Annotated in this window: 107 protein-coding genes, 4 tRNA genes, 5 pseudogenes and 1 riboswitch (2 of these 117 running past the window's edge); of the genes and pseudogenes, 32 read left to right on the top strand and 84 right to left on the bottom strand. The window is 68.9% G+C overall.

Annotated features, from left to right (window positions below; all coding sequences use genetic code 11):
* The 21 genes and pseudogenes from rplR to QF035_RS31095 all read right to left on the bottom strand — a co-directional run.
* Positions 1-291: the 5' portion of a 50S ribosomal protein L18 gene (gene rplR, locus QF035_RS31195; protein ID WP_143642846.1), read on the bottom strand. It extends 90 nt beyond the left edge of the window; 291 of the gene's 381 nt are visible here — the first part of the coding sequence; the start codon lies at positions 289-291; the stop codon falls past the left edge of the window.
* A 3-nt stretch (positions 292-294) separates the two neighbouring features.
* Entirely contained in the window at positions 295-834 is a 540-nt protein-coding gene (gene rplF, locus QF035_RS31190; protein WP_143642847.1) for a 50S ribosomal protein L6, read from the bottom strand.
* A gap of 21 nt (positions 835-855) precedes the next feature.
* Positions 856-1254 carry a 30S ribosomal protein S8 gene (rpsH, locus tag QF035_RS31185; protein WP_055614920.1) on the bottom strand — a complete coding sequence of 133 codons (399 nt, stop codon included), beginning with the start codon at positions 1252-1254 and terminating at the stop codon, positions 856-858.
* Positions 1255-1463: 209 nt separating this feature from the next.
* Entirely contained in the window at positions 1464-1649 is a 186-nt protein-coding gene (locus tag QF035_RS31180) for a type Z 30S ribosomal protein S14 (protein WP_003948630.1), read from the bottom strand.
* A gap of 5 nt (positions 1650-1654) precedes the next feature.
* A complete protein-coding gene (gene rplE / locus QF035_RS31175; RefSeq protein ID WP_269653336.1) occupies positions 1655-2212 on the bottom strand; it encodes a 50S ribosomal protein L5 in 558 nt (185 codons plus the stop codon).
* Positions 2212-2535 (bottom strand): 50S ribosomal protein L24, encoded by a 324-nt coding sequence (gene rplX / locus QF035_RS31170; RefSeq protein WP_055614922.1) that lies wholly within the window; start codon positions 2533-2535, stop codon positions 2212-2214. The genes rplE and rplX overlap by 1 nt, the downstream gene beginning before the upstream one ends.
* A gap of 2 nt (positions 2536-2537) precedes the next feature.
* The gene (gene rplN / locus QF035_RS31165) at positions 2538-2906 is read right to left on the bottom strand and encodes a 50S ribosomal protein L14 (RefSeq protein ID WP_003992364.1); all 369 of its coding nucleotides are present in this window, start codon (positions 2904-2906) and stop codon (positions 2538-2540) included.
* A gap of 111 nt (positions 2907-3017) precedes the next feature.
* Positions 3018-3305 carry a 30S ribosomal protein S17 gene (rpsQ, locus tag QF035_RS31160; protein WP_143642848.1) on the bottom strand — a complete coding sequence of 96 codons (288 nt, stop codon included), beginning with the start codon at positions 3303-3305 and terminating at the stop codon, positions 3018-3020.
* Entirely contained in the window at positions 3305-3529 is a 225-nt protein-coding gene (gene rpmC / locus QF035_RS31155; RefSeq protein WP_003998824.1) for a 50S ribosomal protein L29, read from the bottom strand. The genes rpsQ and rpmC overlap by 1 nt, the downstream gene beginning before the upstream one ends.
* Entirely contained in the window at positions 3529-3948 is a 420-nt protein-coding gene (gene rplP, locus QF035_RS31150) for a 50S ribosomal protein L16 (RefSeq protein ID WP_055614924.1), read from the bottom strand. The genes rpmC and rplP overlap by 1 nt, the downstream gene beginning before the upstream one ends.
* 5 nt (positions 3949-3953) lie before the next feature.
* On the bottom strand, positions 3954-4817 hold the full coding sequence (rpsC, locus tag QF035_RS31145) for a 30S ribosomal protein S3 (RefSeq protein WP_307523787.1): 864 nt from the start codon (positions 4815-4817) through the stop codon (positions 3954-3956).
* Entirely contained in the window at positions 4817-5164 is a 348-nt protein-coding gene (gene rplV / locus QF035_RS31140; protein WP_006604878.1) for a 50S ribosomal protein L22, read from the bottom strand. Before rplV ends, rpsC begins: the two co-directional genes overlap by 1 nt.
* A gap of 42 nt (positions 5165-5206) precedes the next feature.
* Complete coding sequence (gene rpsS, locus QF035_RS31135) at positions 5207-5488, bottom strand: 30S ribosomal protein S19 (protein WP_010986346.1); 282 nt, start codon at positions 5486-5488, stop codon at positions 5207-5209.
* A gap of 12 nt (positions 5489-5500) precedes the next feature.
* Positions 5501-6337, bottom strand: a complete 837-nt coding sequence (gene rplB, locus QF035_RS31130; protein ID WP_055614926.1) for a 50S ribosomal protein L2 — start codon at positions 6335-6337, stop codon at positions 5501-5503.
* A gap of 39 nt (positions 6338-6376) precedes the next feature.
* A complete protein-coding gene (gene rplW / locus QF035_RS31125) occupies positions 6377-6793 on the bottom strand; it encodes a 50S ribosomal protein L23 (RefSeq protein WP_143642849.1) in 417 nt (138 codons plus the stop codon).
* Entirely contained in the window at positions 6793-7458 is a 666-nt protein-coding gene (gene rplD / locus QF035_RS31120; RefSeq protein WP_307523786.1) for a 50S ribosomal protein L4, read from the bottom strand. Before rplD ends, rplW begins: the two co-directional genes overlap by 1 nt.
* 7 nt (positions 7459-7465) lie before the next feature.
* Positions 7466-8110, bottom strand: a complete 645-nt coding sequence (rplC, locus tag QF035_RS31115; protein WP_143642851.1) for a 50S ribosomal protein L3 — start codon at positions 8108-8110, stop codon at positions 7466-7468.
* Positions 8111-8127: 17 nt separating this feature from the next.
* The gene (gene rpsJ, locus QF035_RS31110) at positions 8128-8436 is read right to left on the bottom strand and encodes a 30S ribosomal protein S10 (protein WP_003948644.1); all 309 of its coding nucleotides are present in this window, start codon (positions 8434-8436) and stop codon (positions 8128-8130) included.
* 568 nt (positions 8437-9004) lie between these two features.
* Positions 9005-9724 (bottom strand): hypothetical protein, encoded by a 720-nt coding sequence (locus QF035_RS31105; protein ID WP_307523785.1) that lies wholly within the window; start codon positions 9722-9724, stop codon positions 9005-9007.
* 557 nt (positions 9725-10281) lie between these two features.
* Positions 10282-11328: pseudogene (locus QF035_RS31100) on the bottom strand (putative T7SS-secreted protein); the annotation flags it as partial.
* A 191-nt stretch (positions 11329-11519) separates the two neighbouring features.
* Complete coding sequence (locus QF035_RS31095) at positions 11520-12209, bottom strand: hypothetical protein (protein WP_307523784.1); 690 nt, start codon at positions 12207-12209, stop codon at positions 11520-11522.
* On the opposite strand from QF035_RS31095, the pseudogene QF035_RS31090 reads away from it, so the two are divergent.
* The 5 genes and pseudogenes from QF035_RS31090 to QF035_RS31070 all read left to right on the top strand — a co-directional run.
* A pseudogene (locus QF035_RS31090) lies at positions 12208-12483 on the top strand (hypothetical protein); the annotation flags it as partial. The gene QF035_RS31095 and the pseudogene QF035_RS31090 overlap by 2 nt on opposite strands.
* Positions 12484-12741: 258 nt before the next feature.
* On the top strand, positions 12742-13650 hold the full coding sequence (locus tag QF035_RS31085) for a helix-turn-helix domain-containing protein (protein WP_307523783.1): 909 nt from the start codon (positions 12742-12744) through the stop codon (positions 13648-13650).
* A gap of 76 nt (positions 13651-13726) precedes the next feature.
* Positions 13727-14074: a hypothetical protein gene (locus QF035_RS31080; protein ID WP_307523782.1), complete on the top strand. Its 348-nt coding sequence runs from the start codon at positions 13727-13729 to the stop codon at positions 14072-14074.
* On the top strand, positions 14071-14328 hold the full coding sequence (locus QF035_RS31075) for a hypothetical protein (RefSeq protein ID WP_307523781.1): 258 nt from the start codon (positions 14071-14073) through the stop codon (positions 14326-14328). The genes QF035_RS31080 and QF035_RS31075 overlap by 4 nt, the downstream gene beginning before the upstream one ends.
* An 88-nt stretch (positions 14329-14416) precedes the next feature.
* Positions 14417-15019: pseudogene (locus QF035_RS31070) on the top strand (Uma2 family endonuclease).
* Positions 15020-15029: 10 nt separating this feature from the next.
* Here QF035_RS31070 and QF035_RS31065 read toward each other — a convergent pair.
* From QF035_RS31065 to QF035_RS30970, 20 genes are all read right to left on the bottom strand, one after another.
* Positions 15030-16109, bottom strand: coding sequence for an endo-1,4-beta-xylanase (locus tag QF035_RS31065; RefSeq protein WP_307523780.1), 1080 nt, complete (start codon positions 16107-16109; stop codon positions 15030-15032).
* A gap of 67 nt (positions 16110-16176) precedes the next feature.
* A complete protein-coding gene (locus QF035_RS31060) occupies positions 16177-19308 on the bottom strand; it encodes a glycosyl hydrolase 115 family protein (protein WP_307523779.1) in 3132 nt (1043 codons plus the stop codon).
* A 159-nt stretch (positions 19309-19467) separates the two neighbouring features.
* Positions 19468-20067, bottom strand: coding sequence for a hypothetical protein (locus tag QF035_RS31055; RefSeq protein ID WP_307523778.1), 600 nt, complete (start codon positions 20065-20067; stop codon positions 19468-19470).
* Positions 20064-20660, bottom strand: coding sequence for an RNA polymerase sigma factor (locus QF035_RS31050; RefSeq protein WP_307523777.1), 597 nt, complete (start codon positions 20658-20660; stop codon positions 20064-20066). Before QF035_RS31050 ends, QF035_RS31055 begins: the two co-directional genes overlap by 4 nt.
* Before the next feature lie 206 nt (positions 20661-20866).
* On the bottom strand, positions 20867-22060 hold the full coding sequence (tuf, locus tag QF035_RS31045; protein WP_055610510.1) for an elongation factor Tu: 1194 nt from the start codon (positions 22058-22060) through the stop codon (positions 20867-20869).
* A gap of 143 nt (positions 22061-22203) precedes the next feature.
* Entirely contained in the window at positions 22204-24330 is a 2127-nt protein-coding gene (gene fusA, locus QF035_RS31040; RefSeq protein ID WP_143642861.1) for an elongation factor G, read from the bottom strand.
* A 39-nt stretch (positions 24331-24369) separates the two neighbouring features.
* On the bottom strand, positions 24370-24840 hold the full coding sequence (gene rpsG, locus QF035_RS31035) for a 30S ribosomal protein S7 (RefSeq protein ID WP_030345396.1): 471 nt from the start codon (positions 24838-24840) through the stop codon (positions 24370-24372).
* A gap of 2 nt (positions 24841-24842) precedes the next feature.
* Entirely contained in the window at positions 24843-25214 is a 372-nt protein-coding gene (gene rpsL / locus QF035_RS31030; protein ID WP_003948652.1) for a 30S ribosomal protein S12, read from the bottom strand.
* Positions 25215-25502: 288 nt separating this feature from the next.
* Positions 25503-26129 carry a DUF1707 and DUF4190 domain-containing protein gene (locus tag QF035_RS31025; protein ID WP_373466753.1) on the bottom strand — a complete coding sequence of 209 codons (627 nt, stop codon included), beginning with the start codon at positions 26127-26129 and terminating at the stop codon, positions 25503-25505.
* 134 nt (positions 26130-26263) lie between these two features.
* A complete protein-coding gene (locus tag QF035_RS31020) occupies positions 26264-30163 on the bottom strand; it encodes a DNA-directed RNA polymerase subunit beta' (protein ID WP_307523776.1) in 3900 nt (1299 codons plus the stop codon).
* 97 nt (positions 30164-30260) lie between these two features.
* Positions 30261-33743, bottom strand: coding sequence for a DNA-directed RNA polymerase subunit beta (gene rpoB, locus QF035_RS31015; RefSeq protein ID WP_189844516.1), 3483 nt, complete (start codon positions 33741-33743; stop codon positions 30261-30263).
* Between the two features lie 663 nt (positions 33744-34406).
* Positions 34407-34787, bottom strand: coding sequence for a 50S ribosomal protein L7/L12 (gene rplL, locus QF035_RS31010; RefSeq protein WP_307523775.1), 381 nt, complete (start codon positions 34785-34787; stop codon positions 34407-34409).
* A gap of 109 nt (positions 34788-34896) precedes the next feature.
* Positions 34897-35427, bottom strand: a complete 531-nt coding sequence (gene rplJ, locus QF035_RS31005) for a 50S ribosomal protein L10 (RefSeq protein WP_055610505.1) — start codon at positions 35425-35427, stop codon at positions 34897-34899.
* Positions 35428-35737: 310 nt separating this feature from the next.
* A complete protein-coding gene (locus tag QF035_RS31000) occupies positions 35738-36598 on the bottom strand; it encodes a DUF1396 domain-containing protein (RefSeq protein WP_307523774.1) in 861 nt (286 codons plus the stop codon).
* Positions 36599-36745: 147 nt separating this feature from the next.
* Positions 36746-37669 (bottom strand): hypothetical protein, encoded by a 924-nt coding sequence (locus QF035_RS30995; protein ID WP_307523773.1) that lies wholly within the window; start codon positions 37667-37669, stop codon positions 36746-36748.
* Positions 37670-37832: 163 nt separating this feature from the next.
* On the bottom strand, positions 37833-38558 hold the full coding sequence (rplA, locus tag QF035_RS30990; RefSeq protein ID WP_055610502.1) for a 50S ribosomal protein L1: 726 nt from the start codon (positions 38556-38558) through the stop codon (positions 37833-37835).
* A 77-nt stretch (positions 38559-38635) separates the two neighbouring features.
* On the bottom strand, positions 38636-39070 hold the full coding sequence (rplK, locus tag QF035_RS30985) for a 50S ribosomal protein L11 (protein WP_030359033.1): 435 nt from the start codon (positions 39068-39070) through the stop codon (positions 38636-38638).
* 181 nt (positions 39071-39251) lie between these two features.
* Positions 39252-40130: a transcription termination/antitermination protein NusG gene (gene nusG, locus QF035_RS30980; RefSeq protein ID WP_307523772.1), complete on the bottom strand. Its 879-nt coding sequence runs from the start codon at positions 40128-40130 to the stop codon at positions 39252-39254.
* Between the two features lie 77 nt (positions 40131-40207).
* Positions 40208-40495, bottom strand: a complete 288-nt coding sequence (gene secE / locus QF035_RS30975) for a preprotein translocase subunit SecE (protein WP_055610500.1) — start codon at positions 40493-40495, stop codon at positions 40208-40210.
* Positions 40496-40605: 110 nt separating this feature from the next.
* A tRNA-Trp gene (locus QF035_RS30970) sits at positions 40606-40678 on the bottom strand.
* 203 nt (positions 40679-40881) lie between these two features.
* Here QF035_RS30970 and QF035_RS30965 point away from each other — a divergent pair.
* On the top strand, positions 40882-42108 hold the full coding sequence (locus QF035_RS30965) for a pyridoxal phosphate-dependent aminotransferase (RefSeq protein ID WP_307523771.1): 1227 nt from the start codon (positions 40882-40884) through the stop codon (positions 42106-42108).
* A gap of 149 nt (positions 42109-42257) precedes the next feature.
* Complete coding sequence (locus QF035_RS30960) at positions 42258-43286, top strand: adenosine deaminase (RefSeq protein ID WP_307523770.1); 1029 nt, start codon at positions 42258-42260, stop codon at positions 43284-43286.
* Here the strand turns inward: QF035_RS30960 and QF035_RS30955 are convergent.
* The 10 genes from QF035_RS30955 to QF035_RS30910 form a co-directional block, all read right to left on the bottom strand.
* A complete protein-coding gene (locus QF035_RS30955; RefSeq protein ID WP_307523769.1) occupies positions 43231-43950 on the bottom strand; it encodes a hypothetical protein in 720 nt (239 codons plus the stop codon). The genes QF035_RS30960 and QF035_RS30955 overlap by 56 nt on opposite strands.
* A gap of 60 nt (positions 43951-44010) precedes the next feature.
* Complete coding sequence (locus QF035_RS30950) at positions 44011-45066, bottom strand: UDP-N-acetylmuramate dehydrogenase (RefSeq protein ID WP_307523768.1); 1056 nt, start codon at positions 45064-45066, stop codon at positions 44011-44013.
* Between the two features lie 79 nt (positions 45067-45145).
* Positions 45146-45523 (bottom strand): DUF3291 domain-containing protein, encoded by a 378-nt coding sequence (locus QF035_RS30945; RefSeq protein WP_307523767.1) that lies wholly within the window; start codon positions 45521-45523, stop codon positions 45146-45148.
* A 57-nt stretch (positions 45524-45580) separates the two neighbouring features.
* Positions 45581-47026, bottom strand: coding sequence for a DHA2 family efflux MFS transporter permease subunit (locus QF035_RS30940; RefSeq protein ID WP_307523766.1), 1446 nt, complete (start codon positions 47024-47026; stop codon positions 45581-45583).
* A 93-nt stretch (positions 47027-47119) separates the two neighbouring features.
* Positions 47120-47689 carry a TetR/AcrR family transcriptional regulator gene (locus tag QF035_RS30935; RefSeq protein ID WP_307523765.1) on the bottom strand — a complete coding sequence of 190 codons (570 nt, stop codon included), beginning with the start codon at positions 47687-47689 and terminating at the stop codon, positions 47120-47122.
* 150 nt (positions 47690-47839) lie between these two features.
* On the bottom strand, positions 47840-48268 hold the full coding sequence (locus QF035_RS30930) for a MaoC family dehydratase (protein ID WP_307523764.1): 429 nt from the start codon (positions 48266-48268) through the stop codon (positions 47840-47842).
* 4 nt (positions 48269-48272) lie between these two features.
* Positions 48273-48725 carry a MaoC family dehydratase N-terminal domain-containing protein gene (locus QF035_RS30925; RefSeq protein WP_307523763.1) on the bottom strand — a complete coding sequence of 151 codons (453 nt, stop codon included), beginning with the start codon at positions 48723-48725 and terminating at the stop codon, positions 48273-48275.
* A gap of 88 nt (positions 48726-48813) precedes the next feature.
* On the bottom strand, positions 48814-48978 hold the full coding sequence (rpmG, locus tag QF035_RS30920) for a 50S ribosomal protein L33 (protein WP_003948671.1): 165 nt from the start codon (positions 48976-48978) through the stop codon (positions 48814-48816).
* A gap of 96 nt (positions 48979-49074) precedes the next feature.
* A tRNA-Met gene (locus QF035_RS30915) sits at positions 49075-49147 on the bottom strand.
* Positions 49148-49194: 47 nt separating this feature from the next.
* Positions 49195-49267 (bottom strand) — tRNA-Thr (locus QF035_RS30910).
* Between the two features lie 260 nt (positions 49268-49527).
* Between QF035_RS30910 and QF035_RS30905 the strand changes: the two genes are divergently transcribed.
* A complete protein-coding gene (locus QF035_RS30905; protein ID WP_307523762.1) occupies positions 49528-50802 on the top strand; it encodes an amidohydrolase family protein in 1275 nt (424 codons plus the stop codon).
* Positions 50803-50993: 191 nt separating this feature from the next.
* Here the strand turns inward: QF035_RS30905 and QF035_RS30900 are convergent, their stop codons facing one another.
* Positions 50994-52094 carry a hypothetical protein gene (locus QF035_RS30900; protein ID WP_307523761.1) on the bottom strand — a complete coding sequence of 367 codons (1101 nt, stop codon included), beginning with the start codon at positions 52092-52094 and terminating at the stop codon, positions 50994-50996.
* 107 nt (positions 52095-52201) lie between these two features.
* Between QF035_RS30900 and QF035_RS30895 the strand changes: the two genes are divergently transcribed.
* Both QF035_RS30895 and QF035_RS30890 read left to right on the top strand, forming a co-directional pair.
* Positions 52202-52858, top strand: a complete 657-nt coding sequence (locus QF035_RS30895; RefSeq protein WP_307523760.1) for an NAD(P)H-binding protein — start codon at positions 52202-52204, stop codon at positions 52856-52858.
* Positions 52859-52926: 68 nt separating this feature from the next.
* Positions 52927-53301: a nuclear transport factor 2 family protein gene (locus QF035_RS30890; protein ID WP_307523759.1), complete on the top strand. Its 375-nt coding sequence runs from the start codon at positions 52927-52929 to the stop codon at positions 53299-53301.
* A gap of 114 nt (positions 53302-53415) precedes the next feature.
* Here QF035_RS30890 and QF035_RS30885 read toward each other — a convergent pair whose 3' ends face one another.
* On the bottom strand, positions 53416-53628 hold the full coding sequence (locus tag QF035_RS30885) for a hypothetical protein (protein ID WP_055614634.1): 213 nt from the start codon (positions 53626-53628) through the stop codon (positions 53416-53418).
* Positions 53629-53855: 227 nt separating this feature from the next.
* Positions 53856-53937, bottom strand: a tRNA-Tyr gene (locus QF035_RS30880).
* A gap of 133 nt (positions 53938-54070) precedes the next feature.
* On the opposite strand from QF035_RS30880, the gene QF035_RS30875 reads away from it, so the two are divergent.
* Entirely contained in the window at positions 54071-54628 is a 558-nt protein-coding gene (locus QF035_RS30875; protein ID WP_307523758.1) for a YajQ family cyclic di-GMP-binding protein, read from the top strand.
* 100 nt (positions 54629-54728) lie between these two features.
* Here the strand turns inward: QF035_RS30875 and QF035_RS30870 are convergent, their stop codons facing one another.
* Positions 54729-54995: a GlsB/YeaQ/YmgE family stress response membrane protein gene (locus QF035_RS30870; RefSeq protein WP_189844531.1), complete on the bottom strand. Its 267-nt coding sequence runs from the start codon at positions 54993-54995 to the stop codon at positions 54729-54731.
* Positions 54996-55169: 174 nt separating this feature from the next.
* Between QF035_RS30870 and QF035_RS30865 the strand changes: the two genes are divergently transcribed.
* A complete protein-coding gene (locus tag QF035_RS30865; RefSeq protein ID WP_307523757.1) occupies positions 55170-56465 on the top strand; it encodes an APC family permease in 1296 nt (431 codons plus the stop codon).
* A 163-nt stretch (positions 56466-56628) separates the two neighbouring features.
* Here the strand turns inward: QF035_RS30865 and QF035_RS30860 are convergent, their stop codons facing one another.
* From QF035_RS30860 to QF035_RS30795, 14 genes are all read right to left on the bottom strand, one after another.
* On the bottom strand, positions 56629-57195 hold the full coding sequence (locus QF035_RS30860) for an SMI1/KNR4 family protein (protein ID WP_307523756.1): 567 nt from the start codon (positions 57193-57195) through the stop codon (positions 56629-56631).
* A gap of 51 nt (positions 57196-57246) precedes the next feature.
* Positions 57247-58386: a barstar family protein gene (locus QF035_RS30855; protein WP_307523755.1), complete on the bottom strand. Its 1140-nt coding sequence runs from the start codon at positions 58384-58386 to the stop codon at positions 57247-57249.
* Between the two features lie 13 nt (positions 58387-58399).
* Entirely contained in the window at positions 58400-58798 is a 399-nt protein-coding gene (locus QF035_RS30850) for a YccF domain-containing protein (protein ID WP_055614639.1), read from the bottom strand.
* A complete protein-coding gene (gene htpX, locus QF035_RS30845) occupies positions 58795-59658 on the bottom strand; it encodes a zinc metalloprotease HtpX (RefSeq protein WP_307523754.1) in 864 nt (287 codons plus the stop codon). The genes QF035_RS30850 and htpX overlap by 4 nt, the downstream gene beginning before the upstream one ends.
* A gap of 243 nt (positions 59659-59901) precedes the next feature.
* Positions 59902-61413: an NADH-quinone oxidoreductase subunit N gene (locus QF035_RS30840; RefSeq protein WP_307523753.1), complete on the bottom strand. Its 1512-nt coding sequence runs from the start codon at positions 61411-61413 to the stop codon at positions 59902-59904.
* A complete protein-coding gene (locus QF035_RS30835; RefSeq protein WP_307523752.1) occupies positions 61410-62984 on the bottom strand; it encodes a complex I subunit 4 family protein in 1575 nt (524 codons plus the stop codon). The genes QF035_RS30840 and QF035_RS30835 overlap by 4 nt, the downstream gene beginning before the upstream one ends.
* Before the next feature lie 6 nt (positions 62985-62990).
* A complete protein-coding gene (locus QF035_RS30830; protein ID WP_307523751.1) occupies positions 62991-64985 on the bottom strand; it encodes an NADH-quinone oxidoreductase subunit 5 family protein in 1995 nt (664 codons plus the stop codon).
* Positions 64982-65374, bottom strand: a complete 393-nt coding sequence (nuoK, locus tag QF035_RS30825; RefSeq protein ID WP_055614644.1) for an NADH-quinone oxidoreductase subunit NuoK — start codon at positions 65372-65374, stop codon at positions 64982-64984. The genes QF035_RS30830 and nuoK overlap by 4 nt, the downstream gene beginning before the upstream one ends.
* Entirely contained in the window at positions 65374-66075 is a 702-nt protein-coding gene (locus tag QF035_RS30820; RefSeq protein WP_307523750.1) for an NADH-quinone oxidoreductase subunit J family protein, read from the bottom strand. The genes nuoK and QF035_RS30820 overlap by 1 nt, the downstream gene beginning before the upstream one ends.
* Positions 66072-66701, bottom strand: coding sequence for a NuoI/complex I 23 kDa subunit family protein (locus QF035_RS30815; protein WP_307523749.1), 630 nt, complete (start codon positions 66699-66701; stop codon positions 66072-66074). The genes QF035_RS30820 and QF035_RS30815 overlap by 4 nt, the downstream gene beginning before the upstream one ends.
* A 2-nt stretch (positions 66702-66703) precedes the next feature.
* Entirely contained in the window at positions 66704-67672 is a 969-nt protein-coding gene (locus tag QF035_RS30810) for a complex I subunit 1/NuoH family protein (RefSeq protein ID WP_269647171.1), read from the bottom strand.
* Positions 67669-69003 carry an NADH-quinone oxidoreductase subunit C gene (locus QF035_RS30805; RefSeq protein ID WP_307523748.1) on the bottom strand — a complete coding sequence of 445 codons (1335 nt, stop codon included), beginning with the start codon at positions 69001-69003 and terminating at the stop codon, positions 67669-67671. Before QF035_RS30805 ends, QF035_RS30810 begins: the two co-directional genes overlap by 4 nt.
* Positions 69000-69662, bottom strand: a complete 663-nt coding sequence (locus QF035_RS30800) for an NADH-quinone oxidoreductase subunit B (RefSeq protein WP_373466992.1) — start codon at positions 69660-69662, stop codon at positions 69000-69002. Before QF035_RS30800 ends, QF035_RS30805 begins: the two co-directional genes overlap by 4 nt.
* A 32-nt stretch (positions 69663-69694) precedes the next feature.
* Positions 69695-70135: an NADH-quinone oxidoreductase subunit A gene (locus QF035_RS30795; RefSeq protein ID WP_373466752.1), complete on the bottom strand. Its 441-nt coding sequence runs from the start codon at positions 70133-70135 to the stop codon at positions 69695-69697.
* A 354-nt stretch (positions 70136-70489) separates the two neighbouring features.
* Here QF035_RS30795 and QF035_RS30790 point away from each other — a divergent pair, with 354 nt between their 5' ends.
* From QF035_RS30790 to QF035_RS30770, 5 genes are all read left to right on the top strand, one after another.
* Positions 70490-71686: a sensor histidine kinase gene (locus QF035_RS30790; protein WP_307523747.1), complete on the top strand. Its 1197-nt coding sequence runs from the start codon at positions 70490-70492 to the stop codon at positions 71684-71686.
* Between the two features lie 509 nt (positions 71687-72195).
* A complete protein-coding gene (locus QF035_RS30785; RefSeq protein ID WP_307523746.1) occupies positions 72196-73551 on the top strand; it encodes a sensor histidine kinase in 1356 nt (451 codons plus the stop codon).
* A gap of 294 nt (positions 73552-73845) precedes the next feature.
* Positions 73846-74505: a response regulator transcription factor gene (locus QF035_RS30780; protein WP_281198604.1), complete on the top strand. Its 660-nt coding sequence runs from the start codon at positions 73846-73848 to the stop codon at positions 74503-74505.
* Between the two features lie 267 nt (positions 74506-74772).
* Positions 74773-76701, top strand: a complete 1929-nt coding sequence (locus tag QF035_RS30775) for a 2-oxoacid:acceptor oxidoreductase subunit alpha (RefSeq protein WP_307523745.1) — start codon at positions 74773-74775, stop codon at positions 76699-76701.
* Positions 76694-77788, top strand: a complete 1095-nt coding sequence (locus tag QF035_RS30770; protein ID WP_307523744.1) for a 2-oxoacid:ferredoxin oxidoreductase subunit beta — start codon at positions 76694-76696, stop codon at positions 77786-77788. The genes QF035_RS30775 and QF035_RS30770 overlap by 8 nt, the downstream gene beginning before the upstream one ends.
* A 63-nt stretch (positions 77789-77851) precedes the next feature.
* Here QF035_RS30770 and QF035_RS30765 read toward each other — a convergent pair whose 3' ends face one another.
* The gene (locus QF035_RS30765) at positions 77852-78214 is read right to left on the bottom strand and encodes a winged helix-turn-helix transcriptional regulator (protein WP_307531557.1); all 363 of its coding nucleotides are present in this window, start codon (positions 78212-78214) and stop codon (positions 77852-77854) included.
* Positions 78215-78439: 225 nt separating this feature from the next.
* Between QF035_RS30765 and QF035_RS30760 the strand changes: the two genes are divergently transcribed.
* Both QF035_RS30760 and rarD read left to right on the top strand, forming a co-directional pair.
* On the top strand, positions 78440-79294 hold the full coding sequence (locus QF035_RS30760) for an SDR family oxidoreductase (RefSeq protein WP_307523743.1): 855 nt from the start codon (positions 78440-78442) through the stop codon (positions 79292-79294).
* Positions 79295-79495: 201 nt separating this feature from the next.
* Positions 79496-80503, top strand: coding sequence for an EamA family transporter RarD (gene rarD / locus QF035_RS30755; RefSeq protein WP_307531555.1), 1008 nt, complete (start codon positions 79496-79498; stop codon positions 80501-80503).
* Positions 80504-80547: 44 nt separating this feature from the next.
* Here the strand turns inward: rarD and QF035_RS30750 are convergent, their stop codons facing one another.
* Together QF035_RS30750 and QF035_RS30745 are read right to left on the bottom strand one after the other, a co-directional pair.
* Complete coding sequence (locus tag QF035_RS30750; RefSeq protein WP_307523742.1) at positions 80548-81780, bottom strand: 4-hydroxybenzoate 3-monooxygenase; 1233 nt, start codon at positions 81778-81780, stop codon at positions 80548-80550.
* A 35-nt stretch (positions 81781-81815) separates the two neighbouring features.
* Complete coding sequence (locus tag QF035_RS30745) at positions 81816-83417, bottom strand: MFS transporter (protein WP_307523741.1); 1602 nt, start codon at positions 83415-83417, stop codon at positions 81816-81818.
* Between the two features lie 92 nt (positions 83418-83509).
* On the opposite strand from QF035_RS30745, the gene QF035_RS30740 reads away from it, so the two are divergent.
* On the top strand, positions 83510-83944 hold the full coding sequence (locus tag QF035_RS30740; protein ID WP_307523740.1) for a winged helix-turn-helix transcriptional regulator: 435 nt from the start codon (positions 83510-83512) through the stop codon (positions 83942-83944).
* A 239-nt stretch (positions 83945-84183) separates the two neighbouring features.
* On the opposite strand, the gene QF035_RS30735 is transcribed toward QF035_RS30740, so the two are convergent.
* Complete coding sequence (locus QF035_RS30735) at positions 84184-84765, bottom strand: CGNR zinc finger domain-containing protein (protein WP_307531553.1); 582 nt, start codon at positions 84763-84765, stop codon at positions 84184-84186.
* 52 nt (positions 84766-84817) lie between these two features.
* Here QF035_RS30735 and QF035_RS30730 point away from each other — a divergent pair, with 52 nt between their 5' ends.
* The gene (locus QF035_RS30730; protein WP_307523739.1) at positions 84818-85312 is read left to right on the top strand and encodes a VOC family protein; all 495 of its coding nucleotides are present in this window, start codon (positions 84818-84820) and stop codon (positions 85310-85312) included.
* Between the two features lie 309 nt (positions 85313-85621).
* Positions 85622-86563, top strand: coding sequence for a M28 family metallopeptidase (locus QF035_RS30725; protein ID WP_307523738.1), 942 nt, complete (start codon positions 85622-85624; stop codon positions 86561-86563).
* Between the two features lie 57 nt (positions 86564-86620).
* Here QF035_RS30725 and QF035_RS30720 read toward each other — a convergent pair.
* Positions 86621-87897 (bottom strand): annotated as a pseudogene (locus QF035_RS30720) (RNA-guided endonuclease InsQ/TnpB family protein).
* A 334-nt stretch (positions 87898-88231) separates the two neighbouring features.
* Between QF035_RS30720 and QF035_RS30715 the strand changes: the two are divergent.
* Positions 88232-88813, top strand: a complete 582-nt coding sequence (locus QF035_RS30715; RefSeq protein WP_307523737.1) for a flavodoxin family protein — start codon at positions 88232-88234, stop codon at positions 88811-88813.
* Between the two features lie 37 nt (positions 88814-88850).
* Here the strand turns inward: QF035_RS30715 and QF035_RS30710 are convergent, their stop codons facing one another.
* From QF035_RS30710 to QF035_RS30690, 5 genes are all read right to left on the bottom strand, one after another.
* Positions 88851-89759 carry an ABC transporter permease gene (locus tag QF035_RS30710; protein WP_307523736.1) on the bottom strand — a complete coding sequence of 303 codons (909 nt, stop codon included), beginning with the start codon at positions 89757-89759 and terminating at the stop codon, positions 88851-88853.
* The gene (locus tag QF035_RS30705) at positions 89746-90813 is read right to left on the bottom strand and encodes an ABC transporter ATP-binding protein (RefSeq protein ID WP_307523735.1); all 1068 of its coding nucleotides are present in this window, start codon (positions 90811-90813) and stop codon (positions 89746-89748) included. Before QF035_RS30705 ends, QF035_RS30710 begins: the two co-directional genes overlap by 14 nt.
* A 49-nt stretch (positions 90814-90862) precedes the next feature.
* The gene (locus QF035_RS30700; RefSeq protein WP_307523734.1) at positions 90863-92074 is read right to left on the bottom strand and encodes a LolA family protein; all 1212 of its coding nucleotides are present in this window, start codon (positions 92072-92074) and stop codon (positions 90863-90865) included.
* Positions 92075-92420: 346 nt separating this feature from the next.
* Complete coding sequence (locus QF035_RS30695) at positions 92421-93452, bottom strand: CHRD domain-containing protein (RefSeq protein ID WP_307523733.1); 1032 nt, start codon at positions 93450-93452, stop codon at positions 92421-92423.
* Positions 93453-93625: 173 nt separating this feature from the next.
* Entirely contained in the window at positions 93626-94636 is a 1011-nt protein-coding gene (locus QF035_RS30690) for a polyprenyl synthetase family protein (RefSeq protein WP_190231051.1), read from the bottom strand.
* A 346-nt stretch (positions 94637-94982) separates the two neighbouring features.
* On the opposite strand from QF035_RS30690, the gene QF035_RS30685 reads away from it, so the two are divergent.
* The 4 genes from QF035_RS30685 (at position 94983) to QF035_RS30670 (ending at position 100827) form a co-directional block, all read left to right on the top strand.
* Positions 94983-96500: a peptide MFS transporter gene (locus tag QF035_RS30685; RefSeq protein WP_373466751.1), complete on the top strand. Its 1518-nt coding sequence runs from the start codon at positions 94983-94985 to the stop codon at positions 96498-96500.
* A 28-nt stretch (positions 96501-96528) separates the two neighbouring features.
* A complete protein-coding gene (locus QF035_RS30680; RefSeq protein WP_307523732.1) occupies positions 96529-98523 on the top strand; it encodes a CocE/NonD family hydrolase in 1995 nt (664 codons plus the stop codon).
* 100 nt (positions 98524-98623) lie between these two features.
* Positions 98624-99559 carry a DUF5959 family protein gene (locus QF035_RS30675; RefSeq protein ID WP_307523731.1) on the top strand — a complete coding sequence of 312 codons (936 nt, stop codon included), beginning with the start codon at positions 98624-98626 and terminating at the stop codon, positions 99557-99559.
* Positions 99560-99915: 356 nt separating this feature from the next.
* A riboswitch (cyclic di-AMP (ydaO/yuaA leader) is annotated at positions 99916-100080 on the top strand.
* 3 nt (positions 100081-100083) lie between these two features.
* Positions 100084-100827 carry a LysM peptidoglycan-binding domain-containing protein gene (locus QF035_RS30670; protein WP_307523730.1) on the top strand — a complete coding sequence of 248 codons (744 nt, stop codon included), beginning with the start codon at positions 100084-100086 and terminating at the stop codon, positions 100825-100827.
* A 121-nt stretch (positions 100828-100948) separates the two neighbouring features.
* Here the strand turns inward: QF035_RS30670 and QF035_RS30665 are convergent, their stop codons facing one another.
* From QF035_RS30665 to QF035_RS30655, 3 genes are all read right to left on the bottom strand, one after another.
* Complete coding sequence (locus QF035_RS30665) at positions 100949-101764, bottom strand: HAD family hydrolase (protein ID WP_307523729.1); 816 nt, start codon at positions 101762-101764, stop codon at positions 100949-100951.
* A 312-nt stretch (positions 101765-102076) separates the two neighbouring features.
* Positions 102077-103339 (bottom strand): NAD(P)-binding domain-containing protein, encoded by a 1263-nt coding sequence (locus QF035_RS30660; RefSeq protein WP_307523728.1) that lies wholly within the window; start codon positions 103337-103339, stop codon positions 102077-102079.
* Positions 103340-103459: 120 nt separating this feature from the next.
* Positions 103460-104704 (bottom strand): carboxylate--amine ligase, encoded by a 1245-nt coding sequence (locus QF035_RS30655; protein ID WP_373466991.1) that lies wholly within the window; start codon positions 104702-104704, stop codon positions 103460-103462.
* 213 nt (positions 104705-104917) lie between these two features.
* Between QF035_RS30655 and fahA the strand changes: the two genes are divergently transcribed.
* The 5 genes and pseudogenes from fahA (at position 104918) to QF035_RS30630 (ending at position 110253) form a co-directional block, all read left to right on the top strand.
* Positions 104918-106153, top strand: a complete 1236-nt coding sequence (gene fahA / locus QF035_RS30650) for a fumarylacetoacetase (RefSeq protein ID WP_307523726.1) — start codon at positions 104918-104920, stop codon at positions 106151-106153.
* A 147-nt stretch (positions 106154-106300) separates the two neighbouring features.
* A pseudogene (locus QF035_RS30645) lies at positions 106301-106777 on the top strand (ABC transporter substrate-binding protein); the annotation flags it as partial.
* Positions 106774-107637 carry an ABC transporter permease gene (locus tag QF035_RS30640; RefSeq protein ID WP_307523725.1) on the top strand — a complete coding sequence of 288 codons (864 nt, stop codon included), beginning with the start codon at positions 106774-106776 and terminating at the stop codon, positions 107635-107637. The pseudogene QF035_RS30645 and the gene QF035_RS30640, both read left to right, overlap by 4 nt.
* Positions 107621-108418: an ABC transporter ATP-binding protein gene (locus tag QF035_RS30635; protein ID WP_307523724.1), complete on the top strand. Its 798-nt coding sequence runs from the start codon at positions 107621-107623 to the stop codon at positions 108416-108418. The genes QF035_RS30640 and QF035_RS30635 overlap by 17 nt, the downstream gene beginning before the upstream one ends.
* 59 nt (positions 108419-108477) lie before the next feature.
* Complete coding sequence (locus tag QF035_RS30630; RefSeq protein ID WP_307531549.1) at positions 108478-110253, top strand: FAD-binding protein; 1776 nt, start codon at positions 108478-108480, stop codon at positions 110251-110253.
* Between the two features lie 119 nt (positions 110254-110372).
* Here QF035_RS30630 and recQ read toward each other — a convergent pair whose 3' ends face one another.
* Both recQ and nuoN read right to left on the bottom strand, forming a co-directional pair.
* Positions 110373-112451 (bottom strand): DNA helicase RecQ, encoded by a 2079-nt coding sequence (gene recQ, locus QF035_RS30625; RefSeq protein ID WP_307531548.1) that lies wholly within the window; start codon positions 112449-112451, stop codon positions 110373-110375.
* A gap of 179 nt (positions 112452-112630) precedes the next feature.
* A protein-coding gene (nuoN, locus tag QF035_RS30620) for an NADH-quinone oxidoreductase subunit NuoN (RefSeq protein WP_307523723.1) crosses the window boundary here: on the bottom strand, positions 112631-114203 show its 3' portion. Its footprint extends 77 nt past the window's final position; 1573 of the gene's 1650 nt are visible here — the last part of the coding sequence; its start codon lies off the right edge, out of view; its stop codon occupies positions 112631-112633.

Here is a 114203-nt window from a genome sequence, read left to right as displayed (position 1 = left end):
CTCGACACCGGCGGCCTTGGCACGCTCGGCGACAAGAGCGCCGACCTTGCCGGCCTGCGCCGACTTCTCGCCCTCGCCACGGATCGACGTGTCCAGGGTCGACGCCGACGCCAGGGTGTGACCCTTGATGTCGTCGATGACCTGGGCCACGATGTGGCGGTTCGAGCGCGTCACGACCAGGCGAGGACGCTCAGCCGTTCCGTTGACCTTCTTACGGATCCGGATGTGGCGCCGCTTGATGGCAGCACGCTTGTAAGCGTCGCCCTTAGCGATCTTCGTACCGTATGCCATGGCTTACTTACCCGCCTTTCCGACCTTGCGGCGGATGACTTCGCCCTCGTACTTGACACCCTTGGCCTTGTACGGGTCGGGCTTGCGCAGCTTGCGGATGTTGGCCGCAACCTCTCCGACCTTCTGCTTGTCGATGCCCTCGACCGAGAACCGCGTGGGGTTCTCGACCTTGAAGGTGATGCCCTCGGGGGCCTCGACAGTGATCGAGTGGCTGTAGCCGAGCGAGAACTCCAGGTTGGAACCCTTCGCCAGGACTCGGTAACCGACACCGCTGATTTCGAGCTTCTTCACGTAACCCGTGGTCACGCCGGTGATCATGTTCGCCACCAGCGTGCGGGACAGGCCGTGCAGGGCCTTGTTCTGACGCTCGTCGTTCGGGCGGGTGACATTGAGAATGCCGTCCTCGCCCTTAGCGATCTCGATCGGCGCCGCGACGGTGTGGGAGAGGGAGCCCTTGGGGCCCTTCACCGAAACCGTACGGCCGTCGATGGTGACGTCCACGCCGGCGGGAACCGTGATGGGGAGCTTGCCAATACGCGACATAGCTTCTTCCGTTCCCTTCCGCTACCAGACGTAGGCGAGGACTTCTCCGCCTACGCCCTTCTTGCCGGCCTGCTTGTCGGTGAGGAGACCGTGCGACGTGGAGATGATCGCCACGCCGAGGCCACCGAGCACCTTGGGCAGGGAGGTGGACTTCGCGTACACACGCAGACCCGGCTTCGAGATCCGCTTGATGCCCGCGATGGAGCGCTCACGGTTCGGGCCGAACTTCAGCTCGAGGACGAGCTTCTTGCCGACCTCGGCGTCCTCGACCTTCCAGCCGGTGATGAAGCCCTCCTGCTGGAGGATCTCCGCGATGTGAGACTTGATCTTGCTGTGCGGCATCGCGACATCGTCGTGGTACGCCGAGTTCGCGTTACGCAGACGAGTAAGCATGTCTGCGATGGGATCAGTCATGGTCATGAATTGGCCTTCGGCCTCTCTCGCCGGGGTTTCCAGTGCGCCATCCCTCTCCCCACTCAGTGGCGGGACGGGTGCGGTGCGGGGACCTACGGCGTAGTAAGTCGTACGGGCGTCCAGGCGCCCAACCCTCCTAGCCTAAGCCATGGAGGGATGGGCGCCCGACATCGCCCTTTACTTACCGAGAGCCTCTGGAATCCCGAAGTAGGGGATTACCAGGAGCTCTTGGTCACGCCCGGCAGCTCGCCACGGTGAGCCATCTCACGAAGGCACACACGGCAGAGGCCGAACTTGCGGTACACGGAGTGCGGACGGCCGCAGCGCTGGCAGCGCGTGTAGCCACGTACGCCGAACTTGGGCTTACGAGCAGCCTTGGCAATCAGAGCCTTCTTCGCCATCTCGCTTACGCCTCCTTGAAGGGGAAGCCGAGGTGACGGAGAAGGGCACGGCCTTCGGCGTCGTTGGTCGCCGTGGTGACCACGGTGATGTCCATACCCCGGACGCGGTCGATCTTGTCCTGGTCGATCTCGTGGAACATGACCTGCTCCGTGAGACCGAAGGTGTAGTTGCCACGGCCGTCGAACTGCTTGGGGGACAGACCACGGAAGTCGCGGATGCGCGGCAGCGCGAGCGACAGGGTGCGGTCCAGGAACTCCCACATGCGGTCGCCACGAAGCGTGACGTGGGCACCGATCGGCTGGCCCTCACGCAGCTTGAACTGCGCGATGGACTTACGGGCCTTGGTGACGGCCGGCTTCTGACCGGTGATCGTGGTGAGGTCGCGAATCGCGCCGTCGATCAGCTTGGAGTCGCGGGCGGCGTCGCCCACACCCATGTTGACCACGATCTTGACGAGACCCGGGGTCTGCATGACGTTCTCGTAGGAGAACTCTTCCTGCAGCTTGCCCGCGATCTCCTCGCGGTACTTCGTCTTGAGACGCGGAATCGTGGTGGTAGCCATCAGATGTCCTCACCCGTCCGCTTGGCAACGCGAACCTTGTTGCCCTCGTCGTCGAAGCGGTAACCGACACGCGTGACGACCTTGTTGCCGTCCTTCTCAACGACCAGCTGGACGTTGGAGACGTGGACGGGCGCCTCGGTCGTGACGATGCCACCGGCCTGCGAACCGCGAGCGGTCGGGCCGGCCTTGGTGTGCTTCTTGACCCGGTTGACACCCTCGACCAGGACGCGGTCCTCGCGGGGGTAGGCCGCGATGACCTTGCCCTGCTTGCCCTTGTCCTTACCGGTGATGACCTGTACCAGGTCGCCCTTCTTGATCTTCATGCTTACAGCACCTCCGGCGCGAGCGAGATGATCTTCATGAACTTCTTCTCGCGCAGCTCCCGGCCCACCGGGCCGAAGATGCGGGTGCCGCGAGGGTCGCCGTCGTTCTTCAGAATGACGGCGGCGTTCTCGTCGAAGCGGATGTACGAGCCGTCCGGACGGCGGCGCTCCTTGACGGTGCGAACGATGACCGCCTTGATGACGTCACCCTTCTTCACGTTGCCGCCGGGGATCGCGTCCTTGACGGTGGCGACGATCACGTCACCGATGCCCGCGTAGCGGCGACCGGAGCCACCGAGCACACGGATGCAAAGGATCTCCTTCGCACCAGTGTTGTCGGCGACACGCAGTCGCGACTCCTGCTGGATCACGTCTATCTCCTGATTGTCTGCCGGTTCCCGGCAGGGGCCTTGTCCTGTACGGGATTCGGACCCCTGCCGAGCCTGGCGGAACTGTCCTGCGGGGGGTGCCCCGCAGGAGAATTACTTGGCCTTCTCGAGGATCTCGACGATGCGCCAGCGCTTTGTCGCGGACAGCGGCCGGGTCTCCATGATGATGACTCGGTCGCCGACGCCCGCAGCGTTCTGCTCGTCGTGGGCCTTGAGCTTGTTCGTACGGCGGATGACCTTGCCGTACAGCGCGTGCTTGACGCGGTCCTCGACGGCGACGACGACGGTCTTGTCCATCTTGTCGCTGACGACCAGACCCTCACGGGTCTTGCGGAAACCGCGGCTCGTCTTGGTCTCTTCAGTCACGTTGCTCTCGCTCATCAGGCGCTCTCCACCGTCTCGATGCCCAGCTCGCGCTCACGCATCAGGGTGTAGATCCGCGCGATGTCCTTGCGGACGGCCTTCAGCCGACCGTGGTTCTCGAGCTGACCGGTCGCCGCCTGGAAGCGGAGGTTGAACAGCTCTTCCTTGGCTTCGCGGAGCTTCGCGAGAAGCTCCTCGTCACCCAGTTCGCGCAGCTCGGACGCCTTGGTACCGGCCGACATCACGCTTCACCTGCCTCGCGCTTGACGATCCGGCACTTCATCGGCAGCTTGTGGGCTGCGCGAGTGAGGGCCTCACGGGCGATCTTCTCGTTGGGGTAGGACAGCTCGAACATGACCCGGCCCGGGTGCACGTTCGCGACCCACCACTCGGGGGAACCCTTACCGGAACCCATGCGGGTCTCGGCGGGCTTCTTGGTCAGCGGGCGGTCCGGGTAGATGTTGATCCAGACCTTGCCGCCACGCTTGATGTGACGGGTCATCGCGATACGAGCCGCCTCGATCTGGCGGTTCGTCACGTACGCCGGCGTGAGGGCCTGAATGCCGTACTCGCCGAACGAAACCTCCGTACCACCCTTGGCCTGACCACGGCGCTTGGGGTGGTGCTGCTTGCGGTGCTTGACCCTACGGGGGATCAGCATTTCGGTCAGGCCTCCGTTCCGCCAGTAGAAGAGGGCGCTGCCTCAGCCGGAGCGGCAGCCGCCGGAGCCTCGGCCTTGGGGGCCTCGGCAGCCGGCGCGGACTGCTGCTGCGGCTTGCGGCCGCGGCCGCCACGCTCGCCACCGCGGCCACCGCCACGGGCCGGACGGTCGCCGCCCGGGCCGCCACCACGGGCCGGGCGGTTGCCCGCGCGGGCTGCGGCGTTCTCGGCGCGGACCTCGGCGATGTTCTTGACGTCGCCCTTGTAGATCCAGACCTTCACACCGATACGGCCGAAGGTCGTCTTGGCCTCGAAGAAGCCGTAGTCGACGTTCGCGCGGAGCGTGTGCAGGGGCACACGGCCCTCGCGGTAGAACTCCGAGCGGGACATCTCGGCGCCGCCGAGACGGCCACCACACTGGATCTTGATGCCCTTGGCGCCGGCCTTCATCGTGCCCTGCATGCTCTTGCGCATGGCACGACGGAAGGAGACGCGGGAGGACAGCTGCTCGGCGACGGCCTGGGCCACCAGCTGAGCGTCCGTCTCCGGGCTCTTGACCTCAAGGATGTTCAGCTGGACCTGCTTGCCGGTCAGCTTCTCGAGGTCGCCGCGGATGCGGTCGGCCTCGGCGCCACGACGGCCGATGACGATGCCCGGGCGCGCGGTGTGGATGTCCACACGGACGCGGTCACGGGTGCGCTCGATCTCAACCTTCGAGATGCCGGCGCGCTCCATGCCGGACGTCATCATCCGACGGATGGCGACGTCTTCCTTGACGTAGTCCTTGTACAGCTTGTCGGCGTACCAACGGGACTTGAAGTCCGTGGTGATGCCGAGCCGGAACCCATGCGGGTTAACCTTCTGGCCCATTACCGGGTTCCTTCCTTGCTGCTGACGACCACGGTGATGTGGCTGGTCCGCTTGCGGATCCGGTAGGCACGGCCCTGGGCACGCGGACGGAACCGCTTCAGGGTCGGGCCCTCGTCGACGTAGGCCTCGGAGATGACAAGGCTGCCGGCGTCGGTGTGGTCGTAGTTGTGTGCGGCGTTGGCAATGGCGCTGTCAAGCACCTTGCCGACCGGCACGCTCGCGGCCTGCGGGGCGAAACGCAGGACCGCCTGAGCCTCCGTGGCATCCATGCCACGGATAAGGTCCACCACGCGGCGGGCCTTCATGGGCGTAACGCGGATGTACCGCGCCTGGGCCCTGGCTTCCATGGTTGTCCTTCCAGTGTCTGTCATGGTCGATTCCACCCCGCGTTAGCGGCGCTTCGACTTCCGGTCGTCCTTGACGTGACCCCGGAAGGTGCGCGTCGGCGAGAACTCGCCGAGCTTGTGGCCGACCATCGACTCGGTGACAAACACCGGAATGTGGGTCTTGCCGTTGTGCACCGCGATCGTGTGGCCGAGCATGGCCGGGATGATCATCGAGCGACGGGACCAGGTCTTGATGACGTTCTTGGAACCGGCTTCGTTCTGGGCGTCCACCTTCTTGATCAGGTGGTCGTCGACGAAGGGCCCCTTCTTGAGACTGCGCGGCATCTAAACCCGCTCCTAGCGCTTCTTGTTCGTCTTGCGGCGGCGGACGATGTACTTGTTCGAAGCCTTCTTCGGCGAACGAGTACGACCCTCCTTCTGACCCCACGGCGAGACCGGGTGACGTCCACCGGAGGTCTTGCCCTCACCACCACCGTGCGGGTGGTCAACCGGGTTCATCGCCACACCGCGAACGGTCGGGCGGACGCCCAGCCAGCGCTTGCGGCCGGCCTTGCCCCAGTTGATGTTCGACTGCTCGGCGTTGCCGACCTCGCCGACGGTGGCGCGGCAGCGCACGTCGACCAGGCGGATCTCTCCGGACGGCATGCGCAGGTGGGCCATCTGGCCCTCCTTCGCGAGCAGCTGCACGGAGGCACCGGCGGAGCGGGCGAACTTGGCACCGCCACCGGGACGGAGCTCGATCGCGTGGATCGTGGTACCGACCGGGATGTTGCGGAGGGCCAGGTTGTTGCCCGGCTTGATGTCGGCCCCGGGACCGTTCTCGACGCGGTCGCCCTGCGACAGGTTGCGGGGGGCGAGGATGTAGCGCTTCTCGCCGTCCGCGTAGTGAAGCAGCGCGATGCGCGCGGTGCGGTTGGGGTCGTACTCGATGTGCGCGACCTTCGCCGGCACGCCGTCCTTGTCATGGCGACGGAAGTCGATGACACGGTAGGCGCGCTTGTGTCCACCACCCTGGTGGCGAACGGTCACACGACCGGAATTGTTACGGCCGCCCTTGCTGTGCAGCGGGCGAACCAGCGACTTCTCCGGCGTGGACCGCGTGACCTCGACGAAGTCGGCGACGCTGGAGCCACGACGGCCCGGCGTAGTCGGCTTGTACTTGCGGATTCCCATTTCTCAGTCCTCGTCCGATATTCGGACCAGGGCGCTCCGTTAGGAGGCCTGGCCGAAGATGTCGATACGGTCGCCCTCAGCGAGGGTCACGATCGCGCGCTTGCTGTCCGCACGCTTGCCGAAGCCGGTGCGGGTGCGCTTGCGCTTGCCCTGACGGTTGATCGTGTTGACCCCGGTGACCTTGACCGAGAAGACCGCCTGGACGGCCTCCTTGATCTGCGTCTTGTTGGAGCCGGGCGCGACGATGAAGGTGTACTTGCCCTCGTCGAGCAGCGCGTAGCTCTTCTCCGAGACGACCGGCTTGAGGAGCACGTCACGGGGATCCGTGAAGGACTTGCTCAGCGGGGTCTCGACGGTGTTCTTGCCCTCGGTGGCGTGGCGCTTCGCCTTGGCGACGCGCGCGACCTTCTTGGCCTTGGCGGCCTTCGAGGCGATGCTCGGGTGACGCGTAGCCATCAGGCTTCGCTCCCTTCGGTGTCAGCGTTCCGCTCTGCAGAGGGCGCGCCAGACACGAAGGACTCGAAAGCGGCCTGGGTGAAGACCACGTCGTCCGAGACGAGAACGTCGTACGTGTTCAGCTGGCCCGGCTCCAGGATGTGCACCTGGGGCAGGTTGCGTGCGGAGAGCAGGCCCTGCTCGTCCTCGCGGGAGATGACCAGGAGCACGTTCTTGCGCTCGCTGATCTTGCCCAGCAGGGACTTCGCGGCCTTCGTGGAGATCTCGCCGTCGACCACGCCGGTGACGACGTGGATGCGAGCGTTGCGGGCCCGGTCGGTGAGGGCGTGGCGCAGGGCCGCGGCCTTCATCTTCTTCGGGGTCCGCTGCGAGTAGTCACGCGGCACGGGACCGTGCACGACGCCACCACCGGCGAACTGGGGCGCGCGGGTCGAGCCCTGACGGGCGCGGCCGGTGCCCTTCTGGCGGTAAGGCTTCTTACCGCCACCGCGAACCTCGCCACGGGTCTTGGTCTTGTGCGTGCCCTGGCGGGCAGCGGCCAGCTGGGCGACTACGACCTGGTGAAGCAGCGGGATGCTGATCTTCTCGACGTCGAAGATCTCCGCGGGGAGCTCGACCGTCCCGGTCTTGTCGCCTGCCGGCGAAAGGATGTCAACAGTGCTCATCGTTACCTCAGGCCCCCTTGGCCGCAGTGCGGACCAGGACGAGGCCGCCGTTCGGACCGGGAACCGCGCCCTTGATGAGCAGCAGACCCTTCTCCGCGTCAACGGCGTGGACGGTCAGGTTCTGGGTGGTGACCCGCTCGTTGCCCATGCGACCCGCCATGCGGAGGCCCTTGAACACACGGCCCGGGGTGGCACAGCCACCGATGGAGCCGGGAGAGCGGTGCTTGCGCTGGGTGCCGTGACCGGCGCCGAGTCCCTTGAAGTTGTGACGCTTCATGACACCGGCGAAGCCCTTGCCCTTGCTCGTGCCGGTCACGTCCACCTTGACGCCGGACTCGAAGACCTCAGCGGAGATCTCCTGGCCGAGCGTGTACTCGGAGGCGTCCGCGGTGCGGATCTCGACGAGGTGGCGGCGGGGGGTGACGTCGGCCTTGGCGAAGTGACCCTTGAGGGGCTTGTTCACCTTGCGCGGGTCGATCTCGCCGAAGGCGATCTGGACCGCTTCGTAGCCGTCGGAGTCGTTCGTACGGACCTGGGTGACGACGTTGGGGGAGGCCTTGACGACCGTCACGGGAACAACACGGTTGTTCTCGTCCCACACCTGCGTCATGCCGAGCTTCTCGCCCAGGATGCCCTTGATCTGCTTAGCCATTCTCAGATCACCGGCCCCTAGAGCTTGATCTCGATGTCGACACCGGCCGGGAGGTCGAGTCGCATCAGGGAGTCAACGGTCTTGGGCGTCGGGTCGAGGATGTCGATCAGGCGCTTGTGCGTGCGCATCTCGAAGTGCTCGCGCGAGTCCTTGTACTTGTGCGGCGACTTGATGACGCAGTACACGTTCTTCTCAGTGGGCAGCGGCACCGGGCCCGCGACAGACGCACCAGTTCGCGTCACCGTCTCGACGATCTTCTTCGCCGAGCTGTCGATGACCTCGTGGTCGTAGGCCTTGAGCCGGATGCGGATCTTCTGTCCCGCCATGGCTACTCAGTAGTCCTTAGTCTCGTTTAACGCTCTGGAACCCGGGGGTTCGCGTCCCTTGCCTCCGACCCACGCGGTCGGGCGTGTCGCGCTCCTGCTGACAGAGATATCCACGAGTGGATTTCCCTACCGAGGGACGCGGCCGAGCCCAAAAGACAACCGCTGGACCGGGGGCTGAACACCCACCGGGCGCCTGGTCGGCACCCCGCTGACACTTCCCGGAAGATTCCCGTACGTCCGCTCCAGCGCTGCCTTACGGCAGTTGGAGCGACGAGTACTGTGGGACTCGCTTCCGGTCCTCCCGGCGGGAGGCGCGCAGCATCGGCACTCAACCGAGCAACCCCGACAGTCTGCCATACGGGGCGTACGGCTGGCCAATCGAGCCGGAGAGAATACCCCCAGGGTGACGCAGGTCAAACACAGGCTCGCACGGGCGGGCCGGGCGGGCCCCACTGCGGGACGCCTTCGGGGCGTGAGGCGCCCGGTCTCGCAGCCGTCCTGCACTCGCGACACGATCGCGGTCGCTCGCGGTCGGCGGGCCTGCCCCCGGCCCACGTCGTCCGGCTTCTCAGCTCCGGGGCTCGTCGCGTTCGAGTGCGTCGAGGTCGATCGGCTGATAGCCCGGGGCGTAGTCACGCAGGAACGCGGCCGCCTCCGTCGGCAGGGGCGGGGTCGCGATCACCGCGTACTCCAGTACGCGCTTCGGGGCGAAGTACTTCCAGAACTCGTACTCCGGCTCCCCCGCCGCGAGGCCCGGATACCGGTCCGTGACGCCGAGGCTGTCCAGGAGTTCGGGAAGCGTGGCATCGGCGAGATTCGCCATCGGCTCACGCGGGAGCACGATCCGCTCCACACCGGGGTCGAGACGAGGCTGCTTCCCTTGCGCGATGTCCTCCAACTGGGGCCGGTCCAGCACGTACCAGGGCCCGGCATACTCCTGCACGAGCCAGCTGTCCCGGGTGTCACTGCGATGGATGGCGCATTCGTCGCCCCGGAAGATCTGCTCGACGTAGCCGAGACCGGGCTGGATCAGGGTCTGGGTCTCGCCGGCCGCCTGATACGTGATCTCCCTTCCGTGTCCTGTCGCGATCTGCGCGAACTCGGCGGCGAACTCCGACCGGGCGGGCGAGGCACGCAGGCAGGAGAAGTGGAGCGACCCGACCACGAACGCGTGGTCCTCCTGCCAGGTCGCCCGCATGAGGCGGTACGAAGGAACACTGCTGGCCCACCCGGGGATGTGCAGGACGAATTCCCCGCAGAAGACACACGAAGCGTGTTCATTACTCATTACAGCTTTCCCTCTCCGCGGCGCGGTTCATGCCAAGATATGCACATCGGTCATCCCATTCGCACGGGAACGATGAACCCCAATGGATTCACCGGACCACCCTCAGGATATGTTCCCTGCGGGAGGTCACGGATTCCCGCACCGTCGAAAAATCTCAGATTTCCGTCCCTGCTGACGACAACTTCCATATGATCCGACGCTTTGTATTCCAGGTCCCGCGACATGCTGTTGGGAATTCCCCGCGCCTCTTCTATTCGGTTGGGCGGTCCGGGAATTCGGTCTTCCGGGTGTGTATGGGCGATGAAATCGTAATCCTGTCCCCTGAGGTCCCGTGGAATGGAACTCGTCCGCTCCGTCCCCCGGAAGAGACGCAGATCTCCCGCCGGATTCTGGATGATGGCGTGCTCGACCCCGTGGAAGCTCTGGAGTTCGGAGAGATGGGAAACATTAACCTCTCCGGGCCGGATGGGTATGTGCCCGTTCTCCAGCGCCCGGGTGAGCTGCCTGGCCTTCGGGGACAGCGCCCGGTAAGGGATCTGGCCACCCGGCATGCGGGCTCCGCCCTTGAAGACGCCGCTCATGCCGCGAACGCCCTCGGCCATGCCCTTGAGCCCGGCCTTGAGCCCGTTCATGGTCCGGAGGCCCTTGAGCCCCTTGGCGAGTCCGCCGAGGGTGGTGAGGCCCTTCATGCCGGGTATGCAGTCCAGCGCCGCGAAGGCCACATCCCACAGGGATGCCTGCCCCTTCATGTATTTGTTGAGGGTGTCGGCCAGGACGACGAGAGCGGCGATGAGCACGATGGCGCCGAGAATGGGCCCACCGATAATGAGGGCGATGATCCCGAGGACGGCGACGACGACCTTGCACACGGCGACGATGGTGTCCCAGTTGTCGACGAACCAGTCCCCGACCTCCTCGTACCACTTACGGTTCTGAATACCCGCGTCGGACGCCTCGTCCAGCTTGCGCTTCGCCTCACCGGCCGCGTCCTCGCGCATCTTCCGCGCATCAGCCGCCATCTTCTTCGCGGCATCGAGGGCGTTGGAGGCAGAGGTGACATCCGACTGGGCGGACGTCTGCGCGGACTCGGCACTCTGCGCATCCCTCGTCGCGGCACGGACCTTGGCCTCGTCCGGCTTCGGGACATCCTTGCCCGCGTCCTTGTCCTCCTTGTACTTGTCGGCTTCCTTGTTGGCGCGGGTCACCCACGAATCGGCCGACGCCAGACGGGACTTGGCCGAGGAGAGATCAGCCTGCGCCTCCCGCCCCTGGGCCAGCGCCTTGTCCGCCAACGCCTGCGCACGTTCCAACTGCGGCCAGTACGCCGCGAGCGCGTCCCCGGCCAGGTCGTACGACTTCTTCAGCTTCTTGAGGTTCTTCGGGACGCCGGAGAACTCGTCCCGGAACACATCGGCGGTCTTGCCCACCATCGTCAGGACGGCATCCTCATCCGCCATCCCCTTCACCAGACGCAGAGCGTCCTGCACGTCGTCCGCGAAGTCATGCAGGCTCTTCGCCAACGACTTGACCCGGACCGGATCCCCCGGCGTCGGATCCTTCTCCAGGTCCAGCACATGCCAGTCCGTCGGCCGATAACCCGCCACGCCGCAACCCCCGTCACGCCAGTACCAAAGACATCCGTGTGCACACGTGAACTTACCGGGAACACCGGTGCGATCAAGCTGCCGCCCGAAACTCCGAACCGATCAGGAACGAGCCGGCACTCCAACTGGCCTCAGGCAGACGCGAGAACCTTCTCCAGCTCAATGTCGTACGCGCGGAACGCGGCCCGGCCTCACCGCGGGGTGGGGGAATCCGGGCGGAGGAGGCCCGGCAGTTGGGCAACCCGCCACATCCGGAAGGCCGTTTCAGGAGAGTTGCGGCCCGAAGGGTCCGCCAGGTCGGAGGCGATACCGAGGATCTCGGCGATGTGGGCGGCCGTGGCCCGTTGCTCCACCTCGGCGCAGATGGCGGCAGTGATCAAAGCCTGGAGGAATTGCGTCAGTTGGAGGTCCGCGCCCATCCGGCACATGCGCCGCACCACTCGCGGTTCCGCAAGCTCCGCGAGAGGCTCGGGGACCCCCGTGAGACCCGCCGACCACAGCAACAGGAACTCCGGCGTCACCTCGTGCTCGCGCAGATACCCCAGCTCGTCGGCGATGGCCATGGCCGGGGCGCCGAACCGGCAGACCGTCTGGATGCCGTCCATCAGGCGCCCCAGTTCCTGTCGTCTGCCCGCCAGGAAGCCATCCACCGAGACGTCGGCGAGCTTCCAGGTGCCGGTGAAATTCACGGCACCGATCTCCACGACGCCCCCGAGCGACGCGAACACCGAACGCGCGAGCGACTCCTCAGGTACGGGCGTGCTCTCGGCCCCTGCTTCGCGTTGCTTGCACACCCCCACAGTCTCGTGCAGGTCATCCGTCGAGGCCCAGCCGATACGGGACATCCGCGACGGCTCGTCCAGCCCATAGCCTCTCCCCATGCCCCGTACCACCCCACCCCGGCCCGCCGATGTCCCCGCCCTCTTCCCGGAGTTGGCGCCCCTGGCCCGTACCGCCGTCCGGCTGCACCCCCGCTCCGGTAGTCCCACCGCCATGGACAGTTCGATCGGCGGCCCCCTGCTGTGGCCGGCCGAGGAACCGTGGCCCACCTGCCCCGATCACGACGGCCCCTGGCACCACGGCGTCGCCCCCGACGACGTACGGCTGGGGCGGCGCATCCTCGCCGAGGCCTGGGCCCGGCCCCGCGCCGAGGGCGCCGACCTCCTCACGCGACCCTCCGCGTCAGGACCGCGTCGGCACTCGTCAGCACCGTGAGGTCGCGTCGCCCACAAGGGTGACAATCGCCAACTCAGCTGGATTTCCGTCCGGTTGGCGGGCATATGCTCGCCCCGCGACAACCGAGACACCCAGCAAGCCAATCAGCGAGACAACTCCAGAACATGCGACGGCCCTCGTCCGGGACTGCAATCCCGATCGAGGGCCTGACCACCGAGGAAGAAGAAGGCCTTCCCGATGGATAAGCAGAACCCTAGCGCGCCCCCGTGCGCCCAGCCCCGGATTCCGCGGGGCATCACCCATATCAACGTCCGCCACACCACGCGCTTCACGGTGATCGGCAACCATCTCGCCCAGCACCCGGAGCTGTCCGGGCTCGCGATCGGGCTCGCCGTCCACATCCAGTCGCTGCCCACCGGCGCCCGGGCCGACATCAAGACACTCGCGGCCCGCTTCCCCGAGGGCGAGACGAGAATCGCGGCGGTCCTGCGGGAGTTGGAGACGCACGGCTATCTCGCCCGAACCCGCGAGCGCCTGCCGAGCGGCCGGGTCGTCACACACACGGTGTCGTACAACCGGCCTAGGGGCGCTGACGCCCAGGAGCCCCGCCCCACGACTCCCCAGTCGAGGCCCGCTCCCACGCCGACGCTCACCCCTGCCCCGGCCCCGGCGCCTGCCCCCGTAGGACCCGACGCCAAGGTTCCACCGAGCCCCGCCGCAGACACCCACCCCAAAAACCCTCCCCCCGCCCCCGAACCGCACACCCACGACTCAGCCGCCGACCGCACAGCCACCGCCCTCCTCGCGAGCCTGCACCGCGACGACCCCCGCCTGCTGCTCGCGGAGCGCGACGTACGCCGCCTCGCCCCCGCCGTCGCCGCCTGGCTGGACCGCGGCGCCGCCCCCGAAGCCGTACGCCGCACCCTGACGGCGAGCCTACCCGAGGCCCCCCTCCGCCACCCGGCCGGCCTCCTGGCCCACCGCCTCGCGGAACTACTCCCACCCCCACTCCCCACAGCCCCGGCAACCCGGGCAGCCGTACGCCCACTCCCCCTCCAGAACTGCGACGGCTGCGACCGCGCCTTCCGGGCCCCGGCCCCCGGCCGCTGCCGCGACTGCCGATCCGATCTCCTGGAAGCCGCCTAGCATGAGCGCTCACCGCCGGTACCGGACGGTGCCTCCATGGCCGGATACCCTGATCGGGGCACCCCTGGAGGACACCATGCGCACACGGTCCGACCATGGACACGAGCTGATCCCCCGCCCCGAAAAGACTCCCGAAGCCCTACGCGCTGCCCTCGCCGTCATCGCCCCCGATCGTCTGGAGGAGATGCAGGCCGAGAAGGACGAAGCCTTCGCCAAAGCAGTCGAGTGGCAGTCCGTGACTCCGGTGCAGAGCTGGGTCCTGATCTGGGCCAGAGAGATCGAAATCGCCCGCCGCCCCGACCTGTCGACTCGCTACGCCGACGCGAAGAGCAACCTGGAGCACGAGGACTCGACCACCGCGCAGGAAGCCCTACGGGAGCTGAGCGCCGTCCTGGACGAGGCGATGAAGGCAGTCCGCGCGTGAGCTGGAAGTGGGAGTACGCCTTCGGCGCGGAGGCAGCCGCCCGCACCGCTCCCGCCGCTTTCCTGTCCGGTGTGGAGAGAAGGGCAGACGAACTGGTCAGGGCTGCCGAGGCTTTACACGTCCACGGTCGGGCTCATGAGGGGATCGACCCGAGGGGCGGCGACATCATCGTCCCCGGCGGCATGTTCACGTATCAGGTCGTCGTGCGCAGCGAGCGTGTCTACGTCGTCCAGATCGTCTGTCTGGGTTTCTGAACCGCAGAACGCCGCCCGGAACTCTGTTCCACCGCCGCTTCCGATCGCTGCCGCGACCGTAGATCCGAGTTGATGGAGATCGCTCAGCATGACGACTCGCCAGGGGTATCGGACGATGCGGAGTGTCATCCAAGCCTTGGACGACACCCTTCCCGGCAAGTTCGAGCTCACCAAGGAAGGGATCATCCACGACCTCACAGCACCCAATGGCCCTCACGAACTGACCCGGTCTCACCTGCGGAAACGCCTTGAGAAGGTGATGCAGGACGGCATCGTCGCCCATACCGGTACCCCGGACGTGGAAAACGAGCCCGAGCGCATCATGCGCCGTCCCGACGTAATGCTGATCGCGACAGCAGACATGGAGGGCGACGGGGCCTTCGACCCTCATACGCTCATCGCCGCCATCGAAGTCGTCTCCCGCTCCAACCCGGACAACGACATGGGTCGGCAAGATGCGCGACTACGCCCTGCTCGGCATCCCGATCTACGTGATCTTCGATCCACGCACGGGCGAGGGAGCCGTCCTCTCCGACATCCACGCAACCCCGAGCGGCCCCGCTACGCGACCCGCAAGGACTTCGTCCACGGCGAGGACGTCACCATCGGCGACTGGACGATCTCGACGGAGAACCTGCCGCGCTATGCGGACAAGGACAGGCCCAAGTCCGACCCCAAGGGCAACGGCTGACAGCCCCAGGTCAACGCCCCTCCGCCAGCCCCTCCCCCACAGCCCCATAAGCCGGCTTCCGTCCGAAGTCCTCCGTCGTCAACGTCGCCGCCCCCTGCCCCGCGAAAACCCCCGGCACCCACGAGTACTTGTCCGTGAACCCCCACACGGTGAAGGACTTGCAGCTCCGCGCCCCCAGGCAGGCGTCCAGCAGCCCCCGGAAGTACGTCGCCTGCGTGGCGAGCTTCTCCGCATCCGCAGGCAGGATCATCCGTACGTCCACCTCGGTGAAGGCGGTCTGCATCCCCAGCCGTTCGAACCGCGCGAGGTTCCCCGCCACCTCCCCCGGGAAGCCGTACTGGATGGCCAGATGCCCCTGGATCCCGAAGCCCTGCACCGGAACGCCCTCCGCCCTCAGCCGCTTCGCCAACTCGTAGTAGGCGGTCGACTTCGCGTTGACGCCCTCCACGTTGTAGTCGTTCAGGAAGAGCTTCGCCTTCGGGTCGGCGGCGTGCGCCCAGCGGAAGGCGTCGGCAATGTAGGACGGGCCGAGCTTCTGCAACCAGATCGAGTTCCGCAGCGAACCGTCCTCCTCGAAGACCTCGTTCACCACGTCCCACTGCTGGATCCTGCCCTTGTACCGCTTGACCTCCGTGGTGACGTGCTTGCGCAGGATCCCCCGAAGCTCCCCCGCTCCGATCGAACCGTCCGCCACCCCCGCCGTCAGCCACCCCGGCAACTGGCTGTGCCACACCAGCGTGTGGCCGCGGACCACCTGCCCCCGATCACGCGCGAACCGCACCAACTCATCCGCCCCCGACCAGTCGTACGTCCCCCGCGTCGGCTCGACGACCTCCCACTTCATGACGTTCTCGGCGGTGACGGAGTTGAACTCACGCCCGGTCGCCCGCCGATACGTCGTGTCGTCGTCCAGCGCCGCCATGTCCACGGCCGTACCGATCCGCAGGTCGGCACGCTCGGCGAGCGCCCGCAGCGGAACCGGTGACAGCTCATCCGCGGAAGCCGTCTGTACGCCCGTGACGCCCACGACGCCCGTGACCAGCAGCGTCGCACTGAGCAGCCCGACAACAGGCATGCGGAACTTCTTCATGTGCGGTCCCTCCAATGAATACGGCTCGACGAGTACGCGTCAGCGAACGCAGTTCAACGAATGCAGTTCAACGAACGCGGTAGCTCTCCAGCGGCCCCAGATACGTCGGCGTCAACCCACCCGTATCGATCACCAGCCGCTGCACCACCACCGTCGGATCGACCATCCAGAACTTCAGCCGGTGCATCCCGGCAGCCCCGATCGTGTGGCGCGTAGACGTGCGATTGGCGTTGTCCGATGTGTTGCGGGCCCACTCGATGTCCATCAGCCCGTCATCGGCACCCGTGGCCGCATGGATGTCGACGACCTGCGGGGCGTCCCCGTCGAACGAGATCCCGTACCGAAGCCCGCCCGTCGGCAAGGCCGGGTTGCGCGGAGACAGGTACGCCCACACCGTGACCTCACCCGCGGACAGCAGGCTCACCTCGTACTCCAGCCGTGGAGACGAGCCGCCCGGCGTCCGCCGCGGAGCCGTCACCGGCCACGGCGTCATCCCCGCCCCCGTACGCCCGATCCCGTCGATCCGCCGCCACGTCCCCACCGAACGCGCGAAGTGCTCGGCATCGACCGCCACATACCCACCCGCCTCGACGAAACCCCGCAGCCCACGCGCCCCACTCACCCCACGCGCCGACGGCTGCTCGGCAACCACCCCGACCGTCACCATCGCACCCGCCCCCTCCACGGTCACCGACGCCTCCGTACGCCCCCGGGGAGCCCGGGCCCAGTCCACCGTCAGTACCGCCCGCACCTGCTTCTCGACCCGCCCCCGCGGACGGTCGACCCTGATCCACGGCACCGACGGCGTGATCCGGTAGTCGAAGGCCGTACGCCCCCGGTTGAAGACCTCGACGTACTGGTCAGGCCGGGTCTGATACGGGCTGAAGACAGGCAACACGGCCGCACCCGGCGACTCCCCGTCCTCCCCCGGCCACCACTCCCCCGACTCAGCCCCGTCCACCGCCACCCCCATCTCCGCCCCCACCGGCACCTCGACCCGCCTCACCGCCGGAAAGATCTCGTCCGGCAACGCCACGTTGTCCCGCTCCGGCTGCTGCCACGGCGCGTTCGGCCCGTACCGCTCCACATCCCCGTACCCGATGTGCGGCTGCGTCTGGAAACCACGCCACTTACCGCCCGCCACCCGGGAGTTGAAGCGCTCGGCCAGGGCGAAGTCCCGCGCCAGCCCGGCCTCCGCCTCGGCCGCCAGGTCGTTCGTCGCGGCCCGCCCCTGACGCGCGTACAGCAGATTGGTGAACTCCGCTTCCCGCAGCCCGTACAGGTTGGCCGTCGCCTCCACCGCGTACCCGACGAGCTCGAACCACGCGTCCTGGTCCGCGACCGGCAGCCGTCGGCCGATCCGCTCCGCATCCTTCCCCAGCCGCCGCCACTCCTCCGTCACCCGCTCCAGCTCACGGTGACCGAAGTAGAAGGGCGTCTGCCGGTCGTCGTACACGACCTTCCCGTCCACCAGCGTGATCCGGCGGTTCAACAGCTCCGGCTTCCGCCGCGACTGGAGCTGCGCATACCTCTCCAGCACCGACGCGATCTCGGAAGCAGACCCCTCACCGAAGTTCTGCCGCGCATACCTCCGCTCCCACTCCCCCAGCCTCTCCAGCGGCCAACGCCCGGGATTCCAGGCGTAGTCGAGAAAGAACTCGGTCGGCAGCTCGTTCCCCTTCACATCACCGACGTTGGTGACCCACAACTCCCGGTTCCCGTACTCGACCGCCTGGTGGAGCTGGTCCCACACGTTCGGCAGCGAAGTGGAGTCCACCCACTTGTAGTTGCGGCCGACGCCGACGTAGTCGAAGTGGTAATACAGCCCGTACCCGCCGCCCCGAACCGCCTCCGCCGGATCCGGATGCTTGCGGATGTTGCCCCAGTTGTCGTCGGTCAGCACGACGGTCACGTCGTCCGGCGCCCGGAGCCCGCGGTCCCAGTACCGCTGGACCTCCTTGTAGAGCGTCCACACCTGCGGGGTCTCGGCGGCCGGGCGCCCGGTGACGTCCTCGATGATCGACCGCTGCGTCGCGATGATCTCCCGCATCAGCTCGATACCATCACCGTCGGGCAGACTCGTGTCACCGTTCCCGCGCATCCCCAGCGTGACGACACCCTCGAAGTCCTGGTCGGCCATGCGCCGCACACCCTCGCGCCAATACGCCTTGACCGCCTCGGAGTTGCGCCGGAACGACCACTCCCCGGTGCCGCCGTAGGGATCCCGACCCGGCGTCACGATGTTCCCCGCGCTGTCACGCACGGCCGGCACCGCATGCCGGTTCCACTCCTCGATACCCCGCATCATCGGCGCCTCATGAGACGTGCCCATGACAATCCCGTACGCCTTCGCCCTCGCGTGATTCTCAGGGTCGTCCTCGGCGAACGCCCGCCCCCACACCGCCGGCCACAGATAGTTCGCCTTCAGCCGCAGCAGCACCTCGAAGACCTTGGCGTAGAAGTCCGCGTTGAAGCCGCCGGGATGGCCGGGCGCCTTCCCCGGCCCGAAGTACGCGGGCGCCCACGTCCCCAGCGCCGGGTTCTCGTCGTTGATGAAGACCCCGCGGTACTTCACCACCGGCGTGCCCTGGCTGTACCGCCCCGGCAGCACATACACCTCGCTCCGCCGCACCGGCCGCACGTCGTCCCACCAGTACCAGGGCGAGACCCCGATCCCGTACGAGACGTCGTACGCCCCGAAGATCGTGCCGCGCGGATCGCTGCCCGCGACGACGAAGGCTCGCTCCACCCCTGGCATCGGCCGCTCGACCACGGTCTGCAGCGAGGTCTCCCACTTGCCCCGGATCCCGCGGACGTCGAGCTTCCCGGCCGCGACCAGCCCGTCGATCAGCGGACTGCGCCCGATCGTCCCGACGAGCACGACCTCCCGCGCCACCGCCGAACCCGGCCGCACCCCCGTGACCCGCTCGATGTCGTCCCGCAGATCCCCTGCCACCCGTACGACTCCGGGATGGTCGTCATCACTGACCACGACCGGCGTGCCCACCAGCGAAAGGGCCCCGCCCTCCGGCGAGAAGGAGATGTACGCGCCCGGATCCGTAGACGCCGGATCCGCAGACGGCAATCTCCCATCCACCGCCCACGCGGCACCCGACAGCGCGACCGACCCGGCCCCCGCCCCGATCCCCGCTGCCACCCCCGCCCCGATAACCGTTCTACGGCTGACGCGCCCAGACATACCTCACCCCTCGAACATGTCATCCCGAATTTGCTCAGCGGCATGACAAATGGTGGAGGGAGGGGCCCCTGAGGGGAATGGGTCGTCGGCGCCGAATACTTTCGTTACAGCAAAGGGGCCCGCACGACCGACGCCGTAGGTCGTGCGGGCCCCTCGGTCCTACTTCGATTCCAGGGACTCGTCGAATGCCCGCTGCCCGTCCCAGGGCACCTCCTCGCAGGGCTCCACCGCCCCCTTGACCGCGTACATGCTTCCCGCAGGGCTGATCCGGCCCTTCACCGGTTCAGGCTGCTCGAAGACCAGGGAGTCACCGGAACGCAGTGTGAACTCGTGCTCAACCACCACGTCGCCCGAGGCCACGACCCAGCGGGGCGGGTACATCTCGCCACGAGGTTGCGCACAGACATAGCCGCTCCTGGGCTTGTCCACGCTCACGGTGATGCCCTCGGCCCGGAGCCGCTCGGTCAGTTCCTCCTTGTCGCCCTCGCTCAGCAGGATCTCCTCCATGCTGACCGTGACACTGCCGTCCTCGTGCCGCTCTACGGCGTACGCCTGCGCCCCGCCCGTCGACGCCGGCAGTGCCACCACGCCCCCCACCGCGGCGACACACGCCGCGAGGGCGACCAGCGCCCGGCGAGTGGTGATCGTGCGGCGGATCACCGGCTCCGGAACCGGCGGGTCCTCGGCCCTGAGAGCGATCTCCCGCTGGAGTTCGTTCAGCAGCCGGTCCTCGAAGGTCTTCGTCGTCCTGGTGCTCATGCCTCTCCCCCCGCATACGTGAGTGCTGCCTGCTGCCCGTCGGCTCCGGCCGCCGCCGAGCGCAGCGACCTGCGCGCCCGGTGCAGCCGCACCCGGGCGGTGACCTTGCGTATGCCCAGCGCCACGGCGGCCTCGGTGACGCTCAGCTGGTCGACGGCGACGAGTTCGATCACCGCACGCTCGCCGTCGGGGAGACTGTCCAGGGCGGCCAGCGCGCGACGCCCGGCCTTCTCGGCGTCGAGCTTCTCCTCCAGCCGGTCGATGTCGTCGCCTTCCAGCAGCCGGTGGGCGGCGATACGGCCGCCGAGCACGTTCTGACGCGCGCTCCTTCGGGCTTCCGCGGCCACCACGTTGCGTGCGATGCCGTACAGCCAGGCGGTCTCGCTCCCGAGGTCGGGGCGGTAGGCACGGGCGGAGTCGATCACCGCGAGGAAGGTCTCGGCGGTGAGATCGGCGACGGTGTGCGGGTCGGTGACCCGCCGGGCCATGAAGCGGGTGACGGTGTCGACATGGCGGCGATAGAAGACCTCGAAGGCGGCCGGGTCGTACAGCTCTCCCGGTGGACCGCCCCGGCTTTTGCTGTCGGATGCCAAGGTGTGAACCTCCCGTTGTCCGTCCTGCTGTCACTTCTACTTGGAACAGGCAGCCGAATGCGTTACAGGACGGCCCCGACGGGATGGCCCCGGCGGGCCTGCCGGGAAAGCAAAGGGGCCCGCACGACCGAAGTCGTGCGGGCCCCTTCAAGGAGCTCAGCGATGCTGGAGCTACCAGGCGTTCAAGCCCAACAGGTAAGCGAGGCTTACTTGTTGATCTTGGTGACCTGGCCGGCGCCCACGGTCCGGCCACCCTCACGGATGGCGAACTTCAGGCCCTCCTCCATGGCGACGGGCTGGATGAGCTCAACGGTCATCTCAGTGTTGTCGCCCGGCATGACCATCTCGGTGCCCTCGGGGAGGGTCACCACACCAGTCACGTCCGTCGTGCGGAAGTAGAACTGGGGACGGTAGTTGTTGAAGAACGGCGTGTGACGGCCACCCTCGTCCTTGGACAGGATGTACGCCTGGGCCTCGAACTCCGTGTGCGGGGTGACCGAGCCGGGCTTGATGATGACCTGGCCGCGCTCGACGTCCTCGCGCTTGATGCCACGAAGCAGCAGACCGACGTTCTCACCGGCCTGGCCCTCGTCGAGCAGCTTGCGGAACATCTCGATGCCCGTGACCGTGGTGGTGGTCTTCTCGGTCTTGATGCCGACGATGTCGACGGTCTCGTTGACCTTGAGGACACCACGCTCGATACGACCGGTGACGACGGTGCCACGACCGGTGATCGTGAAGACGTCCTCGATCGGCATGAGGAACGGCTTGTCGACGTCACGCTCGGGCTGCGGGATCGACTCGTCGACGGCCTTCATCAGGTCGAGGACGGACTGGCCCCACTCCTTGTCGCCCTCAAGGGCCTTGAGCGCCGAGACCTTGACGACCGGAAGGTCGTCGCCCGGGAACTCGTACTCGGAGAGCAGCTCACGGACCTCGAGCTCGACGAGCTCCAGGATCTCCTCGTCGTCCACCATGTCGGCCTTGTTCAGCGCGACAACGATGTACGGAACGCCGACCTGGCGGGCCAGGAGCACGTGCTCCTTGGTCTGCGGCATCGGGCCGTCCGTCGCGGCGACAACGAGGATGGCGCCGTCCATCTGCGCCGCACCCGTGATCATGTTCTTGATGTAGTCCGCGTGACCGGGGCAGTCGACGTGGGCGTAGTGACGCGTCTCCGTCTGGTACTCGACGTGCGCGATGGAGATGGTGATACCGCGCTGGCGCTCCTCAGGAGCCTTGTCGATCTGGTCGAAGGCCGAGGCCTCGTTCAGGTCCGGGTACGCGTCATGCAGCACCTTGGTAATGGCGGCCGTGAGGGTCGTCTTACCGTGGTCGATGTGACCGATGGTGCCGATGTTGACGTGCGGCTTAGTCCGCTCGAACTTCGCCTTCGCCACTGGGTCCTCCTGTGGAGTGGTTCTGGTACGCCTTACTCATCGGCGCCAGGGTGATCTTTGCTGGGATGCCGCCCGCCGGGATTTCCGTTTCCGGATGAATCCCGTCGGTCGGTGTCAAGCCTAAAGCGTGCAAACGGTGTGCGTTACTCGCCCTTGGCCTTCGCGATGATCTCCTCGGCGACGTTCCGGGGAACCTCGGCGTAGGAGTCGAACTGCATCGAGTAGCTTGCGCGACCCGAGGTCTTGCTGCGGAGGTCGCCGACGTAGCCGAACATCTCCGAGAGGGGCACGAGGCCCTTCACGACGCGGGCACCGGCACGCTCCTCCATGGCCTGGATCTGGCCACGGCGGGAGTTGATGTCGCCGATGACGTCACCCATGTAGTCCTCGGGCGTGGTGACCTCGACGGCCATCATCGGCTCGAGCAGCACGGGGCTGGCCTTGCGGGCGGCCTCCTTGAAGGCCTGCGAACCGGCGATCTTGAACGCCAGCTCGGAGGAGTCGACCTCGTGGTAGGCACCGTCGAGAAGCGTGACGCGGACGCCCGTCATCTCGTAACCGGCGAGGATGCCGAACTGCATGGCCTCCTGCGCACCGGCGTCCACCGACGGGATGTACTCCCGCGGGATACGGCCACCGGTGACCTTGTTCACGAACTCGTACGAGGCGTCGCCGTCCACGATCGGCTCGATCGCGATCTGCACCTTGGCGAACTGACCCGTACCACCGGTCTGCTTCTTGTGGGTGTAGTCCACGCGCTCGACGGCCTTGCGGATCGTCTCACGGTACGCGACCTGCGGCTTACCGACGTTGGCCTCGACCTTGAACTCACGGCGCATACGGTCGACCAGCACCTCGAGGTGCAGCTCGCCCATACCGCCGATGATGGTCTGGCCGGTCTCCTCGTCCGAGTGAACCTGGAAGGAGGGGTCCTCCTCCGCGAGACGCTGGATGGCTACACCCAGCTTCTCCTGGTCACCCTTGGACTTGGGCTCGATGGCGACCTGGATGACCGGCGCCGGGAAGTCCATGGACTCCAGGATGACCGGGTGCTTGTCGTCACTGAGCGTCTCACCGGTGGTGGTCTGCTTCAGGCCCATCACGGCGACGATGTCGCCGGCGCCCACCGCCTCGATCTCCTCACGCTTGTTCGCGTGCATGCGGTAGATCTTGCCGATGCGCTCCTTCTTGCCCTTGACGGAGTTCAGCACCGCAGTGCCGGACACCAGGCGGCCCGAGTAGACCCGGACGAAGGTGAGCTTGCCCAGGTGCGGGTCGCTCATGATCTTGAACGCGAGGGCGGACAGCGGCTCGTCCACGGACGGCTTGCGCTGGATGACGACCTCGGGGTCCTTCACGTCGTGGCCCTCGATGGCCTCGACGTCAAGCGGGGTCGGCAGGTAGCGCACGACCGCGTCGAGCAGGGGCTGAACGCCCTTGTTCTTGAACGCGGTGCCACAGAACACCGGAGTGACCGTGGTGCCTTCGGACTTGCCGGACGCGATGGTGATGCGGCGGATCGCGGCGTACAGCTGCTCCACGGAAGGCTCCTTGCCCTCCAGGTACAGCTCCATGATCTCGTCGTCGTTCTCGGCGACCGTCTCGACGAGCTTGCCGCGGTACTCCTCGGCAGCCTCGGTGTGGGTGGCCGGGATGTCGACGACGTCGTACATCTCGCCCTTCTCCGCCTCGGCGGACCACACGAGAGCCTTCATCGTGACCAGGTCGACGACGCCCTTGAAGTCGGCCTCGGCACCGATCGGGAGCTGCATGACGATCGGCTGCGCGCCGAGGCGGCCGCTGATCATGTCGACGCAGCGGTGGAACTCCGCGCCGGTCCGGTCGAGCTTGTTCACGAAGCAGATGCGCGGCACGCCGTAACGGTCGGCCTGACGCCACACCGTCTCGGACTGCGGCTCGACACCCGCGACGCCGTCGAACACGGTGACGGCACCGTCGAGGACGCGGAGCGAACGCTCCACCTCGACCGTGAAGTCGACGTGACCCGGGGTGTCGATGATGTTGATCGTGTAGTCGTTGTCCTCAAGCGGCCAATGACAAGTGGTAGCAGCAGAGGTGATCGTGATGCCACGCTCCTGCTCCTGCTCCATCCAGTCCATGGTGGCAGCGCCGTCGTGGACTTCACCGATCTTGTAGCTGACGCCGGTGTAGAAGAGGATCCGCTCGGTGGTGGTCGTCTTACCCGCGTCGATGTGGGCCATGATCCCGATGTTGCGGACCCTGGCCAGGTCAAGTGAAGTGGTAGCCATAAGGCTTCGGTCTTCTCTCGGTCTCGATGGGGGTAGCGACTACCAGCGGTAGTGCGCGAAGGCCTTGTTGGACTCGGCCATCTTGTGGGTGTCCTCGCGCTTCTTCACAGCGGCACCGAGGCCGTTGGAGGCGTCGAGAAGCTCGTTGAGCAGACGCTCGGTCATGGTCTTCTCGCGACGGGCGCGGGAGTAACCGACCAGCCAGCGCAGCGCCAGGGTGCTCGCGCGGCCGGGCTTGACCTCGACCGGCACCTGGTAGGTGGCGCCACCGACACGGCGGGACTTGACCTCGAGGGTCGGCTTGATGTTCTCAAGAGCGCGCTTGAGCGTGATGACCGGGTCGTTGCCGGTCTTCTCGCGCAGGCCCTCCATGGCGCCGTAGACGATGCGCTCGGCGGTGGAGCGCTTGCCGTTCAGCAGCACCTTGTTGATGAGCGACGTGACAAGAGGAGAACCGTAGACCGGGTCGATGATGACCGGGCGCTTCGGGGCGGGGCCCTTACGAGGCATTTCTACTTCTCCTTCTTGGCGCCGTAGCGGCTGCGGGCCTGCTTGCGGTTCTTGACACCCTGGGTGTCCAGGGAACCTCGGATGATCTTGTAGCGAACACCCGGCAGGTCCTTCACACGGCCACCACGCACGAGCACGATGGAGTGCTCCTGCAGGTTGTGTCCCTCACCCGGAATGTAAGCGGTGACTTCGATCCCGCTGGTCAGACGCACACGCGCGACCTTACGCAGGGCCGAGTTCGGCTTCTTCGGGGTGGTCGTGAACACACGCGTGCAGACGCCGCGACGCTGGGGCGAACCCTCGAGTGCGGGCGTCTTGTTCTTCTCGACCTTGTCCTGCCGGCCCTTCCGGACCAGCTGCTGGATCGTAGGCACTACTTCTCCGGTTTCTGTGTGCCGAATGGTGAAGCTAACCTGGAACATCGCCGACCCACGCGGTCGGGTGTGTCGAATCCTGCGGACTCTCGCCGTGAAGCGAGAAGGGCGCAGATTTACGGTGGCCGCTTACGACTCCCCTTGCGGTTTGAAGGCACGCACGGGAGCCAGGGCACACCCCAGGCACAAGGTCTGAGCGTACCTACCTCATACGCTGCGGTCAAAACAAATGGGCCGCACTAACATCACTGAGTGGGCCATGCCAAGCCGCCACGCCGTCCGTGATCTTCATCCGGTCGTCAGCGCGGCGATGAGCAGCAGCGTCACCACAAGTGTCCAGCTGGCCGTGGCCAGCCATCCGATGACGAGTCCGGTGAGCGCGAGACCGTCACCGCCCTCGCCCGTGCGCCGGATCTCCGAGCGTGCGGAATGGCCGAGAATCACCGCGGGAAGACCGGTGAGCCCGACGGTTACCAGGCACAGCCCACCGCAGATCGCCGACCCGATCGCCTTCTCGTTCGTCTTCGGCACGGGAAGGGGCAGGAACGTCCGTGGCACGGCTCCTACGGCCGCCGGCAGCGGTACGGGCCCCTGGGGCAGGTCGGCCACCAGAAGGGCCAGCTCGCCCACCGTACGGGCCGCGTAGGCCCTCGCCACCCGCTTCTCGAACTCGGCCTGCTCCATGCGCCCCTCGCCGAAGCCGGCTCTGAGCACGTCGACGGCCCGCTCCCGGTCCGCGTGCGAGGCGAGCATCGAATGGCTGCCGTCCGCGTGCCCGGGCTGCGGCGGACCGCCCTGCCCGTACCAGACGGGCGGCTGACCACCCTGCCCACGCCAGGACGGCACACCACCCGGCCGCTGCCGGGCCTGCGGATCCTTCGGCCCCTCCCCGGGCTGCCACGACGGGTACGACACGGGAGCACCTCCCCCCGAAAGACTGGGCTTCCATCATGCTCCAACGCGGCATTTCCGGCATAGGTTCCCGTCACGGGAAAAGCCGAAGGGCGGCCACCCCGAAAGGTGACCGCCCTTCAACTCAAGCAACCCGCTTACTGGTTGTACGGACCGTAGTCGTAGTCCTCCAGCGGAACGGCCTGGCCGGAGCCCGTGCCGAACGGCGAGTAGTCGATGTCGTCGTAGCCGACGGCCGAGTACATCGCGGCCTTGGCCTCCTCGGTCGGCTCGACCCGGATGTTGCGGTAGCGGGACAGGCCCGTACCGGCCGGGATGAGCTTACCGATGATGACGTTCTCCTTGAGGCCGATCAGGGAGTCGGACTTGGCGTTGATCGCCGCGTCCGTCAGAACCCTGGTCGTCTCCTGGAAGGACGCCGCCGACAGCCACGACTCGGTGGCCAGCGACGCCTTGGTGATACCCATCAGCTGCGGACGGCCGGAGGCCGGGTGGCCGCCTTCCTGGACCACACGACGGTTCTCGGTCTCGAACTTCGACCGCTCGACGAGCTCGCCGGGCAGCAGCTCCGCGTCACCCGACTCGATGATCGTCACACGGCGGAGCATCTGCCGGATGATGATCTCGATGTGCTTGTCGTGGATCGACACGCCCTGCGAGTTGTAGACCCGCTGGACTTCGCCGACCAGGTGGACCTGGACGGCCCGCTGACCGAGGATGCGCAGCACGTCGTGCGGGTTGGTGGCACCCACGGTGAGCTTCTGGCCCACCTCGACGTGGTCGCCCTCGCCCACCAGCAGACGGGCACGCTTCGAGATCGGGAACGCCGTCTCGTCGCTGCCGTCGTCGGGGGTGACGACGAGCTTCTTGGTCTTCTCGGTCTCCTCGATCCGCACGCGGCCGGAGGCCTCGGAGATCGGGGCGACACCCTTCGGCGTACGAGCCTCGAAGAGCTCGACGACACGGGGCAGACCCTGGGTGATGTCGTCACCGGCCACACCGCCGGTGTGGAAGGTACGCATCGTCAGCTGCGTGCCGGGCTCACCGATGGACTGGGCGGCGATGATGCCGACCGCCTCACCGATGTCGACCAGCTTGCCGGTGGCCAGCGAACGGCCGTAGCACATGGCGCAGGTACCGACGGCGGACTCACAGGTCAGGACCGAACGGGTCTTGACCTCCTCGATGCCGTACTTGACGAGCTCGTCGATGAGGACGTCGCCCAGGTCGGTGTTGGCCGGGGCCAGCACCTTGCCGTCGACGGTGATGTCCTCGGCCAGCGCACGTGCGTACACGCTGGTCTCGACGTTCTCCGTCTTGCGCAGGACGCCGTCGGCGCCCCGCTCGGCGATCGCCAGACGCAGACCGCGGTCGGTGCCGCAGTCCTCCTCGCGGATGATCACGTCCTGCGACACGTCGACCAGACGACGGGTGAGGTAACCCGAGTCGGCGGTACGCAGGGCGGTGTCCGCAAGACCCTTACGGGCACCGTGCGTGGAGATGAAGTACTCCAGCACGGACAGGCCCTCACGGAAGGACGCCTTGATGGGACGCGGGATCGTCTCGTTCTTGGCGTTCGACACCAGACCACGCATACCCGCGATCTGACGCATCTGCATCATGTTTCCGCGAGCACCGGAGTTCACCATCATCGAGACCGGGTTGGTCTTCGGGAAGTTCGCGTTCATCGCCTCGGCGACCTCGTTGGTCGCCTTGGTCCAGATCGCGATGAGCTCCTGCGTGCGCTCGTCCTTGGTGATCAGACCACGCTCGTACTGCTTCTGGACCTTCTCGTCCTGGTCCTCGTAGCCCTTGACGATCGCGCGCTTCGCGTCGGGAACGACGATGTCGGAGATGGCCACGGTGACGCCGGAACGGGTCGCCCAGTAGAAGCCGGCCGCCTTCAGGTTGTCGAGCGTCGCCGCCACGATGACCTTGGGGTAGCGCTCGGCGAGGTCGTTGACGATCTCGGAGAGCTGCTTCTTGCCGACCTCGTAGTCGACGAACGGGTAGTCCTCGGGCAGCAGCTCGTTGAAGAGCGCGCGGCCCAGCGTGGTGTTCAGGCGGAAGGTGTCACCCTGCTGCCACTCCGGGTCGCCCTCCTCCTGAGCCGGCGGGGTCCAGCCGCGCGGCGGGATGGTGCCCACCGGGAAGCGGATGTCCACGCGCGACTGCAGCGAGAGGTCGCCGGCGTCGAACGCCATGATCGCCTCGGCCGCGGAGCCGAAGGACCGGCCCTCGCCCTTGACGTCCCGCAGCTCGCCGTCGGTGGTGAGGAAGAACAGACCGAGGACCATGTCCTGGGTCGGCATCGTCACCGGACGGCCGTCCGCGGGCTTGAGGATGTTGTTCGAGGACAGCATCAGGATGCGGGCCTCGGCCTGCGCCTCCGCGGAGAGCGGCAGGTGCACGGCCATCTGGTCACCGTCGAAGTCCGCGTTGAACGCGGTGCAGACGAGCGGGTGGATCTGGATGGCCTTGCCCTCGACCAGCTGCGGCTCGAAGGCCTGGATGCCGAGGCGGTGCAGCGTCGGCGCACGGTTCAGCAGAACCGGGTGCTCGGCGATGACCTCTTCCAGGACGTCGTACACGACCGTGCGGCCGCGCTCGACCATCCGCTTGGCGCTCTTGATGTTCTGCGCGTGGTTCAGGTCGACCAGGCGCTTCATCACGAACGGCTTGAAGAGCTCCAGCGCCATGGCCTTCGGCAGACCGCACTGGTGGAGCTTCAGCTGCGGACCGACGACGATCACGGAACGCGCGGAGTAGTCCACACGCTTGCCGAGCAGGTTCTGACGGAAACGACCCTGCTTGCCCTTGAGCATGTCGCTCAGGGACTTCAGCGGACGGTTACCGGGACCGGTGACCGGGCGACCACGACGACCGTTGTCGAAGAGGGCGTCCACGGCCTCCTGGAGCATGCGCTTCTCGTTGTTCACGATGATCTCGGGCGCGCCGAGGTCGAGAAGCCGCTTCAGACGGTTGTTCCGGTTGATCACACGGCGGTACAGGTCGTTCAGGTCGGAGGTCGCGAAGCGGCCACCGTCCAGCTGCACCATCGGGCGAAGGTCCGGCGGAATGACCGGGACGCAGTCGAGAACCATGCCCTTGGGGCTGTTGGAGGTCTGCAGGAAGGCAGACACGACCTTCAGCCGCTTCAGCGCACGGGTCTTCTTCTGGCCCTTGCCGGTACGGATGATCTCGCGGAGGCGCTCGGCCTCCTCGTCCAGGTCGAAGGACTCCAGGCGCTTCTGCAGGGCAGCCGCGCCCATGGAGCCGTCGAAGTAGGTCCCGAAGCGGTCACGCAGCTCGCGGTAGAGGAGCTCGTCACCCTCCAGGTCCTGGACCTTGAGGTTCTTGAATCGGGTCCACACCTCGTCGAGACGGTCGATCTCGCGCTGCGAACGGTCCCGCAGCTGCTTCATCTCACGCTCGGCACCTTCGCGCACCTTGCGGCGTACGTCGGCCTTGGCGCCCTCGGCCTCCAGCTCGGCCAGGTCGGTCTCGAGCTTCTTGGCGCGGGTCTCGAGGTCGGCGTCGCGGCGGTTCTCGATCTGCTGACGCTCGACGGAGACGTGAGCCTCCAGCGACGGCAGGTCGCGGGTACGACGCTCGTCGTCCACGTACGTGATCATGTACGCGGCGAAGTAGATGACCTTCTCGAGGTCCTTCGGGGCGAGGTCGAGCAGGTAGCCCAGCCGCGACGGAACGCCCTTGAAGTACCAGATGTGGGTGACGGGAGCGGCCAGCTCAATGTGGCCCATCCGCTCACGACGCACCTTGGCGCGAGTGACCTCGACGCCGCAGCGCTCGCAGATGATGCCCTTGAAGCGGACACGCTTGTACTTGCCGCAGTAGCACTCCCAGTCCCGGGTCGGACCGAAGATCTTCTCGCAGAAGAGTCCGTCCTTTTCGGGCTTGAGGGTGCGGTAGTTGATGGTCTCCGGCTTCTTGACCTCACCGTGGGACCACTGACGAATGTCGTCAGCGGTAGCAAGGCCGATCCGCAGCTCGTCGAAGAAGTTGACGTCGAGCACTTGTCGTCAATCCCTCTTTCGGGGTCGATTCTTCACTGGTCTGACTGGGGTCCGGGGTTAGCCGGGGCTCTTGTTCAAGGAGCCCCGGCCAGACCCGTCAGACCTCTTCGACGCTGCTCGGCTCGCGCCGGGACAGGTCGATACCGAGCTCCTCCGCGGCGCGGAAGACGTCCTCGTCCGTGTCGCGCATCTCGATGGACATGCCGTCCGAGGACAGCACCTCCACGTTGAGGCAGAGCGACTGCATTTCCTTGATGAGCACCTTGAAGGACTCGGGAATGCCGGGCTCGGGGATGTTCTCGCCCTTGACGATGGCCTCGTAGACCTTCACGCGGCCGGTCACGTCGTCGGACTTGATGGTCAGCAGTTCCTGGAGGGCGTAAGCGGCGCCATAAGCCTCGAGCGCCCACACCTCCATCTCACCGAAGCGCTGGCCACCGAACTGGGCCTTACCACCCAGCGGCTGCTGGGTGATCATCGAGTACGGACCGGTCGAGCGCGCGTGGAGCTTGTCGTCGACCAGGTGGTGGAGCTTGAGGATGTACATGTAGCCGACCGAGATCGGCTCCGGGAACGGCTCGCCGGAACGGCCGTCGAACAGAGGCGCCTTACCGGTGGGGAGCACCATGCGCTCGCCGTCGCGGTTCGGAATCGTGTGCTGCAGCAGACCGGCCAGCTCGTCCTCACGCGCACCGTCGAAGACGGGGGTGGCGACGTTCGTGCCCGGGTCGACCTTGTCGGCCTCGATGGCCTGGAGGCGCTGCGCCCAGTCGTCCGCCAGACCGGAGACGTCCCAGCCGCGGCTGGCGAGCCAGCCGAGGTGGATCTCCAGGACCTGTCCCGGGTTCATTCGGGACGGGACACCCAGCGGGTTGAGGATGATGTCGACCGGGGTGCCGTCCTCCAGGAACGGCATGTCCTCGATCGGCAGGATCTTGGAGATGACGCCCTTGTTGCCGTGACGGCCGGCGAGCTTGTCACCGTCGGTGATCTTGCGCTTCTGCGCCACGTACACGCGCACAAGCTGGTTCACACCGGGGGGAAGCTCGTCGCCCTCCTCACGGTCGAAGACGCGGACGCCGATGACCTTGCCGATCTCGCCGTGCGGCACCTTCAGCGAGGTGTCGCGCACCTCGCGCGCCTTCTCACCGAAGATCGCGCGGAGCAGGCGCTCCTCCGGGGTCAGCTCGGTCTCACCCTTGGGCGTGACCTTGCCGACCAGGATGTCGCCGGCGACGACCTCGGCACCGATGCGGATGATGCCGCGCTCGTCGAGGTCGGCCAGGACCTCCTCGGAGACGTTCGGGATGTCCCGGGTGATCTCCTCGGGGCCGAGCTTGGTGTCACGGGCGTCGACCTCGTGCTCCTCGATGTGGATCGAGGAGAGGACGTCGTCCTGCACGAGGCGCTGCGACAGGATGATCGCGTCCTCGTAGTTGTGACCCTCCCAGGGCATGAAGGCGACGAGCAGGTTCTTGCCCAGCGCCATCTCGCCTTCCTGGGTGGCCGGACCGTCGGCGAGAACCTGGTTCTCGACGACCCGGTCGCCCTCGTCCACGATCACCTTCTGGTTGACCGAGGTGCCCTGGTTGGAACGCGAGAACTTGGCGACGCGGTACGTGGTGTACGTGCCGTCGTCGTTGGCGACGGTGATGTAGTCCGCGGACACCTCCTGGACGACACCCGCCTTCTCGGCCTTGATGACGTCACCGGCGTCGACGGCGCAGCGGTACTCCATGCCCGTACCGACGAGGGGGGCCTCGGCGGTGATCAGCGGCACGGCCTGGCGCATCATGTTCGCGCCCATGAGGGCACGGTTGGCGTCGTCGTGCTCCAGGAAGGGGATCATCGCGGTCGCGACGGACACCATCTGGCGCGGGGAGACGTCCATGTAGTCGACGTCGTCACCGGGGACGTAGTCGACCTCGCCGCCACGACGGCGGACCAGGACACGAGCCTCGTCGAAGCGCATGTCGTCATTGAGCGAGGCGTTGGCCTGCGCGATGACGAACCGGTCCTCCTCGTCGGCCGTGAGGTAGTCGACCTCGTCGGTGACCTGGCCCTCGACGACCTTGCGGTACGGCGTCTCGACGAAACCGAAGGCGTTGATCCGGCCGTAGGAGGCGAGCGAGCCGATCAGGCCGATGTTCGGGCCTTCGGGGGTCTCGATCGGACACATGCGGCCGTAGTGCGAGGGGTGCACGTCACGGACTTCGAAGCCGGCCCGCTCACGGGACAGACCACCCGGGCCGAGCGCGTTGAGACGACGCTTGTGCGTCAGGCCCGACAGCGGGTTGTTCTGGTCCATGAACTGCGACAGCTGGCTGGTGCCGAAGAACTCCTTGATGGAGGCGACGACCGGCCGGATGTTGATCAGGGTCTGCGGCGTGATCGCCTCGACGTCCTGGGTCGTCATCCGCTCACGGACGACACGCTCCATACGCGCCAGACCCGTACGGACCTGGTTCTGGATGAGCTCGCCGACGTTGCGCAGACGACGGTTGCCGAAGTGGTCGATGTCGTCGGTCTCGACGACGATCGAGGCGCCGTTGGGACCAACGGTCTCGGTCTCACCGGCGTGCAGCTTCACCAGGTACTTGATCGTCTCGATGATGTCTTCGACGGTCAGGATCCCGGCGTCCAGCGGGGCTTCGCTGCCCAGCTTCTTGTTGACCTTGTAACGGCCGACGTTGGCGAGGTCGTAGCGCTTCGGGTTGAAGTAGAGGTTCTCGAGCAGCGTCTGCGCGGCCTCACGGGTCGGGGGCTCGCCCGGACGCAGCTTGCGGTAGATGTCGAGCAGTGCGTCGTCCTGGCCCTGGGTGTGGTCCTTCTCCAGGGTGGCGCGCATGGACTCGTACTCGCCGAACTCCTCGAGGATCTGCTCGGTCGTCCAACCGAGAGCCTTCAGGAGAACGGTGACGGACTGCTTGCGCTTGCGGTCGATGCGGACACCGACCATGTCGCGCTTGTCGATCTCCATCTCCAGCCAGGCACCCCGGGAGGGGATGACCTTGACCGAGAAGATGTCCTTGTCGGACGTCTTGTCGATGGAGGAGTCGAAGTAGACACCCGGCGAACGGACCAGTTGCGTCACGACGACACGCTCGGTGCCGTTGATGACGAAGGTGCCCTTGTTGGTCATGAGCGGGAAGTCGCCCATGAAGACCGTCTGGGACTTGATCTCGCCGGTCTCGTTGTTGGTGAACTCGGCGGTGACGAAGAGCGGGGCGGCGTACGTGAAGTCGCGCTCCTTGCACTCGTCGATCGAGTTCTTGGGAGGCTCGAAGCGGTGGTCGCGGAAAGTCAGGGACATCGACCCGGAGAAGTCCTCGATCGGGGAGATCTCCTCGAAGATCTCCTCCAGACCGGACTTGGTGGGGACGTCCTGTCCGCTGTCCAGAGCCGCCTCGACACGAGCCTTCCACGCGTCGTTTCCGAGCAGCCAGTCGAAGCTCTCGGTTTGCAGCGCAAGAAGGTTCGGAACCTCGAGGGGCTCCTTGATCTTTGCAAAAGAGATGCGCAGCGGGGCGGTGCTGGCGCCGTTGTTCGTATTCGCGGAGGCAGTGCGCGAGGCGGCCAAGAGGGGGTCCTTCCGAGGGCTCGGACTCACTACGCGCGTACCGGTCCCAAGCCGGACACCGGGACAGCCGTTTCCTGAATCAGCCAAAAGGCCAGGTCAGGATCGGTTCAATCCACAGTGCTGAAGCGAGGGCATGCCCCTGGTGACGGGCAGGAGGCAGCTAACAGGCAGCGCAAAGGGTCAGTGTAGCCACTAGGCCCACTGATGTCCAGTGCGGGTTTTTGAAGACCCTCGTTGTTCTCAACCCCTGCTGCAAGCCACGCCCTCGATGCACATCGATACTGCCCTCTTCGCCACCGATCCATGCCTCGGATCCGGATCGTTGTGACGACGCGTCCTGAGAATTGCGCGCTGCGTGCGGTTCGTCAAGGCCCCCCATGCCCGAACCGGGTGCTGCCATCGTCACTTGCAACCCGTCTTGCAACCTGTCTTGCTGCCCGTCACAGGGCGGCCGGAGGCACGAACGAAGATCACCATACTCGTCGCGACCGACAGCGCAAGGCAGTCGCCGCACGGCCCCCTCGAACGCCGAAGAGCGACCACCCAGATGGATGATCGCTCTTCGATGCGTCAGCGTTACAGCCCCTGCGGGAGCGGCTGCGTCGGCTCGCTGGAGCCGGGGCCACGGCGCCCCTGAGGGCGCCTGGTGGACGGCTCGTGGTGTTACTTGACCTCGACGGAGGCGCCGGCGCCCTTGAGGGACTCGGCGGCCTTCTCGGCGGCGTCCTTGGCGACCTTCTCGAGGACCGGCTTCGGAGCGCCGTCCACGAGGTCCTTGGCCTCCTTGAGACCCAGGGAGGTCAGCTCACGCACGACCTTGATGACCTGGATCTTCTTCTCGCCGGCACCCGTGAGGATGACGTCGAACTCGTCCTGCTCGGCCTCGGCCTCGGCCGGGGCGGCAGCGGCGGCGGGGCCGGCGGCGACCGCGGCGGCGGCGGTGACGTCGAACTTCTCCTCGAAGGCCTTCACGAACTCGGAGAGCTCGATGAGGGTGAGGGTCTCGAACTGCGCGAGCAGCTCTTCCTGGGACAGCTTCGCCATGATGGCGTCCTTCCACTAATTCGGCAGGTGCCGGATGTACTGGTGAGGCGGGCGTACGTTCGGCCCGCTACGACCGTCGCCTCAGGCGGCGGTCAATGCGCGAGCCGAATTACTCGGCACCGCCCTGCTCTTCGAGCTTGACGCGAAGCGCCTCCGCGGTGCGGACGAACTTCGACGGAAGCGCCTGGAAGAGCTGCGCAGCCTGAGTCTGCTTGCCCTTCATGGCACCCGCCAGCTTGGCGAGCAGAACCTCGCGGGACTCGAGGTCCGCAAGCTTCTTGATCTCGTCGGCGGACAGCGCCTTGCCGTCAAGGACACCGCCCTTGATGACGAGGTTCGGGTTGTCCTTGGCGAAGTCACGAAGACCCTTCGCCGACGTCACCGGGTCACCGGAGATGAAGGCAACCGCCGTCGGACCGTTGAACAGGTCGTCGAGCGTGGAGATCCCGGCCTCGTTGGCCGCGATCTTGGTCAGCGTGTTCTTCACCACGGCGTACTGGGCGTCTTCACCGAGCGAACGACGCAGCGTCTTGAGCTGCGCCACGGTGAGACCCCGGTACTCGGTCAGCACAGCGGCGTTCGAGCTGCGGAACTGGTCCGCGAGCTCGGCTACCGCGGCAGCCTTGTCGGGCCTTGCCATAAGCGTGGCCTCCTTCCGGGTGATGAGGACCGCTCAGAAGGAGACTGGGAAAACGAAACGCCCCGGCGCAGGCGCACGGGGCGTGACTCGACCGAACGGATCCGTACGAAGTACGGGACTGTCCGGGAGTTCATCCACAGTCACCTACGCGGGTCGTCCGCAGTTTCAGCGGATCCTTCGGTCGCCGCGCCCTCTAACAAGCACACGGCAACGACCAGCGGTCTTTGGCTTCTGTGGAAGGTTACGTGAACGGGTCGCTGTCAAGCAAATCCGTACGTGGGCCGACGCCGAACGCCGGCCTACGCCGAGGTCAGCTCTCGATGTCGCCCATCATCTCGGCCAGGTCCATGACGTCCTTGGCGGGCGGCGCCTCGACCGTCACGGGCTTGTTGTAGTCGACGAAGGTGATGGTCATGTCGAGCTTGCCCTTGTCGGCGTCGCCCTTCATACGGAACTGCTTGGTGCGGTCGTCGCCGTCGATCCACATGTCCATCGTGAGCGCGTCCACGCCCATCTTCTCGTACTGCTCAAGGCTCTTCTCCCGCTGCTCACGGGTGGTCTTGCTCTCGCTCTTGAGGGACTTGCGGAACTCGTCGAGGGTGACCGTGCCCTTGTAGTGGGTGGTCTCGACGCCGTCGATCTTCTCGGTGCCGACCTTCTTCACGTCCTTGGAGCCGGTGAGGAAGGTGGACTCCTGGGCCGGGTTCTTGTCGGCCGTCCCGGCGCCCGGAGCCGCGCCCCCCAGCGCGTCGTCCCCCAGCGTGGACAGGTCGAACTTGATCCAGCTCTTGCCGTCCATCTCCTTGGCGGCCGCGGCGCCTCCGCCTATGTACATCGCCTTGTCGACGAGGCGGATCTCGGCGGTGCCGTCCGCGCCCTGGTCGAGGGCGGTCATCTTCATGCTCATGGCGACGTCGGGCTTCATGCGCATCTGCGCTTCGGCCTTGACGCGCCCCTCCTCAGGGGTCCTGCCGGTCATCCGGTAGCTGATGGAGGTGATGTCCTCCGTGTTCTTCGCCGCCTTGGCCACGGCCGCGGCGGGCGTCATCTTCGGCGACTCCTCGCTCGCGCCGTCCTTCGAACAGCCGACGGCACCCCCGGCGAGGACCAGCGCGGCGAGTGCCGCACCGGTCGTCCTACGACGCACGGACGCACGCACAGAAATCTTCATGGTTCCCCCCAAGGAACAGATGAGCGACTCACAGACAGGGCGCGAGCGTATCCCAGAGGGACTCGGTCAGTCCTCCGAGTTCCTTGAGGCCTGTGTGACGCCCGGGGCGCCTGGGTGGCGCCCCTCCCTGCGTCCGTACGAGGCCTCTCAGGCCGCCGGCTGAGTCTGCATCAGGTCCTTGAAGTCGGCGGTGTCGCCGGCCGGGGGCTCCTCGGTGGAGACCTTCACGCCGTAGTCGCTGTAGAACGCCGTCGAGGACATCGAGCCGGTCGCCAGCTCGCCCTTCTCAACCTTCTTGACCAGCAGATCCTCGTCGTTGACCCATATGTCGATCGTCTCGGTGGTGACTCCGGCCTGCTCCAACTGGCGCTTCATGTCGGCCAGTTGGTCCGCGGTGAGGTTCGAGCTCTCGCCCGCGAGGTCCGCGACGTCGACCGTGCCCGAGTAGTGCGTGGTGTTCTCGCCGCGCACCTTCTCCTCGCCGACCTTCTTGACGTCCCCGGAGGCCAGCAGGAGCTTCACCGACTGGTTCGGCGTGGTGTTCTGCATCTGGTCCTTCATGTACGCGCCCGATCCGCCGGCGAGGTCCGCCAGGTCGTCGTACGCGTACTTGATCCAGTGCTTGCCGCCGGACTGCTCGGCGAACTTGTCGCCCATCTTCGCGTAGTAGGCGTCCGGCAGATAGCGGGCCTCCATGGAGGTGGTGCCCAGCTGCCGCATCTGGTCGGCCATCGTGCCGCCGGTGTACGTGATCGTCAGGGTGCCGGTGAGGCCGTCGGCCCAGCCGAGGGCGCCGTCAGCCTCCATGGACATGATCGTGCCCATGGTCGTGGTGGACTCGACCTTGGCGGAGTCGGCCTTGTCGGTGGACTTCTCGACGGAGCGCAGGGCCGCGATCGGGTTCGCCTGGGTCTTGGCCTTGCCGGCCGCCTTGTCGCCCCCTCCGGAGCTTCCGCCCGAGCTCCCGCCCGAACCCCCGTCGGAGTCCGAGCCGCTACAGGCCGCGACCCCCGTCAGCGCGGCGGCCATCACGATCGAGACAGTCGCGCGTCGCACGGCAGTGCTCTTCATTCGTCCCCCTATGCGATTCCTGTGCCTTGCACGCTAGCGCAGGGCACTGACACCCGGTCCGGAATCGGGCATCTGACAAAGAGGGACGGGCCCCGCACCTCGAAAGGTTGCGGGGCCCGTCCTGGAATCGCGTGTGCGACGCGGCTGCCGGTGAGCGTCAGGCTCAGACGGAGGCCGGGTCCTCCTCGACGAGGAGGTTGCGGGTGCGGTTCGGGTCGAGCGGGATGCCGGGGCCGATCGTCGTGCTGATCGCGGCCTTCCGGATGTAGCGACCCTTGGCGGCGGACGGCTTCAGACGGAGGATCTCCTCCAGCGCGGCGCCGTAGTTCTCCACCAGCTGGGTCTCGTCGAACGAGGTCTTGCCGATGATGAAGTGCAGGTTCGAGTGCTTGTCGACGCGGAACTCGATCTTGCCGCCCTTGATCTCGGTCACGGCCTTGGCCACGTCCGGGGTCACGGTGCCGGTCTTCGGGTTCGGCATCAGACCACGCGGGCCGAGGACACGGCCCAGGCGGCCGACCTTGCCCATGAGGTCCGGGGTGGCGACGACGGCGTCGAAGTCCAGACGGCCCTTCGCCACCTCGTCGATGAGCTCGTCGGAGCCGACGATGTCGGCGCCCGCGGCGGTCGCGGCCTCGGCACGGTCACCGGTCGCGAAGACCAGGACCCGGGCGGTCTTACCGGTGCCGTGCGGGAGGTTCACGGTGCCACGGACCATCTGGTCGGCCTTGCGCGGGTCGACACCCAGGCGGAAGGCGACCTCGACGGTGCCGTCGAACTTGCTCGTGGAGGTCTCCTTGGCGAGACGGACGGCCTCGAGCGGGGCGTAGAACTTCTCCCGGTCGATCTTGGCGTCCGCAGCGCGGAGAGACTTGCTGCGCTTGCTCACTACTGCTCCTGTGTGTTCTGAGGAGTCGTGGTGTGGGCCGAGCAGGCCCTGCCACGGTCTTTCCTACGGGGTGGAGGTCAGCCCTCGACCGTGATGCCCATGGAACGGGCGGTGCCGGCGATGATCTTCGACGCGGCGTCCAGGTCGTTGGCGTTCAGGTCGGGCATCTTCGTGGTGGCGATCTCGCGGACCTGCGCCTGGGTGATCTTGGCGACCTTGGTCTTGTGCGGCTCGCCGGAGCCCTTCTCCACGCCCGCGGCCTTGAGGATCATCTTCGCGGCCGGCGGGGTCTTGGTGATGAAGGTGAAGGAGCGGTCTTCGTAGACCGTGATCTCCACCGGGATCACCCAGCCACGCTGCGACTCGGTCGCGGCGTTGTAGGCCTTGCAGAACTCCATGATGTTGACGCCGTGCTGGCCCAGCGCGGGGCCGACCGGCGGCGCCGGGTTGGCCGCACCGGCCTGGATCTGGAGCTTGATGAGCCCCGTGACCTTCTTCTTCTTGGGAGGCATTGCTCTCTCCGGGTCCTAGTGAGAGTTTTCAGCCGCCGATCCGGATCATCCGGACGGAGGCATACCGCACAACGATAACGGGTATCTGTCTGCGGCCAAAAACCGAGCAGGTCAGACAGGCTTTGAGGGCCCGTCTGACCTGGTCGGAGGCGTGTGTTCCGGAAGACCGTCCCGCGAGGGGTCAGTTCTTCTGGATCTGGTCGAAGCTCAGCTCGACCGGGGTCTCGCGGCCGAAGATCTCGACGAGGCCCTTGACCTTCTTCGAGTCGGCGTTGATCTCGTTGATGGTCGCCTGCAGCGTCGCGAACGGGCCGTCGGTGACGGTGACCGAGTCGCCCACCTCGAAGTCCAGCACCTGGACCTCGAGCTTGCGGGACGGCGCCGGCTTGCCCTCGGCCTCGGCAGCCTCGCGGGCGGCCTTCTCCTCGGCCTCCGGAGCGAGCATCTTGACGATCTCGTCCAGCGTCAGCGGGTACGGGTCGTACGCGTTGCCCACGAAGCCGGTGACACCGGGGGTGTTGCGGACGACGCCCCAGGACTCGTTCGTCAGGTCCATGCGCACCAGCACGTAGCCGGGGAGCTTGTTCTGACGGACGGTCTTGCGCTCGCCGTTCTTGATCTGCGCGACCTCTTCCTGCGGCACCTCGGCCGCGAAGATGAAGTCCTCGACGTTCAGAGAGACGGCACGCTGTTCGAGGTTCGTCTTCACGCGGTTCTCGTAACCCGCGTACGTGTGGATGACGTACCACTCGCCGGGCAACCTGCGGAGCTCCTCGCGGAGGGCCACCACCGGGTCGACCGGCTCGGCCTCTTCTTCGGGCTCTTCGGGCTTCTCGGCTTCGGCCTCGTCGGAGACGGCCAGGTCGTCGGCGTCCACGTCGGTCTCGACGTCCTCACCGGACTCGTCCTCGACGTGCAGGGCAGCCTCTTCGGCGGCCTCGCCGGCTTCGGCGTCGGCAGCCTCGACCTCGTCCTCGACGTCCGCGCCCTCGACGATGTCGAGCTCGTCGTCAACGGACTCGACCGACTCGCCGGCGTCGTTCAGGTTCGGGTCAGACACGGTGGCTGCTTCTTCCTGGATCATGGGGGTGGAACACGCGAAAGCGGGCGCCGGGTACGGCGCCCTTCGCGCTTGGCTCAGCCAAATACGTACTTGGCGGCCTTGTCGAGTCCGAAGTCAATCACAGTCACCAGACCGATCATGATGACGACGAACACAATCACCACTGTGGTGTACGTCGTCAGCTGATTCCGGGTCGGCCAGACAACCTTGCGGAGTTCCGCGACGATCTGGCGGTAGAAGAGGGCAAGGCGCTTCAGCGGGCCCTTCTTGGCACGCTTACCGCCCTTGCGGCCCTTCTTCTGGGACTCCGGCGCCTCATCCTGGGCATCAGGCATGTCGATGGAGCCCACGGCGTCCGTCACTCGTCCTCACCTGATTCCGGGTCGTGGCCGTGCCGCGCCCGGGTATGAGCCGCACGGCGGTGCATTGCAGTACGTACATGCGCACACATCCTGGCGAAAGGAGTGTGTAGCAGGGCCGGAGGGACTTGAACCCCCAACCGCTGGTTTTGGAGACCAGTGCTCTACCAATTGAGCTACGACCCTTTGTTTCCCCAACAACGTACCGCATCCGCCCGGGTGCTCGGTGTGCACCGGGTGGGCGCGGCCGGTGAAGGCCAACGAGGTGAGAGTGTACGTGGTCGACGGCCGGTCGTCGAACAGAAAGTGTCCGTAAGGACTTTGTCGGCCGGCGCTCACTCTGTGAAACCGGTGTGCCGGGGAGGTTTCGTGTCTGGAACGATGGGCCCATGAGCCCTGCAACCCCTCCCACCGAGCGCCGGGTCTCCGCCCGGGTCGGTGCGATCTCCGAGTCCGCCACCCTCGCCGTGGACGCCAAGGCCAAGGCCCTCAAGGCCGCAGGACGTCCGGTGATCGGCTTCGGCGCCGGTGAGCCCGACTTCCCGACCCCGGGCTACATCGTCGATGCCGCCATCGAGGCCTGCAAGAACCCGAAGTACCACCGGTACACGCCGGCCGGCGGCCTTCCCGAGCTGAAGGCGGCGATCGTCGCCAAGACGCTGCGCGATTCCGCCTACGAGGTTGACGCCTCCCAGATCCTGGTGACCAACGGCGGCAAGCAGGCCATCTACGAGGCGTTCGCCGCGATCCTCGACCCGGGCGACGAGGTCATCGTCCCGGCGCCCTACTGGACGACGTACCCGGAGTCGATCCGTCTCGCCGGCGGTGTCCCGGTCGAGGTCGTCGCGGACGAGACCACCGGCTACCGCGTGTCGGTCGAGCAGTTGGAGGCGGCCCGTACGGAGAAGACGAAGGTCGTCCTCTTCGTGTCGCCGTCCAACCCGACGGGCGCGGTCTACAGCGCCGAGGACACCGAGGCGATCGGTCGCTGGGCCGTCGAGCACGGTCTGTGGGTGCTGACGGACGAGATCTACGAACACCTGGTCTACGGGGACGCGAGGTTCACCTCGCTGCCGGCGATCCTGCCGGAGCTGCGCGACAAGTGCATCGTCGTCAACGGCGTCGCGAAGACGTACGCGATGACCGGCTGGCGTGTCGGGTGGATCGTCGGCCCGAAGGACGTGGTGAAGGCCGCCACTAACCTCCAGTCGCACGCCACGTCGAACGTGTCGAACGTCGCCCAGGTTGCAGCCATCGCCGCCGTCTCCGGCGACCTGAAGGCCGTCGCCGAGATGCGCGAGGCCTTCGACCGCCGCCGCAAGACCATCGTGCGGATGCTCAACGAGATCGACGGCGTGCTCTGCCCGGAGCCCGAGGGCGCCTTCTACGCGTACCCCTCCGTGAAGGCCCTCATCGGCAAGGAGATCCGCGGCAGGCGCCCGCAGAACTCCGTCGAGCTGGCCGCGCTGATCCTTGAGGAGGCCGAGGTCGCGGTCGTCCCGGGCGAGGCCTTCGGCACGCCGGGCTACCTGCGGCTCTCGTACGCGCTGGGTGACGAGGACCTCGTAGAGGGCGTCTCGCGCATCCAGAAGCTGCTGGCCGAGGCCAAGGACTGAACCTCCTCACCGTGAGTGGGTACGAGCGGGCCGCTTCCCTCTGGGAGGCGGCCCGCTTCTTCGTGTCGTGGTTCGTGTCTTAGTGCGAGCAAGACCACGTTCAGGGAAAGCGCTACCGATACGGAGGCGGCGTACGGCAGGATCCTGGAATGGAGCACGTACGTGATGTCTCTGAGCTGCCCAAAGCTCATCTGCACCTGCATTTCACCGGGTCGATGCGGATCACCACTCTGCTGGAACTGGCCGACAAGCACGGGATCCACCTTCCCGACGCGCTGACCAGCGGGGAGCCACCGAAACTGCGGGCCACCGACGAGCGGGGCTGGTTCCGTTTCCAGCGGCTGTACGACGCGGCGCGGTCGTGCCTCAGAGATCCCGAGGACATTCAGCGGCTGGTGCGGGAGGCCGCCGAGGAGGACATCAAGGACGGCTCGGGGTGGCTGGAGATCCAGGTCGACCCGACCTCGTACGCCCCCCGGCTGGGCGGGCTGATCCCGGCGCTGGAGATCATCCTGGACGCCGTGGACTCGGCCGTGCGCGAGACCGGGCTCGGGATGCGGGTCCTGGTGGCCGCGAACCGGATGAAGCATCCGCTGGACGCGCGCACGCTGGCCCGGCTGGCCGTGCGGTACGCGGACCGCGGCATCGTCGGCTTCGGGCTCTCCAACGACGAGCGGCGCGGTATGGCGCGGGACTTCGACCGGGCCTTCGCCATCGCGCGTGAGGGCGGGCTGCTGGCGGCGCCGCACGGCGGCGAGCTGACGGGCCCGGCGTCCGTCCGTGACTGCCTGGACGACCTGCACGCCTCGCGGATCGGGCACGGGGTGCGGGCGGCCGAGGACCCGCGGCTCCTGAAGCGGCTCGCGGACCGAGGCATCACCTGTGAGGTCTGCCCGGCGTCGAACGTCGCCCTGGGGGTGTACGAAAAGCCGGAGGACGTCCCCCTGCGCAAGCTTTTCGAGGCGGGGGTCCCGCTGGCACTCGGTGCGGACGACCCGCTCCTGTTCGGCTCGCGGCTGGCTGCCCAGTACGACATCGCGCGCCGGCATCACGCCTTCACGGACGCCGAACTGGCCGAACTGGCACGGCAGTCGGTAAGGGGTTCGGCGGCCCCGCACGACATCAAGGAGAAGCTGCTGTCCGGGATCGACGACTGGCTGACCGCCCCGGTCGCCTGAAGTGGGCGTAGGGCGGGTACGCCTGGAAGCCGATGTCCAGTTCCGTGTGACGTCCCCGGCTCAGGGGCATGTGCAGCGTGAGCGAGGTGACCAGCACGTCGTGCCCCTTGGCGGCCCTCTTGTGTCGGGGGCCGAAGCCGGCCGCGGTCTCCAAGTGAACGGACGCCGAGGCGAAGGTGTCCCGGGCGCCGAAGAGGAACAGCGTCCGGGCGTGCACGGCGGGGCGGATCCGGTCGACGGGGTCGAGGCGGTCCCAGCGCTGCTCCCAGCGGGCCTGCCAGGCCGCGGCGTGGTCCGCGGTGCGCCGTTCGTCGGTGCGGACGGTGCCGGGGGTGCCCCGGGTCAGTCCGCGGCGCAGCGACGGCCACGCGGAGGGCCGCAGGCCCAGTGTCCGGTGGGCGAGGACGAGGTCGACCGGCACTCCGGGCGCGTACGTCCTGGGCACGCTGTCGCGCAGCGGGACGTGGACGACCGTGTGCGGGGAGTACGCGGCGAACGAGAACAGGGCGGCGAGGCGGGCCAGTCCGTCGTGGTCGCCGACCAGGTAGCCCCAGCCCCGCAAGGGGTCGCTGAGCGTGGTGTGCCGGAGCGCGGGGCGCGGCTGGACCACCCGGAACGCGTACCGGCCGGCGCTCGGCCGGAACTCACCGACCCTCAGCCGCACAGGAGTTCTCTCATGCCCTCAGGGTGATCGCCGGGCCGGGCGACCGGCAAGCGAAATATCTCAGAGGCTGACGCCGACCGTCACCGGTTCGTTGACGAGCGTGATCCCGAAGGCGGCGTGGACGCCCGCGACGACCTCGCGGGCGAGCGCGAGGAGGTCCTCCGTGGTGGCCTCGCCGCGGTTGGTGAGGGCCAGGGTGTGCTTGGTGGAGATGCGGGCGGGGCCGGTGCCGTAGCCCTTGGTGAAGCCGGACTTGTCGATCAGCCAGGCCGCGGAGGTCTTGGTGTGCCCGTCGCCCGCCGGGTACGCGGGCGGGATCACGCCGTCACCGAGACGCTCGGCCACGCGCGCGTGGAACACGGCGAACTCCTCGTGGGTGAGGATCGGGTTGGTGAAGAACGAGCCGGCCGACCAGGTGTCGTGGTCCTCCGGGTCGAGCACCATGCCCTTGCCGGAGCGCAGCTTCAGGACGGTCTCCCGGGCCTTCTCCAGCGGCACGCGGTCGCCGGGCTCGACGCCGAGGACGCGGGCCGTCTCGGCGTACTTGACCGGCGCGGAGAGCCCGGAGGCGTCCTCCAGGTCGAAGCGGACGCGCAGCACGACGAAGCGTTCGGGGTCGGCCTTGAAGCGGCTGTGGCGGTACGAGAAGGCGCACTCGGCGTTCGGGACGGTGACCGTCTCGCGGGTCCGCCGGTCGTAGGCGATCACTTCGGTGATCGTCGACGACACCTCCTGGCCGTACGCCCCCACGTTCTGGATGGGCGTCGCACCCGCGGAGCCCGGGATTCCGGCGAGGCACTCGATGCCCGCGAGGCCGGCCTCGACGGTGCGGGCGACGGCGTCGGTCCACACCTCGCCGGCGGCCAGCTCCAGCTTCGTACCGTCGAGGGCGAAGCCGCGGGTGGCGATGCGCAGGGCGGTGCCCGCGAAGCCCTTGTCGCCGATGACCAGGTTGGATCCGCCGCCGATCAGCAGCAGCGGGGTGCCCGAGTCGTCGGCCTCGCGGACGGCGGCGATCACCTCGGCGTCGGTCGTGGCGGTGATCAGGCGCGCGGCGGGGCCGCCGAGCCGGAAGGTGGTCAGCGGGGCGAGCGGGGCGTCGTGGAGTTCCAGCACGTGCCCAAGAGTACGAGAACGGCCCCGCCGGTCGGGGCGGGGCCGTTCTCGCGGCTGAGCTGTTCGCGGCGTCGGTCGGTCACAGACGGCGCAACGCCTCCGCCCAGTCGAGCGGGAGGTCGTCCGCCGTGACCGTCCACGAGACGAACTTCGCGTCCCGCATCTGGGGGCCGAGGCCCCGGGCGGTCGGCGCGTGCGTGCCGGAGCGGGCGAAGGCCTTGAGCGCCGCGGGCGACTCCCAGGCGGACAGGGTCCAGAAGGTCCGCCGCAGCGGGGCCGCCTTGAGCGTGGCGCCGTACGCTCCGGGGGCTTTGCTCACCTGCCGCCAGACGGCCGGTGTCCTGGCGAAGAACTTCAGCGCTCCCCAGCGGGTGCGGGTCTCGAAGCGGGAGGCGAAGACGTACACCTCGGCGCCCTGCGGCGGCTCGTTCGGCACGGTCCAGGGAAGGGTGGGCATGCTCGGACTCCTTTCGGGTGCGGGTGCGGGTTCGGATTCCGGACTCGGTGAGGGCCCTCAGTGGGAGGCCGTCTCCAGCACCCGCTCGGGCGCGTTCCCGGTGCTGTCCTCGCTCGCCTCCGCCGCCCGGCGACGACCGGGGATGAGGAGTGCCGCGACTCCCGCCACGGCCACCGCGGCGGAACCGACCCAGAGCGCCGGCTGGGTGCCGTCGACGAAGGTCTGCGCGGTCCGGTAGGAGCCCTGGGCGGAGAAGATCGAGGCCATCACCGCGATACCGAGCGCGCCGCCGACCTCGCGCAGCGCGTTGTTGGCGCCGGAGGCGATCCCCTGCTCGTGCGGCCGGACGCTGGACATGACCAGGTTGGAGGCGGGGGCGAAGAAGAGGGACATGCCCACACCGCTGATGATCAGGGCGGGCAGCTGTGTGGCGTACGACGTGTCGGGCGCGATCACGGTGGCGAACCAGCCGAGTCCGACGGCCTGCAGGAAGAGACCCGCGGCGACGACCGGGCGGCCGCCGATCCGGTCGGACAGATATCCGGCGACGGGTGCGATGAGCATCGGCATCCCCGTCCAGGGCAGCATCCGCAGCCCGGCCTGGGTGGGCGAGTAGCCGAGGACGCCCTGCATGTACTGGCTGAGCAGGAAGATCGAGCCGAACATCCCGAGGAACATCAGCAGACTGGCCGCGTTGATCCCGGCGAAGGCCCGGTTGCGGAAGAGCCGCATCGGCAGCATCGGGTTCTTGGCGTTGATGCCGTGGATCACGAAGCCGACGAGCAGAGCGGTACCCGCGAACAGCCCCAGCAGGACTATCCCGTCGGTCCAGCCGACGACGGGCGCCCGGACCAGCCCGTACACGATTCCGAAGAGGCCACCACTGGCCAGCAGGGTGCCGCGGATGTCGAGCGGGGCACCGGCGCCGAAGGACTCCGACAGGCGCAGCCGGGCGAGCGGCAGGAGCGCCAGCCCCAGCGGAACGTTCAGCCAGAAGATCCACTGCCAGGAGATGTGCTCGGTGAGGCTGCCGCCGATCAGCGGCCCCGAAGCGACGGCGAGACCGTTGACGGCACCCCAGATCCCGTACGCCATCCCGCGCTTGGCGGCCGGAACGGCGGCCGTGAGCAGGGTCAGCGTCAGCGGCATCATGATGGCGGCGCCGACGCCCTGGACCGCGCGGGCGGCGATCAGCGAGTCGATGCCGGGCGCCATGGCCGCGGCGGCGGAGGCGGCGGTGAACACGGTGATGCCGACGAGGAAGAGCCGGCGACGGCCGAACCGGTCGCCCAGGGCCGAGCCGAACATCAGCAGCACGGCGAAGGTGAGCGTGTAGGCGCTCACGGTCCATTCCAGATCGGGGAGGTCTCCCCCGAGGTCCTTGCGGATCGAGGGCAGTGCGGTGGTGACGACGAGGTTGTCGAGCGCCGCCATGAACCCGGCGACGCTGGTGATGACGAGGGCCCAGACGGCTCCCCCGGGACGTGCGGTCTGCTGTGACATCGCTTCCCCCAGCGGGTGATCACTGACTTCAATTAGTTATTGCTGACTAACTTTCACGGGCATGAAAGGGCGGCAATTTCCGCCACCCTTGGTTCAGTGCTCGAGCCGGCCCTTGATCCGGGCCGAGGGGTAGAGCCCCTCCCAGACCCGGTGCTCGGGCGGAAATCCCATGACCACCAGGCAGTTGACGAGCATTCCGTACGCCATGAAGGTCGTGGTCTCGTCGACATCGGCGCCGAGCGGCAGATGAACGGTGTCCCACAGGCGCATCCAGCCCGCCCGCACCACCTCACCCAGCTCGCGGTCACCGGTCTGCTCGGCGGCCGCAACCGCGACGTACATCTGCATCTGCATGAGCAGCTGTTCGGGATTCTCGGCGATGACCCTGGTGTACGCGTTCGCCATGGAGTGCAGGGCCTCTTCGCCCTCCAGCCCCTTGGAGGCGTCGGCGAAGGTGCGCATGGTCTCCTCCATGCACCGCTCGGCCGCCGCGAGGAAGATCGCCTTCTTGCCCGGGAAGAGCCGGAAGAGGTACGGCTGCGAGACGCCCACACGCTTGGCGATCGCCTCGGTGGACGTGCCGTAGTAGCCGCCCCGGGAGAACTCGCTCATCGCCGCGCGGATGACGCTCTCGCGCCTCTCTTCTGCGCTCATCCTGACCATGCGAACAAGTTAGTACTCAATCACTAACTAGGTCAAGGGGTGGGATGCGGAGAGAAGAAGCGAGAGGCGCAGGAAGACAAGAAGTAAGGGGCGCCCGCAACGGCGGACGCCCCTTACTCACACTCCTCGCGCTCCCGCCGAACCGCCCTGTCAGGCCAGGCGTACGACGGCCCGGGACATGCCCAGGACCTTCTGGCCCGCGCTCATCGCGACGAGGTCGACGCGGACGGTGTTGTCGTCGAGCTTGGCCGCGACCTTGCCGCTGACCTCGATCGTGGCGCCCTGGTCGTCGTTCGGGACGACGACGGGCTTGGTGAAGCGGACACCGTACTCGACGACCGCGCCCGGGTCGCCGGTCCAGTCGGTGACGACCCTGACCGCCTCGGCCATGGTGAACATGCCGTGCGCGATGACGTCCGGGAGGCCGACCTCCTTGGCGAACTTCTCGTTCCAGTGGATCGGGTTGAAGTCCCCCGAGGCGCCCGCGTACTGCACGAGCGTCGCGCGGGTCACGCCGAAGGTCCGGGCCGGCAGTTCGGTGCCGACCTCGACGTCGTCGTACGAGATCTTCGCCGTCATCTGTTCACGCCCCCTCGGCCGCGCGGGACACGAGCTTGGTCCAGGCGGTCACCACGTGCTCGCCCGCCTCGTCGTGGACCTCGCCGCGGATGTCCAGAATGTCGTTGCCCGCCAGCGACTTGATCGCCTCGATGGTGGAGGTGACCGTGAGCCGGTCGCCCGCGCGCACCGGGCGGCGGTAGACGAACTTCTGGTCGCCGTGCACCACACGGCTGTAGTCGAGCCCCAGTTGGGGGTCCTGGGCGACCTGTCCCGCGGCCTTGAACGTGATGGTGAACACGAAGGTCGGCGGGGCGATCACATCGGGGTGACCGAGGGCCTTGGCGGCCTCCGGGTCCGTGTACGCGGGGTTGGCGTCGCCCACCGCCTCCGCGAACTCGCGGATCTTCTCCCGGCCGACCTCATAGGGCTCGGTGGGCGGATAGGACCGCCCCACGAAGGACTGGTCGAGCGCCATGGGCCCGGCACCTCCTGGTTCGCAACTGGGTGTAACGACGCGAGGCCGCCCCCCGACTTCAGGGGACGGCCTCGTGTACGAGCCTTGTTTATCGCGTTTCGCGGTGCGCGGTGTGCGCATTGCAACGCGGGCAGTGCTTCTTCATCTCCAGTCGGTCCGGGTTGTTACGCCGGTTCTTCTTGGTGATGTAGTTCCGCTCCTTGCACTCCACGCAGGCCAGCGTGATCTTCGGGCGGACGTCGGTGGCAGCCACAGGAGTGCTCCTTGACGAACGGATGGGACGAATGGCGCATTAACACATAGAAGAGTAGCCGATCGAAGGACCGACCCCACAATCGGCTACTGTCAGTAGCGGTGACCGGACTTGAACCGGTGACACAGCGATTATGAGCCGCTTGCTCTACCGACTGAGCTACACCGCTGTGATGTGATCAGTTCCCGCCTTGCGAGCGGGAACCTCCCACACCAGAGCCCCAATACGGAATCGAACCGTAGACCTTCTCCTTACCATGGAGACGCTCTACCGACTGAGCTATTGGGGCGAGCGATGAAGACATTACACGCTCGGCCACCGATCGCCCAAATCCGTTTCGCGGCACCTGCCCCAGCCCGTTCCGGGCCGCTCGCGGGGCGTTTCACGCGCCCCTCCCGCACGACGGACCACACCGGTACGACTATTCCGCTCCTCCTCGATGCGCGCCGGTCGCCACCCTAGGCTCGACTCACGCTGCGTGATCTTGTGTCCCTCCTTCGCAGCCGCCTGCCCCTTCTTTCGCAGCCGCCGCCGAGCCCCAGGAGCGCGATGCCCGACAGTCAGCCGCAGCAGCCCCACTCCTCCTCGTCCTCGTCGGGCTCCTCGGGCTCGTCCGGCCGGAGCGACGGCTCCGACCTGCTGCTCTGCGGCGCGCGGCTCACCGACGGCCGGACCGTGGACGTAAGGCTGGGCGGCGGACGCATCGAGGCGGTCGGCACGGCGGGCAGCCTCACCGCACACAGCGCGCGCGTGGACCTCGCCGGCTATCTGCTCCTGTCGGCCCCGGCCGAGCCCCACGCGCACGGGGACACGGCCCTGTCGGCGGACGGCGACGGACCGGTGTCGTACGAGGCCCACGAGGTCCAGCGCCGTACGACCGAGGCCGCGTTGCTCCAGCTCGGGCACGGTGCCACCGCCCTGCGCTCGCACGTGCGCGTGGGCGATGTGCAGGGGCTGGACTCGATGGGCGCGGTGCTCCAGGCACGGCGCGCGCTGCGGGGGCTGGCCGAGCTGACGGTGGTGGCGATGCCGCGGGTACTGACCGGGCTCGCCGGGGCGGACGGGCTGGCGATGCTGCGGGACGCGGTGAAAATGGGTGCCTCCGTAGTGGGTGGTTGTCCAGATTTGGACCCTGATCCGACGGGTTATGTGGAGGCGGTCCTGGAGGTCGCCTCGGAGCACGGCTGCCCGGTCGATCTGCACACGGACGGTGACGACCCCGCGCGGCTCGCACGGCTCGCGGCGATGGCCGGCGGACTGCGGCCGGGGGTGACGCTCGGTCCGTGCGGCGGACTCGGGCGGCTGCCCACCGAGGTCGCCTCGCGGGCGGCGGACCAACTCGCCGCGGCCGGCGTGAGCGTGGTCTGTCTGCCCCAGGGCGGCTGCTCGGGCGGGGACCGCCGCGGGACGGCTCCGGTACGGCTGCTGCGGGCGGCCGGGGTGCGCGTGGCGGCCGGGAGCGGCGCCCTCAGGGACGTGTCGAACCCCGTCGGGCGCGGGGACCCGCTGGAGGCGGCGTATCTGCTGGCCTCGCGGTACGGGCTGCGGGCCGGGGACGCCTACGACGCGGTGAGTTCGTCGGCGCGGGCTGCGCTGGGGCTGCCCGAGGTACGGGTGGAGGCCGGGTTCCCCGCGGAGTTGCTCGCGGTGCGCGGGGACCGGCTCGACGCGGCGTTGTCCCTGGCGTACAGCCGGATCGTGGTACATCGGGGGCGGGTGGTGGCGCGGACGAGTGCGGTGCGGGAGTACTGCAACTCCGCTGTGACCGTGGCGTTGGACCTGCCTCGGCAGGGGCGGACGGGGCGCGCGGAGGAGCCGTCGTGAGTCTTGGGGGTCTGGAGGCGGGGTGCCTTTGGCACGGGCACGCGCGCGTGGAGGTCTGTTTGGGCTCGACGCGCGCGTACCGGTGCTCTTGAAGTCCGCCCACTCGTGGCCGTCGGGTCACCCGTCGCTGTCATGCCGGTGGCCCGTCACCGTCGGGCCACCGGCATGACACTCGAGTTCCGGACAGGCCGTCAGAAGCCGCTCAGCAGGCCTCCGGTGAACGGGTTGCCCGGGCCCCCGAACCCGTCCGCGGGTATCTCGGTGGCACCGGACGGGGCGCTGACGTCGCCTGCCTCGCCAAACTTGACCACCAGGGGGAGCCGGGTGCCCTTCGGGCCGTCCGCGAGGGCGGCGAGGTCTACGGAGACCCTGGTCAAGTCACCGTTCTTCAGGGAGAAGTTGACGGCGATCTTCTTGTTCGGGGCGTCCTTGAGGTCCTCGTCGGTGGGCAGTTCGGCGCCCGCCGGAAGGTCGTCGGCCAGGGGCCGGAGCTTGTCGAGCAGACCGGTGAGCAGCTCGCGGAACGAGGCCTTGGCGACGATCCGTTCGACGCCGTCGCTGCCTCCCTCGTTGCTGAAGGTGACCTCACGGGCGACGACTCCGCGTACCGCCTTGAGGATCTTCTGCTGGGTCTTGGTGTCGATCTCGTCGGGCCCACCGGACTTGTCAGCCTTGTCGCCCTTGCCGGCCCGGTCGAGCTCGCTGGTGTCGACCTTGACCCACTTGCCCTCAATGACCTTCTTGAGCTCCTTCTCGCTCTCGGGGAGTTCGTTGGCCGACGGCAGCGGGAAGCCCATGGCCTCACCGAGTGCTTTCATGTCGGCGCGGTAGTACGTGTAGTCGCCGACGAGGCGGTATTCGGCCAGAACGCCGTCGGGCCCCGAGATCGCCACCCCCGTGCCGACGAGATCCTTCTCACCCGAGTCGGCGAGCGGCTTCCTCGACTCGACGGACACCTTGACCCGCACCCCGGTGAAGAGTTCGGCGAGCTCGGGCGGCAACTCCTCGCCGGGCTCCGCCTCTCCGGCCAGCTTCGTGAGGGCGGAGGGCTTGGCGTCGAGCCCCAACTCGAAGGCCAGCGACTTCTTTTCGCCGAGCCCTTCGAAGGCGCGGTCGACCTTCTGACCGGCGGTGAGGTTCTCGACCGTGCCGCAGGCGGCCATGCCGGTGAGCAGAGCCGTGGTGCAGGCGGCCGCGGTGAGGGTCTTGCGCAGGGCAGGGCGGTTGCGCGTGGCAGGGCTCATGCGCGTCGCAAGGCTCTCGCGTGTGGTGGTGATGACGGTCTCCTTCATGACGCCGCACGGCGTCACCCCTCGTACACAGTGATCGTTCATGAGACTCACGAGTTATCCACAGGGTTGTGCGGCGAGTGGGGTCGTCCGGGCGTACGGTCGGAAACATGCGCATTGTCATCGCTGGAGGTCATGGTCAGATCGCGCTGCGGTTGGAGCGGCTGCTCGCCGCGCGCGGTGACGAGGCGGCGGGGATCATCCGCCGCGCCGAGCAGGGCGAGGATCTGCGGGCGGCCGGTGCCGAACCGGTCGTGTGCGATCTGGAGTCGGCTTCGCTGGAGGAGGTCGCCGCTCACCTGGAGGGCGCGGACGCCGCCGTCTTCGCGGCGGGCGCGGGCCCGGGCAGCGGAGTGGACCGCAAGAACACCGTGGACCGGGGCGCCGCCGTGCTCTTCGCGGACGCGGCCGCCCGGGCCGGAGTGCGTCGGCATGTGGTCGTGTCGTCGATGGGCGCGGATCCGGAGCACCCCGGGGACGACGTCTTCGACGCGTATCTGCGCGCCAAGGGCGAGGCCGACGCGTACGTACGCGCTCACCGGGGCCTGGACTGGACGATCCTGCGTCCCGGGATGCTGACGAGCGACGCCGGCACCGGTCTCGTACGTCTGGAGGCCGCCACGGGGCGCGGCCCCATCCCGCGCGACGACGTCGCGGCGGTCCTCGCGGAGCTGGTGGACACTCCGGCGACGGCCGGGCTGACGCTGGAGCTGATCAGCGGGTCGGCGCCGGTGTCCGTGGCGGTGAAGTCGGTGGCCGGGAACTGACCGGGAGGACGCACGCGGGCGTGGGGCGGTGATCGGCCGCCCCGCGCCACGAGAGAGGGGGAGGTCCCGTGCCCGTCGAGGTACCCGCAGCTCAGGAAGCCCTGCTGCGGAAGATGTACGACGTCTTCAGCACCGCCGAACGCGACGCGTTCATCCCCCACTGCCTGGCACCCGACGTGAACTGGCCGAACGTCGCCGACGGGATTCGCCTGCACGGCCACGAGGCGGTACGCGCCTACTGGGCAGCCCAGTTCGCAGCCGCACACCCCCTCGTAGGACTGGAGGGGCTGCGCCTCGACGAGGACGGGCGCCGCGTGGTGGCCCTGGTGCGGCCCGGGCTGCGGGACGCCACGGGCGAGCACTGGGCGGAGGAGCCGGTCGAGCACGTGTACGCCTTCGGCGCGGACGGACTGGTGAGCCGTATGGACGTACGCCGGCCCTAGGCCGCCGGGGCGGGGCGGGACGTCGGAATCAGCGGGCAGCGCGGGGCTACGGGGTCGGCAGAGGGCAGCGAACGCGTGCGGTGGCAGCAGGGACCAGCGAGCGTGCGGCGGGGGTCAGAAGAGCGGCAACTGTCCGGGGAACTCCGCGACGACGTACCCGTCCAGCGCCGGCTGCGCAGCGCCCAGCTCCGCCTGCCTGCGCGACCCGGGACACGACACGAGCTCCCCGCTCCCCCGCGCCCCCGGCGGGTCGTGCCGGGCGAACCGCCCCGCGACAACGGCAATCTCGCGACGGCACTCGGGGCAGTTCCTGCGACGTGAGGACATGAACTCAGGGTACGAACGAAGCGGGGGAAGGCCGGTGAGGCCCCGGCCAGGGAGTCGGCCACCACCCTGCTCGCGACAGGGCCGGCGGCCTCGCGACAGGGCCGGCGACTCCGGGACGGGGGCCAGCAGCCAAGGCGCGCGCTCGCCGCTGAGGGCGCACCGCCCCAGACACGCAGAAACCCCCTCCGAACTGCAAGAACGCAGTCCTGAGGGGGTTTCTCTCAGCGTGGCGGCGCCAGGGTTCGAACCTGGGTAGGCTGAGCCGGCAGATTTACAGTCTGCTCCCTTTGGCCGCTCGGGCACACCGCCGGGGTCGCTGCCGTTCGAACCGCTGTTCGGCGGTGCTCCGTGGCAACGACGTAAACGATACCCGATGCTCGGGGGTGCTTCGCCACCCGATAGATCGGCGCTCGGAGGGGAGCGGGTGGCTAGGCTTATGCGGATGCGGCCCGAGACCGACGCGGTGCTCGACGGCCGCCACTACGCACCCCGATACAAGGAGCCACAGGACATGGCCGACTCCAGTTTCGACATCGTCTCGAAGGTCGAGCGGCAGGAGGTCGACAACGCCCTCAACCAGGCCGGCAAGGAGATCTCGCAGCGCTACGACTTCAAGAACGTCGGCGCCTCCATCTCCTGGTCCGGCGAGAAGATCCTTATGGAGGCGAACTCGGAGGAGCGGGTCAAGGCCATCCTCGACGTCTTCCAGTCCAAGCTGGTCAAGCGGGGCATCTCGCTGAAGGCGCTGGACGCCGGTGAACCCCAGCTCTCCGGCAAGGAGTACAAGATCTTCGCGTCGATCGAGGAAGGCATCTCCCAGGAGAACGCGAAGAAGGTGGCGAAGATCATTCGTGATGAGGGCCCGAAGGGCGTCAAGGCTCAGGTGCAGGGCGACGAGCTGCGGGTCAGCTCGAAGAGCCGTGACGACCTGCAGGCCGTGCAGGCGCTGCTGAAGGGCCAGGACTTCGACTTCGCGTTGCAGTTCGTCAACTACCGGTGACGGCGTGCTCGTTGCGCGTACGTAAGGCAGCACGAGGAAGGGTGGGCACCGGCGGTGCCCACCCTTCTCGCCTGCTGGCCGCGGTCTGAGGGATGCGCGCTCAGTTGCGCGAGTTGCCGAACAGGAGGCGGTAGGCGATCAGCAGGACGAGCGAGCCGCCGATCGCGGCGGCCCAGGTGGCGCCGTCGTAGAAGTCCTTGGCGACCGGGTGGTCCAGCCAACGAGCCGATATCCAGCCGCCGATGAACGCGCCCGCGACGCCTATCAGGGTCGTGCCGATGAAGCCGCCGGGATCACGGCCCGGCAGCAGGAATTTGGCGATGGCTCCGGCCAACAGCCCCAGGATGATCCAGCTGATGATGCCCATGCCGTGAACCTGCCTCTCCGTGCTGTGCCTGTGCTGTGATCTTGCTCCGGCCAGGCTGTGTTCATGCCGCTCTGGTGTCGCTGATCGCGCGCTTGTTTGCTTGTTCGTTTGCTGTTGGTGGGGAGGACGTCGGCGCGGCGGTAACCGGTTGCGCTGATCAGTAGGGTGCGACCCATGGCACAGTCCGATTCCGGCCGAACCGGTTCCGCCCGGCCCGGAGCGCCGCAGCGCACGGCGGAGCTGAAGCGGACGCTCGGCGTCGGCGACGCCGTTGTCATCGGCCTCGGCTCGATGGTCGGTGCGGGAATCTTCGCCGCGCTGGGGCCCGCGGCACGGGCCGCCGGGTCCGGGCTTCTCCTCGGTCTGGGCATCGCCGCCGTCGTCGCCTACTGCAACGCGACGGCGTCGGCTCGCCTCGCCGCCCGCTACCCCGCTTCGGGCGGGACGTACGTGTACGGGCGGGAGCGGCTCGGGGAGTTCTGGGGGTACCTGGCGGGCTGGTCGTTCGTCGTCGGCAAGACCTCCTCGTGTGCGGCGATGGCGCTCACCGTGGGCGCGTACGTCTGGCCGGAGCAGGCGCACGTCGTGGCCGTCGGGGCCGTGGTGGCGCTGACAGCCGTGAACTACGGCGGTATCCAGAAGTCCGCGTGGCTGACGCGGGCGATCGTGGCGGTGGTCCTCGGAGTCCTCGCTTCCGTGGTCGTCGTGTCTCTCACCTCCGCGAACGCCGACGCCGGGCGGCTGGACGTGGGGGTCTCCGGAGGTGTGGGCGGGGTGCTTCAGGCGGCCGGCCTGTTGTTCTTCGCCTTCGCCGGGTACGCGCGGATCGCGACGCTCGGCGAGGAGGTTCGGGATCCGGCACGCACCATTCCGCGCGCGATCCCGCTCGCGCTGGGCATCGCGCTGGTGGTGTACGCGGCTGTCGCGGTGGCTGTCCTCTCCGTGCTGGGGTCGGGCGGGCTCGGACAGGCGACGGCGCCACTGGCCGACGCGGTGCGCGCCGCGGGTGTGCCGGAACTCGTCCCGGTCGTACGGGTGGGCGCCGCCGTGGCAGCGCTCGGCTCTCTTCTCGCGCTGATCCTGGGGGTGTCACGGACCACGCTGGCGATGGCCCGCGACGGGCATCTCCCGGGCGCGCTGGCCGTCGTGCATCCGCGCTTCCAGGTGCCTCATCGGGCGGAGTTGGCCGTCGGAGCGGTGGTTGTCGCGGTGGCCGCGACGGTGGATGTGCGGGGTGCTATCGGCTTCTCCTCCTTCGGGGTACTGGTGTACTACGCGATCGCCAACGCGGCGGCCTGGACGTTGAGTTCGACGGTCGTGTCGCGGGTTGCGCCGGTGGTGGGGCTGGCGGGGTGTGTGACCTTGGCTTTCGCGTTGCCGTGGGTGTCGGTGGTTGTGGGCGTGGGCGTGCTGGGGTTGGGAGCGGTCGTGTATGGGGTGAGGAGACGGCTGTCTCGTGCTGAGCGCTGAGTTCGGAGGGCTCAGTACGGAGAGCTCCCATGGAGGGCTCCGCGCAGAGGGCGCGTTTAGGAGGTGCGGGTCGTGGCGGCTGGGCGCGCCCCGCGGCGGAGCCGCAGATGTCACAGCCCCGCGCCCCTGATGGGGCGCCCCCTGCTCGAAGGTTGAAACTCCCCTACGAAGCCCGCGCCGCCCCCGTGCGTATGCGGAAGTCGACCCACGGCTCCAGATCCGCGCCGTCGTGGGACTCGTCGTACCAGCCCGTGCCGTTGAGCCAGGTGTGGAGCCAGGCCGTGAGGGTGGGGGCGTCCACGTACCAGGCGTGGTCGGCCTCGTCCGCGTTGGGCTCGAAGAGGAGGACGGTGGCGTCGGGGGTGCGGCAGTCCACGCAGGCGTACATCCCGCAGCCCCAGTGGGATATCGGCAGGACGCCCTCGGGCCAGGGCCATTCGGGGTCCTTGCGGCCGCTCTCGCGATGGGCGAGGTACTGCGCGACGACGGCGGGCTCGCCGGACGGTGGGCTGTCGAGCAGGGGGAGCAGACCGTACTCCGGGCCGAATCCTCCGTCGCCTATCCGCAGATAGAGGGCAGCGAGCAGCGGCGGGACGGCGAAGCCCAGCGTGGACTCCGCGAGGGCCAGCGTGGCCGCGTCCACGGGCTCGGGGAGCGAAGGCCAGCCCCACGGCCGGGAGTTGCGCGCCTCGGCGGAGACACTTGCCAGCAACTGCTCGATCTCGGTCATGCATTCATGATGCAGGCCGCCACTGACATTCGGGCAGCCTGTGGACAACCCTCATTCGAGACGGACGTCGATGCCCTTTTCCCCAAAGAACTCAAGGAGTTCCTCGAACGTCCAGGGCCGCTGACCTGTGCGCGGGACGAGGCCGAGGCAGGTACGGGCGACCTCCGCGTCGTGCCAGACGAGAGTGAAGGGCCACCGGGCTCCCCAGCGGCCGCGGAGGCAGTCCTCGAGCGCGTCCAGCCCCCAGCCGAAATAGCCTCCGGGGCCGTTCACCGCCTCGCCCAGCGCGCAGAAGAAGCCCGGCAGGTCGGTGACGCGGCGGCCGTCGAGGTGAAACGTGCCGCCGGCTTCCGCGTCGGGCCTGTCCGGCTCGTGACGCTGCAGCGCCGTGCTCAGCCAGTGGCGGCGCCCCTCCACGCCGCACCGGGCCCAGAGACCGGGCTCGGTGGGGCGGCCGCCGTCCCACAGCTCCCAGACCTCCTCGGCCGCGGTCGGAGGCCGTTCCGACCACGGTTCGAGCGTGAGGTCCACCAGGCCGCGGCCGCGCGCGGACGGGATCCATGCCACGAGTTCGCCCTCGACGGCGGACTGGACGGTGCGGCCGGACTCGTCGAGGCGTATGAGCCTGGCGTGTCCGAGGTCCTCCTCCCCCGCGTCCAGGGCCGCCTGGAGGGCTCCGCGCGGGGCGCAGCCGAGCACCCGCACGGACGGTTCGGCGAGATCCGGCTGCCCGTCCAGGACATGCGCCAGGTCCCGGCAGCCACCCCACGGTTCGCTCTGTGCGCCGAGCAGCCGGTAGCCCGGCGAGAGCGGCGGGCACTGTGGATAGTCGTACGGGTTGTCCGGGGACTCGCTCGCCTCGATCGTGATGTCGCGCAGCGACAGGTCACGCGCGCACGGACGGTCGCCGAGGACGCGTACGCCCTCCAGGGACCACTCCTCGACCTGTGTGCCGTCCTTGTCGAGGATCTCCAGAGTGAGCGTGCCGAGGGGCGCCGAGCCGTCGGCACGCGCGCGCGTGAGGACCTTGCTCAGCTCCCCCTCGGGGGCGCAGCCGATCAGTTCGTACGTCCCGCGCGCGGGCGGCGGCGGATCGCCGAAGAGGTTGTCGGCGTCCGCGCACAGGGCCCAGATCTCGTCGGCCTCGTCCGCGGCACCGTACGCCGCGAGGGCGTACTTCGGCGGCTCCACCTCCGGAGCCGCCCTACCAGCGCGACGACGCGAACGGCTGGTCCGTACGTACGATTTCGCGCCCCAGGGGGAACAGCGAGACCGGGATCAGCTTGAAGTTGGCGATCCCCAGAGGGATGCCGATGATCGTGATGCACTGGAGGAAGCCCGTCACAATGTGGGCGAGGGCGAGCCACCAGCCGGCGAGGATCACCCACAGGATGTTGCCGATGAAGGACGGCGCGCCCGCGTCACGGCGCTCGACCGTCGTCCGGCCGAACGGCCACAGCGCGTAGACGGCGATACGGAAGGCCGCGATGCCGAACGGGATGCCGATGATGGTGATGCACAGCAGCACGCCCGCGAACACGTAGCCGAGGAACAGCCAGAAGCCGCTCAGGACGAGCCAAATGATGTTCAGGATTGTCTTCACTGGTTACGACCTGCCATCTGCTCGAGCCGGGCGATGCGCTCCGCCATCGGCGGATGCGTAGAGAACATCTTGGAGAGTCCCTGGCCCGGACGGAAGGGGTTGGCGATCATCATGTGGCTTGCGGTCTCGATGCGCGGCTCCGGAGGTAGCGGAAGCTGTTTCGTGCCTGCCTCCAGCTTGCTCAGCGCGCTCGCGAGGGCCAGCGGGTCGCCGGTGAGCTGGGCACCCGACGCGTCCGCCTCGTACTCCCTGGAGCGGCTGATGGCGAGCTGGATGAGGGACGCTGCGAGCGGGCCCAGGATCATGATCAACAGCATGCCGAGGATGCCGGGGCCGTCGTCGTCGTTGGATCGCCCGATCGGGATCAGCCAGGCGAAGTTGACCAGGAACATGATGACCGAGGCCAGGGCGCCCGCGACGGACGAGATCAGGATGTCGCGGTTGTAGACGTGGCTCAGTTCGTGGCCGATGACGCCGCGCAGCTCCCGCTCGTTCAGGATGCGCAGGATGCCCTCCGTGCAGCACACGGCGGCGTTGCGCGGATTGCGGCCCGTCGCGAACGCGTTCGGCGCCTCCGTCGGGGAGATGTACAGCCGGGGCATGGGCTGGCGGGCCTGTGTGGAGAGCTCGCGGACCATCTTGTACAGAGCCGGGGCCTCGAACTCGCTCACCGGGCGCGCGCGCATCGCGCGTAGAGCCATTTTGTCGCTGTTCCAGTACGCGTACGCGTTCGTGCCGATCGCGACGACGAGTGCGACGACGAGGCCCGTACGCCCGAAGAAACTGCCGATGCCGATGATGAGTGCGGACAGTCCCCCGAGGAGTACGGCGGTCCTGAGCCCGTTGTGCCGGCGGTGCACGGTACGCCCTCCAAGTCGTGCGGCAGGGGAACCCTTTGCTTGTCGATCTCTGACGTCACTGGTCCGTGGCTCCACGGTCCAGTGGACCCTCCCGTACTGGTCAACGCCAGGCGGGAAGCACTAGTTCCCTTGTGCGCGCGGCGACGCGCGTGGGCCGTCCGGGTGATGAAGGGGGACATCCCGCGCGCGCGTGGGGCTCGGATGCTCCACGCGCGCGTGCGAACGCTTTCGGGGCAGCGGCGGTCAGAAGAGGCCGGTGTCGGAGAAGCGCAGAACCAGTTGGGGTGCTCCGGAGAGGGCGATGCCGAGGACGGCGGTCAGGGCGATCGCGGCCGTGAGAGGGGCCGGTACGCGGTGGGTCTCGGGCTCGCCCTCCGGGGCGCGGAACAGGAGGGTCGTCCACTGGAGGTAGTAGAAGAGCGCGATCACGACGTTGACGGCCATCACCACGGCGAGCCAGCCGAGGCCGGCGTCGACGGCGGCCGAGAAGACGGTGACCTTCGCGAAGAGGCCGATGATGCCCGGCGGCAGGCCAGCGAGACAGAGCAGGAAGAAACCGAGGACGAGCGCCGCGAGGGGCCGTGAGGCGTACAGGCCCCGGTAGTCGCTGACGCGGTTCAGCGGCTTCGTACGGGCCACCAGGGCGGCCACCGCGAAGGCGCCGAGGTTCACCGCGGCGTACATCAGGGCGTACGCGACGGTGGAGCCGATGGCCTTCTCGGCGTCCTCGGAGTACGCGGCGGCGGCGATCGGCACCAGGAGGTAGCCGGCCTGGCCGACGGAGGACCAGGCGAGCAGGCGGACCGCGCTGTACGCGCGCGTGGACCGCTGCCTGAGGGCCCCGACGTTGCCGACGGTCATGGTGAGCGCGGCCAGGGCGGCGAGTGCCGGGCCCCAGACGTCCGCGTACGACGGGAGGGCGATCACGGTGACGAGGATCAGCCCGGAGAAGCCGACCGCCTTGCCGACTACCGACAGGTAGGCCGCGACCGGGAGAGGCGCCCCTACGTAGGTGTCGGGTACCCAGAAGTGGAAGGGGACGGCGGCGGTCTTGAAGGCGAAGCCCACGAGGGTGAGGACGACACCCGCCTGGGCGAGCGTCTGCAACTGGTCGTCGACGTTCTCGATCCTGGTGGCGATCTCCGTGAGGTACAGGGTGCCCGTCGACGCGTAGACGAAGCTGATGCCCATGAGGCTCACGGCGGTCGCGGTGACCGAGGACAGGAAGAACTTCAGGGCCGCTTCGGAGGACTTCCTGTCGCCGTGCTTGATGCCCACTAGGGCGAAGGCGGGCAGGGAGGCGACCTCCAGGGCGACGATCAGGGTCGCGAGGTCGCGGGAGGCGGGCAGCAGGGCGGCGCCCGCGGCGGAGGAGAGCAGCAGGAACCAGAACTCCCCTTCGGGGAGTTCCTTGTCGGCGTCCTTGAGGGTGGTCATCGACAGGAGTGCCGCGAGGAGTGCGCCGCCGAGGACGAGGAACTGGATGACCAGCGTGAACCGGTCCGCGGTGTAGCTGCAGACGTCGGCGTCGCCCGTCAGGCAGAAGGTGGAGCGGTCGCCGTCCAGGAGGGGCAGCAGCATGACCGCGGAGGCGGCGAGTCCGGCGACGGAGACCCAGCCGAGCAGGGCCTTCCTGTTGTCTCCCACGAACAGGTCGGTGACGAGCACCACGAGTCCGACGACCGCCGCGATGGTGGGCGGCGCGATCGCGAGCCAGTCGACGGACTGGACCAGGGACTGGGCCTGGGAGCTCATCGGGTGCCTCCTGCGAAGAGCTGCTGCACGGCCGGGTCGGTCAGGCCGAGCAGTGCCTTGGGCCAGAGCCCGGCGATGACGGTCAGGACGACGAGCGGCGTCCAGGCGGCGAACTCGTACGACTGGACATCGGCGAGCTTCGGCCCCTCCTGCGGGACCGCGCCCATGCAGACACGGCGGACCACGACGAGCATGTACGCGGCGGTGAGCAGGGTGCCGAACGCGGCGATCGTCATGAAGGTCAGGAACGCGGGGCGGCTGAGGCCGTCGGCGGGGTCGAACGCGCCGAACAGAGCCAGCATCTCGCCCCAGAACCCGGCCAGGCCCGGCAGACCGAGCGAGGCGACGGCGGCGAAGGCGAGCAGGCCGCCGAGCCGGGGGGCCTTGCCGTAGAGCGCGGCGCCGGTCTGCTGCGCGAGGGTGTCGAGGTCGGTCGTGCCCGTGCGGTCCTTCAGTGCGCCGACCAGGAAGAAGAGCAGGCCCGTGATGAGGCCGTGAGCGATGTTGGCGAACAGCGCGCCGTTCACGCCGGTCGGTGTCATCGACGCGATGCCGAGGAGCACGAAGCCCATGTGGCCGACGGAGGAGTACGCGATGAGGCGCTTGAGGTCGCCCTTCGCGCCCTGTTTGGCGAGGGCGAGGCAGGCGAGGGATCCATAGATGATGCCGACGACCGCGAACGCGGCGAGGTAGGGCGCGAACGTGCTCATGCCGTCCGGCGTGATGGGCAGCAGGATCCTGACGAATCCGTACGTTCCCATCTTCAGCAGGACGCCTGCCAGCAGGACCGAGCCGACGGTCGGGGCTGCGGTGTGCGCGTCCGGCAGCCAGCTGTGGAGCGGCCACATCGGCGTCTTGACCGCGAGCCCGATCCCGATCGCCAGAACGGCGATGACCTGCACTGATGTGGTCAGCGCCGGGTGATTGTCAGTGGCGAGTGCCACCATGTCGAATGTGCCCGCCTTGATTCCGATCAGGAGCAGGCCCAGCAGCATGACGACGGAACCGAGCAGTGTGTAGAGGATGAACTTCCAGGCAGCGGCCTGCTTTTGTTCACCGCCCCAGCGGGCGATGAGGAAGTACATCGGGATGAGCACCATCTCGAAGGCCAGGAAGAACAGCAGCAGGTCGAGGACGGCGAAGGTCGCGAGGGTGCCGGACTCGAGGACGAGGACGAGCGCCACGAATGCCTTCGGGGACGGGCCCGACGGCATTTTGAAGTAGGAGTACAGCGCGCAGAGGAAGGTCAGCAGCGCGGTCAGCACGAGGAGGGGGAGCGAGATGCCGTCGATGCCGAGGTGGATCCGCACGTCGAGTGCGGGGATCCAGCTGATGTCCGTCGTGGCCTGCATCTTCGACGGATGGTCGTGGTCGAAGCCCAGCGTGAGGACGATCGCGGCGATGAGCACGGCGCCGGTGACGGCCACGCCGTGCCGCAGCACGGCCTGTTCGGGCGACTTCCCCTTCAGCCCGGGCGGAGCCGGCAGGAGAGCCGCGGCGGCGCCGATGAGCGGGCCGACGACGATGAATGCCAGAAGGATCTGCATCACGGATTCACTGATATCGATCACGCCTGCTCACGCTCCCGCGGTGGCGACGAGGAGGGCGGCGACCACCAGGACGACGGTGCCGGCGAGCAGCGCGCTCACATAGGTCTGCACATTGCCGGTCTGGGCACGGCGGACGGCCGTGCCGAGCCAGCGGGGCAGGGCGCCCGCGCCACGTACGTAGGTGTCGACGACCTCGCGGTCGAGGAACCGGACGAGCGTGGCGGCGGCCTGGACCGGGCGGACGAACAGCGCCGCGTACACGGCGTCGAGGTGGAAGCCGACGGCCGCGTGGCGGTGCAGCGGGCCGAGCAGGAGACGGCCCGGGTCCGCCGGGTCGGGCGCGGAGGCCACGTCTCCGTACGCGGGTGTGTGGCTGGCGATGGCCTCGGCCTCGACGAGTCCGGCGTCTCCCTCGGGGTGAGCCGCGACCGCGCCCATCGGCACGCGGGCCGCCATGGCCATGGTGTGCCGCCAGGCGCCGTACGTGATGATGCCGCCGACCAGAGCCACACCCGTGCCGAGGACGGCGGTAGTGAGGGTCGGGGTCAGGTCGCGTCCGTCGAACCAGTCGGGCAGTGGGCCGGTGGCGAGTCCGAAGGCGAGCGACGGGACAGCGAGCACCCAGAGGACGGCGCTCATGACGATGGGCTGCCTGCCGTGGTCGGGGGCCTCCGGTCCATGGCCGCGGAAGACGAGGAGCCACAGGCGCATCGCGTACGCGGCGGTGAGCAGAGCCGTGACCAGGCCGGCGACGAGGACGATCCAGCCGACGGCACCGGGGATGCCCTCGGCGTGGCCGGTGGCGACGTGCTCGGCGGCGCCGAGGACGGCCTCCTTGGTGAAGAAGCCGCTGAAGGGCGGGATCGCGGCGAGCGCGAGGAGCGCCACGGTCATCGTCCAGTAGGCGTCGGGGACGCGGGCGCGCAGGTCCTTCATACGGGACATGGCGGCCAGCGAGTTGGTACCGGCGGCGTGGATGATCACGCCTGCCCCGAGGAACAGCAGCGCCTTGAAGGCGCCGTGCGAGAGGAGGTGGAAGACGGCGGCACCGCGGTCGCCGACGGCGAGGGCGCCGGTCATGTAGCCGAGCTGGCCGATCGTCGAGTACGCGAGGACCCGCTTGATGTCGTCCTGCGCGAGCGCGGCCAGGGCCGAGCCGGCCATCGTGACGGCGGCCATGACGGCGAGGACGACCAGGGCTGCCGAGGAGGCGGCGAAGACCGGGAGGAGCCGGGCGATGAAGTAGACACCGGCGGCGACCATCGTCGCGGCGTGGATCAGCGCGGAGACGGGGGTGGGGCCCGCCATCGCGTCGGGGAGCCAGGTGTGGAGCGGGAACTGCGCCGACTTGCCCGCCACACCGGCCAGGAGCAGCAGGGCGATCAGGGTCGGGTGGTCGAGTCCGCCGCTCGCGACGTTGCCGAGGATCTTCGTGATGCGGAAGGAACCGGCGTCGGTGGCGAGCGCGAACAGGCCGATCAGGAAGGGGACATCGCCGAGCTTGGTGACCAGGAAGGCCTTGATGGAGGCGGCGCGGGCCTCCGGGGTCTCCCAGTAGTGGCCGACGAGGAAGTACGAGCAGATGCCCATGATCTCCCAGCCGACCAGCAGCACCATCAGGTCGCCGGAGTAGACGACGAGCAGCATCGCGGAGGTGAAGAGGGAGACGAGAGCGGCGTACGAGGGGTAGCGCGGGTCGTCGCGCAGGTAGCCCGTCGAGTAGACCTGCACGCAGGTGGCGACCAGGCCGACCAGCACGGCGACGAGGGCGGCGAAGCCGTCGATGTACAGGGCGAGTTCGATGGGGACGGAGCCGGTGGGGGTGAGCTCGGTGGCGGCGCTCACCGCCTGGTCGCCGCCCTGTCGTACGGCGACGACGACGGCGAGCCCGAGGGCCGCGAGCGGGGGCAGGACGGCGAGGGGGCGTACGAAACCGGGGGCCGTGCGGCCCAGGAGCAGGCCGGCCACGGCGCCCAGGAGCGGCAGGAGGGGGACGAGGGCGGCGAGGGTGGTCGTGGTCACGCGGTGGCCTCAGCCTTCTCGGCCGGTTCGGGACGGGCGGCGCCGGAGTCGTCGGGCTCGGAGTCGTCGTCGGTCTCGGCGGTGTCGCGGAGCTTGTCGATGTCCGCGGTCCCCCGGTTGCGGTGGACGGCGAGGACGATCGCCAGGCCGATGCCGATCTCGGCGGCGGCGATGGCGATGGTGAACAGGGTCAGGGCCTGGCCGGAGTGGAGGGTGTCCTGGGCGGTCTTGCTGAGCCAGACGTCGAAGGCGACGAGGTTCAGGTTGACGGCGTTGAGCATCAGCTCGACGGACATCAGGACCAGGATCGCGTTGCGGCGCGCGAGGACTCCGTACAGGCCCGTGGAGAAGAGGAGGGCGGAGAGCACGGCGGGATAGGCGAGGTGCATCAGCGGGCGCCTTCCTTGTCGCTCCGGGGGGTGTCGTTTCCGGGGCCGTCGGTCCGGGGGCCCCGGATTCGAGTGCCGCTGTTCCGGGGGCTCGGGGCGCTCGTGGTGGTCGCCGCGTTCGCCTTCGCCTTGCGGGACAGGACGATCGCGCCGACCAGCGCGGTGAGCAGCAGGACCGAGAGGGCCTCGAAGGGGAGCACCCAGCTCTGGAAGAGGCTCGCGCCGGTGACCTCGGTGGAGCCGGCGGCGGCACCGTCCAGGTCGATCCAGGTCGTGCGGAAGGCGTCGACGACGACCCAGACGAGGGCGGCGGCCGCGGCGATCGCCACGGTCAGGGCGGCCCAGCGGTTGCCGGAGTCGGCGTCCGGGGAGCGGCCGATGGGGGCCCTGGTGAGCATCAGACCGAAGAGGAGGAGTACGACGACGGAACCGACGTAGATGAGGACCTGTACCCAGGCGATGAACTCGGCCGTGAGGAGGAGGTATTCGACGGCGAGGCCGCCGAGGGCCACCACGAGCCACAGGGCGGCGTGCACCAGTTGCTTCGTGGTGACCGTGACGACCGCGGCGCCGAAGGTGACCAGGCCGACGAGGAGGAAGGCGATCTCGACGCCGGTCGGGGAGAGGAAGCCGTGGGGTTCGGAGGCGGCGGAGGTGGTCGTGGCGTGGGCCGCCATGGCGGTGGCTGCGGCGAGGGTCACGATTCACCGCCCTGCGGATCGGTGGGCTTGGCCTGCGGGGCGGAGCCGGGCCCAGTCCCGGGCGTGGCTCCGGGTTCGGGCCTGGGTGTGGGCTCGGGCTGGGCTGCGGCGGCCAGCTTTTCCGCGGATTTGCGGGCCGCGGCGATTTCCTTGGGCTCCTCGGCGCCGGGGTCGAGGGCCGGCGGGGCCGGGACGGTCCACATCCAGTCGCGGAGTTTGTCGCGCTCGTGGGTGAGTTCGTGGATGTCGGTCTCGGCGTACTCGAACTCGGGGGACCAGAAGAGGGCGTCGAAGGGGCAGACCTCGATGCAGATACCGCAGTACATGCAGAGGGCGAAGTCGATGGCGAAGCGGTCGAGGACGTTGCGGCTGCGCTCGCGGCCGCCGGGGGCGGCGGGCGGGACCGTCTCCTTGTGGGAGTCGATGTAGATGCACCAGTCCGGGCACTCACGGGCGCACAGCATGCAGACCGTGCAGTTCTCCTCGAAGAGGCCGATGACGCCGCGGGTGCGGGGCGGGAGTTCGGGCTGGGCGTCCGGGTACTGCGCGGTGACGGTCTTCTTCGTCATCGTGCGGAGGGTGACGGCCAGCCCCTTGGCGAGGCCGGAGCCGGGAATGGGGGCCATGGTTACGAGATCACCACCTTCACGACGCCGGTCAGGGCGATCTGGGCGAGGGAGAGGGGGACGAGGAGGGTCCAGGAGAGTTTCTGCAGCTGGTCCTCGCGCAGGCGGGGGTAGGTGACGCGCAGCCAGATGACGACGAAGGCGAGGACGGCCGTCTTCAGCAGGGTCCAGACCCAGCCGAGGCCGTCGGCGTCCCACGGGCCGTGCCAGCCGCCCAGGAAGAGCACGGTGGTCAGGCCGCACAGGACGACGATTCCTGCGTACTCGGCGAGGAGGAACAGCGCGAAGCGGAGGCCCGTGTACTCGGTGTACGCGCCGAAGATGATCTCCGAGTCGGCGACCGGCATGTCGAAGGGCGGGCGCTGGAGTTCGGCGAGGCCCGCCACGAAGAAGACGATGGCGCCGACGATCTGCCAGGGCAGCCACCACCACTCGAAGGCGTCGACGATGCCCGGGAGGGAGACCGTGCCCGCCGCCATCGCGACCGAGGCGGCGGTCAGCAGCATCGGGAGTTCGTAGGCGAGGAGTTGGGCGGCGGTGCGGAGGCCGCCGAGAAGGGAGAACTTGTTGGCCGAGGCCCAGCCCGCCATGAGCGAGCCGAGGACGCCCACGCCCATCACGGCGAGTACGAAGAAGATGCCCGCGTCGATGACCTCGCCGACCGCGCCCTCGCCCGGGCCGATCGGGATGGCGAGGAGCACGAGGAGGTACGGGAGGAGGGCGACGGCGGGGGCGAGCTGGAAGATACGGCGGTCCGCGCCCGCGGGGACGATGTCTTCCTTCTGCGCGAACTTCACGCCGTCCGCGACGAGTTGGGCCCAGCCGTGGAAGCCGCCCGCGTACATGGGGCCGAGGCGGCCCTGCATGTGGGCCATCACCTTGTGTTCCGTCTGACCGACGATCAGGGGGAAGGTGAGGAACACGACGAAGACGATCAGGAGTCGCAGGGCGACGTCCAGCGCGTCGTTCACTGCCGGCCTCCTGGGGGGTTTTCGTCGTCGCTGGGGCTGGGGCTGGGGGTGGAGTCGGCTTCAGGAGCTTCCGCGGGCTCGGTTGCCTCGGATTCCGGAGTGCTCTCGGGGTCCGGTGCCGGCTGTTCGGTCGGTGGCGGCTTCGCCGTGGTGGAGTCCTGGTCGGCCTCGTCGAAGGCGGGGCGTGCGTGGTGCCAGGGGGCGTCCGAGTTGCGGGGGCGTACCGGGTCGGCCGGCCGGTCGTCGCCGGATTGGTCGGCGGGTGTGGCAGGCGTGCCGGGTGTGGCAGGCGTGGCAGGTACCTGGCGTTGTGACGCCGAGCCTTCGCCCGCGGAGCGCGCTCTGCGCGGGGACGTCGGCGCCGGTGCCGGCGCCGCTTCTGGTGCGGCTTCGGCGTGCGCCGCCGGATCCGGTGCCGGTGCAGCCTCCGTGGCAGAGGGTGACGCAGCTTCCGTGGCCGGAGGGTCGGTGCGGCGCTGGGTCGCCGAGCCCTCGCTCACGCTGCGAGCCCGTCGGGCCGTGGGCCGAGCCTCCGCTGCCGCGCCCTCCGCGGACGCGGCACCACCAGCCTGCACACCATCGGACGCGGCACCCGCAGCCTGCACACCCGCACCCGCACCCGCACCCGGGGACGCGGCACCCTCAGCGGCTGCGCCCGGCGCAGCCGTCTGGCTTGCCGAGCCCTCCCCCGTCGTGCGGGCACGCCGCACCGGGCGGTCGCCGGTCGCGCGGGCTGCTCCCCGGGCCGGGCGGGCCGGGGCGGGCGGGAGTTGGCCCTTGAGAGGGCCCCACTCGTTGGGGTCGGGGACTCCGGGCGGGAGCATCTGGCGGCGCTTCGGGCCGCCGTGTTCCGACTCCCCCGGTTCCTTCGCGCCCGGCCAGGCCTTGGCCACGCGGGCGGCCAGGACGAAGTCCTTGCGGAGGGGGTGGCCCTCGAAGCCCTCGGGGAGGAGGAGCGGATCCAGGCCGGGGTGGCCTTCGAAGCCGACGCCGAACATCTCGTGGGTCTCGCGTTCGTGCCAGGCGGCGCCCGCGTAGACCTCGACGGCGGAGGGGAGTACGGGGGCGTCGTGCGGGACGGTCGTCCGTACGAGGAGGCGGCGGACCGGGGCGAGTGCGACGACGTGGGCCGAGACGCGGAAACCGGTGCCGGGTTCGTCGACGGCGCTCAGCCAGTCGAAGTACGTACAGCCGAGTTCGTCGCGCGCGGCCTCCAGGGAGGCGAGCCAGGACGTCGGCGGCACGTCGACCGTCAGGACCTCGTACGACTCCTCTGCCGTGGTGTCCGGGCCGAAGAGTTCCTCGACGGGTCCGGGGAGCCAACCGGTCATCGGGCGTCCCCCGTGGCCGACGGCGGTGTGGACGACTGCGCGGACGGCGTCGCGGACGGTGGCTGTACGAGGCCGCTCTGGAGGGCGGCCGTGGAGGGGCGGGAGGTTCCGTAGCGCTCCCCCAGCGACTCCCGGGCGATCTTCTCCTGGAGCTTGAGGATGCCCTGGAGGAGGGCCTCGGGCCGGGGCGGGCAGCCGGGGACGTAGACGTCGACGGGGATGATCTGGTCGACGCCCTTCGTCACGGAGTACGAGTCCCAGTACGGGCCGCCGCAGTTGGAGCAGGCGCCGAAGGAGATGACGTACTTCGGCTCGGGCATCTGCTCGTACAGGCGCTTCACGGCCGGGGCCATCTTGTCGGTGACCGTGCCGGACACGACCATCAGGTCGGCCTGGCGGGGGCCCGGCGCGAACGGGATGACACCGAGGCGGATGAAGTCGTGACGGGCCATCGACGCCGCGATGAACTCGATCGCGCAGCAGGCGAGGCCGAAGTTGAAGACCCAGAGCGAGTAGCGGCGGCCCCAGTTCAGGACCACCTTCATCGGCTCGGGCGCGAGGCGCGAGAGCACGCCGAGCCGCTTCGGCTCGGGCAGGAGCACAGGCCCCGGGGTCACGTCCGTGTTCGGAGTCATGTGCGGAGTCATGTCCCGAGTCATGTCTGGTGTCACGTCCGGGGTCACGTCCGGGGTCACGTCCATGTGAGGACGCCCTTCTTGTATGCGTACAGCAGGCCCACGGCCAGGAAGCCGAGGAAGATGAACATCTCCACGAGCGTCGCCGCGCCGTAGCCCGGAGCGGCGAAGACCGTCGCCCAGGGGAAGAGGAAGATCGAGTCGACGGCGAAGATCACGTAGAGGAAGGCGTAGACGTAGTAGCGGACCTGGGTGTGGGCCCAGCCCTCGCCGACGGGGTCGACGCCGCATTCGTACGTCATGAGCTTCTCGGGTGTCGGGACGACGGGCCGCAGCAGACGGCCCGCTCCGAAGGCGACGGCGACGAACAGCACGCCGACCGCGGCGAGCAGTCCGACGACCGAATAGGACTCGAAATAGTCCGCCGCGAGGACGGTCCCGGCTGTCTCGGCGGCCCCAGCGGTCCCGGTCGCCACGACCATGGTCGGTTCCGGCACGTCCGCCCCTCGCTCCCTGACCTCGTCTGACCTCGTACGACCCCGTACTGACCACGCGCCGACTACGCGTGCGCCGTGCGATGCGCCGCGTTCGACGATCTGTACGCACCGGAGTCTAGGGCCTGATAAAGAGACGGTAAGCAGCCCGTCACGGGTAGGCATGATGCGACGGCTGTCCCGGGCCGCGCTCGGGCTGCCTTCCAGCCGTCTTCCGGGCACCTTCCGGCCGTCTTCCGGCCGTCTTGCTGGCACCTTCCAGCCGGTCTCCGGCCAGAGGATGGTGGGGTTTACCCCAGGGAGTCCGGGCGGTCCGCCTCATGGCGCAGCGGGCTGCGGCCCGGCAGGCTGGCGCCTATGACCGAACGCATCCTGGCCGCCGACACTCCGGACGGCGCCTCCGACCGGCCGCCACCCGCGCGCTTCGCGTACGACCGGCACACCTGGAAGGAGATCGCGCATCTCCTGGCCAACCTGCCGGTGTCGCTCGTCGGGTTCACGTATGTGGTGACCGTGCTGCTCACGGGTGCCTTCCTGACCCTGACGGTGATCGGGTTTCCGCTGCTCGCGGCCGGGCTGATGGGCGCCCGCCAGCTGGGCAAGCTGGAGCGGGGCCGGGCCAGGGGGCTGCTCGGGGTGCGGGTGGACGAGCCGAGCCCGCTGCCGTTGCGCGGGCGGGGCGGGTTCTTCGCACAGCTGTGGATGTCGCTGAAGGATCCGGTCGGCTGGCGCACGGTGCTGTACGAGTTCATGCGGCTGCCGTGGGGCGTGGTCACCTTCACCGTCACTCTGGTCTCGTTGTTCGTGCTGTGGCCGGTGCTTCCGTACATCGCACGGGGACTGGCCAACGCGGACCGGGCGATGGTGCGCGGGCTGCTCTCGCCCTCGGACGAGCTGGAGCGGCGGATCGCCGAGCTGGAGTCCGACCGGGGAGTGGTCGTCGACACGGCCGCGGCCGACCTGCGGCGTATCGAGCGCGATCTGCACGACGGGGCGCAGGCCCGGCTGGTGAACCTCGCGATGGGCCTCGGCCTGGCGAAGGAGAAGCTGCTGGAGGGCCGGGCCGACGAGACCGTCGCCGCCATGGTCGACGAGGCGCACGGCGAGGTGAAGCTGGCCTTGCAGGAGCTGCGGGATCTGGCCCGCGGCATCCATCCCGCGGTCCTCACCGACCGCGGTCTGGACGCCGCGCTGTCCTCGGTCGCCTCGCGCTGCACAGTGCCGGTGAAGGTGACCGCCGATCTGCCGACGCGGCCGGCCGCGGCCATCGAGGGCATCGCGTACTTCACCGTCTCCGAGCTCCTTCAGAACGTCAGCAAGCACAGCGGGGCGCGGTCCGCGTCCGTCGACGTGTGGCGCTCCGACGACCGCCTCCTCATACAGGTCTGGGACGACGGCCGCGGCGGGGCCGCCCTCGACGGCGGCACGGGAATGGCGGGACTCGCGGACCGGCTCGGCGCGGTGGACGGTCTGTTCGTCATCGACTCACCGGTCGGGGGACCGACGACGATCACGGCCGAACTCCCGTGGCGGGACCGGGAACCGACCGAGTAGGCGGAACCGGTGAAGTGGGGCGGAGCGGGTGGAGTGGGCTGAGCACGTGGAATGGGCTGGACAGGCGGGACAGGCGTGGATGCGGACCTGGCGTCCTCCGGGCCCGGCCTGCACACACCTGCCTGCACACACGTACCCGGCCTGCGCACACCTGCCTGCACACACGTACCCGGCCTGCGCACACCTGCCTGCGCACACGGGCCGGTCCGCGCACACCTGCCTGCACACACGGGCCCGGCCTGCACACACCCGCCCGCACGCACGTGCCCGCCCGTATTCATGCCGGCCACCGTCGTGGGCCCGGCGCGCTGCCCAGCCGCACCCCCGGCCCCAGCCCGAACCCCGACCCCAACCCCGGACCGGCACCGGCACCCGCACCCGCACCAACTCCGGCCCCAGAAGGTAGGGAAAACCCCCGCCCCAAGACGCCGACTCGCTCCATGTCCCGGCTGCCCGGGACCGAGCACTGTGGAGTTACAACAGCGGACGAGTAGAAACGGACGGCGGCCATGGCCACGGAGTACGGACAGGGGTACGGGTGGGACGGCGGACCCGGCTTCCGCGGGGAGGGCGCCGAGGAGCGGCGGCACCTGCTCCCGGCCGCGCTGCGGGCGCCGATCGAGGCGCGCAGCTGGCGTGAGTTCGGGTATCTGATGCTGAGCCTGCCGATCAGCATCATCATGTTCACCTTCGCCGTGACGATGGTGTCGCTCGGCGCGGGCCTGCTGGTCACGTTCCTGGGCATCCCGGTGCTCGCCGCCGCCCTCGCGGGCTGCCGCGGTCTCGGCGCGCTGGAGCGGACCCGGGCGCGCGCGCTGCTGGGGCTCGACGTCGCGGCGCCGGAGCCGTTGCGGATGTCGAAGCAGGGCGCGATGGCGTGGATCGGCGCGATGCTGAAGAGCGGCGCGTCCTGGCGGCACCTGCTGTACTCGGTGCTGCACTTCCCCTGGGCCGTGTTCGCCTTCTCGGTGGCCATCAGCTTCTGGACGTACGGCTGGGCGATGCTGACGTACCCGCTGTGGTTCTGGCTGTTCCCGGTCTACGGCGGGCAGGACGGGCTCCAGCTGTACGGGGACCAGGGGCACAGCATCTACTTGGACAACCCCTTCGAGATCACGGTGACCGCGCTCGTGGGCCTGCTGCTCACGATGGCCACGCCGTGGATCGTGCGGGCGCTGACGCAGGTGGACCGGCTGCTGGTGCACGGGCTGCTCGGGCCGTCGAAGCTGGCCACGCGGGTCGTCGAGCTGGAGTCGGACCGGGGCGTCGTGATCGACACGGCGGCGGCCGACCTGCGGCGCATCGAGCGCGACCTGCACGACGGGGCGCAGGCCCGGCTGGTGGCCCTCGCCATGGATCTGGGGCTCGCGAAGGAGAAGCTCACGGAGGATCCGCAGGCGGCGGCGCGGATGGTGGGCGAGGCCCACGGTGAGGTGAAGACCGCGCTTCAGGAGCTGCGGGACCTGGCGCGCGGGATCCATCCCGCGGTCCTCACCGACCGCGGTCTGGACGCCGCGCTGTCCTCGGTGGCGTCCCGGTGCACGGTTCCCGTGCAGGTCGAGGTCGATCTGCCGGCCCGGCCGGCGCCGGCTATCGAGGGGATCGCGTACTTCACCGTCTCGGAGCTGCTGCAGAACATCAGCAAGCACTCGGGGGCCACCCGGGCCTCGGTCGATGTCTGGCGGATCGAGAACCGGCTCATGATCCAGGTGGTCGACAACGGTGTGGGCGGTGCGGATGTCGCCGCCGGCTCGGGGCTTGCGGGGCTGGCGGAGAGGCTCGACGCGGTCGACGGGATCCTCGTGGTGGACTCCCCTGTCGCCGGACCGACTCGCATCACGGCCGAGCTGCCCTGGCGGGGCTGAGCCTCTCCCTTCTTGTCGGCGGTGGGTGTGGGGGTTTCCTTTCCCCGGACCCACCCCTTCCGGACCCACCCCTTCCCGAAACTGGGGGCGGCGCCCCAGGCCCCCGTTCCCTCCTCTTCCCTCTAGGTCCGTACGTCCGGCGCGCGCCGTCCTGGGCTGATCGCGCCGTTCCCCGCGCCCCTTATGGGAGCGGACCGACAACGATTCCCTCACCCACCCTCAGTCGGTCCCAAATGCTGGAATGCTGGGGGTTGACGTACGAGCGTGGGGGGCCGAGCAATCGTGGAGGACAGGGTGCGCGTGGTCATCGCCGAGGATTCAGTGCTGCTCAGGGAGGGCCTGACCCGGTTGCTGACCGACCGTGGGCACGATGTGATCGCCGGAGTCGGCGACGGGGAGGCGTTGATCAAGACGATCACGGAGTTCGCGGCGCAGGACGCGCTGCCGGACGTCGTGGTCGCGGACGTACGGATGCCGCCGACGCACACGGACGAGGGCGTGAAGGCGGCCGTGCAGCTGCGCAAGCAGCACCCGGGACTCGGGGTACTCGTGCTGTCTCAGTATGTGGAGGAGCAGTACGCCACCGAACTGCTCGCCGGTTCCAGTCACGGGGTCGGCTATCTGCTGAAGGACCGGGTAGCCGAGGTGAGGGAATTCGTGGACGCGGTCGTCCGCGTGGCCCGCGGCGGCACCGCGCTGGATCCCGAGGTCGTCGCGCAGCTGCTCGGGCGCAGCCGCAAGCAGGACGTCCTCGCGGGGCTGACGCCACGCGAGCGGGAGGTCCTAGGACTCATGGCCGAGGGGCGGACGAACTCCGCGATCGCACGACAGCTCGTGGTCAGCGACGGCGCGGTCGAGAAGCACGTGAGCAACATCTTCATGAAACTGGGCCTGTCCCAGAGTGACGGGGATCACCGGCGCGTTCTCGCGGTCCTCACCTACCTGAACTCCTGACGACCTGACACTGTGTCAGAAATCACCGCATCGCAAGCACGAGAGCCAGGCATGAGCACGAGAACCAAAGGATGAGCACCAAGCGTCTTCACAGGTAACGCCGGGGGGCGGATAAATCGTGGCAAATCAGGGTGTCCAGCGGTCTCAAAAAGGGGTCCACCGTACGAACGGTCAGGGGAAGGCGACCCTTAGCGACGTAGGGTTGGACCCGGGATGGCCTGCGGGAGGGCCGATCCCGGACAGCCGCCTCGAAGGAGGTTCACTTCAGTGACCAGTCAGGTCAGCAGTCCAGCCGAGCATGCCGACGGAACCGTCGTAGGAGAACAGCGCAAACCGGCGGGCACAAAGGACGTACGCCGGCTGGACCGGGTGATCATCCGGTTCGCGGGGGACTCCGGTGACGGTATGCAGCTCACCGGAGACCGCTTCACCTCCGAGACTGCATCGTTCGGGAACGACCTTTCGACACTGCCGAACTTCCCCGCCGAGATCCGCGCGCCCGCAGGCACCCTGCCGGGCGTTTCGTCTTTCCAGCTGCATTTCGCCGACCACGACATCCTCACCCCCGGCGACGCGCCCAACGTCCTGGTGGCGATGAACCCGGCCGCCCTGAAGGCCAACATCGCCGACGTGCCGCGCGGCGCGGAGATCATCGTCAACACGGACGAGTTCACCAAACGGGCGATGCAGAAGGTCGGCTACGCCACGAGCCCCCTGGAGGACGGTTCGCTGGACGGCTACAGCGTCCACCCCGTCCCCCTCACCACGCTCACCGTCGAGGCGCTCAAGGAGTTCGACCTCACCCGCAAGGAGGCCGAGCGCAGCAAGAACATGTTCGCGCTGGGCCTGCTGAGCTGGATGTACCACCGGCCGACCGAGGGCACCGAGAAGTTCCTCACCACCAAGTTCGCCAAGAAGCCGGACATCGCGGCGGCCAACATCGCCGCGTTCCGCGCGGGCTGGAACTTCGGCGAGACCACCGAGGACTTCGCGGTCTCCTACGAGATCGCGCCGGCCACCGCGGCGTTCCCGACCGGCACCTACCGCAACATCTCCGGGAACCTGGCCCTGTCCTACGGCCTCATCGCCGCCTCGGCCCAGGCGGACCTGCCCCTCTACCTGGGCTCGTATCCGATCACCCCGGCCTCGGACATCCTGCACGAACTCAGCAAGCACAAGAACTTCGGCGTACGGACCTTCCAGGCCGAGGACGAGATCGCCGGCATCGGCGCCGCACTCGGAGCGGCCTTCGGCGGATCCCTCGCCGTCACCACCACCTCCGGCCCCGGTGTCGCCCTCAAGAGCGAGACGATCGGGCTCGCCGTCTCCCTCGAACTGCCGCTGCTGGTCATCGACATCCAGCGCGGCGGCCCCTCCACCGGCCTGCCCACCAAGACCGAACAGGCCGACCTGCTCCAGGCCATGTTCGGCCGCAACGGCGAGGCACCGGTGCCGATCGTGGCCCCGCAGACCCCCGCCGACTGCTTCGACGCGGCCATCGAGGCCGCCCGCATCGCCCTCACCTACCGCACCCCGGTCCTGCTGCTGTCCGACGGCTACCTGGCCAACGGAAGCGAACCGTGGCGGATCCCGGAGACCGACGAACTGCCCGACCTGCGCGTGCAGTTCGCCCAGGGCCCCAACCACACGCTGGACGACGGCACCGAGGTCTTCTGGCCCTACAAGCGCGACCCGGGGACCCTCGCCCGGCCGTGGGCGATCCCGGGTACGCCGGGTCTGGAACACCGGATCGGCGGCATCGAGAAGCAGGACGGCACGGGCAACATCTCCTACGACCCGGCCAACCACGACTTCATGGTGCGTACCCGTCAGGCGAAGATCGACGGCATCGACGTACCGGATGTCGAGGTCGACGACCCGCACGGGGCCACCACCCTCGTCCTGGGCTGGGGCTCCACCTATGGACCCATCACCGCGGCGGTACGACGGCTGCGGGCGGCCGGGGAGGCGATCGCGCAGGCGCACATGCGGCACCTCAACCCCTTCCCCGCGAATCTCGGCACCGTGCTGAAGGCGTACGACAAGGTGGTGGTCCCCGAGATGAACCTCGGGCAGCTCGCCACCCTGGTCAGGGCGAAATACCTGGTGGACGCCCACTCCTACAACCAGGTCAACGGAATGCCGTTCAAGGCCGAACAGCTTGCCACGGCTCTCAAGGAGGCCATCGATGGCTGAGACGACCACGGAAGGCCCGGGCACGATCGAGGCGCTCACTCTGGTGCCCAAGGCCGAGGCCAGGCAGTCCATGAAGGACTTCAAGTCCGACCAGGAAGTGCGCTGGTGCCCCGGCTGCGGTGACTACGCGATCCTCGCGGCGGTGCAGGGCTTCATGCCCGAACTGGGTCTCGCCAAGGAGAACATCGTCTTCGTCTCGGGCATCGGCTGCTCGTCCCGTTTCCCGTACTACATGAACACGTACGGGATGCACTCCATCCACGGCCGCGCCCCCGCCATCGCGACCGGGCTCGCCTCCTCCCGCCGGGACCTGAGCGTGTGGGTGGTGACCGGTGACGGCGACGCGCTGTCCATCGGCGGCAACCACCTCATCCACGCCCTGCGCCGGAACGTGAACCTCAAGATCCTGCTCTTCAACAACCGGATCTACGGACTCACCAAGGGCCAGTACAGCCCCACTTCAGAGGTCGGCAAGATCACCAAGTCCACGCCGATGGGCTCTCTGGACGCGCCCTTCAACCCGGTGTCGCTGGCGATCGGCGCGGAGGCGTCGTTCGTGGCGCGGACCGTGGACTCCGACCGCAAGCACCTCACCGAGGTCCTGCGGCAGGCCGCGGCCCACCCGGGCACCGCCCTCGTCGAGATCTATCAGAACTGCAACATCTTCAACGACGGCGCCTTCGAGGTCCTCAAGGACAGGCAGCAGGCCGAGGAGGCGGTGATCCGCCTGGAGCACGGGCGGCAGATCCGCTTCGGTGCCCCGCTCGACAGCGGCCTCGGCTCCAAGGGCGTCGTGCGCGACGCCGTGACCGGCGACCTGAAGGTCGTCACCGTCACTCCGGAGAACGAGCCGCAGATCCTGGTCCACGACGCGCACTCCGCCTCCCCCACCACGGCGTTCGCGCTGTCCCGGCTCGCCGACCCGGACACGCTGCACCACACGCCGATCGGCGTCCTGAGGGCCGTCGACCGCCCGGTCTACGACACACAGATGGCCGACCAGCTCGACGCGGCCATCGAGCAGAACGGCAAGGGCGACCTGTCGGCGCTGCTCGCGGGCGGGGACACCTGGACGGTCGTCGGCTGACACGGCCGTACGGACGCGGTGGAGGCTGACGCCGTCGTACGGATTCGGTGAGGCCCGGGCTCTTCAGGCCCGGGCCTCACCGTTTGCCTGGCGGGCCCTCAGCTCGTCGTATGCCTGGCGCGCCTCCAGTACGGCGTCCATCCGCTGCTCGGTCCAGCTCGCGAGCGTCTTCACCTGGTCGGCGGCCTCGCGGCCCAGGTCCGTGAGCGAGTAGTCGACGCGCGGCGGGATGACCGGCTTGGCGTCCCGGTTCACGAGACCGTCGCGCTCCAGGGTCTGCAGGGTCTGGGTGAGCATCTTCTCGCTGACCCTGCCGATCGCGCGGCGCAGCTCGCTGAAGCGGTACGGGCGCTCCAGCAGGACGATCAGGACGAGGACGCCCCAGCGGCTGGTGACGTGCTCCAGGACGAGGCGGTACGGGCACATCGCCTCGCCCTCGACGCTCCACTTGGCGGTCAGCGAGGAACTGCCCGCTGCCGCGGCACCGCGGGAACCGCCGGTTGCCACGGCACCGCCGGTCGCTGTGGAAGCACTCACTGCTGAATCACTTACGGCCATGCCAGTACCTTACTTCAAAGTGGGTACTTTCGCAGAGTTAGTGCCGCTCCTATGGTTAGTGGCATACCCAGCCCACAAGGAGTTGTTTCCACCATGAGCATCGTCGTCACCGGAGCCACCGGACACCTCGGCCGTTTCGTCATCGAGGGACTGCTGGAGAAGGTCCCGGCCGACCAGATCACGGCTGTCGTCCGCAGCGAGGAGAAGGCTGCGGGCTTCGCGGCCCGTGGCGTGAAGCTCGCGATCGCCGACTACAACGCCCCCGAGACCTTCGATGGCCTCTTCTCCGCCGGCGACAAGGTGCTGCTCATCTCGGGCAACGAGTTCGACAAGGGCCGCGTCGCCCAGCACAAGGTCGTCCTCGACGCCGCCAAGGCCGCCGACGTCGCGCTCCTCGCGTACACCAGCGCCCCCAGCAGCCTGACCGCCGCACTGGCCGACGACCACCGCGGCACCGAGGCGGCGATCCTGGAGTCCGGTGTGACGTATGCCTTCCTCCGCAACGGCTGGTACAACGAGAACTACACCGAGAATCTGGCCCCGGTCCTGGAGTACAACGCCGTCGTCCAGGCCGCCGGTGAGGGCAAGGTTTCCTCGGCCTCCCGCGCGGACTACGCGGCCGCCGCCGTAGCCGTGCTGACCGGTGAGGGCCACGAGAACAAGGCGTACGAGCTGGGCGGTGACACCGCGTGGGGCTTCGCCGAGTACGCGGCCGAGGTGGCCAAGGCGTCCGGCAAGGAGATCGCCTACAACTCCGTCCCCGTCGAGGCGTACAAGGGCATCCTGACCGGCGCCGGGCTCCCCGAGCCCTTTGCCGCGATCCTGGCCGGCGTCGACGCGTCGATCGAGAAGGGCGAGCTGGTCGTCGCCACCGGTGACCTGTCCCGGCTGACCGGCCGGCCGACCACGCCGATCGCGGAGTCGATCGCGGCGGCACTGAAGGGCTGACCTCCGACCCACCGGAAGCACTCCCCGTTTGCGACCCGCGGGAAGCACCCCCGCCTGTCATGACCGTATGGCGATACGGGCATGACAGGCGGGGGTGCTCGGCGCTACCTTCTTGGAGGTTGCGCGTGGTTCGGACGCCGCGCGTCCGCAGCGTGGTGAGAGGGAGGGGCCGTGCCGGTGGAGTCCAAGGGCGAACAGCACATAGGTCTGGATTCCAAGGGCGAACAGCGGATCGGTCTGCTGAACGGCTTCGCGGCGTACGGCATGTGGGGGCTCGTGCCCCTGTTCTGGCCGCTCCTCGAACCCGCGGGAGCGGCGGAGATCCTCGCCCACCGCATGGTGTGGTCCCTCGGCATCGTGGTGATCGCGCTCGTGGTGATGCGGCGCTGGGCCTGGGCCGGTCCACTGCTGCGGCAGCCGCGCAGACTGGGCCTGATCACCGTCGCGGCGGCCACCATCACGGTCAACTGGGGCGTCTACATCTGGGCCGTGAACGCCGGCCACGTGGTGGAGGCGTCCCTCGGCTACTTCATCAACCCGCTCGTCACCATCGCGATGGGCGTCCTGCTCCTGAAGGAGCGGCTGCGGCCCGCGCAGTGGGCGGCGGTCGGCATCGGCTTCGCCGCGGTGCTCGTACTGACCATCGGGTACGGCCAACCGCCGTGGATCTCCCTCTGCCTCGCCTTCTCCTTCGCGACGTACGGGCTGGTGAAGAAGAAGGTCAACCTCGGCGGTCTCGAATCGCTGGCCGCGGAGACCGCGATCCAGTTCCTGCCCGCGCTCGGCTATCTGCTGTGGCTGTCGTCCCGGGGCGACGCGACCTTCGGCGGCGAGGGCGCCGGGCACGCGGCGCTGCTGGCCGCGACCGGTGTGGTGACCGCGGTGCCGCTCGTGTGCTTCGGGGCGGCGGCGATCCGGGTACCGCTGTCGACGCTGGGACTGCTGCAGTACCTGGCACCCGTGCTGCAGTTCCTGCTCGGCATCCTGTACTTCCACGAGGCGATGCCCGCCGAGCGGTGGGCCGGGTTCGCGCTGGTGTGGGCCGCGTTGTCGCTGCTCACGTGGGATGCGCTGCGGACTGCGCGGAAGTCGCGGACGGTGCTGCGCGAGGCGGCGACGGCGGCGACCGCCGCCGCGGAAGCTGCACGGGAGGCGGCGGCCGCGAACCCGACCACCACCAGCGGCACCACCACCAGCACGAACACGTAGTCGGTGACGGCGTCAGTGGTCGACGGCGTCAGTAGTCATCAGCGTCAGTAATCCGTGTCCTTGCCGAGGAACAGTTCCGCGAAGCCGGTCGCCGCGGCGGGTGAGCCGAGGATCCGCCGCAGCCTGGCCATCGAGGTGCCCGCCTTGAACGGATCGCCGGACGAGGCGCCGTGGTACACGTCGGAGAGCCACTGCGAGAACTCCTGGTACTGCCACACCCGCCGAAGACAGGCCGCCGAGTAGCCGCGCAGCCCGCTGTCGTCCCCCTTGCCGTAGTACGCGACGAGCGCGTCGCCGAGCAGCAGGGAGTCGTGGATCGCGAGGTTCATGCCCTTCGCGCCGATCGGTGCGAGGAGGTGGGCCGCGTCGCCGGCCAGATACAGCCGCCCATGCGCCATCGGCTCCACCACGTAGTTGTGCATGGCCAGGACCCGCTTCTCGATCAGCTTGCCCTCGTTGAGCGGCCGGGCCCCCTCCGCCCCGAGGCGTGCGTGGAGCTCGGCCCATACGCGCTCGTGCGACCAGTTCTCCGGGTCGTCGTCGGGCGGGCACTCCAGGTAGTAGCGGGTGACCTGCGGGCTGCGGGCCATGTGACCGGCGAACCCGCGCGGATGGATGCCGAAGACGACACAGTCGGACGACGGCGGCGCCTCGGCCAGCAGCGCCAGCCAGCCGACACCGAAGTCGTGCCGGGCGACGGTGACGTGCTCCGCGGGCATACGGTCCCGGGTCACCCCGCGCGCTCCGTCGCAGCCCGCGATGAACTCGCAGTCCAGGCGCACCCGTTCGCCCGTCTCCGGATCCGTGTACGCCACCGAGGGCCGGTCCGTGTCGATCCCGGCCGGCTCGACGTCGCGGACGCCGAACCGGATGTCGCCGCCCCGGACGTCCGCGTACTCCCGCACCAGGTCCGTCACCAGCAGCGGCTGCGGGTACACGTAGTGGCGGTGGCCCGACACATCGGCGTACGGGAACCTGTGGCGCTCTCCGGCGAACCGGAACTCGCACTCGGTGTGCGCCACGGTGTTCTCCAGGAGCCGGTCCGCCAGGCCCCGCCCCTCCAGCGCGCGGACCGCCCACTCCTCCAGGAAGCCCGCGCGCGGCCGCTGTTCGATGAACGCCCTGCTCTCGTTCTCCAGCACCACGCAGTCGACGGAGGCGGCCCGGAGGATGTTGGCGAGGGTGAGTCCCGCGGGCCCCGCCCCCACGATGACGACGCGGGTGCGCTGCGGGTGGACGGGAGCGGGGGCGGACGGAGCGGAGGCGTCTGCGGTCATGCGAACAGTATGGCGAATCCGGTGTGGCGCGCTTGTCAACTCGAAGCCTGCCGGGCGGGGTTGGCGGACGCGTCGGGAACGGCGGCGGTGGCCGTGGCTGCGATGTCGGCAGCGGTGGCGGTGGTCGCGGCCGTGGTGGGTGCGGCGGGTACGGCAGGGGCTCCGGCCGACGGCGGCTTCGTACGGCTTCTGAGGCCGAAGGACGACAGCAGCGCGCCCAGTGTCACCATCGCCACCGGGACGATCAGGGCCGCGCGGAAGGCGGAGAGGGTGGCGTCCGGGTCGGAGCCCGCGGAGGCGCCGGAGGAGGCCAGACCGTACACCGCCGTCACCGCCGAGATGCCGATCGCCGAGCCGAACTGGGTGGCCGTGTGCAACAGACCGCTCGCCAGGCCCTGTTCGGACTCCGCCACACCGTCCGTCGCCGCGATCGTGAGCGGCCCGTAGGCCAGCGCGAAGGCGGTGCCCGCGATGATCAGGGTCGGGAACATCGCCGCGTACGACCAGTCCATGCCCACGGGAAGGAAGAGCCCGTACGCGACGACCGCCAGGACGAAGCCGCCGAGGATCACCTTGGCGTGGCCGAAGCGGGTGACCAGGCGCGGGGTGAGTGTGGGGGCGAGGATCGCGTCGCAGCCCAGCACCACCAGGGCGATCGCCGTCTGCAGGGAGGACCAGCCGCGCAGTTCCTGGAGGTAGAGCGTCAGGACGAACTGGAAGCCGAAGAAGGCGCCCACGAAGAGGAGCGCGCCGAGGTCGGCCCGTACGACGGAGCCGGTGCGGAGGATGCCGAGGCGCACGAGCGGGGTGGGGGTGCGGCGTTCGACGGCGACGAAGACGACGAGCAGGGTGGTGGCCGCGACGGCCGCGCCCGCGGTCAACTGCCAGCCGTCCAGGCCGTGTTCGAGACGGATGACGGCGTACGCGGCGAGCAGCATGGCGGCCGCGGCGGTGGTCGCGCCGAGGAGGTCGAAGCCTTCGGTACGCCGCCGGGGGCGCCCGGGGCTCTTCTCGTTCCCGGGTTCCGCGTTTCCGGGTTCCGCGTTCCCGGGTTCCGCGTTCCCGGGTTCCTCGGTGAGCGGCATGGCCGGGATCAGGCGTACCGCCGCCACGAGCAGGGCGCCCGCGAGCAGGACCGGGGCGAAGAAGACCCAGCGCCAGCCCAGTTGGGTGAGCAGGCCGCCGATGACCAGGCCGAGGGAGAAGCCGCCGGCCGCCGTGCCCGCGAAGACCAGCAAGGCCTTGTTGCGCTGCTCGCCCTCCTCGTACGACGTCGTGATGAGGGACAGCGCGGCCGGTGTCATGAACGCGGCCGAGACGCCGGTGACGAAGCGGGCGACGATCAGCGTCCAGCCCTCCGTGGCGAAGCCGCCCAGGCCCGAGAAGGCGAGGAAGACCGTCAGCCAGGTGAGGAACATCCGGCGACGGCCCAGCAGGTCGGCCGCGCGGCCGCCGAGCAGGGTGAAGCCGGCGTAGCCGAGTACGTACGCGCTCATCACCCAGGCCGCGGTGTCGGTCGGCAGGTCGAGGTCGGATCTGATGGAGGGGATCGCGACCGCCAGCATGGCGACGTCGATGCCCTCCAGGAAGATCGTTCCGCAGAGGACGAGCAGCAGGGCCCAGGCACGGGTGCCCATCACGACTCCTTGGGTCGGCGAAGGGGCGGTTACCCGAATGAGGGTCGGTTCCCTCTTGTAACCGGTGCCAGCCTGCGGCAGCATCGGCGGACATGGAAGAAGGCACTTTGGAGTCACCGAGTAAGTGCGCGGTAACCATGGACGGTGAGGACACCGATCCCTTCCAGTGGGACACCCGGGAGGACTGCCAGGTGCGGCAGATCCTCGACCGGGTGGCCGACAAGTGGTCGCTCCTCGTGATCGCCCTCCTCGACAACCGGCGGTTGCGGTTCACCGAGTTGCGGCGGGAGATCGACGGGGTGAGTCAGCGGATGCTGACGGTGACGCTGCGGCAGTTGGAGCGGGACGGGCTCGTGAAGCGGACTGTGCATCCTGTGGTGCCGCCTCGGGTGGAGTACGAGCTCACTCCCCTCGGCGGGACGCTCCACTCGACCATCCGGTCGCTGGTGGGGTGGACGGAGGCTCACCAGGGGGAGATCGCGGCGGCCCGGGAGGCCTATGACGAGCGGGTGGGGGCTGCTGGTTGAGGGGGCGGGCGGTTTTCGCCCCCGCCGCCCCTACCCATTCCCGTCCCCTGGGGCTCCGCCCCAGACCCCGTGGGGTGTCTTTTCGGGTGCGGGTTCGTTGTGGCTGGTCGCGCAGTTCCCCGCGCCCCTAAAGACCTGAGGGGCGCGGGGAACTGCGCAGTCTTTTGGCGGGGGTTCGGGGGCGGAGCACCTGAGCAAGTGACGGGACTGGGTAGGGGCGGCGGGGGCGAAGGAAAGCCTCAGCCATCCCCCTCCGCCACGCGGGCCCGATGCGATCGGGCCTTCTCTCGGTTGCCGCAGTGTTCCATCGCACACCACCGCCGCCGCCCGGGCCGCGAGGTGTCGACGAAGAGCAGCGCACAGTTGTGGGACCCGCACTCACGAATCCGCTCCGCGTACGGCCCGGTGAACAACTCCACCGCGTCACGCGCGACGGTGGCCAGCAATCGCGCCCCGGTGGCCCCCGGCGCCCACCCACGCGACCCGTCCGCCTCGACCCGAGCGGCAAGCGGCGCCCCGGCCGCGGCGGCGTTGACGACGTCGAGATGCCGGGCCTGGAGAGGCCGCCCATGAGCCCGGTCCGCGGCCAGCAGGAAGACCGCGTCCCGCAAGGCTCGCGTTCGCGCCAACTCCCCCTCGGTGACCGTCACTTGAAGCCCGCCGGGCAAACGGCTGCGCTCCACCCAGCGCACCAGATCCGCTGGCTCGTGCAGCACCTCGAACCGCGCGAACTCCCCCGGCCCGCCCGTCGTCACGAGCTCCATGCACAGCGCCCCGGGGTCGAAGCGGAACGACTTCCCCCCGTACGACACGAGAGTCATCCCGGGCGATTTCGTTGCACGCTCACTCACGTAACCACTATAACTGGTTACCATGACAGAGACCCAGCCCCAGCCCCAGACACCCTCGTCGGCACCGGCGCCCCTGCACTGGAAGCTCGTCATCGACGCCGCCGATCCGCACGCCCAGGCCGACTTCTGGGCCGCCACCCTCGGCTACCTGGTCGAGGACCACAGCGTCCTGGTCGAGCGTCTGCTCGGCTTCGGCGCCGTACCGCCCGAGGTCACCGTCGAGTCCCACGGCCGCCGGGCCTGGCGCGACGCCGCGGCCGTACGCCACCCCGACGATCCGTACGACAAGGACAGCGGGACCGGACTCGGACGACGGCTGCTCTTCCAGCGCGTGCCGGAGCCGAAGACGGTGAAGAACCGGGTGCATATCGACGTACACGCCGCGGACGGGCAGCGGACGGCGGAGGTCGCGCGGCTGACCGGGCTGGGGGCGGAGGTGCTCCGGGAGGTGAAGGAGCAGGGCGGCGAGTGGGTGGTGATGACGGACCCGGAGGGGAACGAGTTCTGCGTGCACTGACACGCGGGGACCCCCGCGGCGACCGGGGTGTCCGTCCGTACGCGGCCACCAGGGATGTCAGCCCGGGACGGACGCCCGCCCACGGCCACCTGGGCTGCGCCCGCCAAGCCGTCCGCGGCAAGAAGGAACAGGAAGCAGGGAACAGCCGCCCGAACACGGCGCACCCGGTGTCTCACGCGCGGCCGCGACCAGGGGAACTCCAGGGGTCCGTTATCCGAACAGCTCTGACCGGATTGCGCTCTTGACGGAACGTCAGCCTCAGCTTCACCATCAGGCACCCATTCCCGTATGGAATTCGGAGCCCCCCACATGAAGCTCTCTGTTCCCGGACGTGTCACGGGTGCCGCGGTCATAGCCGTCGCCGCACTCCTCACCACGAGCGCGATAGCCGACGCCGCGCCCGCGCGCGCGGCCGCCGCACCGGACATACCCGTCGCCAACGTCAAGGCCCATCTCACTCAACTGCAGTCCATCGCCACCGCCAACGGCGGCAACCGCGCCCATGGACGCGCCGGCTACAAGGCGTCCCTCGACTACGTGAAGGCCAAGCTGGACGCGGCCGGATTCACCACGACCATCCAGCAGTTCACCGCCTCCAGCCGCGTCGGCTACAACCTGATCGCCGACTGGCCCGGCGGCGACGCCAACCAGGTCGTCATGGCGGGATCCCACCTCGACAGCGTCACCTCGGGGGCCGGCATCAACGACAACGGCTCGGGCTCGGCGGCCCTGCTGGAAGCCGCGCTCACCGTGTCCCGCACCCAGTACCAGCCCACAAAGCATCTGCGGTTCGCCTGGTGGGGAGCCGAGGAGCTGGGCATGGTCGGCTCGCGCAACTACGTCAACGGCCTGACCACCGCCAACCGCGCCAAGATCAGCGGCTATCTCAACTTCGACATGATCGGATCGCCGAACCCCGGCTACTTCGTCTACGACGACGACCCGGCCATCGAGAAGACCCTCAAGGACTTCTACGCGGGTATAGGCGTCGCCACCGAGATCGAGACCGAGGGCGACGGCCGCTCGGACCACGCCCCCTTCAAGAGCGCGGGCATCCCCGTCGGCGGCGTCTTCACCGGCGCCAGCAGCACCAAGTCCGCGGCCCAGGCCGCCAAGTGGGGCGGCACGGCGGGCCAGTCGTTCGACCGCTGCTACCACTCCTCGTGCGACACGACGTCGAACATCAACGACACCGCCCTGAACCGGAACAGCGACGCACTGGCGTACGCGGTGTGGGAGCTCTCGGATTGACATGCTCCTCGCCCTGAAGGGCGAGGATTCTGGCCTTCTCTACCGGTTGCCGTGCCGCTACGCGGCACGGTTTCCGGTGGAGAATCCGTGGCTTCCTGTTTCTTCGCGCTGTGCCGGGATTGCTCCTGGTCTTACCGGCGCTCCGCAGGCCGATACCGCCAGTCCGGCGGCCTGTCTGACGTTGAGTGCGGCGTTGTGGTCCCGGTCGTGAACGGTGCCGCAGGCGGTACAGGTCCACTCCCGCACGTGCAGGAGCTTGGGCCCGTCCTTGACCCCGCAGGTCGAGCAGACCTGACTCGTCGGTGTGAACCGGCCGATCTTGACCAGGGTCCGGCCATACCGTTGCGCCTTGTACTCCAGCATGCTCACGAACGAAGACCATCCCGCGTCGTGCACGGACTTGGCCAGCCTGGTGCGCGCCAGTCCCGCCACCGACAGGTCCTCCACGGCGATCCCTTGGTTCTCGGAGATCAGCCGAGTGGAGAGCTGGTGATGGAACTCACGGCGGGCATCGGTGACCTTGACGTGGGCGCGGGCGACCTTGACACGGGCTTTCTCCCGGTTCTTCGAACCTTTCTGCTTGTGGGCCAGTTCCCGCTGGGCCTTCTTCAGTTTCTTCTCCGCGCGGCGCAGTAACCGCGGGGAATCGATCTCCGTGCCGTCGGACAGGACCGCGAAGTGGGTGAGGCCGAGGTCGGTGCCGATGGTGTGGTCGGTGGCAGGCATCCGCTCAGCGTCGTGGGCAGGGTCGGTGCCGATGGTGTGGTCGGTGGCAGGCATCCGCTCAGCGTCGTGGGCAGGGTCGGTGTCGATGACGAACGAGGCGAAGTACCGCCCGGCGGAGTCCTTGATCACGGTGACGGACGACGGCTGCGTGGGCAGGCTGCGGGACCACTTCACCTTCACCGCCCCGATCTTCGGCAGATTCAGACGGCCACTGTCGGTGATCTTCCAGCGGGCATTCGCGGTGAACCGGATCGACTGCCGGGCATCCTTACCGGACTTGAACCGGGGCGGGCCGGTTTTCGGGCCCTTGCGTGTGCCCTTGATGGAGGCGAAGAAATTGCGGTACGCGGTCTCGGCATCCCGCAGGGACTGCTGCAGGACGACGGCGGAGACCTCGCCGAGCCAGGACCGCTCGATCGTCTGTTTCACCTCGGCGATCAGACGGGCGGACAGCTCACCGGCCTTCGGGAAGGGCCTGCCGCCCTGCGGGCGTCCTCACGGGCCCGTACCGCGTCGTTGAACACGACACGGGCGCACCCGAACGCCCTCGCCAACGCGGTGCACTGACCGGCATCCGGGTACACACGAAACGAATACCGGAGCTGCATGCCGATCACACTAGGCCGGTCGAACAAGCACCGTCACCGGGAACGCAAGAGCGAACCCTCACCCCCACCGCGGCACAGTCCGGCTCCGCCGGAACGACACAGCGACACTCCGCGTCACAGCTACGAGACTCGCTTCACCACCGGGGTGAACCCCGGTGCACTGCGAATGAATCCCGGTAGCCGGATCCGCTCCGGACGGCTCCAGCGGGTTCAGCCCACTCAGGGCGGCTCCGGCCCGCCGCGGCCCGTTCTCCGGGGTAGCCGACGACTGCATGCGTGTGCATATACTGCGTACGCATGCAGTCGTCGTACGCCTTCCATGACGGAGCCGCTCATGACCCGCCACTTCCTCTTCATCCTGGGCAGCGCCCGCGACAGCGGCAACACCGAGCTGCTGGCCCGCAAGGCCGCGGAACAGCTGCCGGCCGGCGTCACACAGCAATGGCTGAGTCTCACCGAGCACCCGGTGCCCGATTTCGAGGACCTGCGCCACGACAGCGACCATGTCCGGCCGTCCGGCGACAACACGGCCCTGCTGCTCGACGCGACGCTCGCGGCGACGGACCTCGTCATCGCCTCCCCGCTGTACTGGTACTCCGTGTCCGCGCACACCAAGCGCTACCTGGACCACTGGTCGGGCTGGCTGCGCACCCCGGGCCTCGACTTCAAGAAGACGATGGCCGGGCGCATGCTGTGGGGCGTCACGGCCCTCGCGCACGAGGAGGAAGAGGTCGCCGACCCGCTGATCGGCACGCTCAACCACTCGGCCGCGTACCTGGGGATGCGATTCGGCGGAGTCCTCCTCGGCAACGGCAGCAAGCCCGGGGACGTCCTGACCGACTCCGCCGCCCTGACCCGCGCCAAGACGTTCTTCGCGCAGGAGCCCCCGCTCGCCCGCTTCCCGTACGACGGCTGAAGCCTCCGCCGCCTACGGAACCAAGGATGGCGCCGCTCTACGCGGTGATGTCCTTCGCCGTGAACCGCGCCCACGCGGCCGCGCCGAACACCGCCGCGTACAGCCCCTGGAGCTGCAGGTTGCGTATCAGGTCGTCCCAGTAGACCGGGTCGCGCATGAGGTCGGCGAAGGACAGCCAGTAGTGCGAGAAGAAGTACGGCTGTATCGCGTGCAGCTGGGGGATCTGGTCGAGGATCTGCACTGTGATGAGCAGGCCGACGGTCGTCGCCATCGCCGCGATCCCGCTGTTCGTCAGGGTGGAGACGAACAGGCCGAGGGCCGCGATCCCGATCAGTGACGCGGCAACGGCCAGCGCGATCAGCAGCGCCCGCCCGAGCCCCTCGCCGAAACTGATCCGCGTGCCGGAGATCGTCGTCAGCTCGCCCAGTGGGAACAGGAGCGCGCCCACGATGAGCGCCGAGCTCGCCACCACGAGGGTCGCGATGACGCAGAAGGCCAGCGTGGTCGCGTACTTGGTGATCAGCAGGCGGGTGCGGCCGGCCGGGGCGACCAGCAGATAGCGCAGTGTCCCCGCGTTGGCCTCGCCCGCAATCGCGTCGCCCGCGACGACGCCGACCGCCATCGGCAGGAAGAACGGCAGTGTGGCGGCGAGTGCGGTGAAGACCAGGAACAGTCCGTTGTTGGTGATCTGCGCGATGAAGGCGGGCCCCTCGCCTCCGCCGCCTCCGGCCGACGAGCCGTCGCTCGTCTCGATCTTGACCGCGATCCCGACCAGAACCGGCACCGCGGCCAGCACGCCGAGCAGCGCGATCGTCCGCCACCGCCGGAGTGTGGTCCCCAGCTCGTTGCGCAGCAGGCCGAGGGGCCACAGCGGGGTCGGCGTCCGTTCCCCGGCCGCTGTCTTAGCGGCCCGGGCCGACGGCTCGGTGAGCTCAGCCCGCGACATCGAATCCCTCCCCCGTGAGCGCCACGAACGCGTCCTCCAGCGAGGCCCGTTCCACCCCGAAGCCCCGGACGCGGACGCCCGCCGTCACCAGCGCCGCGTTCACCTCGGCGAGATCGCGCTCCAGTGGCTCGGCGGTCACACGGTCCTCGGCGACCACGACATCACTCACGCCCTGTTCCTTCAGCACCCGGGCCGCGTCGCCCGGATCCGGTGTCGTCACGACGAGCCGGCCGCGCGCGCCCGCCGCGAGGTCGGCCACCGGCCCCTGGGTGATCAGCCGTCCCTGGGCCATCACCGCCACGTGCGTACACACCTGCTCGATCTCGTCCAGCAGATGCGAGGACAGGAAGACGGTGGTGCCGTCCGACGCCAACTCCCTCACCAGGGAACGGATTTCCCGCATCCCCTGCGGGTCGAGCCCGTTGGTCGGCTCGTCCAGCACGAGCAGCCGGCGGGGCTGCAGCAGCGCCGCGGCGAGCCCGAGCCGCTGCTTCATCCCCAGGGAGTACGCCTTCGCCTTCTTGCCCGCGGCTGCCGTCAGCCCGACGCGGTCCAGCGCGGCCGCGACGCGTGTACGCCGGGTGCGCGGGTCGGCGGTCGGGTCGGCCGAGTCGTATCGCAGGAGGTTGTCGCGGCCGGAGAGGAAGCCGTAGAGAGCCGGTCCCTCGATGAGCGCGCCGACGTGCGGCAGCACGGCGCCGGTGGCGCGCGGCATGGGCTGCCCCAGCACGCGCGCCGTGCCGGACGTCGGCTCGATCAGGCCCATCAGCATTCTGATGGTGGTCGTCTTGCCGGAGCCGTTCGGCCCGAGGAAGCCGAAGACGCTGCCCGCCGGGACGGCCAGGTCGAGGCCGTCGACGGCGAGCTGTCCGCCGCGGTAGCGCTTGGTGAGGGCGCGGGTGGCGATCACGGTGTCACCCGTGTCCGCGGTCGCTGCCGCGTCCGCCACCGTGTCACCGGCTTTCGCCGTGTGCCCGGCCGCCGCGGTGTCGCCCGCGCCGGCCGTGCCGCGCTCACCCGCCATGTCACCGTCCGCGGTGGACAGTTCCGCCATCGACTCCCTCACTTCGCCTTTCCCACAAGGGGCTCCGGGACCGCGTGCGCTACTTCGCCGCGTTGGCCGCCTTCACCAGCGCGTCCTTGGTGACCGCGCCCGCGTAGACCTTGCCGTCGTCCGTGATGAGCGCGTTGACCAGGCGGGTCGAGAAGACCGTGCCCGAGCCGAACTTGCCGGTCACGTGGTCGCCCAGCGAGTCGAGGAAGCGGCCCGCGTCACCCGCGCCGGAGGACTCCGACGGCATGCCCTCGCCGCCGGTGTCGAACTGGGCTATCGAGCTCCAGCCCTCACCGATGACGTTCAGGCCCTGGAACTCCTTGCCCAGGTCCTCGCCGCCCTTGGGCCGCGCCCGGTCCGCCTTGCCCTCGGCCTTCCCCTCGTCGCCCTCGGTGACCTTCGTGCCCTTGGGCGGGCTGAAGTCGAAGGTGGACGCGGCCGGCTTGGAGAAGTCGACCTTGGTGAAGCCCGCGTCGATGACGGCCGCGCCGCCGCTCGCCGGGGTCAGCGTGAACTTCAGGGGCAGACCGGTCTTCGAGTCCACCGCGATGGAGATCGCGCCGACCGTCGAACCGGACGCCTTGGGCTTGATCAGCAGCTTGTAGGCGTCGCGGCCCGCGACCTGCGCCGTACCGTCGACCGTCACGGACGTCGTGTCGTCGGCCGCCTTCAGTGCCTCTTCGGCCAGCTCCTTGGGCGTGGCCGGCACGTCTTCGGCCTTGCCCTTCGTGCCCTTCTCGGCGGCGCCGGAGGAGTCCTTCACGTGGTACGCCTCGTTCGACGCGCTGTCGTACGCCCACACCTCGTCGCCGTTGTGGATCACGCTGTACTCGGCGGCCTTGTCGAGCAGCGAGAGCTTCTGCTTGTCCTCGCCGTCGGACGCGACCCGCAACGTGTGCGTACCGGACGCCAGTTCAAGCAGCTTGGACGACGGGTCCGCGGAGGAACCCGAGTCGTCGCCCCCGCCCATTCCGCCGCCGAGGCTGCTCTCCAGGCCGCCGAGGTTCGGCAGGCCGAGGTCCGTGCTGATCTTCACCGTGCCGGACAGCTGCTGTACGTCCGACGCGGCGATCTTCTCGATGAGCTGCTGGGCGGTGATGTCCGGCAGGTCCGGGTCTCCGGAACCGGCGAACGCCGGGACCAGCCCGATGGTCGCCGCCGCCACCCCCAGCACCGCGACGGGGACGACGTACCGAGCGGCTTTGCGTCGGCCGGTGCGCAGGTCCTCGTTCGTGTTGTCGTCGGATTCGTACGGTGCCATGTGTGCCCTACCTCCGTTGTCGGCGGCTGATGCACTCGTCCACCCCTGGCCGCCATTGTCACCCGAACTCCTGTGAAGTGGTGTGTCCAATCTGACCAAATCGGCCGGCGGAAAGCGTCAGACCTCGGAGCCAACTCCGTGTACACCTGCGGTATGACATGGGTGGACGGCGGCTCCCCCGACCCGTAGGGGTCGTGCGGGGAAGACGCCGTCCGTGTATCTCGCCGGAGCCGGGTGAAACCCTTTCAGATCCGGGTGGATCACTTCCTGGTCCCGGGTGGATCCCTTCCCGATCCGGGTGGACCGCTTCCGGATCCGACGGATCAGCCGGTGGTCAGCGGGCTGTTCACCGGTTCACGAACACGTAGTCCGCCCCGTACGGAACTCCCACGATCTTGCCCACCTTGCAGGACCCGGCCGGAGCGACCCCGCCCACGGTGTTCAGCCGCAGGATCTCCGCGGTGTTCGCGAGCAGCCCCCGGTGCTTGCCGGACTGCGTGGCCCTGAGGTCCAGTTCGGGGATGTTCTTGTCGCCGTTCGGGGTCTTGGAGATCAGCGCGCCCGTGACGGCGCTGCGGTCGGCCGCGATCCACTGCGGAGTACCCGAGTTGGGCTTCACGAACGAGTGCGCGATGGGACCGCCGAGCACGGCGGCCACGTCACGCTGGGCGAAGGACGTGGTGCCGTCGGCCGCCTTCTTGCACTCGTAGATCTGCTTGCCCTTGATGACGGACGCCTGGAAGTTGTTCAGCGCGTGCCGGAAGTCGAACTTCGTGGTGACCTTGTGGAGCTGGCCGCGGACGGCGCCGCCCGGGAACTCGGCGGTGTGCAGATTGGCGTAGAAACTGCCCGGGTCGGACTTCAGCTGCCCGAGCAGGGCGGCGTCCTTGACCTTGACCGTGCCGGTGACCGTGCGGCCCTTGGCGTTGCCCAGCAGCTTGGTGAAGTCGACCTTGACACCACCGTTGACACCCTTGGCGCCCTGGTGGATGTGGAGCAGGGTCGGCTTGCCGGTGCCGCGCCACTTGACGGCGACGGACACCTTGTCCCCCTTGACCTTGACGAACTCGAGCGCCGCGCCGTCCTTGTCACCGACGGCGGGGCCGCCCTGCACCGGCACCTCGTTGGCGCCGTTCAGGCTCGCGGCGAGGATGGTGCCACCGCTGCCGCCGGCGAGAGCGCCGCTCTGCACCTCGATGGACTGGCCCCCGTGCTCCGAGTGCCCCGTGCTCGCACTCACGCTCGAACCCTTGCCGGAGCTCCCGCTGTCGGCGACCGCCGGGATGACGGCGGCGGCGACTCCGGCCGCGGTGGCCACCGCGACGCCGGTCATGACGAGCTTCTTACGACGCTGCGCGAACGTAACGATTGTCCCCATGATTCTTTTTTCTCCCCGTAGTTCCGCTGACGCCCCCTGCGTCAGCTTCTATGGGGGACTACGGACCGGATCCGAAATTGGACTCGTTCCAGGTCTGTGACCTGCGTCACACACGGAAAGGGTCCAAGGGAAATCCCCGAGAGGATCTTGGGAAAAACGAGGAGACGGGCAGGTCAGCCCGCCCGATGGACCACCGCGTCGCACAGCTCCACCAGCGCCGCCTTCGCGTCGCACTCCGGGAGCGGCGCCAGCGTGGCGCGGGCGTCCTCCGCGTACCGCACGGTGTCGCGGCGGGCCTGGTCCAGGGCGGGGTGCACCCGCAGCCTGGCCAGCGCCTCGGCGTGCCGCGCGTCGTCGGACAGGTCCGAGGCGAGCAGCTCCGACAGCGCGATGTCCTCGGCGAGCCCCAGCCGCTCCACGCGCTCGCGCAGCCGCAGCACGGGCATCGTCGGGATGCCCTCGCGCAGGTCGGTGCCCGGAGTCTTGCCTGACTCGCGCGTGTCGCTGGCGATGTCCAGCACGTCGTCGGCGAGCTGGAAGGCGACGCCGAGCCGCTCGCCGTACTGCGTCAGCACGTCGACGACCGTCTCGTCGGCGCCCGACATCATCGCGCCGAACCGTCCCGCCACGGCGATCAGCGAGCCGGTCTTGCCGCTGAGCACGTCCATGTAGTGGTCGATCGGGTCACGCCCGTCGCGCGGGCCCGCCGTCTCCAGGATCTGGCCGGTGACCAGCCGCTCGAACGCCTCCGCCTGGATGCGTACGGCCTCGGGGCCGAGGTCGGCCAGTATGTGAGAGGCCCGCGCGAAGAGGAAGTCGCCGGTGAGGACCGCGACCGAGTTGCCCCAGCGGCTGTTGGCGCTGGGCACTCCGCGGCGCACGTCCGCCTCGTCCATCACGTCGTCGTGGTACAGCGTGGCGAGGTGGGTCAGCTCGACGACCACGGCCGAGGGCACGACACCCGGCGCGTACGGGTCGCCGAACTGCGCGGCGAGCGTCACGAGCAGCGGCCGGAACCGCTTGCCGCCGGCGCGCACGAGGTGCTGCGCGGCCTCCGTGATGAACGGGACCTCACTCTTGGTGGCCTCGAGCAGTCCCTCCTCGACAGCCGCCAATCCGGCCTGGACATCGGCTTCGAGAGCCTGGTCCCGCACGCTCAGCCCGAACGGCCCGACGACGGTCACGAGGGTCTCCTGTCTGCTGACGCTCTCAGCGGCGGTCTCTGGATGCTCTGAGTGTTCCGGGTGCTGCCGGTGCTGCGGATGCTGTGGGTGTTTGTCGATGTGTCGCTGCTGGCACTCAAGTCAGCGTATCCGGTCGCCTTTCGATCAGAGTGAGCGCCCGCCCGTCACCTGCCACCACCCTGCCTGACACGCTCCACCTGCCCCCTTTTGCCCCCACCCTCCAGCCGGGCGGTATCCGATCACGGAAGGTATGTTCTTGATCCGCCGATACAGCTGATACATCCGGTACAGCCGACACATTGCGGTACGTCCTGAAAGCGAGCCATTTTTCAGGAAGTGATGCTTCTTGTCCCGCGACACGATCGAGTCCGACCCCGATCCGGAGCCCGGTGGCACGCCCTCGGACCCCGCCGACGACCATGCCTTCCTCGGCCAGCCCAGGGGCCTGCTCACCCTCTCGGGCCTGGAGGTCTGGGAGCGGTTCTCGTTCCTGGGGATGCAGGCGATCCTCGTCCTGTACTTCGCGGACACGGTGGCCCACGGCGGCATGGGCATGTCCGCCGGAACGGCCGCGTCCGTCTCGGCCGCGTACGGGACGCTGGTCTATCTCGTCTCGGTGGCCGGCGGCTGGCTGGCCGACCGCATCCTCGGCTCGTACCGGGCGGTCCTGTGGGGCGGCGTTCTGATCGCCTGCGGCCACTACGCGATGGCGGTGCCCACCGGGGCCATGACCTGGGCGGGACTCGGCCTGATCAGCGCGGGCACGGGCCTGCTGAAGCCGAACGTCGCCACCATGGTCGGCAAGCTCTACCGCACCGACGACGACCGCCGCGACGCCGGTTTCGCCGTGTACTACATGGCGATCAACATCGGCGCGTTCGCCGGTCCGCTGATCACCGGCTGGCTCGGCGACCACCGGGGCTGGCACTGGGGCTTCTCGGCGGCCGCGGTCGGTATGACCTTCGGTCTGATCCAGTACGTCGCGGGCCGCCGTCACCTGGCCGGGCGCAGGAACGCGGCCGAGTTCGCGCTGCCGCCGGCGTCCATGCGCAGGGCCGTCCGCCTGATCGTCCTGGGGCTGCTGTCGGTGGCCGTCCTCGCGGTCCTGCTCGCCGCCGCCGGATGGCTGACCATGGGCCGGTTCGTGGACCTGCTGACCCTGATCTCGGTGATCGCGCCGGCGGTCTACTTCGCGGTGATGTTCAGGAGTCCCCGGGTGACCCCCGGGGAACGGGGCCGGCTGCGCCCGTACATCGTGCTCTTCCTGGCCTCCACGGTCTTCAACTTCATCCTCTTCCAGGCGTACTCGACGATGATGCTGCTGGCCGCGTCGAACGCCGAGACGACGATCCTCGGCTTCGGCTTCCCCGCCAGTTGGTACGCGTCCGCCCTGGGTGCCTTCGAGGTGGCGCTCGCCCCGGTCGTGGCCGCGCTGTGGGTCCGGATGGGGCACAGCCAGCCGCACGCCTCCAACAAGATCGCGTTCGGAGTGGTGCTGGGAGGCCTGTCCTTCCTCCTGATGGTGCTGCCGACCTCCGGCCACGACAACGGGGACTACCTGATGTCGGCCTGGTGGATCGTCGGCTCGTACTTCCTGCTGGGGCTCGGCGACATCCTCCTGGAGACCTCCGGAATGTCGGCCACCACGAAGCTCGCCCCGCGGGCCTTCGCCAGCCAGACGATGTCCCTCTGGTTCCTCTCGCTGGCCCTCGCCAACGGCATCCAGGCCCAGACCGTGAAGCTCTACGACGACGTCTCCAAGCCCGCCTACTTCGGCGTCAACGGCGCGATCGCGGTCGCCGCCGGTCTGCTCGTGATCGCCGCCGCGCCCTGGCTGCGCCGCACGATGCACCCGGTCCACTGAGAGCCCACAGGCCCTGGAGGTCACCGCCATGCGCATCCGTACGTCCTTCCCCTACGAGACGACTCACGAGGACCTCCGCGTTCCCCTCCCGGACGGAACCAAGCTCTACGCGCGCGTGTGGCGCCCGCTCACCGACGAACCCGTACCGGCCCTGCTCGAATACCTGCCCTACCGCCTGACCGACTGGACGGCCCCGCGCGACTGGCAGCGCCACCCCTGGTACGCGGGACACGGCTATGCCTCCGTACGCGTGGACATCCGGGGGCACGGGAACTCCGAGGGCATGCCCGGCGACGAGTACTCGGCGACGGAGCTGGCCGACGGGGTCGAGGTCGTCAACTGGCTCGCCGCCCAGCCCTGGTGCTCGGGCAAGGTCGGCATGTTCGGCATCTCCTGGGGCGGCTTCAACTCCCTCCAGATCGCGGCCCTCGCGCCCGAGCCGCTCAAGGCGGTCGTCACGGTCTGCTCGACGGACGACCGCTATGACAACGACGTGCACTACATGGGTGGTTCCGTGCTCGCCGCCGACATGCACGCGTGGGCGGCGACCATGCTCGCGTTCGTCTCCCGCCCGCCGGATCCGGTCTACGCGGGCGAGGTCTGGCACGACCTGTGGGTCAAACGACTGGAGACCGTCGATCCGTTCCTGCACACCTGGCTGGCGCACCAGACGAGGGACGACCACTGGCGCCGCGGCAGCGTGTGCGAGGACTACTCGGCGATCCGGGCGGCGGTGCTCGCGGTCGGCGGCTGGCACGACCCGTACCGGGACACGGTCCTGCGCCTGGTGGAACACCTCGTGGCGGACCGCGTACGGGGGATCGTCGGGCCGTGGTCGCACCAGTACCCCGACCGGGGGCTGCCGCCCGGCCCGGCGATCGGTTTCCTCCAGGAGACGCTGCGCTGGTGGGACCACTGGCTCAAGGGCACGGAGACCGGGATCATGTCCGAGCCGCTCCTGCGCTCGTACGTCAGCGACTCCCACCCGCCCGCCACGGTGTACCCGACGCTGCCGGGCCGCTGGGTCGGCGATCCGGCCTGGCCCTCTCCCCTGGTGGCTCCGGTGACGTACGTCCTTAAGGGTGAGCCCGTGGTGGTGCGGTCGCCTCAGCACACAGGGGTGGACGCGGGCCGCTTCTTCCCCTTCGGCAACGACGCGGACCTGCCGCCCGACCAGCGGGACGAGGACGCGAAGTCGGCGTGCTTCGACTTCGAGGTTCCGGAGGAGATCTGGGTACTGGGCCGCCCGGGCGTGCGCCTGAGACTCACCACGGAGGCGACACGAGGACAAGTAGTGGCCCGGATCTGCGACGTGGCCCCGGACGGCTCCTCGACCCTCGTCACCCGGGGCGTCCTGAACCTGTCAGCCCGTCATGGCCGCGACCAGGTGGTTCCCTGGAAACCGGGCTCTACGGAGGATGTGGCTTTCGACCTGAACGCGATCGGCCACGCCTTCCCTCCGGGCCATCGCGTCCGTCTCGCCGTCTCCTCCGCGTACTGGCCGTGGATCTGGCCCCAGCCGGGTTCGGAAGCGGGCTTCACCCTCACCCCTTCGGGCAGCGCACTGGAACTCCCGCTCCGCGCACAGGAGTCGGACCCCTCCATCTCCTTCGATGAGCCGGAGCAGTCGGAGCCCATGGGGGTCAACTTCCCCGCGACACTGGACGAGCCGCGCCCCGAGCGCCTCGTCGTCCGCGATGTCGCCAAGGGCGAATGGCGCCTGGAGGTGGACCCGCGCTATGGAGGCACCCGTGTGTATCCCGACGGCCTGGAATTCACCGAGGAGGCCCTGGACACGTACACGATCGTCGAGTCGGACCCGCTGTCGGCCCGGGCCCGCTCGGACTGGTTCGTCCGGTTGCACCGTCCGGATCTGCCGTGGAACGCGAGCGTGGAGGCGCACTCCGAAACCACCTGCGACGAGGCGGACTTCATCACCTCGAACGAGGTGATCTGCAAGGACGGCGACGAGGTGGTGTTCCACCGCACCTGGGAGAAAAGGATTCCGCGGACCGCGGGGTGAGCTCGTACGCTCCCCGAATGACGGCGAAGGCGTACGTGGACCCCACACCCGCAAACGCGTGTGCAGGGCCAACGACCGCAAACGCGTATGTAGGGACCCCATGACCGCCTACGCCTATGTGGGGCCCGAAGACATAAGGGAGGCCGTCCTAAGGGAGGCCGTCCGGCGCGGCGGAGGTGGCGCCCGGATCCGGACCCCGGCCGACCTCGACGCCTTCCTGTCCGCCCGCCCCGCCGACGAACTCGACGAGCCGTTCACCTTCGTCGTCGACGCCTCCGTGACCCTGCGCCTGGCCCCACGCCGCTCCGAGCACGTGGCATGCGCGGAAGGGGAACCGGTACGCGCCGCCGGGGAGTTGGGCTTCGCACAGACCTCCTCCGGCTGGGCGGTCACGTACGCGAGCAACCAGTCCACCGGCTACTGCCCCGACCCCGAATCGTGGCGGTCGCTCGCGGCGGCCCTCACCCGCGCGGGCATCTCCCACTCCGGCGCCCACACCAGCGGCTACACCCACCCGATCACCTACCGCCGCTGCCCGTCCTGCGCCGAGTGGAACTCCGTACAGGACGCCCATTTCGTCTGTGCCCTCTGCGACGCCGACCTCCCGGCCGACCACCGCACCGGCCCGACGGACCTCGCGCTCCTCGCCGACGAGGAGGGCAACTCGGTCAGGATCACGGTCCTCGGCCGGCACCCACTCATGACGGCGGGGCTCGCGGCCGAGATCGTCGTGGAGACGCCTTTTGTCAGCGGCCGCCTCGAACTCGCTCTGTGGCGCCGCCGACTTGAGACCTGGGGGCACGCTCTGGACGCCGCATTCGACCGCGGCGAGGACATCGCATGGATGACGGTGGAGCGAGGACCGTCGATTTCCGTTCGGCTCACGGGAGAACGGGATTGCCCCGAGGTGATCGTGGAGGACGACACGATTTCCATGGCCACCGTGTGCGTTCCCGTCGATCTTCCCCGGAACTGGATCGACAGCCACCGGCAGAAACTGCGTGACGTACTGACTCTCTGGAACCCAGAAGGCTGACCCTCTGGAACCCTGAAGAGCAGTGAGAACGTTTCTGGACAAGTAGTCCCTTATGCCGACTGGGCGGACATCCAGACCCCGCCCGACTTGCCCGTATTAGACACATCACGCACCTAATTCCCCACCTGCGCACGTGAATTGGGTCACGTCCGCTCCGGATGGCCACTTTGCCAAGCCGGTCGATTCACCTTTGCGCAAAGCAAGTTGAACTTCGCCTTCCGAATGGATCAAGAATTCCCATCTGCCCTGAACAGGCAAATGACATCTCCATGTGAATTCTGGGCTTGTTCACGGCATGTGCTCTCGCATACGTTCACGTCACTCCGGATGGACCGCCTAATCCTGCCGCCGCCCGGAGATCCCAACCACCCATTCACTCGCGTACGGCAGGAGCGGGGGACCCAGGTAAGCCGCCGGTCCGGATTCCGGAACGGCTCGGGGTGAAGCCGCGTGCAGCATGCGGCCGGGCAGCTCCCGCCCGAACCCGACAGCTCACCTCGCAGGCGTCGGAGAGGAAACGCGCCATGGCCGCACGAGGCAAGCACCGCCGCCCCAGAATGAACACCCTCACGCGCGGCATCATCGCCGCGGGAACCGGCGGAGCCGCGCTCGCGCTCCCCATCGTGGGCGCGACCGGCGCCCAGGCCGCACAGCCGGCGCAGGCCGCCCAGGTCGCACCGGCCGCGGTCCCGCAGGTCTCGCTCGTCACGTACAAGGTGGTCGCGGGCGACACCCTGACCAAGATCGCCAAGAAGCACTCCACGAGCGGCGGCTGGCAGAACCTGTACAAGGCCAACCGCGCGGTCATCGGCGACGACCCGGCGGTCATCCGCCCCGGCCTCAAGCTGACAGTCGGTACGAAAAATGTCCAAACCTCGACAAAGACGGCCACTGCGACCAAGGCGTCCACCGCGTCCGCCGTCACCCCCGCCGCCGCGAAGACGTACACCAACGACCTCGACGGCTGGATCAGGGAGTCGCTGGACATCATGGCCCAGCAGGGCATCCCGGGGTCGTACGACGGCATCTACCGCAACATCATGCGCGAGTCGTCGGGCAACCCGCAGGCCATGAACAACTGGGACTCCAACGCCGCGGCCGGTACGCCGTCGAAGGGGCTCCTCCAGACCATCGACCCGACCTTCAACGCCTACCACGTGGCCGGCACCTCGATGGACCCCTTCGACCCGGTCGCCAACATCACGGCGGCGTGCAACTACGCCGCCGCGAGGTACGGCTCGATCGACAACGTCTTCGGGGCCTACTGAGCGGGCCGGTACCGGGCCGACCAATGCCGGACGTTCTGGTGCCGGGTGTGCCCGCGGCGAGGGAGACCGACCTCTCCGCGGGCCGCCAGGCTTTCTCCTGACGCAGAACCCTGACTCAGAACTAGGGCCGCGAGCCGAAGAGCCGTTCCAGCACCACCGCGATGCCGTCCTCCTCGTTCGACAGGGTCACCTCGTCGGCCACCGCCCGGAGTTCGGGGTGGGCGTTGGCCATCGCGACGCCGTGGGCCGCCCAGTCGAACATCGGGATGTCGTTGGGCATGTCACCGAAAGCGATCGTGGTGGCGGGAGTGAGGCCGAGGTGTTCGGCCGCCAGGGCGAGACCCGTCGCCTTGGTCACGCCACATGGCTGGAGTTCGACTGTGCCGGGGCCGGACATCGTGACTGTGGCGAGGGAACCGACCGCTCCGCGGGCCGCGGACGCCAACTCGTCGTCGGACAGCAGGGGATGGCGCAGCAGCACCTTGCTGATGGGTTCCGTCCAGAGGTCGTCGCGGCGCAGGACGCGTACCGCGGGGAGCGTCGGGTGCGGCATCTCGTACCCCGGCTCGATGAGCGTGAGTCCGTCGACCCCGTCCTGGTCGACCGCGGCGTACACGTCCCCGACCTCCGCCTCGATCTTGCCGAGCGCCGTCTCGGCCAGCTCGCGGTCGAGGGTGACCGACCAGACCATGCGCTCGGCACCGGCGTCGTACAACTGCGCTCCCTGACCGCACACCGCCAGTCCCTGACTGCCCAGTTCGTCCAGCAGGGGGCGTACGCGTGGTGCCGGGCGCCCCGTCACCACAAGGTGCCTGGCACCTCTCGCGATTGCCATCGCCAGCGCGGCGCGTGACCTGTCCGAAAGGGTGTCGTCGCCTCGCAACAACGTCCCGTCCAGGTCAGTGGCGATGAGTGAATATGCAATCGGTGCGGCCATGATCAGAGAATACGGATCGAACGCCCCAACGACTCGACGGGAACCGGACGTCGTCCGGTATCTCGTCAGGCACAGGGGTCGTCACAGGCACCATCCGTCGGCCGTCCGGGGGCAAATCGCGGGCGAGGAGGAGCAGTTGGCCATGCCCTGCCTGCTCCCTCGCCCCCGGTCAACCGGCCCGTCGCCCGCCCCCGGGGCCCCATCTCCCGGTGCCCGGCCTCGTTCCATGGACGCGGCTCGCGCGCGACCTTCGCGCGGCTCGGCGGCTTCGGCGACGCATTGATGCGTACGCGCACGAAGCGGAGGTTCCGCTCAGCCGCGCGCCCCCACCAGATGCCGGACCAGCCTCGGTGAGGCGAACTCCGTCCCGCACACGAACCGCATCACCGGCCCGTACGAAGCGGCCGCCGACAGCCCCGTGAAGTACAGCCCGGGTACGGAGGACCTGAACCCGGCGCCCAGCTTCGGTGTCCTCCGGCTCACCGCCAGCTCCGTACGCAGTTCGTGCCCGAGGAAGTCCATCGCGGCGAGGTCGACGCGGTATCCGGTCGCGGCGACGACGTGGTCCGCGGAGAGTTCCTCGACGCGTCCGTCGAAGGTCTGGACGGCGAGGGCCGGGTGGCCGCCCGCCGATCCGGAGTGGACGATCCGCGACACCTCGCTCACCTGCACCTTCCCCTCGAACCGCTCCCGCAGCCACCAGGCGCCGAGGGGGCCGAGCACCCGGCGGACCAGGAAGTGACGGGCCTGCGGCGGCAGATGACGGTACGGGTGGGGGTAGTAACTGAGTGCCCACAGCGACCAGGCCCGGCCGAAGGGCGACTCGGGCCGCAGCCGCGGCTGCGTCCACGGGGGCGCGCCGAAGGCGACCGAGCCCTTGCCGCGCGCCACCACGCGCACCTGCGCGCCCGCCTCCGCCGCGAGCGCCGCCGTCTCCAGGGCGGACTGGCCCGCGCCCACGACGATCAGCTCCTTGCCGGAGAACCGGGACAGGTCGTGGAGCTGCGAGCTGTGCGAGACGGGCCCCGTGGGGGTCGGTCCGTCGGGTGCGGCCGCGGCCAGCTCGGGCGGCAGATACGCCAGCCCGGACAGCCCGGTCGCGACGACGACCGCCCGCGCGGTGAACAACTCACCGGAGTCCAGCTTGAGTTCGAAGCCGCCCGAGCCGCGCCGGCCGCCCTCCGGGCCACCTCGTCGGCCACCCTGCCCTGCATCCCCCTGATCGCCCCGCCGGTCGACCGAGACGACCCGCACCCGCTCCAGGTCCGGCACGAGCTTCTGCCGGAACCACTCCCCGTAGGCGACGAACGTCTCGACCGGGACGATGTCCTCGTCCGTGACGAGTCGGCGGATGCCGGCCGCGTCGCAGTAGTCGACGAGGTCGTGCCCGGGCTGCGGGGCGTCGATGTTCGAGGCGGCCGGGGTCGACTTCAGAAGCATCCCCTCAGGCATGTGCGCACGCCAGCTCACCATGGGCTCACCGAACACCCGTACCGGAATGCCGCGCGCTCGCAGATGCGCGGCGGTGGACAGGCCGAAGGGCCCGGCACCGATCACTGCCACCGGCTCCATCACGAAGTCCCCTCCCCAGGACGCTGCTTCGTCACTTCGTGGTCAGCACCAACATGTGCTGTGTACTGCTGGCTCGTGGTTCTGCCGGCTCGTCGTACTGCCGGCTCGTGGCCGAAGGGGCCCTCACCCCGTGCTCGGACGGGTGCTCCGGCGGTTGGTCCGCCACAGTTGGTACATGTGCTTCACTCCGGGCCGTACGAAGCGCGCGAGCATGGTGAAGAACGGCCGCAGGTCGTCCGCCGCCAGCCACGCCAGCTCCGTGCCGCTCGCGTGGGCCGGGGCGTGCGGTGTCGTGTAGCCGCTGCGGCGGTACGCGAGCAGGGCGGGCAGGTCGATGTTCTCCACGATGTAGCGCCGGCCCGCGAGCTGTTCCCCCTCCGGAACGGTGCGGCCGGTCAGGTCCAGATGCATGGCACGGACGACGTCGATCCCCGACTCGTTCTCGAAGAGCCGGAACTGCGCTCCCATCCGCGGGTTGAAGTCGAGCAGTTTGTACTGGCCGTCGCGCCGGTCGAAGCGCAGGTCGAGGTCGATGACGCCGCTGAAGCCGATCTGTTTGATGAAACGCGCGGCGATGTCCGCGAGTTCCGGATTGTCGACCACGTACGCGTTCGCCGTCATCCCCGCGTGCGGCGGCCAGGAGCGGACCTTGACGCCGGTGAACATCGCGAGCGGCGTCGAGTCCGCGTCGAAGTACGCGTGCACGATCCAGCCCTCGGCGTCCTCCCTGGGCAGATACTCCTGGAGGATCACCCCGGGGTGCTCGCCCCAGTCGCGCGCGAGCGCGAGCAGCCCCTCGCGGGTCTCGATACGGGTCGTCCCGTTCACGGCCGGTCGTGCGCGGCGCACGAAGGCCTCGCGGTTCTTGGCCACGAGCGGGAAGACCGCCTTCGCGGCGAAGTCCTCGATCTCCTCGTACGACTCCGGGCAGGCGGATTCCGGGCTGGGTATGCCGTGCTCCAGGCAGAGTTCGTGCAGGCCCTGCTTGCTGGCGAGGCGTCGCGGAAGGCCCGCCTTCACTCTGGGAAACAGGAAGCGGTCCGCGAGTTCCGCCTGGTGCTCGGCGATCAGCACCGCGGCCTCCTCGTCGGTCGGGATCAGCACGGTGGGCCGGCCGATCCGGCGCCCCACGCGCAGCAGTCCCTCGATGAGCCGCTCCGGCAGCTCCGTCCCCGTGGTCGGCCAGACGAACGCCTGCCGCAGATGCCGCGAGGCCGCGGCGGGCGTGTACCGGTCCTCCGTAATCGCGTACATCGGTACGCCCAGGCGTCCGAGGCTGCGGATCGCGCCCACTCCGCCGTGGTGCAGCGGGTAGTCGCCGAACTTCACGATCAGGCCCGGAACATCTCGGTCCGCGCCGAACGGCACGCCTGCGAAACGTCTGGCCACGGGTCCCCCCACGTGTCCCTCCTACCGGACCCGGACCCACCCCGTCCGCGCCCCCCGAAAGGACGCTAAGCCGGAATCAACTACTCCGACCCCGCCCTTAATCGGACATTGCGGACTCTTTAGACACTGCCCAAGAGCGCCGACTCCCCCGTAACGTGTGCTGCACCCACACGGAAAGCGAGGCAGCACCCGATGCCCCCCTTCGATGTCACCGAGGGCGATCCCTTCGGCCCGCACAATCTTCCGTACGGCGTGTTCTCACTCGACGGCTCCGACAGCGACTCCGGCCGGCGGAGCGTGGGCGTTCGGCTGGGCGACCACGTGCTGGACGCGGGGGCCGCGGCCGTGGAACTCGGCTCCCCGTACGCCGCTCTGCTCGCCCGTCCCTCGCTGAACCCTCTGCTCGCGGCCGGCCGCACGGCATGGTCGGACGTGCGGCGCGCCATCACGGCGTGGGTGACGGTGCCGGCCCACCGCGAGACGATCGCGCCCCTGCTGCACCCGCTCTCCGAGGTGACGCTCCACCTCCCGTTCGAGGTCGCCGACTACGTCGACTTCTACGCCTCCGAGAACCACGCCCGTAACGTCGGCCAGATCTTCCGCCCCGACGCCGAGGACTCCCTCACCCCCAACTGGAAGCATCTGCCGATCGGTTACCACGGCAGGTCGGGCACCGTCGTGGTCTCCGGGACCGAGGTCGTACGCCCCTCGGGCCAGCGCAAGGCCCCGGCCGACCCGGCGCCGGTCTTCGGGCCGTCCGTCCGGCTGGACATCGAGGCGGAGGTCGGCTTCGTGGTCGGCACGCCCTCCGCGATGGGCACGGCGGTCCCGCTGAGCGACTTCCGCGACCACGTCTTCGGGCTCTGCCTCCTCAACGACTGGTCCGCCCGCGACCTCCAGGCCTGGGAGTACGTCCCCCTCGGCCCGTTCCTCGGCAAGTCCTTCGCCACCTCGGTGTCGGCCTGGATCACACCGCTCGACGCCCTGGACGACGCCCGGGTCTCGCCCCCGACACGTACGCATCCGCTGCTGCCGTATCTGGACGACACCGACGACGCCTCGGAGGACCCCGGCGGCTACGACCTGCGCATCTCCGTCGCCGTCAACGGCCATGTCGTCTCCGAGCCGCCCTTCTCGACCATGTACTGGACGGCCGCCCAGCAGCTGGCCCACATGACGGTGAACGGCGCGTCGCTGCGCACGGGCGATCTGTACGGGTCGGGCACCGTGAGCGGGGCCTCGGACGACCAGCGGGGCTCGCTCCTGGAGCTGACCTGGAACGGGCGGGACACCCTCGACCTCCCCGACGGCAAGCGCACCTTCCTGGAGGACGGGGACACGGTGACGCTGACCGCGTGGGCTCCCGGGCCGCATGGCACGCGGGTGGGGCTCGGCGAGGTGAGCGGGCGGGTTGCGGCGGGCGCGTAGCTGTCCGGCCGCGGGTGCGTAGGTGTCCGCCCGCGGTGCGTCCGGCCGCGCGGCGGTGCCGTACGCGGGCTTGCCCGTACCTGGCCGGTCCGTACGTACGGTCCGGGCCTGGCCGGGGCGGTCCGGGCCTGGCCCGGGCGGCCTTTCGGCGCGCACGGCATCGCCACCTTCGACCCGGCGATCAAACCGAAGCTCGTCTCCGCCCTGAAGGAGGACGTCTCGATCCTGAGGTCGGCGAAGCTGACCGGGGACGTGGACGTGGACTCCTTCGTCGACGACAAGTACGCCAGGAAGGCCCTCGGCCCGGACTACGCCGACCGTCTGGCCTCGACGCCCGCACCGGCCGCGAGCGAGGTGTGGCCGAAGGGCGCCGCCGAGACCCGCACCTTCAAGTCGCCCGCCGAGCTGCTGGGTTACGTCGCGAAGCACAAGGACGGGATCCGCGCCGCCTACGTCCCCGACGCCACCACCGGCACCCTGTGGTTCGCCGACAAGGCGGTATGGGTGGCCGACGGTCAGGAGTTGCTGCCCTTCGTCGCCCCGGCGACCGCGAAGGCGTACGCCGCCGGACACGCGGGCGCCCGCGTCATCTCGTACGCCGGCGCACTGGAGCGGGCGTCGTGATCCGGTACGCGCTGAAGGCGGCCTCACTGGCGGCCGCCCTCGGCCTGTGGCAGCTGCTGACCAGCCTGAACGTCGATCTGTGGCTGCGGTTCTCGCAGTTCCCCACGGTCGCCGACGTGGCCCACGCCTTCGCCGACCGGGTGAGCGGCCCCGACTACTGGACCGACCTCACCGACAGCCTCACCCGGATACTCACCGGCTTCCTGCTCGCGGCCGTCCTGGGCGTGGCCACGGGCGTGCTCGTGGCCCGCTCGCGGCTCGCCGAGGATCTGCTCGGCCCACTGCTGGAGGTCGTCCGCCCGATCCCGGCGATCGCCCTGGTCGCCGTCGCGATCCTGCTGTTCCCCTCCAACGAACAGGGCATCGTCTTCATCACCTTCACGGCCGCCTACTTCCCGGTCCTGGTCTCCACCCGGCACGCGGTCCGCGCGCTGACCCCTGCCTGGGAGGAAGCCGTACGCACCATGGGCGGCGGCCGGTGGCGGATCCTCGGCTCGGTCGTCCTGCCGGGCGCCCTGCCCGGCATCTTCGGCGGCCTGTCGGTCGGCATCGGCGTCTCGTGGATCTGCGTCATCTCCGCCGAGATGATCTCCGGCCAGTACGGCGTCGGTTACCGCACCTGGCAGGACTACACGGTCGTCGACTACCCCGGCGTCTTCGTCGGCATGGTCACCATCGGAGTGCTGGGCTGGCTCACCTCCACGGCCGTGGAACTCCTGGGCCGCCGGCTGACCCGCTGGCTCCCGCGCACGTCGTACGTCCCCGCGGCACGCACCAGGACACCGAAGCGCACCCCGCGTTCCGCTGCCGCCCCCACCGCCGTCCACACCGAGGAGGCGCGCGATGAGCACCTCGTCTGAGACCCGGACATCCGCCGGAACGACGACGGTACGGGCACCCGCGCCCGTTCGCGGCACCCGGCTCACCCTCGGCGCCGCCACGCTCGGCCGGCCGGACGCCACCGCGCTGGCCGACGTCGACCTGGATGTCGCCCCGGGCGAGATCCTCACCGTCGTCGGCCCCTCGGGCTGCGGCAAGTCGACGCTGCTACGCACTCTCGCCGGGCTGCTGCCCGTCCTGGCCGGGACGGTGGAGCAGGACGGCCGACGGATCGAAGGACCGGCGGCGGACCGCTCCCTGGTCTTCCAGGAGGACGCCCCGCTCCCCTGGCGCACCCTGCGCGCCAATGTCGAACTGCCCCTGGCCGTCCAGGGATTGCCGCGCGGCGAACGCCGGAGGCAGGCCGAGTCCTGGCTCGACCGGGTAGGACTCGCCGACCGGTCACAGCAGTTGCCGCACCGCGTCTCCGGGGGCCAGCGCCAGCGCGCGCAGTTGGCCCGCGCGCTCGCCCCACGCCCGCGCGCCGTCCTGATGGACGAACCCTTCGGCGCCCTCGACGCCCAGACCCGCGCCGGCATGCAGGACCTGCTGGTGGAGGTGCTGCACGGCACAGGGGCGACCGTCGTCTTCGTCACCCACGACGTGGACGAGGCCCTGTTCCTCGGCGACCGCGTGGCGCTCCTCGGGTCCGGCCGGCTCACGGCGCTGCGCGAGGTGCCACGGCCGCGCGACCGTACGGCGCACGACGACCCCGCACGCGTGGCTCTGCGCCGCGAAGTCCTCACCTCTCTCAGCACGTGAAAGGCACCCTGGTGGACACCCCGGAAAGCCCGGACACCCGCGAACCCGGCGACACTCTCCTGGCCATCCCCGACCTCGGTGACGCCGAGGAGCTCTCCTGCGACGTCCTCGTCATCGGCGGCGGCACGGCCGGCACCATGGCGGCGCTGACCGCCGCCGAACACGGGGCCGACGTGCTGCCGCTGGAGAAGGCGCACGTCCGGCACTCCGGCGCGCTCGCCATGGGCATGGACGGCGTCAACAACGCGGTCATCCCCGGCCGCGCCGAGCCCGACGACTACGTCGCCGAGATCACCCGCGCCAACGACGGCATCGTCGACCAGTCCACCGTCCGCCAGACCGCCACCCGCGGCTTCGCGATGGTCCAGCGCCTCGAGTCGTACGGCGTGAAGTTCGAGAAGGACGAGCACGGCGAGTACGCGGTCCGACAGGTCCACCGGTCCGGCTCGTACGTGCTGCCGATGCCCGAGGGCAAGGACGTCAAGAAGGTCCTCTACCGGCAGCTGCGGCGGCGTGAGATGCGTGAGCGGATCCGCATCGAGAACCGGGTGATGCCGGTGCGCGTGCTGACGTCCCCCGAGGACGGGCGCGCCATCGGGGCGGCCGGCTTCAACACCCGCACGGGCAGGTTCGTGACGGTCCGCGCCGGCAGCGTGATCCTCGCGACCGGCGCCTGCGGCCGCCTCGGCCTGCCCGCCTCCGGCTACCTCTACGGGACCTACGAGAACCCCACCAACGCCGGTGACGGCTACGCCATGGCCTACCACGCCGGCGCCGAACTCACCGGCATCGAGTGCTTCCAGATCAACCCGCTGATCAAGGACTACAACGGCCCCGCCTGCGCCGTCGCTGTGCTCACCGAGACCGCTCCCGTCGGCACCGGTCCGGCGCTGGCAGCGGCGCTCGCCGATACCGACGGTGCGGTACGCGCCGCCGCCGCGGCCTCGTTGCGCGAACTCGTCGAGACGCTCACGCCGGAACCGGCCCTGCACGATCCGCTCACCCACGCCCTCGCCCAGCCCGACCCCGTGGTCCGCGCCGCCGCCCTCGACGTCCTGCGTGCCCTGCGGCTGGGCGACGCCGGTCTCTTCGCCCGCTCACTGGGCGATCCTGACATCTCCGTCCGTATCGAAGCGGTCCGGGCCCTGGTCTCCGTCGACGCGGCCGAGGCGCTGGTCCGGGCGGCGGACGACACCTCCCGTGAGGTCCGGGTGACCGTGGCCAAGGCGCTGGCAACGGTGGGCGCGGACGCGGGCCGCCGGAACGTGGCTGTCACGACGGGCGCGGCGGCCACGGATGCGGATGCGGGCCACCGGAACCTGGTTGTCCCGTCGGGCTCGGCAGCCGGTCCGGCGCCGGACGCCACCGCCGCCGACCTCGTGCTCGCCGCCCTCGACCGCCTCACGGAGGACACCGACGCGCTGGTCCGCGGCGCCGCCTTCGCGTCGCTGGCCGGCACGGGGGCTCCCGCGCCGCTGGCCGAACGTGCCGTCCGCGCTCAGGCCGATCCCGCGTGGCAGGTCCGGGCCGGCGCCGCCACCGCGCTGTCCGTGGCTGACGCCGAGGTGGCCGTGCCGGCCCTCGCCAAGGCGCTGGCCGACCCGAACGCGGACGTCCGCAAGGCCGCCGTCCTGGCACTCGTCCGACATACGCAGCCAACCGAGTTCGGCGAGCAGGGCGAACACTCGGAAGGCGGGACAGGCCGGCGCGGGACAGACGGGGACGTTTCGCCCACCTCCACCGCGACGACCGTCGCCGCGGCCCGCGAGGCCCTCGCCACGGCCGCGACCGACTCCGACGCCGACGTCAGGGCGTACGCATCACGCGCTCTGTGACACGCACGCGGTGCCCTGCACCCCGCGAACGCCACCCAGGCTGAAGAGCCGGGGCGCAGCCCCGCTCTTCAGGGGCGCGGGGAACTGCGCGACCAGCCCCCACCGACCCGCACCCGCACCTATATCCAGTCCTCCGGCTCAGGCTCCGCTTCCATCTCGGGCCAGTACAACCCGGGATCGCCATCGCTCCGAGGCGCCGGGACCGACCCCTCGCCACTCCCCGAACCCTCCGCTCGCCCAGAGCCAGAGCCCAAACCGGAGTCAGAACTGGAGCCGGAGCCTGAGCCGGGGGCGGAGCCCGATCCGGAAGGCCGCTCCAGGGCAGCGAGCACCCCGATCACACCCTCCCCGTACGTCACCAGCTTTTTCTCGCCGATCCCGCTGATCCCGCCCAGCTCCGCGACGGAGCCGGGCCACACCGTGGCGATCTCCCGCAGCGTGGCGTCGTGGAAGATGACGTACGCCGGGACGCCCTGCTCCTTGGCCTGACCGGCACGCCAGGCACGCAGGGCCTCGAAGGCGGGGAGCAGTTCCGGAGCAAGCTCGGCCGCTGCGGCCGCCGCCTTGGCCTTGCGCTCGCTCCGACCGGAACCGGACGAGGAGGACGAGGACCGGGAAGCCACCGGCTTCGGCGGCTCCTTGCGCAGCGGCACCTCCCGCTCGCGCCGCAGCACGGTCCCGCTCGCCTCGGTCAGCACCAGCGTGCCGTACTCACCCTCGACCGCGAGGAGCCCCTGGGCCAGCAACTGCCGGACGACACCGCGCCATTCGCCCTCTGCCAGATCCTCACCGATGCCGAACACGGACAGCTGGTCGTGGTCGAACTGGATGACCTTGGCGCTCCTGCGCCCGAGCAGGATGTCGACGATCTGGAGAGCCCCGAACTTCTGCCCCCGCTCACGCTGCAGCCGCACCACGGTGGACAGCACCTTCTGGGCCGCGACCGTGCCGTCCCAGGTCTCGGGCGGGAGCAGGCACGTGTCGCAGTTCCCACAGGCCGGGGCCTCCGGGTCCTGGCCGAAGTAGGCGAGCAGTTGGCCGCGCCGGCACTGGGCGGTCTCGCACAGCGCGAGCATCGCCTCAAGATGTGCCGCCGCCCGGCGCCGGAACGCCTCGTCGCCCTCGCTCGACTGGATCATCTTGCGCTGTTGTATGACGTCGTTCAGGCCGTAGGCCATCCATGCCGTGGACGGCAGTCCGTCACGGCCGGCGCGGCCGGTCTCCTGGTAGTAGCCCTCGACCGACTTCGGCAGGTCGAGGTGGGCGACGAACCGGACGTCCGGCTTGTCGATGCCCATGCCGAAGGCGATGGTCGCGCACACCACCAGGCCGTCCTCGCGCAGGAACCGCGACTGGTGGGCGGCGCGCGTGCCGGAGTCCAGACCCGCGTGGTACGGCACCGCCGCGATGCCGTTGCGGGCGAGGAACTCGGCCGTCTTCTCGACCGAGTTGCGCGACAGGCAGTACACGATGCCCGCGTCGCCCGCGTGCTCCTCCTTCAGGAAGGACAGGAGCTGCTTCTTCGGGTCGGCCTTCGGCACGATCCGGTACTGGATGTTGGGCCGGTCGAAGCTCGCCACGAAGTGACGGGCGTCCGGCATGCCCAGGCGCTGGGTGATCTCCTTGTGGGTGGCGTCCGTGGCCGTCGCGGTCAGCGCGATCCGCGGTACGTCCGGCCAGCGCTCGCCGAGCAGCGAGAGCGACAGGTAGTCGGGGCGGAAGTCGTGGCCCCACGAAGACACACAGTGCGCCTCGTCGATCGCGAAGACGGAGATCTTTCCGCGCTTGAGGAGGTCGAGCGTGGACTCCAGGCGCAGCCGCTCGGGCGCGAGGTAGATCAGGTCGAGCTCGCCCGCGAGGAACTCGGCCTCGACGGTGCGCCGCTCGTCGAAGTCCTGCGTGGAGTTCATGAACCCGGCGCGCACGCCGAGCGCCCGCAGCGCGTCCACCTGGTCCTGCATCAGGGCGATGAGGGGTGAGACCACCACGCCCGTACCCGGTCTGACGAGGGCCGGGATCTGGTAGCAGAGCGACTTTCCGCCGCCGGTGGGCATGAGGACGACCGCGTCCCCGCCGCTCACCACATGCTCGATGACGGCTTCCTGCTCGCCTCGGAAGGCCTCGTAACCGAAGACCCGGTGGAGCGTGCCGAGCGCTTCGCTCTCCGCCACCTCTGTCATCACACCCGTCCCGCCCATCGTCCCGTCCCCCGTACGTCGTGCCTCGACCACTGCCCCCACGATAGGGGTCCGCACCGACAGCCTCAGAGTTATCCACAGGCTGCGACCGAGGTTCCGTCGAATACGTCCGTCGGCCCGCACCCGAAAACACTTCGGGCCCCGGCTCCCAAAGGAACCGAGGCCCGAAGAACACCAGGTCAGCGAACGAAGACGCCCGCCTGACCAGCCAGATCAAGGAAGTACTGCGGCGCCACACCCAGAACCAGCGTGACCGCCACGCCCACCCCGATCGCCGTCATCGTGAGCGGCGACGGCACGGCGACCGTCGGTCCCTCCGGACGCGGCTCGCTGAAGAACATCAGCACGATCACGCGGATGTAGAAGAACGCCGCGATGGCCGACGAGATCACACCGACCACGACGAGCGCGCCCGCGCCGCCCTCGGCCGCCGCCTTGAACACGGCGAACTTCCCGGCGAAACCGGAGGTCAGCGGGATGCCCGCGAAGGCCAGCAGGAAGACCGCGAACACGGCGGCCACCAGAGGTGACCTGCGTCCGAGACCGGCCCACTTGGACAGGTGCGTGGCCTCGCCGCCCGCGTCCCGCACGAGGGTGACCACCGCGAACGCGCCGATCGTCACGAACGAGTACGCGCCCAGGTAGAAGAGCACCGACGAGACACCGTCCGGCGTGGTCGCGATGACACCCGCGAGGATGAATCCCGCGTGCGCGATCGACGAGTACGCGAGGAGCCGCTTGATGTCGGTCTGGGTGATCGCGACGATCGCACCGCCCAGCATGGTGACGACCGCGACGCCCATCATCACCGGCCGCCAGTCCCAGCGCAGGCCCGGCAGCACGACGTACAGCAGCCGCAGCAGCGCGCCGAAGGCGGCCACCTTGGTCGCGGCGGCCATGAAGCCGGTGACCGGGGTCGGCGCGCCCTGGTAGACGTCCGGGGTCCACATGTGGAACGGCACGGCGCCGACCTTGAAGAGCAGGCCCATCACGACCATCGCGGCGCCGATGAGCAGCAGCGCGTCGTTGCCCATGGTGTCGGCGAGTGCCGGGTTCACCGTCCCGATGGTGCCGTCGACGACCTGCGCGATCGTCGCGTACGACACCGAACCGGCGTAGCCGTACAGGAGGGCGATGCCGAAGAGGGTGAACGCGGAGGCGAAGGCGCCGAGCAGGAAGTACTTGACCGCGGCCTCCTGCGACATGATCCGCTTGCGGCGGGCCACGGCGCACAGGAGGTAGAGCGGCAGCGAGAAGACTTCCAGGGCGATGAACAGCGTCAGCAGGTCGTTCGCCGACGGGAAGACGAGCATGCCGCCGATCGCGAAGAGCAGCAGCGGGAACACCTCGGTCGTGGCGAACCCGGCCTTGACCGCGGCCTGCTCGCTGTCGCTGCCCGGCACGGACGCGGCCTGCGCGGCGAAGGAGTCGACGCGGTTGCCGTGGGCCACCGGGTCGAGACGCCGCTCGGCGAACGTGAACACACCTAGCACACCGGCCAGCAGGATCGTGCCCTGCAGGAACAGCGCGGGCCCGTCGACCGCGATGGCGCCCATCGCGGCGATACCGGCCTTGGTGGTGCCGTACCCGCCCGCCGCGAGCCCGACGACCGCGGCGAAGGCGGCGGCGAGGGCGACGACGGACACGAACAGCTGGACGTAGTAGCGGGACTTCCGTGGCACGAAGGCCTCGACCAGGATCCCGATGATCGCCGCACCGATGACGATCAGGGTGGGCGACAATTGCCCGTAT

It is taken from the genome of Streptomyces umbrinus (assembly GCF_030817415.1).
GTDB classification, from domain to species: Bacteria; Actinomycetota; Actinomycetes; order Streptomycetales; family Streptomycetaceae; genus Streptomyces; species Streptomyces umbrinus_A.
The sequence above is the reverse complement of the archived record's forward strand: the minus strand, read 5'-3'. Positions and strand labels throughout refer to the sequence as shown.

Bases quoted from the DNA above. Each gene is read 5' to 3' on its own strand.
- rplF (WP_143642847.1), bottom strand. From the start codon at position 834: ATGTCGCGTATTGGCAAGCTCCCCATCACGGTTCCCGCCGGCGTGGAC.
- rpsH (WP_055614920.1), bottom strand. From the start codon at position 1,254: ATGACCATGACTGATCCCATCGCAGACATGCTTACTCGTCTGCGTAAC.
- QF035_RS31180 (WP_003948630.1), bottom strand. From the start codon at position 1,649: ATGGCGAAGAAGGCTCTGATTGCCAAGGCTGCTCGTAAGCCCAAGTTC.
- rplE (WP_269653336.1), bottom strand. From the start codon at position 2,212: ATGGCTACCACCACGATTCCGCGTCTCAAGACGAAGTACCGCGAGGAG.
- rplX (WP_055614922.1), bottom strand. From the start codon at position 2,535: ATGAAGATCAAGAAGGGCGACCTGGTACAGGTCATCACCGGTAAGGAC.
- rpsQ (WP_143642848.1), bottom strand. From the start codon at position 3,305: ATGAGCGAGAGCAACGTGACTGAAGAGACCAAGACGAGCCGCGGTTTC.
- rpmC (WP_003998824.1), bottom strand. From the start codon at position 3,529: ATGTCGGCCGGTACCAAGGCGTCCGAGCTGCGCGAACTGGGTGACGAG.
- rplP (WP_055614924.1), bottom strand. From the start codon at position 3,948: ATGCTGATCCCCCGTAGGGTCAAGCACCGCAAGCAGCACCACCCCAAG.
- rpsC (WP_307523787.1), bottom strand. From the start codon at position 4,817: ATGGGCCAGAAGGTTAACCCGCATGGGTTCCGGCTCGGCATCACCACG.
- rplV (WP_006604878.1), bottom strand. From the start codon at position 5,164: ATGGAAGCCAGGGCCCAGGCGCGGTACATCCGCGTTACGCCCATGAAG.
- rpsS (WP_010986346.1), bottom strand. From the start codon at position 5,488: ATGCCGCGCAGTCTCAAGAAGGGGCCCTTCGTCGACGACCACCTGATC.
- rplB (WP_055614926.1), bottom strand. From the start codon at position 6,337: ATGGGAATCCGCAAGTACAAGCCGACTACGCCGGGCCGTCGTGGCTCC.
- rplW (WP_143642849.1), bottom strand. From the start codon at position 6,793: ATGGCTACGCGTCACCCGAGCATCGCCTCGAAGGCCGCCAAGGCCAAG.
- rplD (WP_307523786.1), bottom strand. From the start codon at position 7,458: ATGAGCACTGTTGACATCCTTTCGCCGGCAGGCGACAAGACCGGGACG.
- rplC (WP_143642851.1), bottom strand. From the start codon at position 8,110: ATGGCTAAGCAGATCAAGGGCATCCTGGGCGAGAAGCTCGGCATGACG.
- rpsJ (WP_003948644.1), bottom strand. From the start codon at position 8,436: ATGGCGGGACAGAAGATCCGCATCCGGCTCAAGGCCTACGACCACGAG.
- QF035_RS31105 (WP_307523785.1), bottom strand. From the start codon at position 9,724: ATGAGTAATGAACACGCTTCGTGTGTCTTCTGCGGGGAATTCGTCCTG.
- QF035_RS31095 (WP_307523784.1), bottom strand. From the start codon at position 12,209: ATGGGGAGAGGCTATGGGCTGGACGAGCCGTCGCGGATGTCCCGTATC.
- QF035_RS31085 (WP_307523783.1), top strand. From the start codon at position 12,742: ATGGATAAGCAGAACCCTAGCGCGCCCCCGTGCGCCCAGCCCCGGATT.
- QF035_RS31080 (WP_307523782.1), top strand. From the start codon at position 13,727: ATGCGCACACGGTCCGACCATGGACACGAGCTGATCCCCCGCCCCGAA.
- QF035_RS31065 (WP_307523780.1), bottom strand. From the start codon at position 16,109: ATGAAGAAGTTCCGCATGCCTGTTGTCGGGCTGCTCAGTGCGACGCTG.
- QF035_RS31060 (WP_307523779.1), bottom strand. From the start codon at position 19,308: ATGTCTGGGCGCGTCAGCCGTAGAACGGTTATCGGGGCGGGGGTGGCA.
- QF035_RS31055 (WP_307523778.1), bottom strand. From the start codon at position 20,067: ATGAGCACCAGGACGACGAAGACCTTCGAGGACCGGCTGCTGAACGAA.
- fusA (WP_143642861.1), bottom strand. From the start codon at position 24,330: ATGGCTACCACTTCACTTGACCTGGCCAGGGTCCGCAACATCGGGATC.
- rpsG (WP_030345396.1), bottom strand. From the start codon at position 24,840: ATGCCTCGTAAGGGCCCCGCCCCGAAGCGCCCGGTCATCATCGACCCG.
- rplL (WP_307523775.1), bottom strand. From the start codon at position 34,787: ATGGCGAAGCTGTCCCAGGAAGAGCTGCTCGCGCAGTTCGAGACCCTC.
- rplJ (WP_055610505.1), bottom strand. From the start codon at position 35,427: ATGGCAAGGCCCGACAAGGCTGCCGCGGTAGCCGAGCTCGCGGACCAG.
- QF035_RS31000 (WP_307523774.1), bottom strand. From the start codon at position 36,598: ATGAAGATTTCTGTGCGTGCGTCCGTGCGTCGTAGGACGACCGGTGCG.
- QF035_RS30995 (WP_307523773.1), bottom strand. From the start codon at position 37,669: ATGAAGAGCACTGCCGTGCGACGCGCGACTGTCTCGATCGTGATGGCC.
- rplK (WP_030359033.1), bottom strand. From the start codon at position 39,070: ATGCCTCCCAAGAAGAAGAAGGTCACGGGGCTCATCAAGCTCCAGATC.
- QF035_RS30965 (WP_307523771.1), top strand. From the start codon at position 40,882: ATGAGCCCTGCAACCCCTCCCACCGAGCGCCGGGTCTCCGCCCGGGTC.
- QF035_RS30960 (WP_307523770.1), top strand. From the start codon at position 42,258: ATGGAGCACGTACGTGATGTCTCTGAGCTGCCCAAAGCTCATCTGCAC.
- QF035_RS30945 (WP_307523767.1), bottom strand. From the start codon at position 45,523: ATGCCCACCCTTCCCTGGACCGTGCCGAACGAGCCGCCGCAGGGCGCC.
- QF035_RS30940 (WP_307523766.1), bottom strand. From the start codon at position 47,026: ATGTCACAGCAGACCGCACGTCCCGGGGGAGCCGTCTGGGCCCTCGTC.
- QF035_RS30935 (WP_307523765.1), bottom strand. From the start codon at position 47,689: ATGGTCAGGATGAGCGCAGAAGAGAGGCGCGAGAGCGTCATCCGCGCG.
- QF035_RS30930 (WP_307523764.1), bottom strand. From the start codon at position 48,268: ATGACGGCGAAGATCTCGTACGACGACGTCGAGGTCGGCACCGAACTG.
- QF035_RS30925 (WP_307523763.1), bottom strand. From the start codon at position 48,725: ATGGCGCTCGACCAGTCCTTCGTGGGGCGGTCCTATCCGCCCACCGAG.
- QF035_RS30905 (WP_307523762.1), top strand. From the start codon at position 49,528: ATGCCCGACAGTCAGCCGCAGCAGCCCCACTCCTCCTCGTCCTCGTCG.
- QF035_RS30900 (WP_307523761.1), bottom strand. From the start codon at position 52,094: ATGAAGGAGACCGTCATCACCACCACACGCGAGAGCCTTGCGACGCGC.
- QF035_RS30895 (WP_307523760.1), top strand. From the start codon at position 52,202: ATGCGCATTGTCATCGCTGGAGGTCATGGTCAGATCGCGCTGCGGTTG.
- QF035_RS30885 (WP_055614634.1), bottom strand. From the start codon at position 53,628: ATGTCCTCACGTCGCAGGAACTGCCCCGAGTGCCGTCGCGAGATTGCC.
- QF035_RS30875 (WP_307523758.1), top strand. From the start codon at position 54,071: ATGCGGCCCGAGACCGACGCGGTGCTCGACGGCCGCCACTACGCACCC.
- QF035_RS30870 (WP_189844531.1), bottom strand. From the start codon at position 54,995: ATGGGCATCATCAGCTGGATCATCCTGGGGCTGTTGGCCGGAGCCATC.
- QF035_RS30865 (WP_307523757.1), top strand. From the start codon at position 55,170: ATGGCACAGTCCGATTCCGGCCGAACCGGTTCCGCCCGGCCCGGAGCG.
- QF035_RS30860 (WP_307523756.1), bottom strand. From the start codon at position 57,195: ATGACCGAGATCGAGCAGTTGCTGGCAAGTGTCTCCGCCGAGGCGCGC.
- QF035_RS30840 (WP_307523753.1), bottom strand. From the start codon at position 61,413: ATGAGCTCCCAGGCCCAGTCCCTGGTCCAGTCCGTCGACTGGCTCGCG.
- nuoK (WP_055614644.1), bottom strand. From the start codon at position 65,374: ATGCACCTCGCCTATCCCGCCGTGCTCTCCGCCCTCCTCTTCTCCACG.
- QF035_RS30815 (WP_307523749.1), bottom strand. From the start codon at position 66,701: ATGGCCCCCATTCCCGGCTCCGGCCTCGCCAAGGGGCTGGCCGTCACC.
- QF035_RS30805 (WP_307523748.1), bottom strand. From the start codon at position 69,003: ATGACCGGTTGGCTCCCCGGACCCGTCGAGGAACTCTTCGGCCCGGAC.
- QF035_RS30800 (WP_373466992.1), bottom strand. From the start codon at position 69,662: ATGACTCGGGACATGACTCCGCACATGACTCCGAACACGGACGTGACC.
- QF035_RS30790 (WP_307523747.1), top strand. From the start codon at position 70,490: ATGACCGAACGCATCCTGGCCGCCGACACTCCGGACGGCGCCTCCGAC.
- QF035_RS30785 (WP_307523746.1), top strand. From the start codon at position 72,196: ATGGCCACGGAGTACGGACAGGGGTACGGGTGGGACGGCGGACCCGGC.
- QF035_RS30770 (WP_307523744.1), top strand. From the start codon at position 76,694: ATGGCTGAGACGACCACGGAAGGCCCGGGCACGATCGAGGCGCTCACT.
- QF035_RS30765 (WP_307531557.1), bottom strand. From the start codon at position 78,214: ATGTGCCCGTACCGCCTCGTCCTGGAGCACGTCACCAGCCGCTGGGGC.
- QF035_RS30760 (WP_307523743.1), top strand. From the start codon at position 78,440: ATGAGCATCGTCGTCACCGGAGCCACCGGACACCTCGGCCGTTTCGTC.
- QF035_RS30750 (WP_307523742.1), bottom strand. From the start codon at position 81,780: ATGACCGCAGACGCCTCCGCTCCGTCCGCCCCCGCTCCCGTCCACCCG.
- QF035_RS30745 (WP_307523741.1), bottom strand. From the start codon at position 83,417: ATGGGCACCCGTGCCTGGGCCCTGCTGCTCGTCCTCTGCGGAACGATC.
- QF035_RS30740 (WP_307523740.1), top strand. From the start codon at position 83,510: ATGGAAGAAGGCACTTTGGAGTCACCGAGTAAGTGCGCGGTAACCATG.
- QF035_RS30735 (WP_307531553.1), bottom strand. From the start codon at position 84,765: ATGACTCTCGTGTCGTACGGGGGGAAGTCGTTCCGCTTCGACCCCGGG.
- QF035_RS30730 (WP_307523739.1), top strand. From the start codon at position 84,818: ATGACAGAGACCCAGCCCCAGCCCCAGACACCCTCGTCGGCACCGGCG.
- QF035_RS30725 (WP_307523738.1), top strand. From the start codon at position 85,622: ATGAAGCTCTCTGTTCCCGGACGTGTCACGGGTGCCGCGGTCATAGCC.
- QF035_RS30715 (WP_307523737.1), top strand. From the start codon at position 88,232: ATGACCCGCCACTTCCTCTTCATCCTGGGCAGCGCCCGCGACAGCGGC.
- QF035_RS30710 (WP_307523736.1), bottom strand. From the start codon at position 89,759: ATGTCGCGGGCTGAGCTCACCGAGCCGTCGGCCCGGGCCGCTAAGACA.
- QF035_RS30705 (WP_307523735.1), bottom strand. From the start codon at position 90,813: ATGGCGGAACTGTCCACCGCGGACGGTGACATGGCGGGTGAGCGCGGC.
- QF035_RS30700 (WP_307523734.1), bottom strand. From the start codon at position 92,074: ATGGCACCGTACGAATCCGACGACAACACGAACGAGGACCTGCGCACC.
- QF035_RS30695 (WP_307523733.1), bottom strand. From the start codon at position 93,452: ATGGGGACAATCGTTACGTTCGCGCAGCGTCGTAAGAAGCTCGTCATG.
- QF035_RS30680 (WP_307523732.1), top strand. From the start codon at position 96,529: ATGCGCATCCGTACGTCCTTCCCCTACGAGACGACTCACGAGGACCTC.
- QF035_RS30675 (WP_307523731.1), top strand. From the start codon at position 98,624: ATGACCGCCTACGCCTATGTGGGGCCCGAAGACATAAGGGAGGCCGTC.
- QF035_RS30670 (WP_307523730.1), top strand. From the start codon at position 100,084: ATGGCCGCACGAGGCAAGCACCGCCGCCCCAGAATGAACACCCTCACG.
- QF035_RS30665 (WP_307523729.1), bottom strand. From the start codon at position 101,764: ATGGCCGCACCGATTGCATATTCACTCATCGCCACTGACCTGGACGGG.
- fahA (WP_307523726.1), top strand. From the start codon at position 104,918: ATGCCCCCCTTCGATGTCACCGAGGGCGATCCCTTCGGCCCGCACAAT.
- QF035_RS30635 (WP_307523724.1), top strand. From the start codon at position 107,621: ATGAGCACCTCGTCTGAGACCCGGACATCCGCCGGAACGACGACGGTA.
- recQ (WP_307531548.1), bottom strand. From the start codon at position 112,451: ATGGGCGGGACGGGTGTGATGACAGAGGTGGCGGAGAGCGAAGCGCTC.